The organism is Pseudomonas sp. Rh2 (assembly GCF_040762985.1).
GTDB lineage: Bacteria > Pseudomonadota > Gammaproteobacteria > Pseudomonadales > Pseudomonadaceae > Aquipseudomonas > Aquipseudomonas taiwanensis.
Map to the genome: position 1 here is coordinate 521,209 of NZ_CP142890.1, position 113,204 is coordinate 634,412.

The following is a 113,204-nucleotide window of genomic DNA, read 5'->3' on the forward strand; positions in this document are numbered from 1 at the left end:
TTGTGCAGCTCCCTGCGCGTGCAGATCCAGTAGCTGCGCTGGATGGTCTCGGTGGGTAATAGGCGGACCAGCGTCGGGTCGTGGCGGGCCATGTAATTGGGCAGCACGGCGATGCCCAAGCCTGCGCGGGCGGCATGCTGCTGGGCGATCACGCTGGTGCTGCGAAAGACCACGTTGGGCGCACGGCAGAAGCTGTTGAGGAACAGCAGTTCCTGACTGAACAGCAAGTCATCGACGTAGCCAATCCAACTGTGACGAGCCAGGTCATCGCGGTTTCGCAGCGGTGGCGCCCGGTCGAGATAGTTTTGGCTGGCGTAAAGGGCCAAGCGGTAGTCGGTGAGCTTGCGGGTAATCAGAAGGTCGGCATTGGGCCGCTCCAGGTGGATGCTGATTTCAGCTTCGCGGTTGAGGATGCTGACAAAGCGCGGTACTGCCACCAGTTCAACTTCCAGGCCTGGGTATCGTTCGAACAACGCGTTCATGCGTGGGGTGAAGAACATGATGCCGATGCCCTCAGTCACCCCAAGGCGGATCTTGCCCAACGGTGTAATGGCCTGGGTGATTTCTTCCTGCGCCAGCAGGGCGACATTCTCCATGGCTTCGGCGTGCTTGAGCAGGGCCTGGCCGGAACTGGTCAGTTCATAGCCCTGGGCGTGCTGCACGAACAGCGGCGTGCCAAGGCTTTTCTCGATGCTTTCGATATGCCGGGCCACGGTGCTGTGGGTAGTGTTCAGACGCTTGGCGGCGGTGAGCAGCCGGCCGCTGCGCTGCAACTCGAGGAAAAACCGCAGATCATTCCAGTCGAACATGCTTGTCCTTTCAGGCCGTCCGTTGTGGCCTATTTGCGGGTGAACCCGCTCCCACGGATACAGCGGTGCTTTTCGGGGCAATGCAAGCGACCCGCACAGGCATTGCGTTGAACGAAAACGCACAACCGCTGCGTGAAATCTCGTGTTTCCTCGTCGAAATTAATCAATAAGATGTAGGACGACAAGAACAATAATCAGGCGAGGTTTCACATGCCATCAGCCGATTCTGTCTTCGACTACGTGGTCGTTGGGGCCGGTCCTGCCGGTTGCCTGCTGGCCAATCGTTTGTCGGCCAACCCCTCCTGCCGAGTGCTGTTGCTTGAAGCCGGTGGGCGCGACAACTACCCCTGGATCCACGTCCCTGTCGGTTATCTCTACTGCATCGGCAACCCGCGCACCGACTGGTGCTTCAAGACCGAGGCGCAGTCCGGCCTGGGGGGGCGCAGCCTGGGTTACCCTCGCGGCAAGGTGCTGGGTGGTTGTTCCTCGATCAACGGCATGATCTACATGCGTGGCCAAGCCGCCGACTACGACCACTGGGCCGATCAAGGCAACGAAGGCTGGGCATGGAAGGATGTGCTGCCACTGTTCAAGGCCAGTGAAAACCATTTTGCCGGCAGCACTGATCACCATGGTGCCGACGGTGAGTGGCGCGTCGAGCGCCAGCGCTATAGCTGGCCTATCCTCGATGCCTTCCGCGATGCGGCTGAGCAGAGCGGCATCGGCAAGGTCGATGACTTCAATACCGGCGACAACCAAGGCTGTGGATACTTTCAAGTCAACCAGCGCAGTGGTGTGCGCTGGAATGCATCCAAGGCCTTTCTGCGGCCAATCAAGGATCGCCCCAACCTGACCGTGCTGACCGATGTGCAGGTCGACCAGGTGTTATTGAACAATACCCGTGCTCGGGCGGTGAAAGCGCAATGGCAGGGTGCTTGGCACGAGTTCTCCGCAGGGCGCGAGATCATTCTTTGTGCCGGTGCCGTAGGCTCTCCTGGCATCCTGCAGCGCTCAGGAATTGGCCCGCGCAAGCTGCTGGAAAGCCTCGGTATCGGAGTTCGCCACGATATGCCTGGCATCGGCGGCAACCTGCAGGACCACCTGCAGCTGCGCCTGATCTACGAGATCCGCAATACCCGTACCCTCAACCAGATGGCCAACAGCCTTTGGGGCAAGCTGGGTATGGGCTTGCGCTATCTCTACGACCGCAGTGGCCCGTTGGCCATGGCACCGAGCCAACTGGGGGCCTTTGTACGCTCGAGTCCTGAGCAGGCCACCGCCAACTTGCAGTATCACGTGCAACCCCTTTCGCTGGAGCGCTTCGGCGAGCCGCTGCACCGTTTCCCGGCTTTCACCGCGTCGGTGTGCAACCTGCGCCCAGCAAGCCGTGGACGCATCGACATCCGCTCTGCCGACATGAACACGACGCCGCTGATCGACCCCAACTACCTCAGCGACCCCGAAGACCTGCGCGTCGCCGCCGATGCCATTCGCCTCACCCGGCGCATCGTCCAGTCCCCTGCCCTGGCCGCATTCGAACCCCGCGAGTATCTGCCCGGTCCGGCCTTGCAAACCGAAGAAGAACTGTTCGAAGCCGCTGGCAAGATTGGCACCACCATCTTCCACCCGGTCGGTACCTGCCGCATGGGCAATGGCCCGTTGGACGTTGTGGATAACCAGTTGCGCGTTCATGGCATCCCCGGGCTGCGCGTGGCGGATGCGTCGATCATGCCGCAGATCACCTCCGGCAATACCTGTTCACCCACTCTCATGATCGCCGAGAAGGCGGCCCAACTCATTCTCAAGGGGGCTACCACCCAGACCAGCTTCAACGAAGACGCAATACCGACGCCCTGACCCGGGTGCGTGCAGTACCGGCAGCTTGCGGTCAGAGGCTGCCGACAGTGGAACAACAAGAATAATCACTGTGGCCTTCGGGCCGAGGACAGCAACGATGTCGGATTACATTCAAGAGCAGGGGGCGGCGGCCAGCAGCTCCAGTGGCCGTGAGGAACGCAAGATCATTTTCGCGTCATCCCTCGGGACGGTGTTCGAGTGGTATGACTTTTTTCTCTATGGTGCACTGGCAGCGGTCATCAGCAAGCAGTTCTTCGCTGGGGTGAACGACACTACCGCCTTTATCTTCGCTTTGATGGCCTTTGCCGCCGGCTTCCTCGTTCGGCCTTTCGGTGCGCTGGTGTTTGGCCGTCTGGGTGACATGATCGGTCGCAAGTACACCTTCCTGGTCACCATCGTGCTAATGGGCTTGTCGACATTCGCTGTCGGCCTGCTACCCACCTACGCCAGCATCGGTATCGCTGCCCCGATCATTCTGGTGGTATTGCGCATGCTCCAGGGCCTGGCCCTGGGCGGCGAGTACGGTGGTGCAGCCACCTACGTGGCCGAGCACGCGCCACCTGGCAAGCGCGGTTTCCACACCGGTTTCATACAGTCCACCGCCACCCTTGGGCTGCTGCTGTCGTTGCTGGTGGTGCTGGCTAGCCGTTACATCAGTGGGGATCAGTTCGAGACCTGGGGCTGGCGCCTGCCCTTCCTGCTGTCGATCTTCCTCCTGGCCATTTCCACGTGGATTCGCATGAGCATGCACGAGTCGCCTGCTTTCGTGAAAATGAAGGCCCAGGGCAAGGTCAGCAAGTCGCCGATTCGTGAGTCGTTCACCTCCTGGCCAAACCTCAAGGTGGTGCTCACAGCCTTGTTCAGCATCAACGCGGGTCAGGCGGTGACCTTCTACACCGCGCAGTTCTACGTGCTGTTCTTCATGACGCAGATGCTCAAGATGGACCCTGCTCAGGCCAATACCCTGCTGATCATCAGCGTGGTGATCGGTGCGCCATTCTTCGTGTTCTTCGGCTGGTTGTCGGACAGGGTTGGGCGCAAGCCGATCCTAATGCTGGGCCTGCTGCTGGCCACGGTGCTGTATTTCCCGATGTTCAAAGCGCTAAGCCACTACGCCAACCCGCAAATCGACGCGGCCAGCCGCCAGGCGCCGATTGTGGTCACAGCGGACCCGAAAGGTTGCACCTTCCAGTTCGACCCGGTCGGCAAGGCGCGTTTCGACAGCCCATGCGACAAGGTCAAGACCTTCCTGGTCAAGCAAGGCCTGCCCTACAGTTCGGTGAATGCGCAGGGTACCGAGGTGGTGGTGAGCATTGGTGACAAGACCATCAGCGGCTTCGACGAAGCGGCCATGCGTGCTGCGGTCGAACAGGCGGGCTACCCGGCCAAGGCTGATCCAGCCAATGTTAACCAGGTGATGGTCGTGGTGCTGATCGTGGCGATGATCCTGATCGCGACCATGACCTACGGCCCACTGGCAGCCGTGATGGTCGAGCTGTTCCCGACCCGCATCCGCTACACCTCGATGTCCCTGCCCTACCACATCGGCAACGGCTGGTTTGGCGGCTTCCTGCCCACGGTGTCGTTCGCGTTGGTGGTATACACCGGGGATATCTTCTACGGCCTTTGGTACCCGGTACTGGTGACAGGGATCAGCCTGGTCGTGGGGATTTTCTGCCTCAAAGAGACTAAGGATGTGGATATCGACAAGGTCTGAGGTGTTTCACGGGCCCTGCCGCTGACAAGACGGCTGGCCTGCAAGGCTCATAAAAAAACCGGCTGTAAAAGCCGGTTTTCTTATACCTCGAAAAAACTTATGCACGATTTTCAGAAAAATGTCATACACAAAAATAAATAGCTAATTCAATAACTTAGCATCTATTTGAAGCATTCCATCCAAAAATTGCACACAAGTTATCCACAGATCGTCAGGCGATCTGCTCTTGGGCTTTTTCATCTGCTGGCGGCAGTGAACCCATGGCACGTTGGGTCGCTTCATTCCACGCGGCTGCGCGGTCATTGAGCTCGGCGATGGCACGCGGGCCGGTGCCATTGGCATACATTGGCTCGCCAATCACCACCTCGATGGTGCCCGAGCGTTTACCCCAGCCTTCCTTCGGCCAGAACTTGCCGGCGTTATGTGCGATCGGCAGCACCGGCAGGCCTGCGTTGACCGCCAGTGCGGTGCCGCCACGGGAGAACTTGCCGACCGTACCGAAGGGCACGCGGGTCCCTTCCGGGAAGATCAGCACCCATACCTTCTGCTTGAGCAGCTCATCACCTTTGCTTGCAACCTGGCGCAAGGCTTCCTTGGGGTTGTCGCGGTCGATGGCGATCGGCCGCAGCATGGCCATGGCCCAGCCAAAGAACGGGACGTACAGCAGCTCACGCTTGAGCACCTGGCTCAGTGGCGAGAAATAGGCGGACAAGAAGAACGTTTCCCATGTGCTCTGGTGGTTCGACAGGATCACGCAGGGCTCATTCGGCACGTTCTCGGCACCGGTGACCTTGTAGCGAATGCCCAGGATCACTTGCGCCAGCAGCACGGCGAAACGGCACCAGTAGACGTTGATGAAGCGATAGCGCTTGGGGAACGACAAAAATGGCGCGATGAAAAAGCTCAGGGAGCACCACAACAGCGAACTGGTGCCCAGCAGCAGGTAAAAAAGAAAGATTCTGATCGCCTGCAGGATCGACATAGTGGCATGTACCGTTGCGGGGCGCGCCCGCCTGAGAAAAATGCGCCCGAAGGCGCACTGTTTAAATTAGTTCTCTGGCGATAGCAGCCAGATCGTCGAAAATCAGTGTAGTTTCCGGCACACCCTTTTCCAGGGTCCGCTCGCCCTTGCCGGTTTTCACCAACACGGGTTGTGCACCGACGGCCAGGGCGGCCTCCAGGTCACCTTTGCTGTCGCCGATGAACCAGACGCCGCGCAGGTCGGCCTGGTAGTGCTCGGCGATCGCCCGCAGCATGCCAGGCTTGGGCTTGCGGCAATCGCAGCCTTCGTCCGGCCCGTGCGGGCAATACACGATATGACCCACTTCGCCACCCAGTTCGGCCACCAGCGCGCGCAGGCGGGCATGCATGGCTTCAAGGGTTTCCAGCGGGTAGTAGCCGCGGGCAATGCCGGACTGGTTGGTGGCCACGGCCACCGTCCAGCCGGCTTTGCTCAACTGCGCGATAGCCTCGACCGAGCCGGGAATCGGAATCCACTCCTCCAGCGACTTGATATAGGCGTCGGAGTCGTAATTGATCACCCCGTCACGATCGAGAATCAGCAGTTTCAAGGCTTACCCCAGCAGCGAAATATCGGCAACGCCCAGGAACAGGCCACGGAGGCGGCTGAGCAGGGCATAACGGTTGGCACGGACCTTGGCGTCTTCGGCGTTGACCATCACGGCCTCGAAGAAGGCGTCGACCGGGTCACGCAGGGCAGCCAGGCGGGCCAGTGCTTCGCTGTACTGACGCGCAGCAGCCATCGGCTGCACGGCCTGGTCGGCCTGCTGGATGGCCGAGTACAGGGAGAACTCGTTGGCATTGTCGAAGTACTTCGGTTCGACGTGGTCGGCGATAGCACCTTCGGCCTTGCTCAGCAGGTTCGATACTCGCTTGTTCGCCGCAGCCAGGGCGTTGGCTTCCGGCAGCTTGCGGAAGGCCTGCACGGCCTGTACGCGCTGGTCGAAGTCCAGGGCCGAACCCGGCTTCAGGGCACGCACCGACAGGTAGGTCGAGACGTCGATGCCTTCGTCTTCGTAACGCGCACGCAGACGGTCGAAGACGAACTCCAGCACCTGTTCGGCCAGGCCGGCGGCTTTCACCTTGGCACCGAACTGCTTGACCGCGAATTCGACGGCGGCATTCAGGTCCAGGTCCAGCTGCTTCTCGATCAGGATGCGCAGCACGCCCAGGGCGGCACGGCGCAGGGCATACGGGTCCTTGCTGCCGGTTGGCAGCATGCCGATGCCGAAGATGCCGACCAGGGTGTCGAGCTTGTCGGCGATGGCCACGGCTGCACCGGTCAGGGTCTGCGGCAGTTCGGCGCCGGCGCCACGAGGCATGTACTGCTCGTTCAGGGCCAGGGCGACGTCTTCCGGCTCGCCATCGTTCAGCGCGTAGTAGTAACCGGCGACACCCTGCATTTCAGGGAACTCGCCCACCATCTCGGTGGCCAGGTCGCACTTGGACAGCAGGCCGGCGCGACCGGCACGCGCGGCATCGCCGCCAATCTTGGGTGCGATGAATGCGGCCAGTTTGGAAACGCGCTCGGCCTTGTCGAAGACAGTGCCCAACTGAGCCTGGAACACCACGTTCTTCAGGCGCTCGTTGAAGGTTTCCAGCGGCTGCTTCTTGTCCTGCTTGAAGAAGAACTCGGCGTCGGTCAGGCGCGGGCGCACGACCTTCTCGTTGCCTTGCACGATCTGCTTCGGATCGCGGCTCTCGACGTTGGCGACGGTGATGAAGCGCGGCAGCAGCTTGCCTTCGCTGTCCAGCAGGCAGAAGTACTTCTGGTTGTCCTGCATGGTGGTGATCAGGGCTTCCTGCGGCACTTCGAGGAAGCGCTCTTCGAACGAGCAGACCAGCGGCACCGGCCACTCCACCAGCGCGGTGACTTCATCCAGCAGCGCTGGCGGTACGATGGCGCTGCCTTCCTGCTGCATGGCCAGCTCGGCGGTGCGCTTGCTGATCAGCTCGCGACGCTCGGCGAAGTCGGCCAGTACATAGGCCTTGCGCAGGTCCTCGACATAGTTGGCCGGGGTAGTGATGACCACGTTTTCCGGGTGATGGAAGCGGTGACCACGGGATTCACGGCCGGCTTTCTGCGACAGGATGGTGCACTCGACGACCTGGTCGCCCAGCAGCATTACCAGCCACTGGGTCGGGCGGACGAACTCTTCACGGCTGGCCGCCCAGCGCATGCGCTTGGGGATGGGCAGGTCGTTGAGCGAGTCTTCGACGATGGTCGGCAGCAGGCTGGCAGTGGCCTTGCCTGGAATGTGTTGGGAGAAGCGCAGCTTGGCGCCGCTCTGGTCGATTTCCGACAGCTCTACTCCGCACTTCTTGGCGAAGCCCAGAGCAGCCTGGGTCGGTTGGCCTTCAGCGTTGAACGCCGCCTGAATGGGCGGGCCGTCGATGTTGATGCTGCGGTCCGGCTGCTGCACGTCCAGTTGACGAATCAGCACGGCCAGGCGGCGCGGCGCGGCGTATACCTGCTTGCCGGTGTAGTTCAGGCCCGCAGCCTGCAGGCCTTTCTCGATGCCCGCCAGGAAGGCGTCGCCCAGCGAGGCCAGGGCCTTCGGTGGCAGCTCTTCGGTGCCCAGTTCTACCAGGAAATCTTGAGCACTCATTGTGCAGCCTCCAGCTTCGCCAACACTTCGTCACGCAATTCAGGGGTGGCCATCGGGAAGCCCAGGCGTGCACGGGCTTGCAGATAGCTTTGCGCTACGTCCCGAGCCAGGGTACGTACGCGCAGGATGTAACGCTGGCGCTCGGTCACCGAGATGGCGCGGCGGGCGTCCAGCAGGTTGAAGGTGTGGGATGCCTTCAGGACCATTTCATAAGTCGGCAGCGGCAGCTCAAGCTTGATCAGGCGGTTGGCTTCGCTTTCGTAGAAATCGAACAGCTCGAACAGCTTCTCGACGTTGGCGTGTTCGAAGTTGTAGGTCGACTGCTCCACTTCGTTCTGGTGGAACACGTCGCCGTAGGTCACCTTGCCGAACGGGCCGTCGGCCCAGACCAGGTCGTACACCGAGTCTACGCCCTGGATGTACATGGCCAGACGCTCCAGGCCATAGGTGATTTCACCGGTGACCGGGTAGCACTCGATGCCACCGACCTGCTGGAAGTAGGTGAACTGGGTCACCTCCATGCCATTGAGCCAGATTTCCCAGCCCAGGCCCCAGGCGCCCAGGGTTGGCGATTCCCAGTTGTCTTCGACGAAGCGGATGTCGTGGACCAGCGGATCCAGGCCGATCGCTTTCAGCGAGCCGAGGTACAGCTCCTGGAAGTTGGCCGGGTTCGGCTTGAGCACCACCTGGAACTGGTAATAGTGCTGCAGGCGGTTGGGGTTTTCGCCATACCGCCCGTCGGCAGGGCGACGGCTAGGCTGCACATAGGCGGCGTTCCAGGTCTCTGGGCCGACGGCGCGCAGGAATGTAGCGGTGTGGAAAGTGCCGGCGCCTACTTCCATATCGTAGGGCTGAAGCACCACACAACCTTGCTCGGCCCAGTAGTTCTGCAGGGCGAGGATCAGGTCTTGGAAGGTACGCACGGCTGGCGTAGGCTGGCTCACGAAATTCACCTGTATCTGGGGATGCGGATGTAAAGAGCGGGAGTATAACCTGATTCGCCTCTCCCTCTACTCAATTGGAGCCTTATGCCACGCTGCTTTTGGTGTACCGACGATCCGTTGTACCAGGCTTACCACGACCAGGAATGGGGGACACCGCAGCGCGACCCGGCGTTGCTCTTCGAGATGCTTTTGCTCGAAGGGTTCCAGGCTGGGCTGTCGTGGATCACCGTTCTGAGGAAGCGCGAGCGCTACCGGGAGGTGATGTACGGTTTCGACCCGGTTCGACTGGCGCAGATGAGCGACGAGCGGATCGAGGAACTGATGCTCGATACTGGCATCATTCGCAACCGTCTCAAGCTCAAGGCGGCCCGGCGCAATGCTCAGGCCTGGCTGGCTGTGGATAACCCGGCGCAGTGGCTTTGGTCGTTCGTCGGTGGTGCGCCCAGGATCAACCATTTCCAGGCCCGTGAGGAAATCCCGGCCGTGACCGACGAGGCCAAGGCCATGAGCAAGGCCCTGCAGAAAGCCGGCTTCACCTTCGTTGGCCCGACCATTTGTTACGCCTTCATGCAAGCCACTGGCATGGTCATGGACCACACCACCGATTGTGATCGCTACGCCGCGCTGCTGCGTTGAGCGTTACAATGCGCAGCCTTGCTGAAATAAGGAATCTGCCTGTGGAAAAGTTCAAGGGCGCCCTGATGGTCGGGGTGCTGCGACTGTTCGCCAAGCTGCCTTGGGGAGCTGTGCAACGCGTCGGCGCCGGTATCGGCTGGCTGATGTGGAAAATCCCCAATGGGTCGCGCAACGTGGTGCGTATCAACCTTGCCAAGTGCTTTCCGGAGATGGACCCGGTCGAGCGTGAGCAACTGGTTGGCCGAGCGTTGAAAGACATTGGCAAGTCATTCGTCGAAAGCGCCTGCGCGTGGATCTGGCCGCCGCAGCGTTCGCTGGAGCTGGTCAAGGAAGTCCACGGCCTGGAAGTGCTTGAGAAGGCCCTGGCCTCGGGCAAGGGCGTGGTGGGCATCACCAGCCACCTGGGCAACTGGGAGGTGCTGAACCACTTCTACTGCAACCAGTGCAAACCGATCATCTTCTACCGCCCGCCAAAGCTCAAGGCGGTGGATGACCTGCTGCGCGAGCAGCGGGTGCAGATGGGCAACCGTGTGGCGCCTTCGACCAAGGAAGGCATCCTGAGCGTGATCAAGGAAGTACGCCGTGGTGGACAGGTGGGGATTCCGGCCGATCCGGAGCCCGCCGAGTCTGCCGGTGTCTTCGTGCCGTTCCTGGGTACCCAGGCGCTGACCAGCAAATTCGTGCCGAACATGCTGGCCGGTGGCAAGGCAGTCGGGGTATTCCTGCATGCACTGCGGCTACCGGACGGTTCCGGGTTCAAGGTCTTCCTCGAGGCGGCGCCGGAGGAGATGTACAGCGAGGATGTGGCCGTATCGGCGGCGGCCATGAGCAAGGTGGTCGAGCGTTATGTGCGCGAGTACCCGAGCCAGTACATGTGGAGCATGAAGCGCTTCAAGAAGCGCCCGGCCGGGGAAGCGCGCTGGTATTGAGAAGGCGCTCCCCTGTGGATAGGGTTACCTGCGAATGCGGTCTTGGATTTGCTGGCGCGTTCGCGGGTGATCCCCCGCCCACACGGTTACGAAGCCGATGTTTTGCTCAATTTCTTGAGGAACACCGCCATCTCTTTCTCGGCCTGCTTGTCGCCATGGGCCTGCGCCGCCACCATCCCCTCCTCCCAGGCCTTGCGCGCAGCCGCCAGGTCACCCTGCAGCTGGTACGCCTTGCCCAGCAGCTTCCAGGCTGCAGAATACTTCGGGTCTTGCTCCACGCACCGCGCCAAATGAACCGCCGCCTCGGCACCCTTGCCTTCGTCCAGCCAAGCCTTGCCCAGGCCAAACCTGAGCAACGGGTTATCCACACCCTTGGCCAGCATTTTTTCCAGCGATTCGCGCATGCCGTTTCTCCTTAGAAGAAGGTCAAGCCGACGTGGAACAGCTTCTCCACATCACGGATGTGTTTCTTATCCACAACGAACAGGATGACATGGTCGCCCGTCTCGATCACGGTGTCGTCGTGGGCGATCAGCACTTCCTCGTCCCGGATGATCGCGCCGATGGTGGTACCCGGCGGCAGGGCGATGTCTTCGATGGCCTTGCCAACTACCTTGCTCGACTTGGCGTCACCATGGGCAACCGCCTCGATCGCTTCGGCCGCGCCACGGCGCAGTGAGTGTACGCTGACGATATCGCCCCGGCGCACGTGGGCCAGCAAGGTCCCGATCGTGGCCAGCTGGGGGCTGATGGCGATGTCGATTTCGCCGCCTTGCACCAGGTCGACATAGGCCGGGTTGTTGATGATGGTCATCACCTTGCGCGCACCCAGGCGCTTGGCCAGCAACGACGACATGATGTTGGCCTCGTCGTCGTTGGTCAGGGCCAGGAAAATGTCGGCGTCAGCAATGTTCTCCTCCAGCATCAGGTCTTTGTCCGATGCGCTGCCCTGCAGCACCACGGTGCTTTCCAGGGTGTCGGAGAGGTGTCGGCAACGTGCCGGGCTCATCTCGATGATCTTGACCTGGTAGCGACTTTCGATCGCTTCGGCCAGACGCTCGCCGATCTGGCCGCCGCCGGCGATGACCACGCGCTTGTTGGTCTCGTCGATGCGTCGCAGCTCGCCCATGACGGCGCGAATGTCCTTGCGTGCCGCGATGAAGAACACTTCGTCGTCAGCCTCGATCACGGTATCGCCCCTCGGTGTGATCGGCCGGTCACGGCGGAAGATCGCCGCCACGCGGGTATCGACGTTAGGCATGTGCGCGCGGATCTGTCGCAACTGCTGGCCCACCAGCGGGCCGCCGTAGTAGGCCTTCACCGCAACGAGTTGCGCCTTGCCTTCGGCGAAGTCGATCACCTGCAGAGCACCGGGGTGTTCGATCAGGCGTTTGACGTAGTTGGTCACTACCTGTTCTGGGCTGATCAGCACGTCCACCGGGATATGGTCGTTGTCGAACAGCTCTTCACGGGTCAGATAGGAAGACTCACGCACCCGCGCGATTTTGGTCGGGGTATGGAACAGCGAGTAGGCGACCTGGCAGGCCACCATGTTGGTTTCGTCGCTGTTGGTCACCGCCACCAGCATATCGGCGTCGTCGGCCCCGGCCTGGCGCAACACGGAGGGTAACGAGCCGCGACCCTGCACCGTGCGGATATCGAGGCGGTCGCCCAGGTCACGCAGGCGTTCGCCGTCGGTGTCGACCACGGTGATGTCGTTGGCTTCGCTGGCCAAGTGTTCGGCCAGCGTTCCGCCGACCTGCCCTGCGCCGAGGATGATGATCTTCATCCGCTACTCCCTAACCTTTTTTCACTTAGCCACGCGAGGCGGCAATCTTGATCAGCTTGGCATAGTAGAAGCCGTCATGGCCGCCTTCCTGGGCCAACAGCTGGCGCCCGTGAGGCTGGCGCAGGCCGGCCTCGGTCGCCAGGTCGAGTTCACGGGCACCTGGGGTGCGGGTGAGGAAGGCGTCGATCACTTCGGTGTTTTCCGTCGGCAGGCTCGAGCAGGTGGCGTAGAGCAGGATGCCGCCCACTTCGAGCGTCGGCCACAGAGCATCGAGCAATTCGCCTTGCAGAGTGGCCAGGGCCGGAATGTCGTCGGCCTGACGGGTCAGCTTGATGTCCGGGTGACGGCGGATCACGCCCGTGGCCGAGCACGGTGCGTCGAGCAGGATTCGCTGGAACGGCTTGCCATCCCACCAACTGGCGGTGTCACGGGCGTCGCAGGCAATCAGCTCGGCGTCCAGTTGCAGACGGTCGAGGTTCTCGCGCACACGGGTCAGGCGCTTGGCTTCCAGGTCGATGGCCACGACATGGGCCAGGCCCGCTTCGGCTTCGAGCAGGTGGCAGGTTTTGCCGCCAGGGGCGCAGCAGGCGTCGAGCACGCGTTGGCCTGGGGCCAGTTCCAGCAGGTCGGCGGACAGCTGCGCGGCCTCGTCCTGTACGCTGACCCAACCTTCGGCGAAGCCCGGCAGTTGGCGAACATCGCAGGCTTCAGCCAGCAGGATACCGTCGCGGCTGAACCGGCACGGGGTGGCGGCGATACCCGCCTCGGCCAGCAGGCCAAGATAGGCATCACGGCTGTGATGACGGCGGTTGACCCGCAGGATCATCGGCGGATGGGCATTGTTGGCGGCGCAAATGGCTTCCCACTGCTCGGGCCAGAAGGCTTTCAGCGATTTCTGCAGCCAACGCGGGTGAGCGGTGCGCACCACCGGATCGCGCTCCAGGCCGGCGAGGAGTTCTTCGCCTTCGCGCTGGGCGCGGCGCAGCACGGCGTTGAGCAGGCCCTTGGCCCACGGTTTTTTCAGCTTATCGGCGCAGCCAACGGTTTCCCCGATGGCGGCATGGGCCGGAATGCGGGTGTAGAACAGCTGGTACAGGCCGACCAGCAACAATGCCTGCACATCGCAGTCGGCGGCCTTGAACGGCTTTTGCAGCAACTGCGCAGCCAGCAGGTCCAGGCGAGGCTGCCAGCGGGCGGTGCCGAATGCCAGGTCCTGGGTGAGGCCTCGGTCGCGCTCATCGACCTTGTCCAGTTGTGCCGGCAACGAGCTGTTCAGCGAGGCCTTGCCGCTCAGGACAGCGGCCAGGGCGCGGGCGGCGGCCAGGCGTGGGTTCATTGGCCCAACACCTTGCCGCTGGCGAACTTCTCGCGGCGGCTGTTGAACAGGTCACTGAAGGCCAGGGCCTTGCCGCCGGGCAATTGCAGGCGGGTCAGGCTCAAGGCCTGCTCGCCACAGGCGACGACCAGGCCGTCCTTGCTGGCGGAAAGGATTTCACCCGGGGCGCCTTTGCCTGTGGACACGTTGGCGGCCAGCACTTTGACGCTCTCGCCATCCAGGGTGCTGTGGCACACCGGCCATGGGTTGAACGCGCGAATCAGGCGCTCCAACTCGACGGCTGGGCGGCTCCAGTCGATGCGGGCCTCGTCCTTGTTCAGCTTGTGAGCGTAGGTGGCCAGGGCATCGTCTTGTACTTCACCCTGCAGGGTGCCGTCGGCCAGGCCTGCGATGACCTGCACCACGGCCGGCGGTCCCATTTCGGCAAGGCGGTCGTGCAGGCTGCCACCAGTGTCGTCGGCGCTGATCGGGGTAACCACCTTGAGCAACATCGGGCCGGTGTCCAGGCCCGCTTCCATACGCATCACGGTCACGCCGCTCTCGGCGTCTCCAGCCTCCACGGCGCGCTGGATCGGCGCGGCGCCTCGCCAGCGGGGCAGCAAGGAGGCGTGGCTGTTGATGCAGCCAAGGCGCGGGATGTCCAGCACTGCTTGCGGCAGGATCAGGCCATACGCGACCACCACCATCAGGTCTGGCTGCAGTGCCGCCAACTCCGCCTGGGCCTCGGCGTTGCGCAAGGTTGGCGGCTGGAACACCGGAATGTCGTGGGCTACGGCCAGCTGCTTGACCGGGCTCGGCATGAGCTTCTGGCCACGGCCAGCAGGGCGGTCGGGCTGGGTGTAGACGGCCACCACTTCATAGGGGCTGTCGAGCAGGGCCTTGAGGTGTTCGGCGGCAAACTCTGGAGTGCCTGCGAAGACGATGCGCATGGAGTTCTCGCTTCAAAAAAGAAAAAGGCTTGCCGGAGCAAGCCTTCTGGAAGGAATGGATCAGGCTTGCTGGCGGTGCTGCTTTTCCAGTTTCTTCTTGATCCGGTCGCGTTTGAGCTGAGACAGGTAGTCGACGAACAGCTTGCCGTTGAGGTGATCGAATTCATGCTGGACACACACCGCCAGCAAGCCTTCGGCTTCAAGCTCGTAGGGCTTGCCATCCCGGTCCTGGGCCTTGACCCGGACACGCAGCGGACGGTCGACGTTCTCGTAGAAGCCCGGTACCGACAGGCAGCCTTCCTGATACTGACCCATGTCGTGGGTCAGCTCTTCGACCGTGGGGTTGATGAAGACCCGCGGCTCGCTGCGGTCTTCGCTGAGGTCCATCACCACGACTTGCTTGTGGACGTTGACCTGGGTGGCGGCCAGGCCGATGCCAGGCGCTTCGTACATGGTTTCAAACATGTCGTCGATCAGCTGACGCAGGGCGTCGTCGAACTCCGTCACCGGTTTGGCAATGGTGCGCAGGCGCGGGTCCGGGAATTCGAGAATGTTCAAGATGGCCATAGGGTCAGGCAGTCACTGTGCGTTCGGTTGAAAACTGAGCACACATAATAAAGGGAATCGGGGGATTCGGCACCTGGCAAAGCTCGGCTACGGTTTCAGGAGACGACTTCAACGTCATTCGATGGACAGGTTGTCAAAGTATTATCAACAAACTTATCCACAGGTTGTGCCACGTTTATGGCCCTCTTCCGATCAAGGATGATCCCCATGTCGACTCACCATTCATCGAATTGTCCGCCTGCCGAACTGGAGGCGCGATTACGTCTGCACCGCTTGCCCGAGATAGGACTGCGTCGCTTTCAGCGCCTTCTGGAGGCCTTCGGAACGGCGTCTTCGGCGCTGAGTGCACCGGCCAGTGCCTGGCGTGCCCTTGGCCTTGCGCAAGCCAGTATCGATGCGCGCCGCTGTGCGCAGGTACGCGAGGGTGCTTTGGCTGCAATGGCCTGGCTAGAGCGTCCAGGCCAGCATTTACTGATGTGGGACGGTGCCGGTTACCCCGCGTTGCTGGCGGAAACGGACGACCCGCCGCCCCTGTTGTTCGTCGCAGGCGACCCCGCTTGCCTGGAGCAACCGCAGCTGGCCATTGTGGGTAGCAGACGTGCTTCACCTCCGGCTCTGGACACCGCTCGGGCATTTTCACGTGCCCTTGCGCAAACGGGTTTCACCATCACCAGTGGCCTGGCGCTGGGCGTTGATGGTGCCGCTCATCGGGCGGCGCTGGAGGTCGGAGGGCAGACGATTGCCGTGCTTGGCACTGGGCTGCAAAAACTTTATCCACAGCGCCATCGTGACTTGGCGCGAGCGATCATCGACAGCGGCGGCGCGGTGGTTTCGGAGTACCCGTTGGATGCTGATCCCCTGCCTGCCAATTTTCCGCGACGCAATCGCATCATCAGCGGCATGTCCCTGGGGGTGCTGGTTGTCGAAGCCAGTCTGGGCAGTGGCTCGTTGATTACTGCCCGCTTGGCGGCTGAACAAGGCCGGGAGGTGTATGCCATTCCCGGTTCGATCCACCACCCGGGCGCCAGGGGATGCCATCAGTTGATACGCGATGGCGCGCTGCTGGTCGAGAGCGTGGAGCAGATCATCGATACCCTGCGGGGTTGGCAAAATCTGCCGCAACCGGCTGTGGATAAACCTCAACATCCGCTCCTGGCCCTTCTGCACGCAGCACCCCAGACCAGCGAGGGGTTGGCGCTCAGCAGTGGCCGGCCTTTGGCCGAGGTACTGGCCAGCTTGACCGAGCTGGAGCTCCAGGGCCAGGTCAGCAATGAAGCCGGACGTTGGTTTGCCCGCTCGGCCTAAGTAAACTGCGCCCAAGGCTTAGATGCGGAGAGATACAAATGGTGAGCAGTTGGCGTGTGCAACAAGCCGCACGTGAAATTCGGGCGGGGGCGGTGATCGCCTATCCGACGGAAGCGGTCTGGGGCCTGGGCTGCGACCCCTGGAACGAGGACGCGGTGTATCGCCTGCTGGCCCTGAAGTCGCGGCCTGTGGATAAGGGGCTGATTCTGGTCGCCGACAGCATCCAGCAATTCGATTTCCTGTTCGAGGATTTCCCTGAAGACTGGATCGACCGCATGAGCAGCACCTGGCCGGGACCCAACACCTGGCTGGTGCCGCACCAGGACCTTTTGCCGGAATGGGTGACGGGGCAGCACGACACCGTGGCACTGCGGGTCAGTGACCACCCATTGGTACGTGAACTGTGTGCGCTGGTGGGGCCGCTGATTTCCACCTCTTGCAACCCTGGCGGGCGCCCGGCAGCCAAGACCCGGTTGCGGGTTGAGCAGTATTTCCACAACCAGTTGGACCTGGTGCTGGGTGGAGCGTTGGGTGGGCGAAAGAACCCGAGCGTGATTCGTGACCTGGTGACTGGCGAAGTCGTTCGACCGGGTTGATTTGCCTGGTGGACACCGACTTTTGATGGGGCGGTGGCTGTGTGGTTACTGTTGCCGCTCTTTCGCGACCCAAGGCCGCTCCTGCAGAGGGGCTGCATCAGCGCGAATCTTTACTGCGCAGCCCTCGCAGGAGCCGACTTGCCGGCGATTTCAGGGCAGTAGTACCGTCGAACCCACGGTCCTGCGCGCCGACAACTCAGCCTGCGCCTTGGCCGCCTCGCTCAGCGGATAGCGCTGCTGGATATCCACGACCAGCTTGCCACTGGCGATCATCGAGAACAGATCGTCCGCCATGGCCTGAGTGTTTTGCGCATTGTTGGCATAGCTTGCCAGCGTTGGTCGGGTGACATACAGCGAACCCTTCTGCGACAGGATCCCCAGGTTGACGCCGGTCACCGCTCCGGAGGCATTGCCGAAACTCACCATCAGCCCCCGTGGTTTGAGGCAGTCCAACGAAGTCAGCCAGGTGTCGGCACCCACGCCGTCATACACCACCGGGCATTTCTGACCGTCGGTCAGTTCCAGCACGCGCTGGGCGACATCTTCGCGGCTGTAGTCGATGGTCGCCCAAGCCCCTAGTGCCTTGGCCCGCTCGGCCTTTTCGGCGGAGCTTACGGTTCCGATCAGTTTGGCGCCCAGCGCCTTGGCCCACTGGCACGCCAGCGACCCTACCCCACCGGCTGCTGCATGGAACAGAACGAAGTCACCCGGCTGCACGGCGTAGGTCTGCTTGAGCAGGTACTGCACGGTCAGACCCTTGAGCATCACTGCCGCGGCTTGCTCGAAGCTGATGCTGTCGGGCAGCTTGACCAGATTGGCTTCGGGCAAGGTATGTACCTCGCTGTAGGCGCCCAGTGGGCCGCCAGCGTGGGCCACACGGTCACCGACCTTCAGCCGGGTGACGCCTTCGCCAACTGCCTCGACAACGCCGGCTGCTTCGGTGCCCAGGCCCGAAGGCAGAGACGGTGGCGAGTAAAGCCCGCTGCGGAAATAGGTGTCGATGAAGTTCAGGCCAATCGCATGGTTACGCACCCGCACTTGCTGCGGACCGGGTGGCGCAGGCTCGAACTCCACAAGTTGCAGAACCTCTGGGCCGCCATGCTGGCTGAACTGTATACGCTTGGCCATCTCGCACTCCTGTTGTCGGGATCGGAAGGCCTTCTATCGGACGCCTTTGCTTGATCGTCGTCAACTGCGGCGCGCTGGCTGCCGGTGGTATGCTACGCGGCGAATTTCTTCCTGCTCCTTCCAGGTGACCCGATGACCAGCCGCACCGAGGCCGTGAAAGCCTACCTGCTCGACCTGCAAGACCGCATCTGCTCTGCCCTCGAAGCTGAAGACGGCGGCGCCCGCTTCGTCGAGGACGCCTGGGTGCGCGAAGCCGGTGGCGGTGGCCGTACGCGGGTGATCGGTGAAGGCAAAGTGATCGAGAAAGGCGGCGTGAACTTCTCCCATGTATTCGGCGCCGGCCTTCCGCCTTCGGCCAGTGCCCACCGCCCGGAGCTGGCGGGTCGTGGCTTCGAGGCGTTGGGCGTGTCGTTGGTGATTCACCCGCACAATCCACATGTACCCACCTCCCATGCCAATGTGCGTTTCTTCATTGCCGAGAAGGAAGGCGAAGAGGCGGTCTGGTGGTTCGGCGGTGGTTTCGACCTGACCCCCTACTACGGCAACGAGGAGGACTGCATCCACTGGCACCGTGTGGCCCAGCAGGCCTGCGCGCCGTTCGGCGCCGACGTGTACCCCCGCTACAAGGCCTGGTGCGACCGTTACTTCCACCTCAAGCACCGTGGTGAACCTCGGGGTATTGGCGGCTTGTTCTTCGATGACCTGAACGAGTGGGACTTCGATACCTGCTTCGCTTTCATCCGCGCCATCGGTGACGCCTACGTCGACGCTTACCTGCCGATCGTCCAGCGCCGCAAGGACACGCCCTACACGCCCCAGCAGCGTGAGTTCCAGGAGTACCGCCGTGGCCGCTACGTCGAGTTCAACCTGGTCTACGACCGTGGCACTCTGTTCGGCCTGCAATCGGGTGGGCGCACCGAGTCGATCCTGATGTCGTTGCCACCGCAGGTACGCTGGGGTTATGACTGGAAGGCCGCACCAGGTAGCGAAGAAGCGCGCCTGACCGAGTATTTCCTGCAGGACCGTGACTGGCTCGCCCAGTAAGTCTGTGGATAACCAAGGAGCCCTCATGGACCAGTATGTCGTTTTCGGCAACCCGATTGGCCACAGCAAGTCGCCTTTGATCCATCGTCTGTTCGCCGAGCAGACCGGTCAGGATCTGGAGTACGCCACCCTGCTGGCGCCGCTGGATGAGTTCAGCGATTGCGCCCGCGGCTTCTTCAAGCAAGGCAGCGGGGCCAATGTGACCGTGCCGTTCAAGGAAGAGGCTTTCCGGCTCTGCGAAAGCCTCACGCCTCGGGCCCGGCGAGCGGGCGCAGTGAACACCTTGAGCAAACTGGCGGACGGCACGCTGCAAGGGGATAACACCGATGGCGCGGGCCTGGTGCGAGACCTGACGGTGAATGCCGGGGTCGAGCTGACAGGCAAGCGCATCCTCATTCTCGGTGCCGGAGGTGCGGTACGCGGCGTGCTGGAGCCGATCCTGGCGCACAAGCCACAATCATTGGTGATCGCCAACCGCACGGTGGAAAAGGCCGAGCAGCTGGCGCGTGAATTCGATGAGCTGGGGCCGGTGGTGGCCAGCGGTTTTTCCTGGTTGCAGGAGCCGGTGGATGTGATCATCAATGCGACGTCTGCGAGCCTTTCCGGTGAGTTGCCACCGATTGCCGACAGCCTGGTCGAGCCGGGGCGGACGGTTTGCTACGACATGATGTATGGCAAGGAGCCGACGCCGTTTTGCCAATGGGCCAGCAAGCTTGGGGCTGCCAAGGTGCTGGATGGGCTGGGGATGCTGGCCGAGCAGGCGGCCGAGGCGTTCTTCATCTGGCGTGGGGTGCGGCCGGACACGGCGCCTGTGCTGGATGAGCTGCGTCGGCAGTTGGCGCGCAGTTGACCTCGGATCGCTATTGGATGAATTGGCGTTCCAGGGCGATCTGCTGCCGGTATTGAGCGAGCTTTGCTTCGGATTGCGCTTTGCCAGTATAGGGATCCCGAGCGGTCATTTGGCTTTCCAGCCGGGCAATGCGTGCTTGTGCATCGGCAACGCTCCAGCAGTCATCCGCAGCATAGGTGCCTGGCGCCACCAGCAATGGCACCAACGCGAGGTAAACGCAGCTACTCATGGCGTACTCTGTGGTGAATGGACGCCATGCACTTTTTCATCGCCTGCGGGTTGTCCGCAACTGACAGAATTGACAGTTGACTGTCAGTCTTCGAAACGTATTGGACAGTTCGCAAGGCCTTCCAGCTTCTGCAATTCCTCTACCACCTGCGGCCTTGCCCGCTGCAATGTCAGGCTCCCACCAAGGCGCATCAATCGCCGCGCTTCGCGGTGCAGCATATCCACACCCGAGTAGTCGATGAAGTTCACCTGCCGCGCATCGATCACCACATGCGGCCCCTGGCAGCGCTGTAACCGCACTTGCAGGTAATGCGCTGCGCCGAAGAATATCGACCCGCCCACCCGCAGCATGTCGGCTTCGCCTTCCCGGCTCTGCTGCACCCGTGGCCGCGAAGTGCGCTTGAGGTAGAAGAACAGTGACGCCAGCACCCCGGCATAGATCGCTGTCTGCAGCTCCAGCAGCAAGGTGGCGGCGGCGGTCAGTGCCATGACCAGGAACTCAGAGCGGCTGACCCGAAACAGCGCCCGGATTGCCCGATGGTCCACCAGCCCCCAGCAGATCAGCAAAATGCTGCCGGCCATGGCCGGAATGGGCAGATGCGCAATCAACCCGGCGCCCATGACGGCGAACAACGCCACCCACAGGGCCGAGAACACGCCAGCCATGGGGGACTGAGCACCCGCGTCGTAACTTAGCCCGGAACGGGTGAACGAGCCGGACGACAAGTAGCCGGAGAAGAATGCCCCGACGATGTTCGACACGCCTTGGCCACGGATTTCCTGGTTGGCGTCGATCAGTTGCTCGGAGCGCGACGACAAGGAACGGGCAATCGAAAGACTGGTCACCAACCCCAGCATGCCCACGGCGACGGCACTGGGCAGTAGACGCAAGATCAGCTCGAAGTCCAGCAATGGCAGTGGGCTGAGCGGCGGCAGTTGGCCGACGAAGGCAGGCACGCGCTGTACATGGCCAAAGACGCTCGGCAGCAGCCAGGTCACCAGACTCACCAGCACCAGACTTATCAACAGGCTGGGCCAGCGGGGGCGCAGGCGTTTGAACGCCATCCCGATCAGCAAGGTGGCCAGTCCCAGCGCCAGCGACGGCCAGTCGACTTCTCCGGCATGGCTAGCCAAGTCCTGCAGGGTTTTCAGCGCCGTGGCCTGGCTGGGCAGGTCCATGCCCAGCAGATTGGGCAATTGGCCGAGGGCGATGACGATGGCGGCGCCCAGCGTGAATCCAAGCACCACGGAATGGGAAACGAAATTGACCAGCGCGCCGAAACGCAGCAAGCCCAGCAGCAATTGGAAAATGCCGGCGAGGAACGTCAGCAGCAGCACCAGGGTCACGTAGTCAGCGCTTGTGGGCACGGCCAGCGGGCTGACACTGGCGTAGAGGACGATGGAGATGGCGGCGGTCGGGCCGCAGATCAGGTGCCAGGAGGACCCCCACAGGCAGGCGACCAGAACCGGCACGATGGCGGCGTACAGGCCATACTCGGCAGGCAGCCCGGCGATCAGGGCATAGGCGATGGATTGTGGCAAGGCCAGGATGGCCCCACTCAGGCCCACCAGCAGGTCCTGGCGCAGACTGCGGCCCGATTGGCGGGGCAGCCAGGTGAGGAAGGGCAGCAGGTGGTAAAGGCGCGGCATGCATCGTTCCTGTTCAATATCGCCTACGAGGGCTTGGCCTTCGTTGCGCGACACAAGGCCGCCCCCGCAAATTCTCTGGGTGTGCGGAGCGGCCTCAGTAGCCCACAGTCAAAAATCAGAGCCTAGCGTTCACTGCCTCCAGGGCATCGCCATCGGCCTTGGTGGTAACGCCTGCCAACCACGCTTCCAGCACCTGCGGATTGGCCTTCACCCACGCTTTGGCCGCTTCATCGAAGCCGATCTTCTTATCCACAACCTCGGCCATGATGCTGTTTTCCATGTCCAAGGTAAATTTCAGGTTGCCAAGCAGTTTCGCCGCATTTGGGCATGCTTGTGGATAACCCTTGCGCGTCAACGTGTAGACGTCGCCTTTGCTGCCGAACCACTTCTCCCCGCCGGTCAGGTAATGCATTTTAAGTTTCACGTTCATCGGGTGAGGTGTCCAGCCGAGGAAAGTGATGAACTGCTGCTTCTTCACGGCGCGGTCCACCTGCGCCAGCATTGCCTGCTCGCTGGATTCGACCAGTTTCCACTGGCCGAGGTTGAACTGGTTCTTGTCGATGATCTCTTTCAGCGACAGGTTGGCGGGGGCCCCGGAACCGATCCCGTACAGCTTCTTGTCGAACTGCTCGGCATGCTTCTGCAGGTCGGCAAAGTCTTTCACGCCTGCCTGCCAGACATAGTCCGGCACTGCCAGGGTGAACTCGGTTCCCTCCAGGTTGCGCGACAGCCGCTGCACATCGCCATTGGCGATGAATTTGTCATGGAAGCCCTGCTGTGCAGGCATCCAGTTACCAAGGAACGCGTCGACCCGGCCATCTTTGAGGCCACCGTAGATGATCGGTACCGCCAGGCTGTCGATCTTCACCTGGTAGCCCAGGCTTTCCAGAAGCAGGCGGCTGATGGCGTTGGTGGAAGCGATATCGCTCCAGCCGGGGTCAGCCATTTTCACGGTGCTGCATTGTGCATCGCTGTCGGCGGCATGGGCCGTGCCCAGGCTCAGGGTAAGGGCGAACACGGCGGCGGAGAACTTCTGCATGGCGGCCTCTCTTCTCAATCCAGGGGGGCGGGCTGTGGATAACGTGCCTTGCGCTCGAGGTCGTCGAGATCGATGTGGTTACGCATGTACTGTTGGCTGGCATCGACCATCGGTTGGTGGTCCCAGCTTTTCAGCGTGCCGATGGCCAGCGCTTCGGCCACCAGACGGCGGCGTCTCTGGCTGGCCAGCACCTGCTGGCGCAGGCTGGGGATATCCCAGCGTTGGCGGGCTTCATCGACGAATGCCTGCAGCCGCGCCTGATGGTCCGGGCTGCTGGTGAGGTTCTCCCGCTCGTGCGGGTCGCGGCTCAAGTCATAGAGTAAGCAAGGATCGTCCTCGCTGTACACGAACTTGTACGGGCCACGACGGATCATCATCAGTGGGCCGACGGTGCCTTCGGCCATGTATTCGCCGATCACCTCGTCATGGCCACCCTGCCCTTGCAGGTGGCCGAGCAATGAGCGGCCATCCAGGTGCATGTTTTTATCCACAGCACCGCCGGCCAGTTCGACCAGGGTCGGCAGCAGGTCACAAGTGGAGACCGAAGCGCTGACTCTCGTTGGAGCGAAGCGTTTCGGCGCATGGATCAACAGTGGCACACGGGCCGACATCTCGAACCAATGCATCTTGTACCAGAGCCCGCGCTCGCCAAGCATGTCGCCATGGTCGCCGGAGAATACGATCAGGGTGTCATCCGCCAGGTCACACTCCTCGAGCGTTTGCAGGAGTTGGCCGATGTTGTCGTCGATATAGCTGCATGCGCCGAAGTACGCGCGGCGTGCGTCGCGAATCTTATCCACAGGCAGGGTTCGGTCCCACAGGTCGTAGACCTTGAGCAGCCTTTGCGAGTGCGGGTCCTGCTCATGCTGGCCGAACTCAGCGCGCGGCATGGGGATATCCACAGCCTCGTAGCGATCCCAGTAGCGTCTGGGGATGGTGTACGGATCATGGGGATGGGTCATGGACACCGTCAGACAGAACGGGCGGCCATCATTGTCGCGGACATGGTCGTAGAGGTACTGGCGCGCCTTGAACACCACCTCCTCGTCGAAGTCCAGTTGGTTGGTGCGCACGCAAGGGCCGGCCTGAAGTACCGAGGACATGTTGTGATACCAGCTCGGGCGCTCGTCCGGGGCGTCCCAATTCACCGCCCAGCCATAGTCGGCCGGGTAGATGTCGCTGGTCAGGCGCTCCTCGTAGCCGTGCAACTGGTCTGGACCGCAGAAGTGCATCTTGCCGGACAGTGCGGTGCGGTAACCGAGGCGGCGCAGGTAGTGGGCGTAGGTCGGCACATCAGCGGGGAAATCGGCCGCGTTGTCATAGGCACCAATGCGGCTCGGGAGCTGGCCACTGACCAGGGTGAAACGCGACGGCGCACAAAGCGGGCTGTTGCAGTAGGCGGAGTCGAACACCACGGCTTGCTCGGCCAGGCGGCTCAGGTGGGGCATCTGAATGGGTGAAGGGGCGTAGATCGGTAGCAGGGGCGCGGCCATCTGGTCGGCCATGATGAACAGGATATTCGGGCGCTTCATGGTTGGCTTCCATCGTTCAGTATTATGCGAACCGCTTGCCTACCAAGATGCGACTGTGGATAACATGGGTAAAGCCCATGGCGGGCAATGACTGGGATTAGCCAAGCTTATGTTTGAGCACCTTGCCAAGTTATCCCTCGATGCTCTGCGCGTATTCGAGGCCGCTGCCCGGCTGCGCGGGTTCACCGCTGCCGCGACCGAACTGGGGACCACCCAGCCGGCAGTGAGTCAGCAGGTCAAGCGGCTTGAGGCGCAGCTGGGGGCGCGCTTGTTCGACCGGATCTACCGGGGAATAGAGCTGACCGAAGCGGGCCAACAGCTGTTCGAGCAGGTACATCAGGGCCTGCAGACCATGAACGAAGGCATCGGCCAGGTCAGTGGCCGTGGCCAGCGTGAAGTGCTCCAGGTGGCCACTGATTTCGCCTTCGCGGCGTTCTGGCTGATGCCGAGGCTGCAGCGTTTTCATCAGGCTTATCCACAGGTCGATGTGAGTCTTGTCACTGGCGAGCGCAGTCAGGGCATGTTGCGGCCCGATATCGATGTGGCAATCCTGTTCGGGGACGGGCGCTTTCATCAGGGCGAGAGCAGGTGGCTGTTCGATGAGGAAGTATTCCCTGTCTGCAGCCCTCGGCTGATTCATGGCAAACCCCTGTCAGCCGTGGCTTTGCAACGATTGCCGTTGCTCCATTTGCGGGGCGAGCAGGCCAGTCGCTGGTTCGACTGGGCGGGCGTGTTTCGTGGACTCGGTGTGGAAAGTCCGGCCCCCTCCGGCCAGCTGCGTTTCGATAACTATACGTTGCTGATCCAGGCTGCCATCGCAGGCCAAGGGGTGGCCATCGGCTGGCGGCATCTGGTCGATGGCTTGGTGGAACAGGGGCTTCTATGCCGGCCGCTGGAGCAGAGTCTGAAGTCGAGTCGGGGCTATTATGTGGTATTGCCACCGCGCAAACGGCGTGGGGCATTGATCGAGCGGTTTGTCGACTGGCTGGAGCAAGAGCGCAGTGGCACTTCGTAGTGCATTCAGGAGTTTTCGTGCAAAGAATCAAGGGCTATCACGCCCATGTCTATTACGACGCGTCCACCATCGACCAGGCCCGCGAGTTGTGCGAAGAGGCCGCGCGGCTGTTTCCTGTAACCATGGGGCGTATGCACCAGAAACCGGTCGGTCCGCACCCAGACTGGAGTTGTCAGTTGGCGTTCGGACCAGAGGTGGTGGGGGTGGTGTTGCCGTGGTTGGCGTTGTACCGCAAGGGGCTGGTGGTGTTTCTGCATCCGCTGACGGGGGATGAGCTGGCTGACCACAGGGACCATGCGATCTGGATGGGCGCTGTGCGGCCGCTGGATCTGTCGATTTTTGCGAGTTAGGGCTTCAGGTCCCATCGCCGGTGTGCCGGCTCCTACGAGGTCCGAGCAGACCTGTAGGAGCCGGGTTGCCGGCGATGAGTACGACGTGTATCAGGCGCGAGCGCTGCGCACGCCATCGGCCAGTGCCGAGCAAAGGTTCAGCACGTCCTTCACAGCCTGATCGGCATTCTCGGCCTTGGCGATCTTGTCCACCAGCGCCGAACCCACCACGACACCGTCCGAGAGACGGGCAATCGCGGCAGCCTGCTCCGGCGTACGAATACCGAAACCAACGCTGATCGGCAGATCGGTATGTCGACGCAGACGGGCGATCGCCTCGGTCACGTGCTCGGTGGTCGCCGAGCCGGCTCCGGTCACACCCGCCACGGAAACGTAGTAGACGAAGCCCGAACTGCGCTCGAGCACCCGCGGCAGGCGAGCATCGTCGGTGGTCGGGGTGGTCAGGCGGATGAAGTCGATGCCCGCGGCCTGGGCCGGGGTAGCCAGTTCAGCGTCGTGCTCCGGTGGCAGGTCGACGATGATCAAGCCATCGACACCCGCTTCTTTGGCTTGGGCCACGAACTGTTCAACGCCAAAGCGGTGGATGGGGTTGTAGTAACCCATCAACACGATCGGCGTGGTCTGGTTGCCCACGCGGAACTCACGGACCATCTGCAGGGTTTTCGCCAGCGTCTGACCGGCCTCCAGTGCGCGCAGGGTGGCCAGCTGGATCGCGACGCCGTCGGCCATCGGGTCGGTGAACGGCATGCCCAGTTCGATCACGTCCGCGCCGGCTTCAGGCAGGCCTTTGAGGATCTGCAGCGAGGCGTCGTAGCCAGGGTCGCCGGCGGTGACGAAGGTGACCAGCGCGGAGCGGCCTTCGGCCTTCAGTTCGGCGAAGCGTTGTTCAAGACGGCTCATGCCTGTTTCTCCTGGGCGGCCATGTGATTCATCACGGTTTGCATGTCTTTGTCACCACGGCCGGACAGACAGATGACCATCAAATGGTCCTTGGGCAGGGTCGGCGCACGCTTGATGGCTTCAGCCAGGGCATGGGAGCTTTCCAGGGCCGGGATGATGCCTTCGAGGCGGCACGTGGTGTGGAAGGCCGCGAGGGCTTCGTCGTCGGTGATGCTGACGTACTCCACGCGCTTCACTTCGTGAAGGTAGGCGTGCTCCGGGCCGATGCCTGGATAGTCGAGGCCTGCGGAAATCGAGTGGGCGTCTGTGATCTGACCGTCATTGTCCTGCAGCAGGTAGGTGCGGTTACCGTGCAGCACGCCTGGCACCCCACCGTTGAGGCTGGCGGCATGTTTGTCGGTGTTCACGCCGTGGCCACCGGCTTCCACGCCGATGATCTGCACGCTGGCATCATCGAGGAAATCGTGGAACAGGCCCATGGCGTTGGAGCCACCGCCGACGCAGGCGATCAGGCTGTCGGGCAGGCGACCTTCCTTTTCTTGCAGCTGGGCGCGGGTTTCCTTGCCGATGATCGACTGGAAGTCGCGGACCATCGCCGGGTACGGGTGCGGGCCGGCCACGGTGCCGATCAGGTAGAAAGTGTCTTCGACATTGGTAACCCAGTCGCGCAGGGCTTCGTTCATGGCGTCTTTCAGGGTGCCGGTGCCGGCGGTGACCGGGACGATCTCGGCGCCCAGCAATTTCATGCGGAACACGTTGGCCTGCTGGCGCTCGATGTCGGTGGCGCCCATGTAGATCACGCAGGGCAGGCCGAAGCGTGCGGCGACGGTGGCGGTGGCCACGCCGTGCATGCCGGCGCCGGTTTCGGCGATCAGGCGCTTCTTGCCCATGCGCTTGGCCAGCAGCACCTGGCCGATGCAGTTGTTCACCTTGTGGGCGCCGGTATGGTTGAGCTCTTCACGCTTGAAGAAAATCTTCGCGCCGCCGCAGTGTTCGGTCAGTCGCTCGGCGAAGTACAGCGGGTTCGGGCGGCCGATATAGTCGCGTTGGAAGTAGGCCAGTTCTTCGAGGAACTTGGGGTCGGCCTTGGCCGCTTCGTACTCACGGGCCAAATCCAGCACCAGCGGCATGAGGGTTTCGGCCACGTAGCGGCCGCCGAACGAGCCGAACAGGCCGTTGGCATCGGGGCCGGCGCGGTATTGAGTCTGGGTCATGGTGCGCTCCAAGGCGTGATCAAAGGGATATGGGCTTTACTCTAACCACGACACGCTCGCCTGAAAACCGATAAGATTGCGTAAACCTGTCAGAAAAACTCACACGTAAATGGCTCAGGATCTCCCTCCCCTCAACGCCGTGCGCGCTTTCGAAGCTGCCGCCAGACTCAACAGCGTCAGCTTGGCGGCCGAAGCGCTGCATGTAACCCATGGTGCCGTCAGTCGGCAGATCAAGGTGCTGGAAGAGCACCTGGGCGTGGCGCTGTTCGTCAAGGACGGGCGTGGCATCAAACTCACAGATGCCGGTGTGCGCCTGCGTGACGCCAGTTCCGATGCCTTCGACCGCCTGCGTGCTGTGTGCGCCGAGCTGGGCCGGGATGTCGGGGAGGCGCCGTTCGTCCTGGGTTGCTCGGGCAGCCTGCTGGCGCGTTGGTTCATTCCCAGGCTCGGTCGGCTGAAGGCGGACCTCCCCGAACTGCGCCTGCACCTGTCTGCAGGTGAAGGCGACCTGGACCCACGACGGCCTGGACTGGATGCCTTGCTGGTGTATGCCGAGCCGCCCTGGCCGGCGGACATGCAAGTGCATGTGCTGGCCGAGGAGCGCATCGGGCCGGTACTGAGCCCGCACTTCGCCGGTTTCGAGCGCTTGCGTGGCGCACCGGCCAAGGCCTTGCTGGAGGAGGCGCTGCTGCACACCACATCACGGCCTCAGGCTTGGCCGACCTGGGCCGGGCAGCAGGGGCTGGACCCCGCGGCGTTGAAGTACGGCCAGGCATTCGAGCATTTGTACTACTTGCTGGAGGCGGCCGTTGCCGGCCTGGGCGTGGCAATTGCCCCGCAGCCCCTGGTGGCCGATGACTTGCGTGCGGGACGTTTGACTGCGCCGTGGGGCTTTTCACCGACCTCCGCTGCCCTGGCGCTTTGGGTGCCCCGGCGCGCCGCGGATGGGCGCGCCGAGCAACTGGCGGATTGGTTGCGTCGTGAACTTCAGCGTCAGGCGGGTTAGTTGCGACGGGACAGCAGGTAAGCCGCCAGCAGACCAAGTGCGCCCACCGCCACGCCTGTGGTCGTCCAAGGATGCTGCTGTGCGTAGTCTCGGGTGGCAATGCCGGTCTGACGGGTACGGGTCTTCACCTCCTCGTAGGCATCGCTGAGCAGGCTGCGCGAATGCTTGAGCGCGCTTTCGGCGTTGCTGCGGATGGCCTTCATCGACTTCTGGGATTCCTCGGACGCGTCATGTTTGAGCGTTTCAAGGGTTTTCAAAAGGCTTTCGATTTCCGCTTCCATGCTTTCCAGGGATGCTTTGCGCAGCGAGTTGCGGTGCATGTTGACTCTCCTTCGCAGGGTGGACTGTACAGGTTGCGACTGCGCGGGCAGGCAAAAGTGCGATCGAACTTTCGATGGTGGCTGCTGCTCGCAGGTAAACCATGCCTGCGCTGCTAGGCTGAATCTCACCGTCATCCAAGGAGAGTGCTCATGTCCGATCATCACACCTACAAGAAGATCGAGCTGGTGGGATCTTCACCCAACAGCATCGAAGAGGCGATCAACAATGCCCTGGCCGAAGCTGGCAAGAGCATCAAGCACCTGGAATGGTTCGAAGTGGTCGACACCCGGGGTCACATCCGGGACAACAAGGCGGCGCACTTCCAGGTCACGCTTAAGGTCGGGTTCCGCATCGCCAATAGTTGACCCATGATCGGGATGGAAAGTCCCGGCGTGATGGCGTTATAACGCTGGAGGGTGCCTGGGTGGCGCCCTTCTTGTCTTTTCTCATCTGAAACAAGGAATGCGGTCGATGAAGAAACTGATGCTTGCGATAGGCCTGATGGCGCTGGCCGGTGGTGCGATGGCGGCCGGGAAGCCGTGCGAGGAACTCAAGGCGGAAATCGCGGCCAAGCTCGATGCCAAGGGTGTCAAGGGCTACACGCTTGAGATCGTCAACAAGGGTGACCCAGCGGGCAAGGTGGTCGGCACCTGCGAAGGCGGCAAAAAAGAAATCGTCTACCGACGTGGATGAGCGTTGGCCCGTTCGCCGGCAAACCCGCTCCCACGGGCGGTGCCCCCGCAGGAGCCGGTTTGCCGGTTGATTGGGCGCTACTCGGCCTTCAAGGCCTGCGCCAGTAATTCATAGGACCGGACCCGGTCTGCATGCTCGTACAAGTCGCAGGTGAAGATCAGCTCATCCGCGCCCGTCTGTTCCAAGAGCACTTGCACCTTGGCCCGCACTTTCTGCGGGCTGCCGATCATCGCCAGGCCCAGGAAGCTGCCCACTGCGTCCCGCTCATGGGGCAGCCAAAGGCCGTCCATGCTCGGCACCGGGGGCCGCTGCATCAGGCTTTGTCCGCGAATCAGGGCGAGAATGCGCTGGTACACGGATGTGGCCAGGTATTCGGCCTTCTCGTCGGTTTCTGCCACGACCATCGGTACTCCGAGCATTACATAAGGCTTGTCCAGGACCGTGGACGGTTTGAAATGGTCGCGGTAGATGCGGATGGCCTCATGCATGTAGCGCGGCGCGAAGTGCGATGCGAAGGCATAGGGCAGCCCACGCATGCCCGCCAACTGGGCGCTGAACAAGCTGGAGCCGAGTAACCAGAGTGGCACCTCGGTATCGTGGCCGGGGACGGCGATCACTTTCTGATCAGGTGTGCGCGGTCCGAGATAGCGCGACAGTTCTTCGACATCGTCGGGGAAGTCGTCAGCACTGCCGGAGCGTTCGCGGCGCAGGGCCCTTGCAGTCATCTGGTCGGAGCCTGGCGCACGGCCAAGGCCCAGGTCGATGCGGCCCGGATAGAGGCTGGCCAGGGTACCGAACTGCTCGGCGATCACCAGGGGCGCGTGGTTGGGCAGCATGATGCCGCCGGAGCCGACCCGAATGGTCGATGTGCCACCGGCCAGGTAGCCGATCAGCACTGACGTGGCCGAACTGGCGATCCCATCCATGTTGTGGTGTTCGGCGACCCAGAAGCGGTTGTATCCGAAGCGCTCGACGTGTTGTGCCAGGTCCAGCGAGTTGCGCAGCGACTGCGCCGGGCCGGCGTCGGCACGGACGGGCACCAGGTCGAGGGTGGAAATTTTCAGGTCACGCAACTGCGTCATCGGAGCCTCCGTAAGGGTGATTGGCCAGAGGCCATGTGAACTCTGTATGGGCACATTCGGCCGTTTCAATGCGTGATGGCCGATTAGTCTGAACTTGCCGGGGGGCGTTGGCCTCTGAACCCATGAGTACCTAACCCAGCGCTCAGGAGGCAATATGAAGAAGACAGCATCAGCGATCTGGCAAGGTGGTTTGAAAGACGGCAGCGGCTTTCTCTCCACGGAAAGCGGGGCCCTGAAGCAGAACCCTTATGGCTTCAATACCCGTTTCGAAGGCTCACCTGGCACCAACCCGGAAGAGTTGATCGGCGCAGCCCACGCAGGCTGTTTTTCGATGGCCCTTTCCATGATGCTGGGCGAGGCGGGGCTGACCGCAGAGCGCATCGACACCATCGCCGAGGTCTCTCTGGATAAACAGGCCGATGGCTTTGCCATTACCGCGGTGCACTTGGTTCTGCGGGCCAAGGTGCCGGGGGCCAGCGAGTCGCAGTTCCTGGAAATCGCCAACAAGGCGAAGGCAGGCTGCCCGGTTTCCAAACTGCTCAATGCCACTGTCAGCCTCGATGCCTTGCTGGTGGGCTAGGCGGCGCAACTGCGGCGGTTTGCGGTAGTCTAAACAGCGTTGGCAGCGAGACTGCCTTTTGAGGAGCTGTTCAATGATCCGCGTAACAATCGCCGTGCTGGCTTCCTTGGTCGCTACGTCCGCACTGGCCGCGGTCAAACCGTGCGAGGAACTGAAGGCCGAGATCGAAGCGAAGATCCAGGCGCAAGGTGTGCCGTCCTACACCCTGGAAATCGTGCCTAACAGCGAGGTCAAGGACCCCAACATGGTCGTGGGCAGCTGTGATGGCGGTACCAAGAAAATCATCTACCAGAAGAATGACCGGTAGCAGGTGGGGCCGCTTTACGGCCCCAAACGCTCAGGGCACGCAGAAGACCCTGCTGGGTTCATTCACCAGCACCTCGCGGTTGGCATCGTACAACAGCACTTGTGGCTTCATCACCGGTGCCCTGGCCTCCAGGCGATAGCGCTCGCCGGCCTTGAAGTCGTCGTAGCGTACGGTCAGGTAACAGGTGCGATCCACGGGTTGGGACATGACCCCGCCGGAGTAGATCTCGTAGTCGAAACGCACCACCAGTTCATGCTTGCCCGGCGTGACCTGGAAAAAGCGACCGTCCTCCAGGCGCTTGCCATCGAGTCGATCGGCCATGATGACCCGTCCTGGGGTGGTGGTATAGAGGTCGACCCAGGCCTGCTTGGGGTCGGCGGGCGGCAAGGGGCTGGCGCAAGCCCCCAGTGCGCTGAGAGCGATCAGCATCATAGGCTGGCGCATGGCGAAACTCCCGCTTGCGGTTCACAAGCTACAAGCATAGCGCCGTTCAGCATGTTCAGGTACGTTGGCAGCCCGCTGGCAGCCCTTGTCCGACCAGTTTTTGCTGCTGGTCGTAGAGTTTGATCCAGGGGCGGAAACCGATGCTGCCGGCCTGCATCTGGTAGCGCTGGCCAGCGCTGAAGTCCTTGAACGTGAGATTGAGTTGGCAGTCGCGCCACAGGGGCTCGCTGACCGGGCCGATATTGCTCGGTGTGACTGGAAACTGGTAACGCACGGTCAATTCGTGGCTGCCGGGCGCCACTTCGAAATAACGTTTGTCTGCCCATTCGCGCTCGTCCACTTCAACGGCGTGCAGTGAGGTGTCGTCACTTGGGGCGAGATCGACCCAGGCCTGGTTGGGGTCTGGGTTGGGCAGCGTCGAGCAGGCGGACAACAGCATCAGCAAGCCGATGGCAAACAGTGGACGCATGGCGAAACTCCCCCTTGGCAAGATAGTCTTGGAGCGCATCGGCTGTGAGCGAGTAGATAGCCCAAGATGGTTCGATTTCTTCTTTTAAAGCGCTCAGGCTCTGGGCCACTCGACCGCGTTTTGACCTGTTTGGTTCCCTGGTTGGCCGCCCTTCTGCTGAACGGTTGCGGCAGCCTTGGGTATTACGGTCAGTTGGCTGAGGGTCAATGGCAGTTGTTGAATGCCCGCACGCCGGTGGCGCAGGTCATTGCCGACCCTGCTACCACGCCACGTTTGCGAGCTCGACTGGAGCATGCCGAGCAAGCTCGGGCATTTGCCAGCGAGCATCTGAAACTGCCGGACAACGGTAGTTACCGGGTATACGCCAACTTGGGGCGCCCCTTCGTCGTCTGGAACGTATTCGCCACGCCGGAGCTTTCGCTGCAGCCGGTGACCCACTGCTTCCCCATCGCGGGCTGTGTGGCCTATCGCGGCTATTACCGACAGGGCGCGGCACGCGGTGCGGCGGCGGTGATGCGCCGGGACGGCATGGATGTCTATGTCGGCGGCGTGGAGGCCTACTCCACCCTCGGCTGGTTCGATGACCCCATTCTGTCGTCGATGGTCGGCTGGGGGGATGAGCGGCTGGCTGCGCTGATCTTCCATGAGTTGGCCCACCAACGTGTCTATGTGAAGGATGACACCGAGTTCAACGAGTCATTCGCCACCTTCGTCGAGCAGGAAGGATCGCGGCAATGGCACGTGGCGCGCGGGTTTGCAACGATTCGGGACGGTCAGGTGAAACAACGCGACCAGTTCACGCGACTGGTTCTGGCCAGCCGCGAGCGACTCCAGGCGATCTATGCCGGGCCGCTGGACGATGCCCACAAGCGTATCGCGAAGCAGGCGGAGTTCGAACGCTTGCGTCGAGAGTATCGAGTGCTGCGCGACACCCAGTGGAGCGGCGACAAGCGTTACGACGCCTGGGTATACGGGCCAATGAACAATGCCAAGCTGTTGCCATTTGGGCTGTACGACCAGTGGGTGCCAGCCTTTGCGGCGCTGTTCGACGACGTGGGCGGGGATTGGGCGCGGTTCTATGGACGGGTCGAAGCGCTTGGGCGGTTGCCCCTTGCAGCGCGCAAGGCAGCTTTGGAGCAGTTGTTGACCGGGCATTGAGGTTTTGGGGCCGCGCAGCAGCCCCGACTGCCGTCAGGCCTTGATGAATGCCGCGTGCATCTGGGCCAAGGTCGCGAAGTGGAACGCCGGCTCCTGTGCCATCAGCTCTTCATGGCTACCAAAGCCGTAACCCACGGCCACTGCCTGCAGGCCGTTGCTGCGGGCGCCGATCAGGTCGTGTTTGCGGTCGCCGATCATCAAGGTCTCGGCCGGGTTCAGCCCCTGCTCGTCGAGCAGGTGCCGGATCAGCTCCACTTTGTTGGTGCGAGTACCATCGAGCTCACTGCCGTAGATCACCTTGAAGTGGTGGTCGAACGCGAAGTGCCGGGCGATCTCGCGGGCATACTTCCAAGGCTTGGACGTGGCGATGTACAAGGTGCGGCCCTGCCCATTGAGCGCACTCAGCAGCTCGGGAACCCCATCGAACACCAGGTTTTCGTACAAGCCGGTGACGCTGAAACGCTCACGGTAGAAGTTCACCGCATCCCATGCCTTGGCCTCGTCGAAGTTGTAGAACTGCATGAAGGCCTGCAGCAGGGGGGGGCCGATGAAGTGTTCGAGGCGGGTCAGGTCCGGCTCGTCGATACCCAGCTTGGCCAAGGCGTACTGGATCGAGCGCGTGATGCCCTCGCGGGGGTCGGTGAGGGTGCCGTCAAGGTCGAAGAGTATGTTTTGCTGGTGCATGTGAAGGGGGTCACTCAAGTCGTTGATCGTTCCATTGGCGGGCTTACCCGCGAAGAGGTCATTCCGGTCGGTCGTAGCCTTCGGCCAGGTGCTGGTCCTTGAGCTTCACGTAATTGCTGGCGCTGTAGGGGAAAAAGGCGCGTTCCTTGTCAGTCAGCGGTCGGGCCTGCTTCACCGGACTGCCGACATACAGGTAACCGCTTTCCAGACGCTTGCCCGGCGGCACCAGGCTGCCGGCGCCGATGATCACTTCGTCCTCGACGATGGCGCCATCCATGATGGTGCTGCCCATGCCGACCAGGATGCGGCTCCCCAGGGTACAGCCATGCAGCATGACCTTGTGGCCAATGGTGACATCGTCGCCGATGATCAGCGGGAAACCATCGGGGTTGAACGGGCCTGCATGGGTGATGTGCAACACGCTGGCGTCCTGCACGCTGGTGCGCGCACCGATGCGGATGCGGTGCATGTCGCCGCGGATCACCGTCAGTGGCCAGACCGAGCTGTCCTCGCCGATTTCCACATCGCCCAGCACCACCGCCGAACGGTCGACGAAGGCCCGTGGTCCAACTTTCGGAGTGTGTTGCTGGAAGCTTCGGATGGCCATGATAGCGTCTCTCATCTGTGCCGATAGGCAGGCTGCCTGCTGCGGTCGGCGTCGATTGTAATTAAGATGGTCCAGTGTTTCTCCTGCCAAGGTATCCAAACCGTGAGTGCGAACAACCCGCTTCTGCAGTCCTACGATCTGCCGCCCTTCTCGGCGATCCGTGCCGAACATGTGCTGCCGGCGATCGAAGAGATCCTGGCCGACAACCGTAAAGCCATTGGCCAGATCCTCGAACAGCAAGGCAAGCAACCCACCTGGGCCGGCCTGGTGCTGGCGATGGACGAGCTCAACGACCGACTGGGCGCCGCCTGGAGTCCGGTAAGCCACCTCAATGCGGTGTGCAACAGCCCGGAGCTGCGCGAGGCCTATGAGTCCTGCCTGCCGGCACTGAGCGCCTACTCTACCGAACTGGGGCAAAACCGCGCGCTGTTCGAAGCCTACCAGGCGCTGATCGACAGCCCGGAAGCCGCAGGCTTCGACGTGGCGCAGAAAACCATCCTGGAGCACGCCCTGCGTGACTTCCGCCTGTCGGGTATCGACCTACCTGCCGACAAGCAGCAGCGCTACGCCGAAGTGCAGAGCAAGCTGAGCGAGCTGGGCAGCCGCTTCTCCAACCAACTGCTCGATGCCACCCAGGCCTGGACCAAGCACGTCACCGACGAGGCAGCCCTGGCCGGTCTGACCGATTCGGCCAAGGCGCAGATGGCCGCCGCCGCTCAGGCCAAGGGCCTTGAGGGTTGGCTGATCACCCTGGAGTTCCCCAGCTATTACGCGGTAATGACCTACGCCAGCGATCGCGCCCTGCGCGAGGAGCTGTATGCCGCGTATTGCACCCGCGCCTCGGACCAGGGCCCGAATGCCGGGCAGTTCGACAACGGCCCGGTGATGCGTGAAATCCTCGACCTGCGCCAGGAACTGGCCGAGCTGCTCGGTTTCAAGAATTTCGCCGACCTGAGCCTGGCCACCAAGATGGCCGAGTCCAGCGACCAGGTGCTGAGCTTCCTGCGCGACCTGGCCAAGCGCTCCAAGCCCTTCGCTGCCCAGGATCTGGAACAGCTCAAGGCCTATGCAGCCGAACAAGGCTGCGCTGAGCTGGCCAGTTGGGACGCCGGCTACTTCGGCGAGAAGCTGCGCGAACAACGCTACAGCGTTTCGCAGGAAGCCCTGCGTGCCTACTTCCCGATCGACAAGGTGCTGTCCGGCCTGTTCAACATCGTCCAGCGTCTGTACGGCATCGAGATCGCCGAGCTCAAAGGCTTCGACACCTGGCACCCCGATGTGCGTCTGTTCGAGATCAAGGAAAATGGTCAGCACGTCGGCCGCTTCTTCTTCGATCTGTACGCCCGCGCCAACAAGCGTGGTGGCGCCTGGATGGACGGCGCTCGCGACCGTCGTCGCACCGCCAGTGGCCAGTTGCAGAGCCCGGTTGCCAACCTGGTGTGCAACTTCACCCCGGCCGCACCTGGCAAGCCCGCTTTGCTGACTCACGATGAAGTCACCACGCTGTTCCATGAATTCGGCCATGGCCTGCACCACCTGCTGACTCGGATCGAGCATGCGGGTGTATCGGGCATCAATGGTGTGGCTTGGGATGCGGTCGAGCTGCCGAGTCAGTTCATGGAAAACTGGTGCTGGGAGCCCGAAGGCCTGGCGCTGATCTCTGGCCATTATGAAACGGGCGAACCGCTGCCCAAGGACCTGTTGGACAAGATGCTGGCTGCGAAGAACTTCCAGTCCGGCATGATGATGGTGCGCCAGCTGGAGTTCTCGCTGTTCGATTTCGAGCTGCACGCTCGCCACGGCGACGGCCGCAGCGTACTGGAAGTGCTCGAAGGCGTGCGTGACGAGGTCTCGGTGATGCGTCCGCCGGCCTACAACCGCTTCCCCAACAGCTTTGCCCACATCTTCGCGGGCGGTTACGCGGCAGGCTATTACAGCTACAAATGGGCGGAAGTGCTGTCGGCTGACGCTTTCTCGCGCTTCGAAGAAGAAGGTGTGCTCAACGCCGAGACCGGGCGTGCATTCCGTGAGGCGATCCTCGCCCGTGGTGGCTCCCGCGAGCCGATGGTACTGTTCGTCGACTTCCGTGGTCGTGAGCCTTCCATTGATGCATTGCTGCGTCATAGTGGCTTGAGCGAGGACGCAGCGGCATGAGCGAGGTAGTCGTGAACAGAACCAAGAAGCGCTTCATCGCTGGGGCGGTATGCCCGGCATGCAGCGAGCCCGACAAGCTGATGATGTGGAACGAGGACGATGTGCCGCACCGCGAATGCGTGGCCTGCGGCTTTGCCGACACGCTCAATGAGCAGGGCCTGTCGGTGCCCAAGGAACTCGGCACCCGGGTCAACCAGCTGGCACCCAAGGCTGCTCCTGCCAAGGTCCAGACGGTGCAGTTCTTCCCCAATCCGAAGCTGAAGAAACCGGCTGAGTGACGCCCTGATGCCACCTGGGCCTTGTGCCTGGGTGGCATTCTCCTCTGCCCTGGGTGGTACATAGTGACGCCACCTGTTGTCCCTCCAGTGCGCATGCTCGCCTGCTCTTCAACATGAGCAAGGCAACGCACCATGGATACCCGTAATCCATTCCTGCAACACAGCAAGGTACCGCTGGACTACCATGCGGTGACCCTGGACAACATGCTCGCGGCTTTCGATTTCGTGCTGCAAGCCCATGAACACGGTATTGCGCGGATCATCGACGCTCAACAGACGCATCCGACCTGGGACGACTTCGTGCTGGCGATCGATGAACTGGACGCCCAGTTGCTGGCCGTCTTCAATGCGTCGTTGCCGCTGCTGGGCAGAGGAGAGGATTGGGGCAAGGCCGTCCTCGGGTTTTATGGAAAGGTTGTTGAACGCTTCGACCAGAAGCTGACCAATGGCCGCCTGCAAGCGCTGTACGAGCGCTTGGCGAGGCGTGCCAACGGCGTGAATCTGGACGCGCACAAGCGTGCCACCTTGCGCTGGTACCTCGACAACTTCGCCATCAGCGGCACGGCCCTCGATACCGACGGCAAGGCCCGTCTGGCTGAGTTGCAGAGGCAGATCACCACCTTGCGCGGGCAATATCAGTTGAATCTCAACCGCCCCGGCCTGCGCATCGACGATGAAGCTCAATTGCGTGGCATTCCACAGCGTGTGCGCGACGAACTGGCATCCCGAGCGAGGGAGGCAGGTGAGCGAGGTTGGTTGATCGCGTGCGAGACTGCGGTCACTGAAACGGTGCTCATGTACGCTGAGCATCGTCCGCTACGTGAAAGCGTCTATCGTGCGTACCACCTTCGAGGTGTCAGCGAAGATGGGCAGCAGGACAATGGCACGTACTTGCAGCGTCTGGCGGAACTGCTGGATGAGAAAGCGCTTTTGCTCGGTTTTGCCAACCACCCTGAACTGAGCTTGCAAGCCAAGAGCGCGGGGGGACTCGCGCAGGTGAACAAGTTCCTTCACGACCTGGCCGACAATCTGCGGCCAGCCATGATCGAGCGTCGCTCACGGATCGAGAGCCAAGCCGCCGTGCAGGGTGTGAGCGACCCTGAGCCGTGGGACATGAGCTTCTTGCAGGCGCGACACAAAGCGTCGACCAAAGTGCTTTCCACCGAGTCACTGCGCGAGTTCTTCCCGTTGCCCGTGGTAGTGTCGGCATTGACCCAGTTGGCTGAGAAGCTATTTGGCCTCGTGCTTGTACCAAAGCCGTTCGCCGCCTGGGATGACAGCGTGCAGACATTCGAGGCCTGGCAGGACAACGCCTTGATCGGCTTCTTGTATCTGGACGCCGTGCAGCATCCTGGCAAGCAGCCGGATTGGGTGAGCACCACTTACATACGCAGCCGTCGGGTCAATGCCGAAGGGGTGTATCAAGAAGCTGCCGTCGTAGTGTTCAGCGACATTCCAGCCGCCGTCGATGGCGGCCAGCCGCTACTCGATCACCTGTCCCTGCGCAAGCTCTACCATGAGTTTGGCCATGCCTTGCACCACCTGCTGGTGCGTACCACAAACCATGTATTGTCCAATGTGTCCGCGCTCGGTACGGACGGCGTCGAGCTGTTTGGCAAGCTGTTCGAGCGTTGGGTGTGGAACGCGGATTACCTGGCCGGAATCTCGTCGCATCAATGGAACGGCACTAAGCTCGATCGCACGCGGGTGGAGGAATGCCTGGGCCGCCTTAGGCAGGATGGCCTGGAGGAAGCGGCAGGCCACCTGAGCCTTGCGCTGTTCGATCTGGACCTGCATGCCACACCGAAGGATGGTCGGACCCTTGAACAGCGCCTGACCGACGCCCGCGCACGCTGCGGATATTGGCCGCTTGCCGACTTCGAGCGTCCTGCCCATGCCTTCCAGCACCTGGTGAGCGGCTACGATGCGGGCTACTACGCCTATTTATGGTCGGACGTGCATGCCTTCGACCTGTTCACGCGTTTCGAGGCTCAAGGCCTGCTCGACCGTGGCACCGGGCGCGCGTTGCAGGAGGCATTGTTCGCCCCAGGAGCCTCACGGCCACTTCGCGAAGGAATCGAGGCTTTCCTTGGGCGTGCACCAAGCCACCTGCCCTACTTGCGCTGGCATGGTGTGAATTGATACTGCCCTGACCAAAGGGGCTGGAAGAATCATCTGGGCTGAGGCACTGTATGTAAATACAGTATCGAGGTGAGCGATGATTCCTCCAGCGCCGCAAAAGGGCCGTGGCACGGTTCACAATCCGCACAACCGCTTCGCACCGAGTCAATCGGTGGCCGAAGACGATGGCTGGTATCAAGAGGTTCCTCTCACCCAGGGTACCGAGGTGAGCGTCGAAACGGCCAAGTCAGTCATCAGCCGCAACACCTCCCCCGACCTGCCCTTCGATCGTTCCATCAACCCCTACCGTGGCTGCGAACATGGTTGCATCTACTGCTATGCCCGCCCCTCGCATGCTTACTGGGACTTGTCTCCGGGCCTGGATTTCGAAACCAAACTGATCGCCAAGACCAACGCAGCCGAGGTGCTGGCACAACAGCTGAGCAAACCGGGTTATGTCTGCGCACCGATCAACCTGGGCTCCAATACCGACCCCTACCAGCCCATCGAACGTGAACAGCAATTGACCCGGCGTCTGCTTGAGGTGCTGTTGCGCTTTCGCCATCCGGTCACCATCGTCACCAAAGGTGCGCTGGTGCTGCGTGATCTCGACTTGTTGGCGGAGATGGCCAGCCAGCGCCTGGTGCGGGTGATGATCAGCCTCACCACGTTGGATGATGAGCTCAAGCGCGTGCTGGAACCCCGCGCGGCGGCACCCAAGGCGCGGTTGAGGGCGATTCGGGTATTGCGCGAAGCAGGGGTGCCGGTGGGCGTGCTGTGCTCCCCCATCATCCCGATGATCAATGACAGCGAGCTGGAGCACCTGCTGGAAGCCGCCAAGGAAGCCGGCGCGCAGAGCGCCGCCTACATGATGCTGCGCCTGCCACTGGAAGTGGCGCCGCTGTTCGAGCAATGGCTGCACGACCACTATCCACAACGTGCCGCGCATGTGCTCAGCTTGATCCGCCAGAGCCGAGGCGGCGAGCTCTACGACAGTCGGTTCGGGGCACGCATGCGTGGCGAGGGGGTATTCGCCGATCTGCTGGCCCAGCGTTTCGCCAGGGCCATGCGTCGTCTGGCTTTCGAACGCCGGGAGGCTCAGTCTCTGGACTGCTCGTCCTTTTGCCCTCCGGGTGGACAGATGGCGCTGTTCTGAACCATCGAGGCAATGCTGTTGCATCCAATGAGGCTAATGGCAGCCAATAATTTCACTCATAGGGGTTGGCGGCTGATGCTTTTTTGATATTATTCAGCTCCCTCCTCCTTGGTCTGGAACGCTTGTTCTAGAGCCTCCGAATTCAGTTTCAATTAAGTTTTCCCCGCTAGCGTATGCAATCAGTCGGCAGCGACTGTGATGAATGGCCTGCGTGCGTCATCTAAATCCCCGCATAGCCAGAATCTTTCACCGGTAAAATGGATTTACCTACAAACCGTCAAGAGGATGAATCATGCCCGTCAAGGACCCATCCAAGGTCGTTCCGGAGGCCCCCGCCGAGAGCGCCGATGCCGCCCTGAAGCACATCGTCGACGGCTTCCTGCGCTTTCACCATGACGTCTTCCCCGAGCAGCAAGAGTTGTTCAAGAAGCTCGCCACCGCGCAGAAGCCGCGCGCCATGTTCATCACCTGCGCCGACTCGCGCATCGTCCCTGAGCTGATCACCCAGAGCTCGCCAGGCGATCTGTTCGTGACCCGCAACGTCGGCAACGTGGTCCCCCCGTATGGTCAGATGAACGGCGGCGTTTCCACCGCCATCGAATATGCGGTGCTCGCCCTGGGCGTGCATCACATCATCGTTTGCGGCCACTCCGACTGCGGCGCGATGCGTGCCGTGCTCAACCCCAGCTCGTTGGAGAAGATGCCAACGGTCAAGGCTTGGCTGCGCCACGCCGAAGTCGCCCGTACCGTGGTCGAGGACAACTGCTCGTGCGGCAGCGAGCACGAGACCATGAAAGTGGTGACCAAGGAAAACGTCATCGCCCAATTGCACCACCTGCGCACACATCCTTCGGTCGCGTCGCGCCTGGCGGCGGGCCAGCTGTATATCCATGGTTGGATCTACGACATCGAGACCAGTCAGATCGAAGCCTACGACGCGGCAAGCGACAGCTTCCTGCCGCTCACCGCGGGTGAGCCGATCCCCTGCGCGACCCCGAGAGGCCGCTACTAAGCGACCCTGACACCCGCATTACCTTGATAGCCGACTGCACCCGTTCTGGGTGCGGTGCGGCCTTCTGCTGCCTTGAATCTCCCTGACTGTCTTGCCGGCAACGCTGCTGGCGGCCCGCGCCTGCGCGCTTGTCAGGGCCAACATGCCTATGGCCAGAGGAATGGCCTGTGACAGAGGAAGGAAAGAAATGGTGAACAAGACACAGATAACAGCGGCATTGCCGCGCGAACTACTGGCATCAGTCGTAGTGTTTCTGGTGGCCCTGCCGTTGTGCATGGGCATTGCGATCGCCTCGGGCATGCCTCCGGCCAAGGGCCTGATCACAGGCATCATCGGCGGTATCGTGGTTGGCTTCCTGGCAGGTTCGCCGCTGCAGGTCAGTGGACCGGCGGCTGGTCTGGCGGTGCTGGTGTTCGAGCTGGTACGCCAGCATGGCATCGCCATGTTGGGGCCGATTCTGCTGGTAGCAGGCTTGTTGCAGCTGCTGGCCGGGCGCCTGAAGTTGGGCTGTTGGTTCCGGGTCACGGCCCCAGCGGTGGTGTATGGCATGCTGGCCGGCATCGGGGTGCTGATCGTGCTGTCGCAGTTGCACGTGATGTTTGACACCGCCCCGCAGCCAACCGGCATGCAGAATCTGCTGGCGTTTCCTGCGACAGTTGCCGCAGCCCTGCCGTCGGAAAGCGCCGGCGCGGCCTGGCAGGCCGGTGCGCTGGGGCTGGGCACCATCGCCATCATGTGGGGCTGGGAGCGCCTGCGGCCTCAGCGACTGCGCTTCATCCCCGGCGCCCTGCTGGGCGTGGCGTCAATGACGGCAGTCAGCATATGGCTGGGGCTTTCGGTGAATCGGGTGCAGGTGCCGGCCGACCTGACCGAGGCCATCGACTGGATTCGTCCGGATGACCTGCTGAAGCTGGCCGACCCTACGCTTCTGGTAGCGGCCTTCGCCTTGGCTTTCATCGCCAGTGCCGAAACCTTGCTGTCAGCCGCTGCGGTGGACCGCATGCACAGTGGCCAGCGTTCGGACTTCGACCGTGAATTGTCCGCCCAAGGTATCGGCAACATGCTGTGCGGCGTGCTTGGCGCCTTACCGATGACCGGGGTGATCGTACGCAGCTCAGCCAATGTCCAGGCGGGAGCAAAGACCCGCGCCTCGGCCATCTTCCACGGCCTTTGGCTGCTGGCGTTCGTCGTCGCCCTGAGCAGCGTGCTGCAGCAAATCCCGGTGGCAAGCCTGGCAGGCGTTCTGGTGTTCACGGGTATCAAACTGGTGGACTTCAAGGCCTTCCGTGGTTTGGGGCGCTACGGGCGGATGCCGATGTTCACCTACGCGGCCACCGCGCTGGCCATCATTTTCACCGACCTTCTGACCGGTGTGCTGCTGGGCTTTGCCCTGACCCTGCTCAAGCTGGCTTTCAAGGCGGCGCGCCTGAAGATCAGCCTGGTAACCCTGGAAAAGCCTGGGCACATGGAGCTTCGGCTCAGTGGTGCCGCGACCTTTCTCAAGGTGCCGGCGCTGACCCAGGTGCTCGATACCGTTCCGGCGGGTACCACATTGCATGTGCCGCTGGGCAACCTGAGCTACATAGACCACTCATGCCTTGAGCTGCTGGAGGACTGGAGCCGCAGCAATTCGGCCAATGGTTCGCGGTTGAAGATCGAGCAGCGCCGCTTGAAACGGCGCATCGAGGGCCGGTTGCGTACGACCGTGGGCGTCGGAGCGTAACCCCAAACTGGCGTACAGGGCGACGTGGTCATTGGTGGGCGCGGGACAAACCCGCCCCCACAGGTCCGGTGGAATCGAAGGCCTCTGTTGCGCAGCCTTGGCGGTCAAGCCGGCTGGCCCAGCTCCACGCCAAGCTGGCGCGACAGGCACGGCCAGCGTTTCCAGGCTGCGCCGGTTTCCGGGCTGCACAGGTTTTCGCGGTATTGTTCGACCGACTCCGCGGCGAAGCTTTCGTCGTCCAGCATTTCATCGACCGAGTGGTGCACCACCTCATCCAGCTGGTTGGCGAAACTTTCACCGATCAGTTGGTGAGCGATGAGGTTGGCCACGGTCGTGTCGACCGGGATCAATGGCTGCTGGAAGTGGCGGATGTAAAGGTCGTTGACCTCTTCCACCAGCCGGTGTGCCAGGTAAGCCTCGTCCAGCAGGCAATCCAGGCCCACATGACCCTGCATCACGCTGGGTGGCTGCAGGAAGTAGGCTTCGGCGATCTTCAGCACCGGCTTGATCTGCGACTCGATACCCGCCTCGCGGGCGACTGCGTTTGCCGCCTCCAGCAATTCTGGAACCTGGTCGATGTAAGCGCTGACGAAGCGCGCCAAAGTACCCTGGGCGTCCTGCTCAGGCAGTTGGATCGAGGGGTGCAGATGGGGCAGTTGCGCCTCGAGACGCTGTTTCAGTTGGCCGGTACGGCTCTCATGTTGGTGGGCTTGGCTAATCTGCTCGCGCACGGCAGCGATGTTCATGACAACTCCAGGGACAAGGCATTACAAACGGAAGACACTAAGGTAGCTCGGTATACGGAATGCCTAAGACAAGTTTGTTATAAAACCCGCAAACGTGTGCGGAGCGAGCTATATCAATATGCCATTATTGTGCTAGCAAGGCTCTAGCCCGCGGTTTGTGGGGGCATTATCCAATTTCGTGCGGTTCATTTCACGCCCTTCATTGCGCACCATTGGTCGCTGTCTATACTCCCGTTGAACGTGATTCGTTGATGAGGCCCGTCTGCTTTCGCAGGGGCTCGGTCGTCGAAGTCAGGCAGTCTTGACCGCCGTTCCCGCTTGCCGCAGGTGAATGCCTCCGGGACAACAAGAACTAGAAGGGGAACCCGCAATGATGCGACATCCACATGTCTGGATGGGCCTGCTGTTGTGGTCGGTTTTCGGTCAGGCACACGCCGCCTGGACTGTGAACATGGCGCCAGGGGCGACGGAAGTCTCCAACGCCGTGTTCGACCTGCACATGACCATCTTCTGGATCTGCGTGATCATTGGCATCGTGGTGTTCGGTGCGATGTTCTGGTCGATGGTCATCCATCGGCGTTCCACGGGGCAGCAGCCCGCACATTTCCACGAACACACCTGGGTGGAAATCCTCTGGACGGTCGTCCCCTTCCTGATTCTGGTGGCCATGGCCATTCCGGCCACCAAAACGCTGATCGACATCTACGACGCCAGTGAGTCGGACGTCGATATCCAGGTGACCGGTTACCAGTGGAAGTGGCATTACAAGTACCTGGGCCAGGACGTGGAGTTTTTCAGCAACCTGGCCACGCCAGCGGACCAGATCCATAACAAGGCGCCCAAGGACGAGCATTACCTGCTCGAGGTCGATCAGCCACTGGTGCTGCCGGTGGGTGCAAAGGTGCGCTTCCTGGTGACCGCTGCCGATGTCATTCATTCCTGGTGGGTACCCGCCTTCGCCGTCAAGCGCGATGCCATTCCAGGCTTCGTCAACGAGGCTTGGACCCGCATCGAGAAGCCCGGTATCTACCGTGGCCAGTGCACCGAGTTGTGCGGCAAGGACCACGGCTTCATGCCAGTGGTGGTGGAGGTCAAGTCCAAGGCCGATTACGACACCTGGCTGGGTGAGCGCAAGGCAGAAGCGGCCAAGCTCAAGGAGTTGACCAGCAAGGAGTGGACCCTTGAAGAGCTGGTCGAGCGTGGCGACAAGGTCTATCACACAACCTGCGTGGCCTGTCACCAGGCCGAAGGCCAAGGCTTGCCGCCCATGTTCCCGGCACTCAAAGGCTCGAAGATCGCAACGGGACCGAAGGAAGGTCACTTGAACATCGTCTTCCACGGCAAGCCTGGCACGGCCATGTCTGCCTTCGGCAAACAACTGTCGGAAGTCGACATCGCCGCCGTCGTTACCTACGAGCGCAATGCCTGGGGCAACAACAAGGGCGACATGGTCACGCCCAAAGACGTGCTGGCGCTCAAGCAGGCCGAAGCGCAATGAACCGGGATACTCGCGGCAATCAATGGGTTGCAGGAGACAGGACATGAGTGCAGTGATCGACGACCACGCCCACGGCCACGAACATGCCCATGGCCCAGCCAAGGGCTTGATGCGCTGGGTGCTGACCACCAACCACAAGGACATCGGCACGATGTACCTGTGGTTCAGCTTCATGATGTTCCTGCTCGGCGGCTCGTTCGCCATGGTGATACGCGCCGAGCTGTTCCAGCCGGGACTGCAGATCGTGGAGCCGGCCTTCTTCAACCAGATGACCACCATGCATGGCCTGATCATGGTGTTCGGTGCCGTGATGCCCGCCTTCGTCGGACTCGCCAACTGGATGATCCCGCTGATGGTCGGGGCACCGGACATGGCCCTGCCGCGGATGAACAACTTCAGCTTCTGGCTGCTGCCGGCGGCGTTCCTGCTGCTGGTCTCGACCCTGTTCACCCCGGGCGGCGGGCCTAACTTCGGCTGGACCTTCTACGCCCCGCTGTCGACCACCTATGCGCCGGCCAGCGTGACGTTCTTCATCTTCGCCATCCACATGATGGGTATCAGCTCGATCATGGGGGCGATCAACGTGATCGCCACCATCCTCAACCTGCGTGCCCCCGGCATGACCCTGATGAAGATGCCGCTGTTCGTCTGGACCTGGCTGATCACCGCTTTCCTGCTGATTGCGGTGATGCCGGTACTGGCTGGCGTGGTGACCATGATGCTGATGGACATTCACTTCGGCACCAGCTTCTTCAGCGCCGCCGGTGGCGGTGACCCGGTACTGTTCCAGCATGTGTTCTGGTTCTTCGGCCACCCCGAGGTGTACATCATGATCCTGCCGGCGTTCGGCGCTGTGAGCTCGATCATTCCGGCATTTTCGCGCAAGCCGCTGTTCGGCTACACGTCGATGGTGTACGCCACCGGTGCGATTGCCTTCCTGTCGTTCATCGTCTGGGCGCACCACATGTTCGTGGTTGGCATCCCGGTGGTTGGCGAGCTGTTCTTCATGTACGCCACCATGCTCATCGCCGTACCCACCGGGGTCAAGGTGTTTAACTGGGTCAGCACCATGTGGGAGGGCTCGTTGACCTTCGAAACGCCGATGCTGTTCGCCATTGCCTTCGTCATCCTGTTCACCATCGGCGGGTTCTCAGGATTGATGCTGGCCATCGCACCGGCTGACTTCCAGTACCACGACACGTACTTCGTGGTGGCGCATTTCCACTACGTCCTGGTACCCGGGGCGATCTTCGGCATCTTTGCCTCTGCCTACTACTGGTTGCCCAAGTGGACTGGCCACATGTACGACGAAACCCTGGGCAAGCTGCACTTCTGGTTGTCGTTCATCGGCATGAACCTGGCTTTCTTCCCCATGCATTTCGTTGGCTTGGCCGGCATGCCACGGCGGATTCCCGACTACAACCTGCAATTTGCCGACTTCAACATGGTGTCATCGATCGGTGCCTTCATGTTCGGTGCGACGCAGATCTTCTTCCTGTTCATCGTCATCAAGTGCATCCGCGGTGGCGCACCTGCGCCGGCCAAGCCTTGGGATGGCGCCGAGGGCCTGGAATGGTCGATCCCCTCGCCAGCGCCCTACCACACCTTCCAGACGCCACCGGAAGTGAAATAGGAAAGTGCCCATGAACGGCCTGTCACTCAAACGCCTGGTGCTGCGCCTGCTGATGCTGACCGTTGTGATGTTCGCGTTCGGCTTTGCCCTGGTGCCCCTCTACGACGTGATGTGCAAAGCCTTTGGCATCAATGGCAAGACCGGCGGGCAGTACGAAGGCACCCAGCTCAGCGACCCGTCGCGCAGCGTGCGGGTGCAGTTCATGTCGACCAATGCCGGTGACATGGTCTGGGACTTCTATTCCACGGCCGACCAGATCGACGTCAACCCAGGGGCGGTGAACCAGATGATTTTCATCGCGCGGAACCCGACGGAGCGGCCCATGAGCGCTCAGGCCGTTCCCAGCATCACCCCGGCCGAGGCGGCGGCGTATTTCCACAAGACCGAATGTTTCTGCTTCACCCAGCAGGTGCTGCAACCCGGCGAACGCATCGAGATGCCGGTGCGTTTCATCGTCGATCGCGACCTGCCGGCCAGCGTGAAGCACCTGACACTGGCCTACACCTTGTTCGACATCACCGCTCGCCACCCGCCGGTCGCGCATCTCGCGACCCAGGACGTCCAGGGCGCCCGTTAAGGGAAGGAGAACAGCAATGGCAAGTCACGAGCACTATTACGTCCCGGCGCAGAGCAAGTGGCCGATCATCGCGACGATCGGCATGTTCATCACCATGTTCGGCCTGGGCACCTGGTTCAATGACCTCAAGGCCGGGCATCCCGATTCCCATGGGCCGCTGATCTTTTTCATCGGTGCGTTGTTTCTGGCCTACATGCTGTTTGGCTGGTTCGGCGCGGTGGTCAAGGAAAGCCATGCCGGTCTCTACAGCGCGCAGATGGACCGCTCGTTCCGCTGGGGCATGAGTTGGTTCATCTTCTCTGAAGTGATGTTCTTCCTGGCCTTCTTCGGTGCGCTGTTCTACGTGCGCGTGCTGGCTGGCCCATGGCTGGGGGGCGAAGGACACAAGGGGATCGCCCACATGCTGTGGCCAAGCTTCGAGTTCGCCTGGCCGTTGCTCAACACCCCGGACCCGAAACTCTTTCCGCCGCCCAAGGAGGTGATCGACCCGTGGCACCTGCCGCTGATCAATACCATCTTGCTGGTCAGTTCCAGTGTAACCATCACCATCGCCCACCACGCCTTGCGGCGTGATCATCGTGGGGCACTGAAGTTGTGGATGGCGCTGACCATCATCCTGGGCATCAGCTTCATCGCGCTGCAAGCGTACGAATATCACGAGGCCTACACCAAGCTTGGGCTGACCTTGGGTTCTGGCATCTACGGCGCGACTTTCTTCATGCTCACGGGCTTTCACGGTGCCCACGTTACCCTTGGCACGATCATTCTGATCGTCATGCTCGTGCGTATCCTGCGCGGGCATTTCAACCCGGACAAACACTTCGGTTTCGAGGCGGCCAGTTGGTACTGGCACTTCGTCGATGTGGTGTGGGTCGGGCTGTTCATCTTTGTCTACGTGCTGTAGGGGCGGTTGCGGGCAAGCCGGCTTTAGCCGCAGATGCAACGTGTTTCAGAAGGGGGCGTTGGAAACCAGCTGGCCACTGATGAAGCCCCAGGCCACCAGCCCCACGGTGACGGCGGCCAGGGCGACACGAACGGTCAGTGCCTTGAGCAGCCGGGTCGAGTTTTCATCGTCCTTGACCAGAAACACCAGGCCACTGAACAGGCTGGCAATCGTGGCCAACAACATCAGGACAATCGCGGCCTTGAGCATGACGATACTCCGGGGGGATGCGGTGATGTGGATAAGTATAGCGCTCGACCGTATGAGGCCGTTGTGAGGCCGTTTCGACCAGGCTGGATGCCCACCCTGGTAGTGCTTGCACTGCTGCCGGTGCTGATTTCGCTCGGCGGCTGGCAGCTCGGCCGCGCACAGGAAAAACGCGCCCTGCTGGACACCTATGCCCAGCGCCAGGTGGAGGCCCCGGTGGGCGCGGCTCAGTTGCAGCTGGCTGAGGATGTAGCTTACCGACGCGTGCACCTCTTTGGACGCTTCGATGGCGAACACAGTGTGCTGTTGGATAACCGCATGCGCGACGGCCAGGCAGGCATCGAGCTGCTCCAGCCCTTCCATGACCAGGCCAGCGGGCTGTGGCTGTTGGTCAACCGCGGCTGGCTGCCCTGGCCCGACCGCCGTGTACCCGTGCACTTCGAGACGCCTGCGCAATCCATGGTGCTGGATGCTTCGGTCTATGTGGCGCCGGGCAGTGCTTTCCAGCTTCACCCCGACCCGGAGGGCGGTCAATGGCCTCACCTGCTGACCGCTGTCGACCCCGCCCACCTGTGGCAACAGCTGGACCGCGAAGGTTTCGCCCATGAATTGCGCCTGCAGCCCGGCCCCGCCAGCTACCGTGCAGACTGGCCGGTGGTCGCCATGGGCCCGGAAAAGCACCAGGGCTATGCCGTGCAGTGGTTCGCCCTGGCCACCGCCCTGGTGCTGCTTTACCTCTACTTTGGCTGGCACAACAAGAAGGAGAACGACCATGGCCGCCGCCACCAGTCCACTGGACGTGCCTGAAGGCCGCAAACCCAAAGCCCGTGGGCGTTTGCAGCTGATTCTGATCCTGCTGGTGGTGCTCGGGCCGATGCTGCTCGCCACCTTCATGTACAAGCTGCAGTTCTGGGTGCCGGAGGGGCGCAGCTATCACGGCGTGATGATCGGCAATGGCGAGAGCCTTGCAGACATCGGCATCACTGCGCAGGACGAACGGTGGCAGCTGCTGGTCAGCACGCCCCAGGCCTGCGCCGACGATTGTCAGAAACTGGTGTACCTGGCCCGGCAGATCCAGATCGGCCTTGGTCGCGACGCCAGCCGTGCCAGTCATGCCTTGGCCATCGCCCAGCCATTGAGCCCCGACTATCAGGCCCTGCTGGGTCGCGAATATCCCCAGTTGCAGCGCTACCCGCTGGATATTCAACGCTACCTGCAGAAAGTGGAGGAAGCCGGTCCGCAACTGTGGATCGTCGACCCTCACGGCAACCTGGTGCTGCGCTATGACGCCAAGGTCAACGGCAAGCATGTGCTGGACGACCTGCGTCACCTGCTCAAGCTGTCCAACATCGGCTAGGAGCCTGTCATGGCCAGACCTGGATTCCGCCTCGCTGTGTTCGCCACCCTGCTGGCACTGCTGGTCGTCCTGCTCGGTGCCTATACCCGCCTCACCCATGCAGGCCTCGGTTGCCCGGACTGGCCAGGCTGCTATGGCTTCATCAGCGTGCCCAAGACTGAAGCGCAGCTGGCCCATGCCGAATTGCACTTTCCCGAACACCCAGTGGAAGAGGCCAAAGGCTGGGCCGAAATGGTCCATCGCTACTTTGCCGGTACCTTGGCGCTGGTGATCGCTTACCTGGCCCTACAGGCGGTGCGCCGTCACGCGCGTGATGGCCAGCCCTACCGCTTGCCGGTATTGCTGCTTGGGGTGGTCCTGGCCCAGGCGGCATTCGGGATGTGGACGGTCACTCTCAAGTTGTGGCCGCAGGTGGTCACTGCGCACCTGCTGGGGGGCTTTACCACGTTGAGCCTGCTGTTCCTGTTGTCGCTGCGTCTATCCCAGGCATTTGCGCCACTGCCAAAACTGCCGTTGAGCCTGCGCAGGGTGGCTGCCTTGGCATTGCTGGTGGTGATTGGGCAGATCGCCTTGGGTGGTTGGGTCAGTGCCAACTATGCCGCGGTTGCCTGTATCGACTTGCCCACCTGCCATGGGCAATGGTGGCCGTCAGCCGACTTCAGCAATGGCTTCCACCTGACCCAACATGTCGGTCCGAACTACCTCGGCGGGCAGCTGGACAGCGATGCGCGCACGGCCATTCATATCAGCCATCGACTGGGCGCGATGATCGTCACCTGTGTCCTGCTGATGCTCAGTTGGAAGCTTCACCGCTGTGGCCTGAGCCGGTTGGCGCGCCTGGTGCTCCTGGCATTGGTGATGCAGGTCGGGTTGGGCATCAGCAACGTGCTGTTCCATTTGCCCCTGGCCGTCGCCGTGGCACATAACGCAGGCGGCGCGCTGTTGTTGCTGAGCATGGTGCTTGTGAACTACCGCATTCGGGTGGTCGACAAGGTTCGCGTCGGTCATGGCTGGCGTCTTACGCCTGTGCCAGGCGTAGGCCTCTCGCAACCTATGAGGAATGATTCGTGGCGACGCTTCTGAGTGCACACCGCTCGCGTGCCGGTTGGCGCGACTATCTGGAATTGACCAAACCCAAGGTGGTCGTGTTGATGCTGATCACCTCGCTGGTGGGCATGTTTCTCGCCACCCGTGCGGGTGTGGCCTGGAGCGTGCTGGTGTTCGGCAATTTGGGCATAGCCCTGTGCGCCGGTGGTGCGGCGGTCATCAACCATGTGGTCGACAGGCGTATCGATGCACTCATGGCACGCACCCAGAAGCGGCCACTGGCCGAAGGCCGGGTAGCGCCTCTGCCGGCGCTGTTGTTCGCGCTGGCGTTGGCCCTGATGGGCATGGCTTCGCTGCTGGTCTTCACCAACGCCCTCACGGCCTGGCTGACCCTGGCTTCATTGTTGGGTTATGCAGTGCTCTACACCGGCTTTCTCAAGCGCGCCACGCCACAGAACATCGTCATCGGCGGGTTGGCTGGCGCGGCACCGCCGTTGCTCGGCTGGGTGGCGGTCAGCGGCCACATCAGCGCCGAGCCACTGCTGCTGGTGCTGATCATCTTTGCCTGGACGCCCCCGCATTTCTGGGCGTTGGCCATTCACCGCAAGGAGGAATACGCCAAGGCCGATATTCCGATGCTGCCGGTAACCCACGGCGAGGGATACACCAAGCTGCATATCCTGCTCTACACCCTGATTCTGCTGGCGGTTACCCTGTTGCCCTACGCCATCCACATGAGCGGCCTGCTCTACCTGGTTTGTGCCCTTTTGCTCGGCCTGCGCTTTCTGCATTGGGCGTGGGTGTTGTACCGTGGCAGCCGGCCGCACGCGGCGATCGGCACGTTCAAGTACTCTATCGGCTACCTGTTCGCACTGTTCATCGCGTTGCTCGTTGACCACTACTTGTTGCTGAACCTATGACTCGAACCCAGAAAACCGTATTCATCCTCGTCGCCCTGGTCGCGCTGATCCTGGGCCTTACCGTCAACAAGGTGCTCAATGGCCGCGGCCAACCCAACCCTGCCGAGCTGATCGACGCCGGCATTATCCTGCTGCCCCAGAGCCGTACGGTGGCGGACGTGACCATGACCAATCAGGACGGCCAGCCGGTAAAGCTGGATGACCTCAAGGGCAAGTGGTCGCTGCTGTTCTTCGGCTACACCTACTGCCCGGACATCTGCCCTACTACCCTGGCCCAGTTGCGCCAGGTGAAGAGCGAACTGCCCAAGGAGGCCGTGGACCGGCTGCAAGTGATGCTGGTGAGCGTTGACCCGAACCGCGATACGCCGAACCAGCTCAAGCAGTACCTGGGCTATTTCGACAAGGATTTCGTGGGGGTCGCGGGGTCGATCGAGGATACCCAGAAACTGGCCAACGCCTTGAGCATTCCCTTCATTCCGGCCGATACCAGCAAGCCTGGGTATACCGTGGATCACAGTGGCAACCTGGCAATCGTCGGGCCGGACGGGCGTCAGCGTGGGTTCATTCGAGCGCCGTTCAATAACCAGAAGCTGGTGGCGCAGTTGCCGGGGTTGGTCAAGCGGGATTGAACCAGGCCCTGAAAGCCCCGCGGGTGAACCCGTTCCCAGAGCTTTTCCGCTGATCTGGAGCACAGCGGTTCACCTGTGGGAGCGGGTTTGCCCGCGAAGAGGCGGGTGTAGATCTGCGGCTTAGAACGCCGGAATCACCGCACCCTTGTACTTCTCTTCGATGAATTTCTTCACCTCTGGCGAGTGCAGCGCAGCAGCCAGTTTCTTCATGTCGTCCGAGTCCTTGTTGTCCGGACGAGCCACCAGAATGTTCACGTAAGGCGAGTCGCTGCCTTCGATGACCAGTGCATCCTTCTCCGGGTTCAGCTTGGCTTCCAGCGCATAGTTGGTGTTGATCAGCGCCAGGTCGACCTGGGTCAGTACGCGGGGGATGGTGGCTGCTTCGAGCTCACGGAACTTCAGGCCCTTGTCGTTACCGGTGATGTCTTTGACGGTGGACAGGATGTTCTTGTTGTCCTTGAGCTTGATCACACCGGCCTTGTCCAGCAGCAACAGGGCACGACCGCCGTTGGTGGCGTCGTTGGGGATGACCACGGTGGCACCGGAGGACAGCTCGTCGAGCTTCTTGATCTTGGTCGAGTAGGCGCCCAAGGGCTCCAGGTGCACGCCGGTAACGCTGACCAGCTGAGTGCCCTTGGACTTGTTGAATTCATCCAGGTACGGCTGGTGCTGGAAGAAGTTGGCGTCCAGGCGCTTCTCGGCGACCTGCACGTTCGGCTGGATGTAGTCGGTGAATTCCTTGACCTTCAGCTCTACGCCTTCCTTCGCCAGCTGTGGCTGGACGAACTTGAGGATCTCGGCGTGCGGCACCGGGGTGGCGGCAACGGTCAGGGTGTCGGCGTGGGCCGAGAAGGCCGCGATGGCGGCAGCGACAGCAAGCAGCTTCTTCATTGATCACTCCTTGTGAGGGCCGCGACGGCCCCCGAACGGGTCGGCCTGGCCGACCCCATTGGGGTTACTTACGGGAAAAATGCACGACCAGTTTGTCGCCCACGCTTTGCAGGACTTGAACCAGAATCAGCAGCAGCACGACGGTAACGATCATCACGTCGGTCTGGAAACGCTGGTAGCCGAAGCGGATCGCCAGGTCGCCCAGGCCGCCGGCACCCACCACACCCGCCATGGCGGTGTAGGACACCAGGGTGATGGCAGTGACGGTGATGGCTGCGAAGATGCCCGGACGGGCCTCTGGCAGCAACGCGTTGGTGATGATCTGGCGGGTGGTGGCGCCCATCGACTGGGTGGCTTCGATGATGCCACGGTCCACTTCGCGCAGGGCCGTTTCGACCAGGCGTGCGAAGAACGGCGTGCAGCCTACCACCAGCGGCGGGATGGCGCCCGCGACACCCAGCGAGGTACCAGTGATCATCACGGTGACCGGGATCATCACGATCAGCAGAATGATGAACGGCAGCGAACGCAGCACGTTGACGACGAACGACAACAGCGCATAGACGCCCTTCTGCTCGAACATCTGCCGTGGTCCGCAGAGGAACAGCAGTACGCCCAGCGGCAGGCCCAGCAGCACGGTGAAGAACAGCGAGCCGAACAGCATGATCATGGTATCGACGGTGGCCAGCCAGATTTCGGCCCAGTCGACGTTGGCGAAGAAATTGAGCGCGTCCATCAACGCAGTACCTCCATATGTACGTCAGCTGCCTTGAAGCGGTCGAACGCCGCCTCCATGTCGCCGCCGGTGACGGCCAGGGTCAGCTGTCCATAGGGGACATCCTTGATGCGGTCGATACGTCCAGCGAGGATGCTGTAGTCGACCCCGGTCTCACGGGCCACGGTGCCCAACAGCGGTGCGTAGGTCGCATCGCCCTGGAATGTCAGGCGCACGATGCGGCCTGGCACGTGGGCGAAGTCGTCACGCTGCTCGCTTTCATCGACGTGTTCGTCTTCCTGCACGAAGCGCTTGGTGGTCGGGTGTTGCGGATGCAGAAATACTTCGGCCACCGAGCCCTGCTCGACGATATGGCCGGCATCCATGACCGCAACGCGGTCGCACACCCGGCGGATCACGTCCATTTCGTGGGTGATCAGCACGATGGTCAGGTTCAGCTCGCGGTTGATCTCGGCCAGCAGCTGCAGCACCGAGGCCGTGGTCTGTGGGTCGAGGGCGCTGGTGGCCTCGTCGCATAGGAGGATTTTTGGGTTGGTGGACAAGGCACGGGCGATGCCGACGCGCTGCTTCTGACCGCCAGACAGCTGTGCCGGGTACTTCCTGGCATGGTCCTGCAGGCCAACGCGGGCCAGCAGTTCGCTGACGCGCTTGTCGATCTCGCTGCGCGACAGCTCGCCGGCCAGGGTCAGTGGCAGCGCCACGTTGTCGGCCACGGTCTTGGATGCCAGCAAGTTGAAGTGCTGGAAAATCATCCCGACCTGCTGACGAAAACCGCGTAGCTGGTTGGCATTGAAGGCGGTGACATCTTCGCCGTCGACGATGATCTTGCCGCCCGAGGGCTCCTCGAGGCGATTGATCAGGCGCAGCATGGTGCTCTTGCCCGCACCGGAGTGGCCAATCAGGCCGAATACCTGGCCGTTTTCGATGGTCAGGCTGGTCGGGTTGAGAGCTGGGATTTCCCTACCGGCGACGCGGTAGGTCTTATGCACATTTTGGAACTCGATCACGTAGCGAACCTTGTGGGGCGCATGGAATTTGTGTCGGCGGTTGGCCGGGGGTCGCGCATTTTAGCCTTTTCCCATAGCTGTTCTTAGCATTTATTTCGTCATGCACCAATCCAGCGGGCATAACGCGACAACCGGTAATCCTGATTGAACGCTCGGCAAAGCTTCCTAGTCACTACTTGAACGAGCCCGTACAGGGCATGCCTGAAGACTGACGAGGAGAGCCGACTCATGCCCACCAAGAAGAACGACGCGCCCAAGCACAGTGAAGTCGCCGGCACCGATACCCCTGACCGGGCCAACACCAATGCCAAGCTGCAGCGGCTGGAGTCCTGCCGCAGCGATGCCACCGGGCAGGCGCTGCGCACCAACCAGGGCGTGAAGATCGCCGATAACCAGAACAGCCTGAAGGCGGGCCCTCGCGGACCATCGCTGCTCGAAGACTTCATCCTGCGCGAGAAGATCACCCACTTCGACCATGAACGCATCCCTGAGCGTATCGTCCACGCCCGGGGTACCGGTGCCCATGGCTACTTCCAGAGCTACGGCTGTCATGCCCAGTTGACCAAGGCTGGCTTCCTCCAGGACCCGGAGAAGATCACGCCGGTGTTCGTACGGTTTTCCACGGTACAAGGGCCACGCGGCTCGGGAGACACGGTGCGCGATGTGCGCGGCTTCGCCGTCAAGTTCTACACCGATGAAGGCAACTTCGACCTTGTTGGCAACAATATGCCGGTGTTTTTCATTCAGGATGCGATCAAGTTTCCTGACTTCGTGCATGCCGTGAAGCCTGAACCGCACAACGAGATACCGACGGGCGGCTCGGCCCATGACACCTTCTGGGACTTCGTTTCGCTGGTGCCGGAATCGGCGCACATGGTCATCTGGACCATGTCCGATCGCGCCATTCCGCGCAGCCTGCGGATGATGGAAGGCTTTGGCGTGCATACTTTCCGCATGATCAACGCCGAGGGCGTGGCCAGTTTCGTCAAGTTCCACTGGAAGCCGCGCCAGGGCGTGCATTCATTGCTATGGGATGAGGCACAGAAGCTGGCGGGCAAAGACACCGACTACCATCGCCGCGACTTGTGGGAAGCGATCGAAACCGGTGACTACCCTGAGTGGGAGTTGGGTGTGCAGATCGTACCTGAGGCCGATGAGCACAAGTTCGACTTCGACTTGCTCGATCCGACCAAGATCATTCCCGAGGAACTGGTGCCAGTCACCAAGCTGGGCAAGATGGTGCTCAACCGCAACCCGGACAATTTCTTTGCCGAAACCGAGCAAGTGGCTTTCTGTCCGGGGCACATCGTGCCGGGTATCGACTTCAGCAATGATCCGCTGCTGCAGGGCCGGCTGTTTTCCTACACCGATACTCAGATCAGCAGGCTGGGTGGCCCGAACTTCCATGAGATCCCGATCAACTGCCCGATGTCGCAGAACCACAACGGCCAGCGCGATGGCATGCACCGCATGACCATCAACAGGGGGCGTGCCTCATACGAGCCGAACTCTATCGACGGCGGTTGGCCCAAGGAGACGCCTCCTGCGGCGCAGGACGGCGGTTTCGAGAGCTATCAGGAGCGCATCGACGCGCACAAGATCCGCCAGCGCAGCGAATCGTTCGGCGACCATTTCTCCCAGGCGCGGCTGTTTTTCCAGAGCATGAGCCCGACTGAGCAGCAACACATCATCAAGGCCTACAGCTTCGAGTTGGGCAAGGTGGAGCGAGAGACCATCCGCCAGCGAGAGGTGAACGAGATTCTGGCTAACATCGACCTGAAGCTGGCGGCTGCAGTAGCAGCGAACCTCGGGTTGCCGGCGCCCAAGCAGGGCACGGTGAAGGTCAAGGGAAGCAAACTCGCGCAATCCGAGGCGCTGAGCCAGATGAACCATCCTGGTGACGTCGGTATCAAGGGGCGCAAGATTGCGCTGCTGGTGGCCGATGGGGTGGATGCGGCTAGCGTTGACGCGCTGGTCAAGGCGCTGGAGGCCGAGAGCGCCCGTCCACTGCTGCTGGGGCCGAGCTCCGCGCCGGTGAAGACGGCAGATGGCAAGCAGTTACCGGTAGACGCGTCGATGGAGGGTATGCCGTCGATCATGTTCGATGGGATAGTCGTTCCGGGCGGCAGCGAATCGGTCAAGGCGCTGGCGTCTAGCGGCTTGGCGAAGCATTTCCTGCTGGAGGGTTACAAGCATCTGAAGGCGATGGTGCTGACCAAGGATCTGGCAAGCAGCCTGGGCCTGAAGCAAGACAGGGGGCTGCTGCTGGGAGATGACAAGGCGGTAATGAATGCCTTCGTCAAAGCCGTAGAAGGGCATCGGGTATGGGAGCGAGAGGCCGTCGCGGAGGGTGTGCCGGCCTGAGGGCTGCAAAAGCAGCCCTGATCGTCACTGCTGATGCGGGACCAGAACGACCTGTGCCCGCATCGAGCGTCGGATTTCATGCTTCTGCTTGAGCTCGAAATCGCTGTCGATCTTGTGCACGCGCTTCTCAAGCAGTGTCTTCAGCCAAGGCGCGTCTTCGGTCCGAGGTACCTGGAACACCACCTCGCACTGGTAATTCACCACGTCCTTGGCAATTTCGTCGAGCTGGCGTCGCATCGCCCGGATATCGGTGGTTTTCAGCGCAACGACGGTGCTTGGTGCAGCCGGGTCGATCACCCGCGCCTGGGGCTTGGCCTCGGCAGCCTTCAGCGCTGCCTCGGCTTTTTCCAGCTCGGCCTTGCGTGCCTGGGTAACGGCATCGCCACCGGTCACCGCTGGCGCCTGGGGCATCAGCGCCCGGGCACGGGCCAGCGCGGTGGCTGCAGCATTGACGTCGCCCTTCTGCAGGACGATCTGGCTACGCTGCAGGTAGGCTTCGGCAAGCTGGCGCTGGTATTGCTCCAGGCGTGCGTCGTCGGGCGACTGGGTTTGCAGCGCCGCCAACTGATCTTCGGCGGTGGCCAGCTCATCGCTGGTGATACTTTGCTGCAATTGCTGCCAGGCATCGGCTTGGGCAGGTGCACCCGCCTGTTCGACCGGCGCGCTGGAACAGGCAGCCAGGAACAGCGAAAACGCGGCAACAAGCAGATAACGGGAGGCGAACGGCTTCATTCCTGCGACTCTCTATTTGCGCAAAAAGCGAGCAAGTCTACACCCAGGGGCATACGCTCGAAAACAGGTCTTACAGACCCTTTACCCTTGAAAAGGTTGCAGGGTATGCCTGCGCACCCCCCGGTTTTCAGCGCTTGGGCAAGGCCAGGCTCAGCAAGAATAGCACTGCGGCGCACACCACGATCGACGGGCCGGCCGGTGTGTCCTTGAACCATGACAGGGCCAGGCCGCCACACACGGCGGTGACGCCCAGCAGGCTGGCACCCAAGGCCATTTGCTCGGGGGAGCGGGCGTGACGTTGTGCCGCGGCGGCGGGAATGATCAGCAGCGATGTGATCAACAGCACCCCGACGATCTTCATGGCGACGGCGATGACCACTGCAATCAGCAGCATCAGCGCCATGCGCAGGCTCGCCACTGGCAAGCCTTCGACCATGGCCAGCTCTTCGTGCACGGTGACCGCCAGCAGGGGGCGCCACAAGGCTGCGAGCAGCAGCAGGACCAGCGCGCTGCCACCGAGGATCCAGGCCAGGTCGGTGGTGCTGATGGCCAGCAAATCACCGAACAGATAGGCCATGAGGTCGATGCGCACATCGTGCATGAAGCTGAGCGCCACCAGGCCCAGCGACAGGGTGCTGGGGGCCAGGATGCCGAGCAGGGTATCGGAGGCCAGCGGCTGGCGCTGTTGCAGCGTCACCAGCAGGATCGCCAGCAGCAGGCAGCCCACGGTCACTGCCAGCGCAGGGCTGACATCCAGGGCGAAGCCCAGTGCCACGCCGAGCAGGGCCGCGTGGGACAGCGTATCGCCGAAGTAGGCCATGCGCCGCCAGACCACGAAGGAACCCAGTGGGCCGGCCACCAGCGCCAGGGAAAGGCCCGCAAGCAGGGCATACAGAAGAAAATCAGCCATGCTTGCAGTGCTCTCCGTGAACATGGGTGCCAGGGGTGATCACCGAGCCATGCAGGTCATGGCTGTGATCGTGGTGGTGATGGTAGATGGCCAGGCTTGGCGCGTTCTGGCCGAACAGCTCGACGAACGCCGGGTCGTTGCTGACCTGCTCGGGGTGGCCGGAGCAGCACACATGGCGGTTCAGGCAAACCACCTGGTCGGTGGCGCTCATCACCAGGTGCAGGTCGTGCGACACCATCAGCACGCCGCAGCCATGGCGGTCGCGCAGGCGAGTGATCAGGTTGTACAGCTCGGTCTGCCCGACCACGTCGACGCCCTGCACCGGCTCATCCAGTACCAGCAGCTCAGGTTCGCGCAGCAGTGCGCGGGCCAGCAGCACGCGTTGCATCTCACCCCCGGAGATGGTCTGGATCGGGCTGTCGATGACCTGTTCGGCGCCCACTTCCTGCAAGGCCGACAAAGCAGCCGCACGGTCGACACCCGGTACCAGTCGCAGGAAGCGCAGTACCGAAAGTGGCAGCGTGGCGTCCACCTGGATTTTCTGCGGCATGTAGCCGATGCGCAGGCGCGGTTTGCGCCATACCGTACCGCGGTGCGGCTTGAGCAGGCCGAGCACGGCGCGTACCAGCGTGGTCTTGCCGGCGCCGTTGGGGCCGATCAGCGTGACGATCTGCCCAGGGGAGACCGACAGGTCGATGCTGTCGAGCACTGCCTCGCCACCGAAAGTGACGCCGACCTGCTCAAGGCGGATCAGTGCATCGCTCATGCCGCGCTCCGGCAGTTGCCGCACAGGCCGACGATCTCGACGGTCTGGGTTTCGACGCTGAAACCTACGTCCTTGGCACTGGCGATGATGGCGTCGCTGATGCTGTCCTGCTCCAGCTCGATGGCTACATGACATACCCGGCAGATCAGGAACTGGCCTTGGTGCGCATGTTCAGGGTGACTGCAACCGATGAAGGCGTTGAGCGATGCGATGCGATGGACCAGGCCGTTTTCGAGCAGGAAGTCCAGTGCCCGGTACACGGTAGGGGGCGCGGCGCGGCGCCCATCCTGCTCGCTGAGCACGGCAAGGATGTCATAGGCGCCCAACGGCTTGTGGCTCTGCCAGACCAGCTCCAGTACGCGACGGCGCAGAGCGGTCAGGCGCAGGCCCTGGCGCGTGCACAGGGCGTCGGCCTCAGCCAGTGCGCTGTGTACGCAATGGGAGTGATCGTGGGGACGGTGAGCCAGCGGCGTAATGGACATGGGCAGCGACGGTTCTGGATGGAGACGTTATTATGTTACCTGTTTCTGACGAGTCGAGTATTCATCGTGTCCCGATTCCTTGTGCTTTTTGTCGCTTTCCTCGCCTGTTCGGCGCACGCCGACGTGCGGGTGCTCACCAGTATCAAGCCGCTGCAGCAGATTGCCGCCGCCGTGCAGGACGGCGTAGGTACGCCCGATGTGCTGCTGCCGCCGGGCGCCTCGCCGCACCACTATGCCCTACGCCCCTCCGACATGCGGCGTGTGGGCGATGCTGACCTGTTGTACTGGATCGGGCCGGACATGGAGAGCTTCCTGCCACGGGTGCTGGGCAGCCGCAGCAAGCCCACGGTCGCGGTTCAGTCGCTGCCGGGCATGAGCCTTCGTCACTTCGGCGAGGATAGCCATTCCCATGAGGAAGAAGACCACGACGACCATGATCACGATCACCGGCCGGGTAGCCTGGATGCGCATTTGTGGCTGTCGTCGGTCAACGCCCGGGTGATCGCGACGAAGATGGCCGCCGACCTGGCGTCGGTCGATCCTTCCAACGCGGCGCGCTACCAGGGCAACCTGAAAGCTTTCGTCGAACGTCTGGATGCCTTGGATGCGCGTATCAAGGCGCGGGTATCGGGTATCGCCAACAAGCCGTACTTCGTGTTCCACGAAGCCTTCGACTACTTCGAGGCCTCTTACGGTCTGAAACACGCCGGAGTGTTCACTGTCGCTGCCGAGGTACAGCCTGGCGCGCAACATGTGGCCGCCATGCGCAAGCGCCTGCAGGAAGTGGGCAAGACCTGTGTCTTCAGTGAGCCACCGCTGCGGCCGCGGTTGGCCGAGACCCTGACGGCAGGGTTGCCGGTGCGCCTGGCCGAGCTGGATGCCCTGGGTGGCACCGACCTGGTGGATGCCGGGGGCTATGAGCGGCTGCTGGAGAAATTGGGTGCTGATCTGGCGGGGTGTCTGGAACAGTTGTAAGCCTGTTCCGACCGCTTCGCGGGTAAACCCGCTCCCACGGCGCTAGCGAAAACTCCCAGGTTATCGCTTTAGTGCAGGAGCGGGTTTACCCACCAAGAGGCAGGCGCGGCCTAGAGCGCGAACGGCAGGTGCAACGCCACCTGCTGACGCTGCGCCAGACGCACCTCGAACTCGCTCGGGTCATGGATCATCACGTCCATGCCGGCGAACGACTCGGCCGCGATCAGTCGCGACAGCCAGAACCGCACGCAGCCGACTCGCAACATCTCTGGCCACAGCTCAGCTTCCGCCGCCGTGAACGGTCGCAGCGCCGCATAGGCCGCCAGCAGCGCCTGGGCGCGGGGCACATCGATGGCGCCGTGCTCATCCAGGCACCAGTCGTTCACGGTGATGGCGATGTCATACAGCATCGGGCCCGAGCAGGCGTTGTAGAAGTCGATCACACCGGTCAGGTGGGTGCCTTCGAACATCACGTTGTCGCGGAACAGGTCGGCATGCAGGTTGGCCCGGGGCAAGGCCAGGATCTGCGCCTTGTGCGCGGTGATCTCGTCCAGTGCCGGCTGTAGCAGCGCAGCCTGCCCGGCGGTGAGACGCGGCAACAGCTCGGCACCCGATTGCAGCATCCAGTCCAGGCCGCGGTCGGTACGGCGCTCGATGATGCGCTCGCGGGTGGCGAGGTGAATGTGCGCGAGCAGTTCGCCCACCTGAGCGCAATGCTGGTTGTTGGGCGCCTTGATGTGCTTGCCCGACAACCGTGGTTGCAGCAGGGCCGGCTTGCCGCACAGTTCGCGCAGGGCGTTGCCGTCGCGGTCACGCAGTGCATAGGGCACCGGCATGTCGGCTTCGTGCAGAACATCGAGCAGCTCGATGAAGAACGGCATGTCCTCGACCGGGCCCCGTTCGACCAATGTCAGGACGAACTCCCCCTGTTCGAGGCTGACGAAGAAGTTGCTGTTCTCGGTACCGGCGGCAATGCCCTGGAAATCGAGCAAACGGCCCAGCTCGTAGGGCGCCAGAAAGGTTTCCAGCTCAGGCCGGGTCACGGGGGTGAAGACTGACATGATGAAGAGTTGCCCATGCGGGCACTTCCGCCGGGAAGTGCCAGGTTGATGTGAACGGTGCGCGTCAGATTACCACTCGAAGATCTTCCAGGACGGAATCAGCATGTCCGGCTGGTCGGAACGAATGAAATTGCCTTCGGAGCCGTCGGCGCGTACCAGAAAGTAAGGCTTGCCGTTCTTCGGCGTGACCTTGATCGCATACAGGAAGCCGTTTTGCCGATATTCCTGGATGGTTTTGTCGCCTTCCGTGCGAATGGTCACATCGGGATCTGCCGATGGGGCGTCGTCCGCCGCCAGGGTGACGACCGGCGTGGTTGCCAACAGGCCGAGCAGTAACAGGCGAATGGGTGTACGCATGATAACCTTGTCCCTTTGTCGTCATTGATCTGGCTATTCTAGCGCCGGACCCGCCGAAAAGGTTGATTCTCCTCATGAGCCAAGTGCCCCTCGTCCTGGTGGACGGTTCCTCCTATCTCTACCGCGCCTTTCACGCGCTGCCGCCGCTGACCACGTCCAAGGGCATGCCAACCGGCGCGGTCAAGGGTGTGCTGAACATGCTCAAGAGCCTGCGCAAGCAATATCCAGACAGCCTGTTCGCCGTGGTGTTCGACGCCAAGGGCGGTACGTTCCGCGATGCGATGTTCGCCGAGTACAAGGCCAACCGGCCAAGCATGCCCGACGATTTGCGGGTACAGGTCGAACCGCTGCACGCCAGTGTGAAAGCCCTGGGCTACCCCCTGTTGTGCGTCGAAGGCGTCGAAGCCGACGACGTGATCGGCACCCTGGCTCGCAGCAGTGCCACCGCTGGCCGGCCGGTGATCATCTCGACCGGTGACAAGGACATGGCGCAGTTGGTCGACGGGCACGTCACACTGGTGAACACCATGACCGGGAGCGTGCTGGACGTGGCGGGCGTGCGCGAAAAGTTCGGTGTCGGGCCCGAGCATATCATCGACTTCCTTGCCCTGATGGGCGACAAGGTCGACAACATCCCCGGCGTGCCGGGCGTGGGCGAAAAGACGGCGGTCGGCCTGCTGACAGGGATCGGCGGTGGTCTGAGCGACCTGTACGCTAACCTCGACAAGGTGGCGGCCCTGCCGATCCGTGGTGCCAAGACCCTGCCAGCCAAGCTCGAAGAGCATCGCGATGCCGCGTTTCTGTCGTATGAGTTGGCCACCATCAAGGTCGACGTGGCGCTGGAAATCGACGTCGATGACCTGGTCTGCGGCGAACCCGACCGCGAGGCGCTGCTGGCGCTGTACACCGAAATGGAGTTCAAGAGCTGGATCGCCGAGGTCCAGCGTGACGCCAGCCAGGCCGGTGAAGCCCTTGAACCGGTCGAGGCACCGGCGGCCAAGGTTGAACCTAAATACGAAACCATCCTCGACCAGGCTCGCTTCGATGCCTGGCTTGAGAAGCTGCGCCAGGCCCAGCTGTTTGCCTTCGACACCGAAACCACCAGCCTGGATGCACAGCAGGCACAGTTGGTGGGCCTGTCGTTCGCAGTCGAGCCCCATGAGGCGGCCTATGTGCCGCTGGCCCACGACTACGAAGGGGCCCCGACGCAGCTGGACCGCGAGCAAGTGTTGAAGGCGCTCAAGCCGTTGCTGGAAGACCCAGGCAAGGCCAAGGTCGGTCAGAACGCCAAGTACGACATCAATATTCTCGCCAATTGCGAGCTGGCCATTCAGATGCGTGGCGTCGCCTATGACACCATGCTCGAATCCTACGTGCTGGATTCCACTGCCACCCGTCACGACATGGACAGCCTGGCGCAGAAATACCTCGATCACACCACCATTACCTTCGAGCAGATTGCGGGCAAGGGTGCCAAGCAGCTGACCTTCAACCAGATTCCCCTGGAAAAGGCCGGCCCCTATGCTGCCGAGGACGCCGATATCACCTTGCGTCTGCACCAGGCGCTGCAGGCGCGCCTGGCCAAGACCCCGAGCGTGCAGCCGGTTCTGATGGACATCGAGATGCCGCTGGTGCCGGTGCTGGCCAAGATCGAGCGCCAGGGGGCATTGGTCGATGCCGAACTGCTGAAGATCCAAAGTGGCGAGCTGGGTGTGAAAATGGCCGAGCTGGAGCGCCGCGCCTTCGAGTTGGCTGGCGAGGAGTTCAACCTGGGTTCGCCCAAGCAGCTGGGTGCCATCCTGTACGACAAGCTGGGCATGCCCGTGCTGAGCAAGACTGCCAAAGGGCAGCCTTCCACCGCTGAAGCGGTGCTCGATGAACTGGCCGAGCAGGGTTACCCGCTGCCCGAAGTACTGATGCAGTACCGCACCCTGAGTAAACTCAAGAGCACCTACACCGACAAGCTTCCAGGGCAGATCAACCCGCGTACTGGGCGCATCCACACCTCGTACCAGCAAGCCGTGGCCGCGACCGGGCGCCTGTCGTCCAGCGACCCGAACCTGCAGAACATCCCGATCCGCACGGCCGAAGGCCGACGCATTCGTCAGGCCTTCATTGCCAGCCCCGGTTACAAGCTGCTGGCGGCGGACTACTCGCAGATCGAGCTGCGCATCATGGCTCACCTGGCCAAGGACGAAGGCCTGCTGCATGCCTTCCGCAACAACCTCGATGTCCACCGTGCGACTGCCGCCGAAGTCTTCGGTGTGGCACTCGAGGCGGTCACCACGGACCAGCGCCGCAGCGCCAAGGCCATCAACTTCGGCTTGATCTACGGTATGAGCGCCTTTGGACTGGCCAAGCAGATCGGTGTCGATCGCAAGCAGTCACAGGACTACATTGACCGTTATTTCGCCCGCTACCCCGGTGTGCTGGCCTACATGGAGCGCACGCGTGCCCAGGCGGCCGAGCAAGGCTTCGTCGAGACCCTGTTCGGACGCCGCCTGTACCTGCCGGACATCAACGCCAAGAACCCAGCCTTGCGCAAAGGCGCCGAACGCACGGCGATCAACGCGCCGATGCAGGGCACCGCAGCCGATATCATCAAGCGGGCGATGGTGAATGTGGACAACTGGCTCACCCAGAGCAATCTGGATGCCCGTGTGATCCTGCAGGTTCACGACGAACTGGTACTCGAAGTGAAAGAGGGTCTGGTCGAGCAGGTGAAAGATGAAATTCGCACGCAAATGAGCAATGCCGCGCAGCTGGATGTTCCGCTGCTGGTAGAGGTAGGCGTGGGCTCGAATTGGGACGAAGCTCACTGATTACGCTGGAAAAGCTGTGTAGGATCGGGGATGTGTGCCGCGGATCCGAAGCAGGCCTCGGGCCTCTGGTTCTGAAGTTTCATGAAACTATCGCAAATAGTTTTGAGGGCTTCGGAACTAAATCGGTGAAACGGGGCTCAGAGTAACTGAATGGCTGGTGAAGCCTTTCGATGCTCCTATGTTGTGTTAAGTGTTGGCAGATACCCGGACCCCGCCCTAGCGGTCCGGACTTGAACCCCAGACTTCCCCCTCCCCATATGAAGTCCGGGGTTTTTTTTGCCCGGAATTTGACCAGCCGGTACACACCCGCAGGAGCGGGTGGGCCCGCTCCTGCAGGGTGGTTGTGCTCACTTCAGGCAGTTGGCTTGTCTTCGAGCTCCATCCAATCCGCCAGCACGCGGTAGGCATCCTCGACTCCCAGGCGCTTGGGCGCCGAGAACAGCTGGATGGTCACACCGTCGCCCCAACCCTTGCGAATTTCCGACTGCACCTTGAGCAAGGTGTTCTTGCCGGCACCGTGGGTCAGTTTGTCGGCCTTGGTCAGCAGAATGTGCATCGGCATGCCGCTGGCCTTTGCCCAGTCGAGCATCATCTTGTCGAAGTCGGTCATGGGGTGACGCACGTCCATCATCAGGATGACGCCACGCAGGCACTCGCGGCTGCCCAGGTAGGCCTCCAGGTGGCGCTGCCAGTGCTGCTTGAGCGGGATCGGGACTTTTGCATATCCGTAACCCGGCAGGTCGACCAAACGCCGTTCATCGTCCAGACTGAAGAAATTCAACAGCTGGGTGCGCCCTGGGGTCTTCGAGGTGCGCGCCAGGCTGGCATGAGTCAGGGTATTGAGGGCGCTGGACTTGCCGGCGTTGGAGCGACCGGCGAAAGCCACCTCGTAACCCTGGTCGTCCGGACATTGTTCGACCTTGGCTGCGCTGAGGGCGAATTTGGCTTTCTGGCAGAGGCCGAGGATGGGGTTCTTGACTTGCATGGGATATCCGATGTGGGTGTTGCCAAGGCCGAAGCCGGCAAGCGGTGTCGTTTCCGTTTGGATGGCGGAAGTATATAATGCCCCAGTTTTTGTGTGCTCATTCTCCCAGCGAAGGAGATCGAGCATGGGGTGTCGAACAATAGCTCGCGCATCAGAACGCAGCGCGGCCCCCAACCCTGTCAGGTCGTTCCGCATGGCGAAATGGCTGCTTGCTGTCGGTATGTTCCTACCGTTTTTCAGCGCACAGGCTACACAGGATCCCGAGGCGTTGTACAACCGCACGTGTGCGGCCTGTCACGCCGGGCAGTTGCCACAGGCACCCAAGCGGGGTGACCGGGCAGCCTGGGAGCCAAGGCTGGCGCAAGGTGTGAACACACTGGTGGCGCATGTTACCCAGGGTTTCAAGGCTATGCCGCCGCGTGGATTGTGCATGGACTGCAGTGCCGAGGACTACCGTTTGGTCATCCTTTGGATGAGTGGCAGTCCCGATACATAACATTTCACCCTTAGCCGTGTTGGATTAGCTGATGAACAAACTAGTCGTGAGTCTGCTGTTGACCATGGGTGTCGCAGGTGCGGCCACTGCTGCTGACCCCATCAAAGGCGATGCCGCCGCCGGCCAGGCCAAGACGGCCGTCTGTGGTGCCTGCCACAACCCCGACGGTAACAGTCTGGCGCCGAACTTCCCGAAACTGGCCGGCCAAGGCCAGCGCTACCTCGAAAAACAACTGCATGACATCAAGTCCGGCAAGCGTACCGTGCTGGAAATGACAGGCATGCTCGCCAACTTCAACGACCAGGACCTGGCCGATATCGCCGCCTATTTCTCCAGTCAGAAAGGCAGCGTGGGGGCGGCCGATCCAAAACTGGTCGAGCGGGGCCGTGCCCTGTTCAACGGCGGTGACCTTGAGAAAGGCATGCCGGCCTGTACCGGCTGCCACTCGCCCAATGGCGCTGGCATCGCCCTCGCCGGCTTCCCGCACCTGGGGGGCCAGCATGCGCAGTACGTGACCAAGCAGCTCACGGACTTCCGCGAAGGCAATCGCACCAATGATGGCGATGCCATGCCCATGCGCTCGATTGCCGGCAAGCTGAGCAACAAGGATATCGAGGCGTTGTCCAGCTACATCCAGGGCCTGCATTAACATTCGGTTAATGCTGTACGGCAAAGATGAAAGGGCGGCCGGACCGCCCTTTTTTCAGTCCGCAGCCGTTACACTACAGAACTCGGGCCCTTCCCGACCTGTCTGAATTCAGGTCGCGTCGAGGCGACCAATGACTGCTCAGGAGTAAAGCATGCGTAAACTGATTCTCAGCGCTGCGCTGGTCGCTGCCAGCGTATTCGGTATGACTGCCGTCCAGGCTGCGGAGCCCGTGGCCGGCAAGGAATACATCGAGCTGAGCAACCCTGTTCCGGTATCCGTGCCTGGCAAGATCGAAGTGATCGAGCTGTTCTGGTACGGCTGCCCACACTGCTACCACTTCGAGCCGACCATCAACCCATGGGTAGACAAGCTGCCCAAGGACGTCAATTTCAAACGCGTTCCGGCAATGTTCGGCGGCCCATGGGATGCCCATGGCCAGATGTTCCTGACTCTCGAAGCCATGGGTGTGGAGCACAAGGTGCACGCCGCCGTGTTCGATGCCATCCAGAACCAGCGCAAGCGTCTGACCGACCCTGCCGACATGGCTGACTTCCTCGCTACCCAGGGCGTCGACAAAGACAAGTTCCTGGCGACCTACAACTCCTTCGCCATCAAAGGCCAGGTCAACCAGGCCAAGGAGCTGGCGAAAAAGTACGAAATCACGGGTGTACCGAGCATGGTGGTCAACGGCAAGTACCGCTTCGACCTGGGTACCGCAGGCGGTCCGGAAGGCGTCCTGAACGTCGCCGACCAACTGATCGCCAAGGAGCGCGCCGCTAAGTAAGCGGCGAACCCTATGCCCCGCTTCAGAAACACGCGTGGCATTGGCCTGCATCAGCCGCAGGTCAACGAACATCACCTGCAGGCCCCTGGCCTGCCCGAGGATGGCCGCCTGCGGTTGCTGAGCTTCAACATTCAGGTCGGCATCAGCACCGAGCGTTACCGTCATTACCTGACCCGTAGCTGGCAGCATTTGCTGCCGCACAACGGGCGGGCGGGCAACCTGCAAAAGATCGGCGAGCTGCTCAACGATTTTGACCTGGTGGCCCTGCAGGAGGCCGATGGCGGCAGCCTGCGTTCAGGCTTCGTCAACCAGGTCGAGCACTTGGCCCAGTTGGGCGCCTTCCCCTACTGGTACCAGCAGCTCAATCGCAACCTCGGGCGGTTCGCCCAGCACAGCAACGGGGTGCTCAGCCGCCTCAAACCGCATCTGCTGGAAGACCATCCGTTGCCTGGCCCGGCTGGGCGTGGGGCAATTCTGGTGCGATTCGGCGAGGGCGACGACGCGCTGATCGTGGTGATGATGCACCTGGCACTGGGGGCGAAGACCCGTGCCAGGCAGTTGGCCTACATTCGCGAGCTGATCGGCGGCTATCGTCACCAGGTGTTGATGGGCGACATGAACACCCATGCCACCGACCTGCTCGACCACTCGCCTCTGCGCGATCTGGGCCTGATCGCCCCGCAGGCCGAGGCCACCTTCCCCAGCTGGCGCCCTCAGCGCTGCCTGGACCATATCCTGCTCAGCCCGAGCTTGACCCTCGAACGGGTCGAGGTGCTGGCGCAGCCAATTTCCGACCACCTTCCCGTCGCTGTCGAGATCCGATTGCCTGAAGCATTGACTGTGGATACGCTGCCGGTCCTGAGGTAGATCAGCAGAAGCGTTTCGAGCGCTCAAGTGTTCGAAGCGTTCGCCGAAAGCGTGTAATCACAGCTCATAGATGCATCACTTTTTGCGGATCCAGGCATGACCATCGACGCCGAGCGCTGGAAAGAAAAATATCTAAAAAGCATCGAACAGCAGGAAAAGCTCGAGCGTCGCTGGAATGCTCGACTTGACCTGTTGCGCCGGGGCCTGGTGCGCAGCACCCTGGCAGCCGAAGGCAGCGACAAGGCGGTCGACCAGTGCATGAAGGAAATGCGCGAGGTGATCCGCAGCGACAACATGGACGCCGGCCTGGCCGGCCTGATTCCGCGCCTGGAAAAAGCCGTTCTGGATTCCGAGCAGCGACGTGAAACACGGATGAACCAGGTCCGCGATGCGCTCACGTCATTGGTAAGCCAGTTGCAAACGCTGCCATTGCCGGGTGATGTATCCAGATCATTGAAAAAGCTGGCCAAGAAACTCGATGGCGGCGTAAGCCAGTCCCGCGACCTGCCTCCTTTACTCGGCGAGCTCAGCGGTCTGCAAGGGCTCGCCCTGTCCACGCTGAGCAAACCCGAGGAAGAAGCCCGGCCGGGGTTTCTGCAGCGCCTGTTCGGTAATCGCGAAATCGAACAGCAGGGTGAGCAGGCACTGGTCCATGCAGACCAGGCAGCGGCCGATGTTCCCGCGGTACCTCCTTCGCTCGACGTCGCGCCCGCGCCGCCAGCTTCCGATGTAGTCGAGGCACCAGCGCCCGATGTGGATGAGCTGCAGCCGCTTGCGGCGCAGCTGCAAGCGCCTGCCGAGCCCGTGAGTGCCGAGCAGCCCCAAATGCCGGAAGCCGTTGCAGAGTCGGAACCGACCGTGCTGTCCGAGCCTGCACTGGTCGAGAACCAACGCCATGAGCCACCGGCGGCCCCACCCGCTGCGCCGTTGCCCGTGTCTGAGCAGCTCCAGGAAGGCGAGCTGCCTTCACTGGTCGACGCTTCGTTGCAGGTCGAGGATGCTGCTGGCGAGGACGGCCCCTATGCCTTGCCCGACGCTGTCGAACCACCTTACAGCCAGGTCGCTGCGCATATCGAGCAGACCCTGATTGGCCTGCTCGACGACCTGAGCCTGCCCGAGCGCCACAAGGCACAAGCCCTGGCAATGCGCGAGCGGGTGGCGCGCGGCTTGAACTGGTATGAGCTGATCCCGGTTCTCGACGACCTGGCAGTGCTCATGCTGGCCATTACCGACAGCGGTCAGCACGAATTCGAGGCTTACCTGCAACAGCTCAACGAGCGCCTGGAGAATTTCCAGAGCCACTTGCAGGAAGCCAGTGCCGGACACGCCGACAACAGTACCGCTGCCCGTGAGCTGGACAGCCAACTGCGCGAACAGGTCGATGGCCTGCAAAGTAGCGTACAGGGCGCGGCGGACCTGGAAAGCCTCAAGCACATCCTGGAAAACCGTCTTGAGGGGTTGTCTGTCACCATTGACGATCATCAGCGTGAGCGCGACCGCCGCGAACAGGAACTGGCAGGGCGCCTGCAGGGCCTGGCCGAACGTGTGGCCAGTATGGAGCAGGAAGCCCTTGGCTACCGTGAGCATCTGGAGGAGCAACGGCAGAAGGCGCTTATCGACCCGCTCACCGGCTTGCCGAACCGCGCAGCCTGGGCCGAGCGGGTCGAGCGCGAGGTCCAGGACTGGCAGGAGGGTGGCGGGCATCTGCTGATGGCTATCCTTGACCTGGACCATTTCAAGCGCATCAACGACGGCTACGGCCACCTGGCCGGCGACAAGGTGCTGAAGATCGTTGCCGACCAACTGCGCAAGCGGCTGCGAGGCCAGGATTTCATCGCCCGCTTTGGCGGTGAGGAGTTCGTCCTGTTGTTGCCGCAGACCTCCCCGGCTGCCGGTCAACAATTCGCCGAAGTGCTACGCGCGGCCATCGAGGCGTGCCCATTTCACTTCAAGGGCGAGCGCGTGGTGATCACCGCTTCCATTGGCGTGAGCGCTTTCCGCTCCGGCGAGCGTGCCGACCAAGTGCTCAAGCGTGCCGACGACGCCTTGTACCGGGCGAAGGACCTGGGGCGTAACCGGGTCGAAATGGCATAAACAAGTACCGCATTCATCGCGCCTACGAGGTCGAGACTGCGTAACCGACATGTGCACTGTCGTGCATGTCGTTACGGAACGATCTCTGATGAGGAGCCGAGCGATGAAAGCATTCAAAGCGTGGGTTGTACTAATGATGGGGTTGGCCTACCAGGCCTCTGCCCTGGCCAATGAAACCTGGTGGACCGCACACATTGGCGGTGACGGCAGTGTGTTGCGCCAATGGCCAAAGTGGATCGAAAGGGTCGAGCACAAACCTCAGGACAACTACTTCACCCAATACACGCTGTTCTTCAACAAGCGCATCGTGCATCAGGACCCCGGCTTCTGCTCGGTCTCGCCGATCGATGCCAGCAGCGAAAACAGGCTGGTACATGGCTACGCCAAAGTGATCGGCAAGCCATTGGCCGAGCAGGCAACGGTGCTGACCCAACTGGTGGATGTGAAAGGCCCCAGTGGCGACAACTCGATGGAATTCCTGGTGCTGTGCACACGCTGAATCACTCTTTAGCCTAATGGCCGGGAAGGAGCACGTTATACTGTAGCGACGATGTAGACTCCTCCAAACGTGCTCCCACCGATGAAAACCTTATTCACCGCTTGCATGCTGTTGATCCTAGCGGGCTGTTCCACAGGCCTGCGCATCGACCGCAGCCATGTTTCCGCCAACCAGGACGACCGAATCCAGTTCGTGGTCCTGCATTACACCAATGCGTCCCTTGAACGTTCCCTGGCGCTGCTGACCCATGGTGAGGTCAGCAGTCATTACCTGATAGGTGACGGCCCGGCGACGGTCTACCAGTTGGTCGACGAGAGCCGTCGGGCCTGGCATGCCGGTGACAGCCAGTGGCAAGGTCGAACCTGGCTCAATTCGAGCTCCATTGGCATCGAGATCGTCAATCCTGGTTTCACCGACACCCCCAATGGTCGGGTCTGGCACCCTTACAGCGAGGCGCAGATCCAGGCGCTGATCGCCCTGCTCAACGATATCGTCAAACGCAATCACATCGAGCCGCGCCACATTATTGGCCACAGTGATATCGCACCATTACGCAAACTGGACCCCGGGCCGTTGTTCCCCTGGAAGCGCCTGGCCGAAGCGGGCCTCGGCATTTGGCCAGACGCCGCGGCGGTAGCACGCCAGCAAGCATATTTCAGTGCCAATCCCCCCACGATCGGCTGGTATCAGCAAGAATTAGCCCGTTTTGGTTACGCAATCGAGCAAACCGCAGAGCTGGACGTTGCCACCCGCCATGTGATCGCTGCATTCCAGATGCGCTTCCGTCCAGCGCGTTTCGATGGCATGCCGGACGCACAGACAGCCGCAATTCTGCAGGTGCTCAACCGCATGCGTTAGTCAGGCGCCCCCACGCGCCTTAATCACCGCTCAACGGGCAGGCTGAGTGTCAAACCAGTTGCTATACCTTGTTAATCAACTGGATGCTAGCGATGTCAGCCTTGCTCACTGCACTGCGCCAATTTTTTTACCGTCCCTGGATGCTGGCCACCTTGGCAGCGTTGGCCAGTGGCGCAGTGCTGCTGACTGCCAGCTTCGGTATCGCCCTGCAACAGATGAAGCAGAACGAAAGTGCGCAAATGAACGCGCAGGGCGACCGATTTCTCGAGCGGCTAGAGCAGGTATTCGGCCAGCTGCGCGAGGGGGTCGATGCGTTGCAGGCGCAGCCCTTGCGCGGCTGTGACGCGGCGATGTTGCAGGCCTTGCAGGCAGTCGGCCTCGGGTCGCGCTTTATTTATGAGGCCGCATACATCGACGGCAACATCGCCTGTTCGAATCGGGGGGGTGAAAGGCTCATCGAATCCCTGCGGGCGCCAGACATTCGAGGCCCCACCTACAGCTATTGGTTGAACACCACCACCGAGCCTGATGAAAACCTGGCGGCGCTGATGTTGGGGCGCGGCAGGTTCGTGGTTTCGACATCCCGTGGGCACCTGACCGATGTGGTCGACTTGCCCCCCGGCGGCAGCTTGCTGGTCGTGCTCGACAATGGTGCCCGAGCCATCCCGGTGCTGGGCCCGCCGCAAGTCTGGCCGCCCGCTGCTGCCTGGCCTTCCAGCGAGAACACGCTACTCGAACTGAGCGACCGTCTTATCTATCGCATGCCGACGAAATCGCCGGATTACCAGTTGGTGCTGATCGCTCCACGGGCGAGCTTGCCATTGAAAATGAACGGCATGCTCTGGTTGCTGATCCCTGGCAGCCTGTTGGCGGCCTGCTGCATCGGTTGGCTGGTGCTGCAGCTGGTGCAGCAGCGGCGCTCGATGAGTTCCGAATTGCAGAACGCTCTACGCCGTGGCGAACTGCAAGTGCTTTACCAGCCCATATTCGAACTCGACAGCCGACGATGCGTGGGGGCCGAGGCGTTGGTGCGCTGGCGCCGCCCAGACGGGACGCTGACCAGCCCGGATTTGTTCATTCCCCTGGCCGAGAACACCGGGCAGATATGCCAGATCACCGACTTCGTCCTGCAGCGTGTGCTCGAACAACTTGGGCAGTTGCTGCGTTCGCACCCCAACCTGTACATCTCGGTCAACCTCGCTGCCTGTGATGTGATGGTGCCGCGCATCGGGCGAGTCGCTGCACGGTTATTGGCGTTGCACCGGGTGTCGGCCAGCCAGATCGCCTTCGAGGTTACCGAGCGGGGGCTGATCGACGTGGTAGTGGCCCGTGACAATCTGCAGGCGTTGCGGGCCGTGGGGCACCAGGTGCTGATCGATGATTTCGGCACGGGATATTGCAGTCTGGCCTACCTGCAGACCTTGCCCGTGGATTGCCTGAAGATCGACAAGGCCTTCATCGATGCACTGGGGCACGATGCCGCCAGTAGCGGAGTTGCACCGCACATCATTCGCATGGCCCATGACCTGCACCTGCGAGTGATTGCCGAAGGCATCGAATGCGAAGACCAGGCCGAGCTGCTCAACAGCGAAGGGGTGAACTACGGCCAGGGCTGGTTGTTCGCCCATCCACTTAACGCACGGCAGTTCGCCGAGCTGGTGACCCGCGGAAGACAGGTTGCAGCTCGGCGGGGTGAAAACTGACTTGCGTTGGGCGAGGGTTCAGACAGGCAGCGCCATATAGAATTGGGTGCCTTGTCCGGGGCGGGAAAACACGCCCATGCGCCCCCCATGCAGTTGCACGATCTCCTTGCACAATGCAAGGCCCAGCCCTGCGCCGCCCTTCTTGCGGCCCACCTGCACGAACGGTTCGAAAATTCGGCCTTGCTGCCCATAGGCGATACCTTCGCCATTGTCTTCGACACTGATGATCACTCGCTCTGCGTGCCGCCGTGCATGCAGGCGGATCTTTCCACCGTTTGGAGTATGGCGAATGGCGTTGTGCAGCAGGTTGTCCATTACCCGGTCGAGTTGGGCGACGTCGGCCTGTATGCGTGGCAATGGCGGTTCCAGGACGTTGACCAATTCGATTTGCTTATGCGCAGCCTGCTCGGTGAAGCGTGCCTTGGCGCGTTCAAGCAGGTCGTCGATGGGGCAAGGCGCCAGTTCGAGTTTTTGCAGCCCACTTTGATAGCGTGAAAAGTTCAGCAGGTCATTGATCAACTGGGTCAGACGCTGCATCTCTTCGCCGATGGTTTCGATCAGGTCGTACTCGCGTGCATCCGGGGGGAATGTCAGGCGTTCGCGAAGCAGGCCGAATGCCATGTGCATGCCGGTGATCGGCGTGCGCAGCTCATGGGAGGCGCGCAGTACGAACTCGCTGCGTACACGCTCGAAGGCGCGCTGCTCGGTCACATCGTGCAGCACCATCACCGCGCCCAGAATTGGCCCCTGTGGATGGCTGACCGGTGTCAGGCTATAGGTCAGCAGCCGAGACTCTTCGTCGACTTCGATCTGCAGGTCGTCAGGGGGGCGATCGAGGTTGCCGCCGCGCAATACCTGTCGCAGTTGATGTTCCAGCTCCGGGCGCTGCAGGGCGTCGGCCAGGCTGCTGCCCACACGGCTGTCGCTCCAGCCCAGCTGACGCTGTGCTACCGGGTTCAGATGCTCCAGATGGCCTTGGCGGTCGATGATCAGCAAGCCATCGTCGATGCTGTCGAGCACAGCCTGCAGGCGCTGCTGGCCGGCCATCAATTCATCGACATTGGTTTCCTGGTGCTTGCGCAGCGCTTCGGCCATCAACCCGAAACGGCGAGTCAACTGGTTCAGCTCGGCTGCCTGGGTGACCGGCAGGGTGACGTTGAAGTTGCCTTTGCCCAGTTGGTCGGCGGCCTGGGCCAGGGCCTCGATCGGTTGGCCCAGGCGGCGGGCGATCTTGTGTGCGGTGACGAAGCCTAGCGCCAGTACTACAAGGCCGATCAGGCCAAGCAGGCCACTGACCAGCAGGGCGCGGCTGCGCGTCTGCTCTTCGCTGCGGATGATGAGCTCTAGCGTTTGCCTGTGGGAGTCGATCAGGTCGGTGCGCACTTGACCAAACGCCGCGCCAAGCGGTTGATCCGCACCCATGCTTCGAGCCGGATTGGCGCTTTCCCGATAGGCCCGCAGAAAGCTTTGAAAATGGCTACTGGCCTTGCTGAAGCTGCTCTGTTCACCACCCTGAGCTAGACCCTGATCGAGCAGGGCCTGGAAGTTGTCCTGCAGCGATTGCAGATGCTCGGGGACGGTATCTTCATCAAGGATCAAGGTCAGTTGTTCGCCTAGGTTCTGCCGCAACTTGAGGCCGATTTCCAGGGCGTGGGTCGCTTCTTTCACCAACTGCTGCTGTACCGTCGCCATTTGCATCACGCTGACCAGACCCAGGGTCAGGCCAAGCAGAGATGCTGTAACGAGCGTTGAAATGCTTAGAAAAAGCCGCGTGCGCAGCTTCATCGACCATTTCATAAGTTGTACTGCTTACGCTTGCGGTACAGGGTGGAGGCATCGATACCCAAGGTCTTGGCGGCTTGGTCCAGCGTATCGCTGGTGGCCAGCACCGCGCCGATATGGGCGCGCTCCAGCTCATCCAGACTGAGGGGCGCGCCGATCCGAGGGGTGTTGCCTGCAGGTTGTTCACCCATTCCCAGGTGGCTCATTTCCACCCACTCCTGCGGGCAGATGATGCTGGCCCGCTCCACCACGTTACGCAGTTCGCGGATGTTGCCCGGCCATCGGTAATTGAGCAACGCAGTGCGAGCTTGCTCACTGAAGCCTCTGGCGGGGCGGGAGTATTCCTTGACGAAGCGGGCCAGGAAGCGCTCGGCCAGGGTCAGGATATCCTCGCTGCGCTCCCGCAGAGGTGGCAGGTGCAACGTGATGACGTTGAGACGGTACAGCAGGTCTTCGCGGAAACGGCTTTCGCGCACCATTTCTTCCAGGTTCAGGTTGGTGGCCGCGAGAATCCGTACGTCGGCTCGCCGGGTGACCGGATCGCCTACCCGCTCGTATTCCTTATCCTGGATGAAACGCAGCAGCTTGGGTTGCAGGGTCAGCGGGAAATCGCCGATCTCGTCGAGGAACAGCGTACCGCCATCGGCCTGGCTGACGCGCCCCAATGTGCTCTCGCTGGCGCCGGTGAAGGCACCACGGGTATGGCCGAACAGTTCGCTTTCCATCAGCTCGGCGTTCAGTGATGGGCAGTTGATGGTGACGCATGCCTTGCGTGCCCGCTTGCTCCAACCATGAATCGCCCGGGCCAGTTCGCCCTTGCCGGTGCCCGATTCTCCCAGAATCAGGATATTGGCATCGGTGGTGGCGACTTGGCGGGCAGTCTCCAGGACAGCCATCATCGCCGGGCTGTGCGAATCCAGCCCGTCCTTTGGTTTGCGTACTTCGCCTTCGAGGGCTTCCAGCCGCGCCGACAGCTGGCGCACTTCCAGTTGTTTGGCCGTGGCCAGGCGCAACTGGTCGGGGCTGCAGGGCTTGACCAGATAGTCGGCAGCCCCGGCCTGAATGGCGTCCACCGCCGTGTCGACCGCGGAATGAGCGGTGACGATCACCACCCGCATCCACGGCGCTTGGATGCGCATCTGGGCCAGTACGTCCAGGCCGTTGTCATCGCCCAGGCGCAAATCCAGGAAGCACAGGTCGAACACCTGGCGCTGAAGCAAGGCTTCGGCCTGGGCGGCGCTGCTTGCGGTGGACACGCTGTAGCCTTCGTCCTCGAGGCAATAGCGGAATGTACGCAGGATAGCGGACTCATCATCCACCAGCAGAATGCGGCCTTGGGTGTCCTGGGCTGACTCCATTTCCTGCGCTCCTTAGGATGTGTCTTCAATTAGTGTGGGAAAAATCGGGCAAGTTGCATGGTCAATATTGACGGATTCTGTCCTTTGCATGCTAGCCAATGGCCCATCTTCGCGGTGAAGCCGCGATATCTCGATGATTGGCTTAGAGGTGTCGAATGGCACATTGGTTGCGAAGATTTTTAGCTTTTGCCTACAGAAGGAGGTGCAGTCATGCCCTTTTCCTACCGCCTGGCCGTGTTGGCGGTCACGCTGCTACCAGCATTCCCCCAGCTTTCGCTGACCCTGTGAATGACGCTCGCCTGGAGGGTGCCCTGCAAACGGCGTTGGCGTTGAACAGCATGCTGAACCCGTTTCGTATCGAGGTAGAGGTCGACGGCCAGCAGGCCCGACTGGCCGGCGAAGTCGAGAACGAGGTCGAGCGACAGCTTGCAGAAAAGGTTGCCCTTGCCACTCGGGGGATCGAAGAGGTCGACAATCAGCTGCGGATCAACGCCGACTTGGTGGAACGGCCGCTTGAACTGCGTGCCTACGCGCAGCGTCTGGAGGATGCGACGCTGGCGGCGAAGATAAAGGCGCGGCTGCTTTGGAGCCACACCACCGAGCAGGCACCTATAGACGTGCAAAGCAGTGAGGGCGTGGTGACTTTGCGAGGCAAGGTCGAGAGCGCGCAGGGCAAGGAGTTGGCGGGTGTTCTGGCGCGGACCACCGAGGGTGTGTATCTGGTCAACAACCTGGTCAGCCTGGACAGCGCAGCCATGGCCAAGGCCAGGGAAACGCCTGTGGGAGCGCAAACCGGGCCGCAACCCAGTGACCGCTGGGTGGTGGACAAGATCCAGGCCAGTTTCAGGTTCAGTCGCAATCTCGATGGCTTGAATATAAAGGTGGACTGCGAGCAGGGGCTCGTCAGGCTTTCTGGCGAAGTGGTCAGTCGCGAGCAGAAGAGCATCGCGGTGGAAACCGCTCGACAGATCTCTGGAGTGCGTGGCGTCGACGCCGACCTGCTGAAAGTAGCCACCAAAGTAGAGGGTTGAATCGTGCAATACGCACGATGCCAGAGGGGGCATCGTGCAGGATACGTCCCCTGCGCCTTGCGGCTTGTTCCATAAGTAATTGATTTATAAAGCTTTTTATTAAAATAAAAGTCTGGCATGCAGGCTGCAATTACCTGTTCAGGTTTGAACAAGAATTACAGCAGGAGAAGCCGGCATGAACCGCCCATCCGTGGACCGTTTCCAAGCTGCAGCATTACCCATTCGCCAGGCGTTGTTTCTTGCACTGGCGCTGCTGTTGACGCTGGCTGCCGGTCTCTTTCACTACAGCTGGCAGACCGCACGGCTGTCCGAGCAAGTGGCGGCTCAAACGGCGTTGATCATGCAGATCCAGTCGACCCGTGCCAACACGCTGGTGAAGGCAGCCGATCCTTTGCCTTCGGCCAAGACTTCCCCTGCCACTCTCGAAAACGTCGTGCCGCAGGACCGTTGGGTGTTCTGAGGCACGCTGACGGGCTGATTTCAAAAAAGAAAGGAGAACCACCATGCTGAGCTGGGCTATCACTTTCCTCATCATCGCCATTGTCGCTGCTGTGCTGGGCTTCGGTGGCATTGCCGGCGCTGCCACTGGTATCGCGAAGATCCTGTTCATTGTCTTCCTGGTGCTGTTCGTAGCCTCCTTCTTCTTTGGACGTGGTCGAGGTTGAAGATGAGCAGGATGCTTCGCAACACCCTGGTTACCGCCCTGCTGTTGGGCGGTAGCGCAGGGGCGATAGCGGCCAATGACGGCCAGGTCCGGGTCGACCAACTGCTGGGCTCGGACCCCCAATATCGCGAGACGTGGCAGCACACCATCGAGGACGAGGAGCGGCTGCCAGACTGGGTCATCAACCTGAGCGGCAGTGCCCAGGAGCAGATGTCGGCGGTCACCGAGGACGGTGATCGCTACCTGGTCGGTCCTTTGTGCGAATCGGCGGACAAGTGCACCTACAAACGCCTCATCGTGGCCTTCAGCTGGGATAAGGACGATGCTTACGGGATGCTCGTGGAGGTGCCCGAAGGCCTGCCGAGCGACAAGTCGCCGACCCGCCATGCACAGTACCGCTGGTTGGGCGACCCGGATGACGGCATGAAGGCAATGCTGCAAGAGCAACTCAAGCGCGATCCGAAGTGGTACTGACACCGATGCGCGCGCTGTCACGAAATAGAAGCTGAACCTTTCTATATTTCACGCTTCTATGATGCGCTGCCCCGAGGAGGGGCTGCACATGACCAAGGGGTCGGGCTGTTCTGATTGTTGCAGGATCGGAGTGGCCTAGGGGTACAGGGAGTGCCTCCAGCAATGGGCCGGGTCAGGAAAGGCAGATTCGGAAGTCCCGGACCGGTCGTGTCTTCAAAGCTGAAAGACACTTCGGACCGGTCGGGCTTCCGAGACGCCATAGGGATTTGTCCCATTCCCTTTCTGGATTTTTCCTACGAGACACATTTTGTCTCGACCGTATATCCATTTTTTTTCGTCTGCCGAGAGGGCGCAAGAGGTGTCATTTCGGCCATTCGGATTGTCGAACAAGCCATTTTCAGCCCGGCTTGGGTACGGTCAAATCTGCCTAAGAATGGCGGTTTGGTCTTGTTCGGGATTCCGAACGTTACAAATCAAAGGCTTGAGAACAGTGGTTTAAGGACAGAAACGTTATGCATATTCGGCATAGGGTATCTGTTTCCGGCATTAGATTTCCCCCTTCCCCATCGCAATAGTTGCGGCCTTTTTTCGCTGGTCGAGCACCCGAATGCTCGGCAGCGGTGTCTTTACATGCGGTCTCCGGTTGGAATCAAAACGCTAACGAAGACGTTAAGAACGGCTCTGTTACGCGCCTCTCCAGCCGGCTCCCATGACCACTACAACAAAGGGTAATGACATGAAGAAGGCAAAACTGAGCCTCGCCTGGCAGATTGTGATCGGTCTGCTTCTGGGCGTTGCAGTCGGCGCGCTACTGAACCATTTCAGTGCAGAAAAGGCATGGTGGATCAGCAACGTACTCCAGCCCGCCGGCGACATCTTCATTCGCCTGATCAAGATGATCGTCGTCCCGATTGTGATTTCGTCGCTGATCGTGGGCATCGCCGGGGTAGGCGACGCGAAGAAACTGGGCAGCATCGGCCTGAAGACCATCATCTACTTCGAAGTGGTGACCACCATCGCCATCGTCGTCGGCTTGGTGTTGGCGAACCTGTTCCACCCGGGCGCTGGCATCGACATGAGCACCCTGGGTACCGTCGATATCTCCAAGTACCAGGCCACTGCGGCCGAAGTGCAGCATGAGCACGCGTTCATCGAGACCCTGCTCAATCTGATCCCGTCCAATATCTTCGCAGCGCTGATGCGTGGCGAGATGCTGCCGATCATCTTCTTCTCGGTCATGTTCGGCATGGGTCTGTCGAGCCTCAATGCCGACCTGCGCGAGCCGTTGGTGCGTACCTTCCAGGGCGTGTCGGAGACCATGTTCAAGGTCACCCACATGATCATGAACTACGCCCCGATCGGCGTGTTCGCCCTGATCGCCGCTACCGTCGCCAACTTCGGTTTCGCCTCGCTGCTGCCCCTGGCCAAGCTCGTGCTGCTGGTGTACTTCGCCATCGCTTTCTTCGCCTTCATGGTGCTGGGCCTGGTAGCGCGCGTATTTGGCTTCTCGATCATCAAGATCATGCGCATCATGAAAGACGAGCTGATCCTCGCCTACTCGACCTCCAGCTCCGAGACCGTCCTGCCGCGCGTGATCGAGAAGATGGAGAAGTACGGTGCGCCGAAGTCGATCTGTTCGTTCGTGGTACCGACTGGCTACTCGTTCAACCTCGACGGTTCGACCCTGTACCAGAGCATCGCAGCGATCTTCATCGCCCAGCTGTACGGTATCGACCTGTCGATCGGCCAGCAACTGATGCTGGTACTGACCCTGATGGTCACCTCCAAAGGTATCGCTGGTGTGCCGGGCGTGTCCTTCGTGGTCTTGCTGGCCACCCTGGGCAGCGTGGGCATTCCGCTGGAAGGCCTGGCGTTCATCGCCGGTGTCGACCGCATCATGGACATGGCCCGTACCGCGCTGAACGTGGTGGGTAACGCACTGGCCGCCGTGGTCATTGCCCGCTGGCAGGGTATGTACGACGCTCAGAAAGGCGAGGCGTACTACACATCGCTGGTGCAGGCTGCAGGCAAGAAAGAAGCCGTAGTCGTCGGCGAAACCGCCAAGCACTAAGCCTCACGTACTGAACGAAGAGCCCCGACTTGTCGGGGCTTTTTGTTGTCTGAGGGCGTTACGGGCTGCATCAGGGACGCAGCCCTCGCGGATAATCTCCGCTATCATTCGGGCATTTTTCAGGGGGAATACACGGATGCTCAACGGCCTTTGGCTCGGCTTTTTCCTGGTGGCGGCGGTGTCCGCGCTGGCCCAGTGGCTGTTGGCTGGCAATGCCGGTATTTTCGCCGCGATGGTCGAGAGCATCTTCGCCATGGCCAAATTGTCCGTCGAGGTCATGGTCTTGCTGTTCGGCACCCTGACCCTTTGGCTGGGCTTTCTCAAGATCGCTGAAAAGGCCGGAATCGTTGAATGGCTGGCAAAAGTCCTCGGCCCGTTGTTCGCACGGCTGATGCCGGAGGTGCCGCCGGGGCACCCTGCGCTTGGCCTGATCACCATGAACTTCGCTGCCAATGGCCTGGGCCTGGACAACGCTGCTACGCCAATCGGCCTCAAGGCCATGCGTGCCCTGCAGGAGCTCAACCCCAGCAGCACCACCGCGACCAACGCACAGATCCTGTTCCTGGTGCTCAATGCCTCGTCCCTGACGCTGCTACCGGTTACCATCTTCATTTACCGCGCCCAGCAAGGCGCGCCCGACCCGACCATGGTGTTCCTGCCAATTCTTCTGGCCACCAGTGCCTCTACCCTGGTGGGCCTGCTGTCGGTCGCAGTGATGCAACGCCTGCGGCTATGGGACCCGGTGGTGCTGGCGTATCTGGTTCCTGGCGCGTTGTTGCTGGGCGCTTTCATGGCGTTTCTCGGCACATTGTCCGCCGCCGCCCTGGCAAGCCTGTCATCGATCTTGGGCAACCTCACGTTGTTCGGCGTGATCATCCTGTTTCTGCTGGTTGGCGCGCTGAAGCGGGTGAAGGTCTATGAAGCCTTCGTCGAGGGAGCCAAGGAAGGCTTCGACGTTGCCAAGAGCCTGCTGCCATACCTGGTAGCGATGCTGGTGGCCGTCGGCGTGCTGCGTGCCTCGGGGGCGCTGGAGATTGCGCTGGATGGCATACGCCACGCGGTGAACTGGATGGGGCTCGATACCCGTTTCGTAGAGGGGTTGCCAACGGCGCTGGTCAAACCGTTCTCGGGCAGTGCCGCGCGCGCCATGCTGATCGAGACCATGCAGACGCAAGGGGTGGACAGCTTCCCGGCGCTGGTGGCAGCGACCATTCAGGGCAGCACCGAAACGACTTTCTACGTGCTGGCGGTCTACTTCGGTGCGGTTGGCATCCAGCGCGTGCGCCATGCGGTTGGCTGCGCGCTGCTGGCCGAACTGTCCGGCGTGATTGCGGCGATCTTCGTCTGCTACTGGTTCTTCGCCTGAGCCTGGGCACTGCGGGCCACTGTCCAGTCCACCACCTGCGAGGCCAGTTGGTCGCTGGCCGCGCCAAAACCTGCCACCACTGCTGAGACCTCGGTGCCGGCCAGCGGCTGGTGGATCTCGAAGCGCTTGCTGGCGAGGATGCGCTGGCTACGGCCCTGAACCAGTCGTGCGTCATAGCGGATCACCACCTCTACCGTACCGCCCGGACGATACTCGCTCTGGAAAGCCTGCAGCTCACCTGCCAGTTCGTAGTCGGCCTGCAGGTTGCTATCGTCGGCGCTCAGGCGCTGTACCCGGCCGTCACGCTGGAACCCATCGAGCAGCCGGTTACGCACCAGCAGGGGCGTCGGGTCGCTCCAGCGGGCGCCCTTGTAGCTGCTGATCACATTACCTTGGGGGATCACGGCGATACGCGGCCCGGCGAGCACTTCACTGGCCAGTGGCTTGTTCAGGCGCAGTGACCAGTCCACCGCCACCACGTTTCGGCTGGCTTGGCTCACTGGCAGGCGGTAGATATCCACAGGCTCGGTTTTCGGCAGGATTGAGCAGGCCGTGGCCAAGCCCATCGTGGCCGCCAGGGCCATCACGCGCAGCAACGGTTTCATGGCTGGAACTCCTTGTTGTTGTCGCGGCCCAGCAGGTAACCACTCGGGTCTGCCTCCAGGCGCCGGGAAATGCCCTTGAGCGCATTCAGGGTTTCACGTAGCTCGCGTATGGCGGGGGCTAGCTGATCGAGGCCCTGGGCGCCTCCATCGAGGGCTTCGCGGTTGTCCTTGAGCAGCTCGTTGATGGTCGCTGTGCTTTCGGCGAGCGACTGCATGGCTTGCTCGGCGCTCCCGAAGGCCTGCCTGCCCTCTTTGCCCAGTAGGCCGTTGGCGTTGTGCATCAGCGCCTGGGTCTCTGCCAAGGTGGCGCTGGCCTGCTTGCCGACTTCGGCCAATTGCTCGATCGCCTGGGCAATGCCGCCTTTCTGGCTGGCGAAGGCACCGGTGGTTTGTTCCAGGTTGGACAAGGTGTTGCTCAGTCGGTCGATATTGCTTTCCGAGAACATCTGGTTGGCGTTGTGCAACAGCATGTTGATGTTCGTCACCAGGTCGCTGCTGTCATTGAGCAGACGCGAAATGGGCGAAGGCGAGGCGATGATGACGGGTAGCTTGCCGTCCTTGCCCTTGAGTTCCGGGCTCTTCGGTGTGCCGCCGCTGAGCTGGATGAACGAGTTGCCGGTCACCCCAGCCAGGGTCAGTTTGGCCTGGGTGTCTTCCTTGACGGGCGTATCGCCACTGAGGCGCACACGGGCCAGTACACGGCGTGGGTCCTTCGGATCGAGGCGCAGGCTGGTGACGTCGCCGACCTTGATCCCGTTGTATTGCACCGGGCTGCCCCGGGACAAGCCAGAGACCGCTTCGTTGAAGACGACTTCATAGTCCTTGAACGCGTCGTCGACGCTGGACTTTGTCAGCCACAGACCAAAAAGCATGGCGCCGGCCACCACCAGGACGGTGACCAGGCCGATCAGGACGTGATGAGCTCGGGTTTCCATTGTTCAGCGCTCCTGCGCCGCGTTGGTGGCGGCGTGTTCGGCCGCCCGCCCGCGCGGGCCGTGAAAGTATTCGTGAATCCAAGGATCGTCGGTCTGCTCGACCTCGGCCAATGGTCCTGCCACCAGTACCTTCTTCTGCGACAGCACGGCCACACGGTCGGTGATGGTGTAGAGGGTGTCCAGGTCGTGGGTGATGAGAAACACCGACAGGCCCAGGGCGTCGCGCAGGGTAAGGATCAATTGGTCGAAGGCTGCGGCACCGATGGGGTCGAGGCCGGCGGTAGGCTCGTCGAGGAACAGGATGTCCGGATCCAGCGCAAGGGCGCGGGCCAGTGCGGCGCGCTTGATCATGCCGCCGGACAGTGACGACGGGTACTTGTCGGCAGCGGAAATCGGCAGCCCTGCAAGGGCCAGCTTGACCCCGGCCAGGTGCTCGGCATCGGCGCGGGACAGCCCCGCGTGCTCGATCAGGGGCAAGGCAACGTTTTCGGTCACCGTAAGTGAAGAGAACAAGGCGCCCTTCTGGAACAGCACGCCAAAGCGTCGCTCTACCTGTGAGCGCTGGCTCTCATTGAGGCTGGCCAGGTCCTGGCCGAACACCTTGACCTGCCCTTCGTTGGGCCTGCGCAGGCCGATGATGCTACGCAGCAGTACCGACTTGCCGCTGCCAGAACCGCCGACCACGGCCAGGATCTCGCCCCGGTTAAGGTCGAGGTCGAGGTTTTCGTGCACGCTCTGGCTGCCGAAGCGGTTGCAGATGCCCCGCGCTTCAATCACTGCATCCCGGCCATTCACCAACCCATCTCCATGCAGAACAACGCCGCCACCGCATCCAGCACGATGACCACGAAAATCGACTGGACCACGCTGGAGGTGGTATGTGCACCGACCGACTCGGCGCTGCCGCTGACCTTGAAGCCCTCCAGGCAGCCGATGGAGGCGATCAGGAAGGCAAAGAACGGCGCTTTGGCCAGCCCGACGAGAAAATGCTGGACGCCGATGTCGCTTTGCAGCAGCGACAGGAACATCGCAGGCGAGATATCCAGTGTCAGGGCGCAGACCACGGCGCCGCCGACGATGCCGCAGATCATTGCGAGGAAGGTCAGCAACGGCAGGGCTATCAACAGGGCCAGTACCCGCGGCACCACCAGCAGTTCGATCGGGTTCAGCCCAAGGGTGCGGATGGCGTCGATTTCTTCATTGGCCTTCATCGAGCCAATTTGTGCGGTGAAGGCGCTGGCTGTCCGTCCGGCCATGAGGATGGCGGTCAACAGCACCCCGAATTCGCGCAGGAAGGAAAATGCCACCAGGTCCACGGTGAATACGGTTGCACCGAAGTCCGCCAGCACCGTAGCGCCGAGAAACGCCACCACCGCCCCCACCAGAAAAGTCAGCAGCGCCACGATGGGCGCTGCATCCAGGCCGGTTTGCTCGATGTGCGCGACCACTGGCGTGACCCTCCAGCGGTGAGGCTGGAAGACGCGCAGCAGGAGGGTTTCCAGGATCAGGCCGACGAAGCCCAGTATCTGCCGGGTGTCCTGCCAGAGTTTGTCCACCGCCCGTCCGATACGTTCCAGTAGCTGCAACAGTACCGGGCGTTCTGGTTCCTTGACCGGAATGCAGTAGTCCTGCACCGAGCAGTAGACATTCTTGAGCAAGGCGCGGCTGGCCTCGGGTAGGTCGTCGGTACAGCGCGACAGCCGATCTGAGCCCAGCAGCTCGGCCAGCAACGAGGCGCCGGCGGTATCCAGTCGCCCCAGTTGACTGAGGTCGGCAATGGTGTCGGCGCCGTATTGCGTACGCAGGTGCTCGCTCGCACGCTTGAGGCTGGCGTAATGGGCCAGCGTCCAGTCACCGACAATGCGCAGGCAAGCCGGTTGAACGCTAGTGTCCAGGGTGGCGCTTGGGGTGGTCATAGGCTCCATGCAACTGACGGTCCGCTAGGCGTAGAGCCTGATCATAGCGCAGCAGGCATGGAGTGGTTTGTTGAGAATGTGCTGTCTACGGCTACAAAAGACCTGAGCTCATGGCGCGGCGTCGTCCACCACCTTGAAGCGCAGCACGCCGATGACCTGGCCATCCTCGGTCAGCACTCGCACTTGCCACTTGCCCACCGGGTTGGGCGGGAAATTCTGCTTGTGGGTCCAGGCCCGGTAGCCTTCCTTGCGCCCGCCATGGATGTCGAGGGCGATGCGGTCGACCTCTTTGCCATCCTTCTGCCACACATGGTAGATCCGCTCGTTCAGGCCCCGAGGTGCGTTGATGGCGGTGTAGGCGTACAAGCCACTGCTGCGGATGCGACTGGCGGCAATTTCATCGAGCGAGTCGCCCGGCTGGCGGTTCAGCACCTCAGTGCTCACTGCCACTTCGGTCATCCACAACGTCGCCGGTGGTACCCAGGAACGCAGCAGCCATCCGCCGCCGCCAACCGCCAGGGTCACCAGTACCAGCGCCACGCCTCGCCGCCAGTTGTTGATCGGGAAACTGCTGGCCAGGCTCGGGAACGACAGCGCCATTGCCGCGATCAGCGCCAGCTTGAAGCTTTGGGCTGTGGTCAGGTGAAGGATGATCGGGAGCGCGGTGAGCAGCGCTGCGAACAACGTCAGGGTATGCAGGGCGAGGAACAGCCAGCGGCGCGGGGCCAGCCACTTGTAGTACAGCGGGTCGATGATCGAAATCAGTCCGGCAGCGCCCAGCAAGCCGGTGAAGACCAGTTGTCCGCTGTTCCAGGTGGTGGTGATGAAGAAGAACGGCAGGACGAAGAACAGGCTTTCCTGGTGGATCATCTGCGTCGCGTAACGCAGCAGCGGCTGTGGGATCTCGCGGTTGAAGGTGCGGGCGAACAGGCCGGTGAGGGTGTTTTCGAGCATCAGCCAGACCCAACTGACCAGCATGAGAACGGCTACCCAGCTAGCCAGGCCGGCTTGGCGATCGACCAGGATGAAACTGCCGATACCGGAAAGAAAACCGCCGAGAGCGATGATGCCGGGGTAGCGTTTGAGCAGTTCGATGACGCGCTGGACGAAGTGGGGTATTGGGGGCATGGGTTTACAACAAGGCATATGGGGAGGCAGTGTCGGCCTTTCGCGGGTAGACCCGCGAACCGGCCGCTGATGGCGAAAGGATACCGCCGATTTACTACTGCCGTGTAGCACCGCTTGGTCGCTTCGCGCCATGACCGCGCCAACGCAGCAACCCCAGCGCCAGAATCAGTCCCAGCAACAAGGCAACCAGCCCATACAGTTCGTCATACCCCAGCAACGGCTTCTCGATACGCAAATAGCCTTGGTCCTTGAGCAATGTCTGCAACGCATCGTTGGCTTGCTCCAGTGTCACTTGGCGTAGCTTGCGTGCCGGGTCGGGGAAGCGTCCGTTGCTGTAGTCGTTGAGCGCCCCCCAGTAATAGTCAGCAAGGGCACTGTTACCCTGGGTGCTCCAGCTTTCCTTGGCGACGGCGGCATCCTTGATGCGCGCGAAGGTATCAGGGTCCAGGCCGTCCTTGCGCAGGTGATCCAACAGCTGTTGCATCACCTTGGTCGCCTTGTCGATGTCGTCGCGCTCAAGGTCGGCGTTGAGGCTGAGCATGCCGCTGTCACCGAAGCTCTCACGCTGAACAGTTGGACCGTACGACAGGCCATGACGCAGGCGCAGCTGGTCGTAGACGGCCCACTCCAGGTAGCGTGAGAGCAGGTCGAGGGTGCTCTGGTGGTCGTTGTCCAGGACCGGCTCGATGAACAGCCAGTGCAGTTTGACGCTGTCGCCGAGCCACCCCTTGATGAGTTCGCGACGTTGCTGGGCAGGTTGGCTGATGCTGTCGAGGTTGCGTCGTTCTTCGGGTTCGGTGGCTGGCAGTTCGCCATAGGTGCGTTCGAGGTAGGCCGGCAGCAACCGATCAAGGCCACCGACCATGATCAGCGTCATGTTGTTGGCCGCGTACCAGCGCTCGCGCAGGGCTTGGACCTGCTCCAGGGTCATGTCGTCCAGCTTGGAGCGCTCCGGACATTTGAGGCCCAGCTCGACAGCCAGCTGGTCGCTGGCGGGGTGACCGATGTCCTGGCGGTCGAGCCAACGCTGCAGGTGACCATAATGGCCACCATCTTCACGTTCGATGATGCGCTTGGCCGTGGCCAGCGCCTCGGCGTCGATGCGAGTATCGCGGATGACCGCCAACAGCAGGTCGAGGACTTTGCGCTGGTTGCGTGCCGGCGCTTCGATCACGAACGTGGTGTCGGCGCTGCTGGTGTAGGCATTCCATTCCCCGCCCAGTGCCTGCAGCCGTTCTTCGAGCCCCCCCTCCCCGGTCTCGTCGATACCGCTGAACAGCAGGTGTTCGAGCAGGTGCGGCAACTCCTTCTGGTCACAGTCGAAATCGTCCAGGCCAACGCCCACTACCAGGCGGATGGCGACATGGTCGCGTTCATAGCCGGACTTCAGGATCACTTGCAGGCCATTGGGTAGCAGATAGCCCTCAACGCTCGACCGGTCGAGGGCCAGCGTGGGCAGGCTGCAGATCAGCAGGCAAAGGAACATCAGGCAACGCATGGGCGAGCTTGGGTCTCCGGTCAGCGAGATCAGGGCAAGCGGGCTTCGTCCGGTACAGTGTCGAGCATCAGCCCGCCAGTATCGGAACCGCCCAGTACAACGTAGGCACTGCTGCAGAACAAAGAGTTCAACCGCTTCATGTCAGCGATCAGCTCCAAGTGTAGCGAACTGGTTTCGATACTTTGTACCACCTTGCGTTGCAGTCGGCTGACATGGGCATGAGCCAGGCGCCGCTCCTGGGCTCGGAAGCGACGTTTTTCCCGGAGCAGCAAGTGGGCGCTCTGAGGGTCGGCGCTGAGAAATACCGACAGGCCAAGTCGCAGGTTGGCCAGCAACTGCTCCTGCAAACCGGTCAGTTCCTCCAGGCCGACTTGGGAAAACTCCCGGCGCTGGCTGGTTTTCTGCTGCTGGACTTTGCGCAGCATGCGCTCGATCAGGTCGCAGGCCAGCTTCAGGTTGATGGCCAGTTCGATGATCTCGGCCCAGCGGCGATTGTCTTGGTCGCTCAAGTCTTCGCGAGTCATTTGTGCCAGGTACAGCTTGATCGCGCTGTACAGGGCCTCGCCATCCTCGCCCAAGGCCCGGACCTGCTGAGGCAAGGCGGTCTGGGTGCCGCGCAAGGCGCCAAGCATCGCTTCGAGCATGTTGTCGACGATGTCGCCCAGGCGCAGGGTTTCCCGGGCGGCGTTGGCCAGGGCCAGGCTGGGCGTGCTCAAGGCGGCAGGGTCGAGGTGACGGGGGCGAATCTGGCCGTTTCCGTTTTCACGCTCGGGCAGCAGGCTATTGCACAGCCGACCCATGGGTTTGACGGTGGGCAGCATGATTAGGCAGCGCAGCGTGTTGTAGAGCAGGTGGAAGCCGATGACCAGCTCTTGCGGGCTGAAACTCAGGCTATCCATCCAGTTCACCAGTGGATGCAGCACGGGAATGATCAGCAGCAGGCCGATCAGCTTGTACAGCAGGCTGCCCAATGCCACTCGGCGGCCGGAGGCGTTCTGCATGCTGGTGCTGATGAAGGCCAACAGGCCACTGCCGATGTTCGCGCCCACCACCAGGCCGATGGCCACGGGCAGGCTGATCAATTCGGCGCCCGCCAGAGTGGCGGTAAGCAGCACGGCGGCCAGGCTGGAATAGGTGATCATGGCGAACAGCGCGCCAACCAGGGCGTCGAGCAGAATGTCGCCAGTGAGCGAGGCGAACAGCACTTTTACGCCCTGCGCGTGGGTAATGGGCGCCGCGGCCTGTACGATCAGTTCGAGGGCCAGGATGATCAGACCCAGGCCGATCGCTACCCGGCCCAACTGGCCCAGACGCGTCTGTTTGCGTGACAGGAAGAAGATGACGCCGATGAACACCAGCAGCGGCGACAGCCACGACAGGTCGAAGGTCAGGACCCTGGCCATCAACGCAGTGCCGACGTCGGCCCCCAGCATGATCGCCAGCGCGGGGGTCATCGCCATCAAGCCTTGGCTGACGAACGACGTCACCAGCATGGCGGTGGCGTTGCTGCTTTGCACCATGGCTGTAACCAGAATCCCGGCGATGAAGGCCATCGGGCGGCGGTTCATGTTCTGGCTCAGTACGCGGCGCAGGTTGGAGCCGAACACGCGCAGGATCCCAGTACGGACGATGTGTGTGCCCCATACCAGCAATGCCACGGCGGAGAGCAGGTTGAGCAGGGTCAGCATGTGTAGCCCCCCTTCCTTCTATGCCCCAGTGTCAGGGCCAATGGGTGAAGCGGTGAGCCTGGCCCGGGGGTGGGCTTCTTTTCAGTGCTCACTCAAGCTTTAGTTGTTTTGCGGACGTGGCGCCAGCTTGGCATGGCTGGAACATATTTGAAACATTTGATGATCGTCCGGCGACAGTGCAGGTCACACGAACAAAAAAAGCCCCGAAGGGCTTTTAATGTCGCACGCTCCAGTCTTATTGACCTGGAATGTCCTTGCGCAGTTTCACCGGCTCATGCTCTTTGCCCTGCTTGCGCGCCATGGCGGTACGCATGCGGATGTTGATGGCTTCCACCGCCAGGGAGAAGGCCATGGCGAAGTAGACGTAGCCCTTGGGCACATGCACGTCGAACGACTCGGCGATCAGCACCGTGCCCACCACGATCAGGAATGACAGCGCGAGCATCTTCAGCGACGGGTGTTTGTCGATGAAATTGCTGATGGCACCTGCGCACAGCATCATCACCAGTACAGCCACGATGATGGCGGCGATCATGACCGGCACATGCGACACCATCCCAACGGCAGTGATGACCGAGTCCAGGGAGAACACGATGTCGATGATGGCGATCTGGATGATGGTGTAGAAGAACTTGCCGCCTGCGCCTTTGGGTTCTTCTTGGTTTTCGTCCTCACCTTCCAGGCCGTGGTAGATCTCCTGGGAGCTTTTCCACAGCAGGAACAGGCCACCGAAGAACAGGATCAGGTCGCGGCCGGAAATACCCTGGCCGAAGATCACGAACAGGTCGGCCGTCAGGCGCATGACCCAGGTGATGGACAGCAGCAGCATGATGCGCGTGACCATGGCCAGGGCCAGGCCGAAGATCCGGGTGCGCGGCTGCATGTGCTTGGGCATGCGGCTGACCAGGATCGAAATCATGATGATGTTGTCGATACCGAGAACGATCTCAAGCGCGGTGAGGGTGAAAAAGGCAACCCAGATTTCCGGGCTGGTCAGCCATTCCATGTGTATTCCTTCAAACGATAAAGGCGCTGCGCACAGTGAAGCACGCAGCGCGGTTGGGTGATGCGTTTACAGACTGCTGAACAGCGGGAAAATGCCCATCAACAGCGCGGCGAGCATTATGCACAGGCAGACCAGCACTGCCCACTTGAGGGTGAAGCGCTGATGGTCACCGAACTCGATACCGGCCAGGGCCACCAGCAGGTAGGTAGAGGGTACCAAGGGGCTCAGCAGGTGTACCGGCTGTCCGACGATCGACGCACGGGCCATTTCCACCGGGCTGATGCCGTAATGGCTGGCGGCTTCCGAGAGCACCGGCAGTACGCCGTAGTAGAAGGCGTCGTTGGACATGAAGAAGGTGAACGGCATGCTCACGATCGCGGTGATCACTGCCAGGTACGGCCCCAATGCCTCTGGAATGACAGCGAGCAGGCTCTTGGACATCGCCTCGACCATGCCGGTACCCGAGAGAATGCCAGTGAAGATGCCGGCGGCGAAGATCAGCCCGGTGACTGCCAACACGCTGCCAGCATGGGCGGCGATACGGTCTTTTTGCTGCTGCAGGCACGGGTAGTTGACGATCATGGCGATGCTGAAGGCGATCATGAACAGCACGGGCAGCGGCAACACGCCTGCGATCAGGGCCACCATCAGTGCGGCGGTCAGGGCACCGTTGAACCAGATCAGCTTCGGACGACGAGCTTCGGGGAACTGCGAGACGCTGATTTCGCTGTGGTCGATATCGTCGGTCGGCAGGTGCAGTTCGCCCAGGCGGGCACGCTCGCGCTTGCCGTACAGATAGGCGATGGCAAGAATCGCCAGCACGCCGAAGACCATGGCCGGAATCATCGGCACGAAGATGTCGGATGGGTCCACATGCAGGGCGCTGGCGGCGCGAGCGGTCGGGCCGCCCCATGGGGTCATGTTCATGACCCCACCGGCCAGGATGATCAGGCCGGCCATGATCCGCGGGCTCATGCCCAGGCGGCTGTACAGCGGTAGCATCGCGGCGCAGCAGATCATGTAGGTCGTGGCGCCGTCCCCGTCGAGCGAGACCACCAGGGCCAGGGCGGCAGTGCCGACAGAAACTTTCAGCGGGTCGCCCTTGACCAGTTTGAGGATCTTGCGCACGGCCGGGTCGAACAGGCCGGAATCGATCATCAGGGCGAAGTAGAGGATGGCGAACATCAGCATCACGCCAGTCGGCGCAAGCTTGCTGATGCCCTCGAGCATCATGGGGCCGATCTTGGCGGAAAAGCCCCCGAACACGGCGAACAGGATCGGTACCAGGATCAGCGCGATCAAGGCCGACAGGCGCTTGGTCATGATCAGGTACATGAAGGTGATGACCATGGCAAAGCCGAGGAAGGTCAGCATGGCGGTACTCCAGGCGTGGCGCGGCGAAAGGACAGTCGATTCGGGCTGATCAGCGCGTGATGCGCTGCGCGGGGAGTAAGCGAAGTGGGACTACGAACGGGCGGGCACAGGAAAACATCAGAATCACCATTGTTGTTGTTGATTGGGCCGGGCATGGACGTTTCCGAATGCCCTGGCTGACCGGTCTGCTGCCGGTGGTGGGGCTATCCTATTGGCGCAAGCTTTCAGCCAGCTTTCGCCTCGATGAAGGCGACAGGAGGTAGGTCATGACGGAATCACTCGAAGGAGGTTGCCATTGCGGCGCCCTGCGCTACCGGCTGGAGGGCGATCTGACGGATATCGCCCATTGCCATTGCTCGATCTGCCGGAGGGTCACAGGCGGGTTGCTGGTGACTTGGCTCACCCTGCCCCGCGACGGTTTCACCTGGCTGGCCGGCACGCCCAACCGTTATGTCGCGCCGACCAGTTGTAGCCGGTACTTCTGTGGCCACTGCGGCGCGCACGTGGCGTTGGAGACCACGCACAGTCCGCAAAGCATCGATGTGACAGTGGGCACGCTAGACTACCCGGAGCGCGTCCGGGCCAACCGGCATATCTGGATTGCAAGCCGCTTGCCGTGGCTGCACCTGGATGAGGATTTGCCTGGGGAGGTCGAAGAGAGATACCTGTAGGAGCCGACTAGCCGGCGATGAGGCCGCTGCAGGCACTACGGTAACTGCAACCCACCCGCGGCCTTGTGCAGCGCCCGCAGGTGCTCGCCAACCTGCTTCACATTGGCCTCGACAGCGGCAATTTCCCTGGCCCGCGACGTCTTCAGCAACGCCCTCACCTCTTTGTCCAGGTCGGTGCTCAGGCGCAGTAGTTGGGCCTGCCGCTCACTGCTGACCTTTTCCAGGTGCTGGCGCTCTTCCGGCTGCGGCAGGCCGTAGCCCCTGGCGTCGAGCAATTCTGCTGGCCGGCTGAGGAAGCCACTGTTGGCCAGCATCTGCTGCAGGGCCTTGTTGGCCTTGTCGATGCTGCCATCCTTGAGCGCACTGGCATTGAGATAGCGTTGCTTGACCTCATCCTGAGCCAGCAGAAGTTGGCGACGCAGACTGGCTTGTTCGAGCAGTAGCAAAGCCGCACTGGTTCGCAGATCGGCCTGCTGGAACCAGCCGCGACGCTGATCGGCATCCAGGGCTAGCCAGTCCTCGACCTTGTCCTGCTTGATCGGCAACTGCTTCTTCAACACCTCGAACATGGCCTGGTAGCGATCGCGGTAGGAGTCGAAGCGATAACCCAGGCGCAGCGCCTCGCGCGGGTCGTCGAGCACGCTGGTATCGGCCAGCCCTCGCCCTTTGAGCACTTCCAGCAGGCCGTTGGGCATGATGTTGTCCAGGTCGTTCAAGCGTGGATTGGCCGTGCCGCTGCGCAGCAGCTTGAGCGATTCCACTGCGCAATTGTTGGACAGGAAGTAGTAGTTGCCGTCATAGCTCCAGTGCATCTCTGCCGCTTGGCGGACCAGGTTTTCGATCTCTGGGCGGCTGAGCTTGAGGGGAACGGAGGCCAGGCTGCGCAGTTCGGTCTTGGTGTATTCGTCGATCACCTGACCCAGCGGTAGGACGAACAGCCGTGATGGATACGCCCCGACCAGGCCGTCCCAGCTGGACAGTTGTACGTCGTTGACGAACGCGCGATACGACAGTACCAGATGCTGGTCAAGGTCCAGCCGACAGTCTGGGCCGCGTGGGCGCCCTGGGGCGCAGATCACCAGGCGCAACATGCTGTGGCCCCAGCGGCTGACCCAGTTCTGATTGGCTTCGGCCAGCAGGTAGTCGACTTCGTAGACCCGTTGCGGGTCGATTTCGCCCAGCGGTTGGCGGGCGAAGTCGCTGCCTGCGTTGAGGAACGGCAGGCCCTTGGCACAGGTGTCCTGCGGCGGCGCCCAGCCAAAGTGGTCTCGCAGATACTGGTTGAGCGCTGGGCGGCGGCAACCGTAGCTTGGGTCAAGCAGGAAGTACTCCATATTGACCGCGATGAATTCCTTCGGGCTGCTCAGTTCATACGTGTCAGGGCTGCGAACGCCCTGGCCGTTGTGCTGTTCGCGTTCTCCACGGCGCCCCACGTACTGCGGCCAGCCGGCAAGGTCCAGCAGACGTGGGTCGTCACTCAGGGTGAAGCGGCGTTCGGCCTGGCCACGGCATGGTTCTGGCAAGCCGACTTTGCCCAGGGTGCCCTGCTGGCGCTTGCATTGGGCAATCAAAGAACGATCGGCACTGGACCAGAGGCGGGCTCGGTCGTAGATATGGGTCAGTTCGTGCAGAACGGTGGCCAGAAGTTCCTGGCGAACCGTGCCGTGCGGGCGGTTGGTGCGTTCGCGCGCGGCGCTGCCATCGACCAGTCCCGGCAGTAGCCGGCTGTTGAGCGCCAGCGTGGAAACCAGAGATGCCTGTCCATAAGCGTCAGCGGGCATCGCATTGCTCCAGCTGACCAGGATGCGGCGGTCCAACTGCTGTTTGAAGCGCGGCGGCAACTTGCCCAGTGCTTCGTCAAGCAGGGCTTGGGTGGCTTGCTGTTCTGGGGAAGTGAGGCCGGAAGCCTGCAGCTCGAGCTGCAGGTCGGCCAGGGCGGGCGTGCCGAGCAGTGTCAGCACACCGCCGAGCAGCCAGGCACGCAAGGATTTCACAGCGCGAGGATGGCTTCTGCCAGTACCTGGTCACTGGCGCCACGCGCTTCGGGAACGCGTTCGCGCAGGGTGTTGAAGGCAGCCTCGAGCTGGGCGCCACGGATATCACCGTTGCTGGCGACAAAGCTGGCAGCATCGTCGTGCGCTTCACGTACCACTTTCGAGTCGCGGATCGAGGTGGTGGTGTCAGAGGTGAAGTCGATCGAACGGCCAAAGGCACGCACGATGATGTTGCTGGTGGCCACCAGGGTTTGCGCCTGAGCCAGGTCGGCCAGCACGAGCATGCCGAGGGTGGCGGCGATCAGCGATTTACGCATGGAACATCTCCGGAACATACAAGGAGTCAGGTGTAGTTATTGGACGAGAATTGCTTCTGCCAGTTCAAGGTCGCCGACAGAGTGCCGGGCACCACTGTGCCGCAAAGCGCCGAGGGCGGCTTCAAGGCGGGCACCGCGAATCATGCCGTCGCTGGCCACGAAGGCCGCAGCATCGTCCCGGGCTTGCCGGACCAGCTTGCGGTCGAACGGGGCGGTGGTGACCTGACTGGTGACATAGCCAGTGATGACCAGGCTCTGTGTGGTGGTGTCCATGGCATGGGCTTGCGCCATCCCGACAACGGCGAACAGCAAGGGCAACAGATAACGCATGGGTATTCTAAAGGCTTGGAACGTGGACAGCGAAGGCTACCCCGGATGGGCCGGCCAGAGCCAGCGCATCCGTTTTAGCCGTTACGAGTCAAAGCGCGAGGATGGCCTGGGCAAGTTGAGCGTCACTGGCCTGCAGGGCGGGCATCTGCGAGCGAATGTGCACGAAGGCGCTTTCCAGCTTGGCGCCGCGGATGGCGCCCTGGCTACCGACGAAGCTGGCGGCATCGTCACGGGCGGCCTGAACGATCTTGTCATCTTTGAACGAGGACGAGACATCGGACGTGGCGTCGGTCGAGGCGGCTACTGCGCCAACGACAGCATCGGTGGTAACGACGAAGCTGGTGGCGTTGGCAGTGCCGACGAGGCTCAGCAGCAGTGCGGCACCAATCAGGTGGTTGCGGGACATGATCGTGGACTCCTGGACTAGGGGCAGTGGTACTGCTTATCGGACGCTTACACGGCTATTGGCGGTACGGTACAACAAGATGTTCTACCAGAGTGCTGAAGCAAGCGTATCACGCGCCGATGTTTCTGGATGTTAATGAGCACTGCGCAGCTTAACTGTTATGGTTGTTTTCTGAATTACAGAAACTGTACCTGTTTCGAGTTAGGGGTGCTCTAGCTCGGGGCCTAAATAAAAAACCCGCTGCAGTTTCCTGCAACGGGTTAGGGAAATCGCGGTGCCGGCCGTAGCCGGCGAACCGGTGCTTAGCGCCAGAACGGCTTGCTCAGCTCTTCGTAACGCTGCGACTCGCTGATACCGGCGTCGGCCAGCAGGCGGGCGTCCAGGCGAGCCAGTTGACGGCGGCTGGCCATGCGACGCTGCCAGAGCAGCAGGGTGGAGAGCGCGCGCAGCGGCAGCGAAGCGTTAGATTGCTGGGCGTTGTTTTCAAAAACCAGACCGGAACTGAGGGTACGTTCCATGATGTGACATCCTTCCGCTTATGGCGGCATTAGGTAGTGATTTAACTGATGCCAATGATCCTCTCCTGTCGTCCATAACAGTAGATACAGTTCAATGGTAATGCGATGGTCCAGTTAACTGTTTAACCCTACTGTTGCACTCGAAACTGGCGCAACTGTACTGGTCCGCACTGATATGGTGCGAATTTGAATAATGAGATGGGTTTTATGCGTCGGGAAGGTCGCGATTAACGGTACAGTAGTACAGTTTTTTCGTGAGACTGAAGTGGTCTGTCCGGGCGAGTGGTTTGACTCTACTGGCGCTATCGCCGGCAAGCCGGCCCCTACAGGGATGGTGTACATCCAGTAGGAGCCGGCTTGCCGGCGATAGGGGTGTAACAGTGAAGCGGCTGGATCAGCTGGCCAGCATGCGACCGGTTTCTTCCAGGTTTTCGTGCCAGCTCAGCGCCTCACGCAGGATGTGCGGGGTGTGGCCGCCACGTTGGCAGGCGCGCTCGAAGTAATCGTTCAGCGCGGCGCGGTAGTCCGGGTGGACACAGTTGTCGATGATCGCACGGGCCCGCTCACGTGGCGCCAGGCCGCGCAAGTCTGCCAGGCCTTGCTCGGTGACCAGAATGTCGACATCGTGCTCGGTGTGGTCGACGTGGCTGACCATAGGAACGACGCTGGAAATGGCACCGCCTTTGGCGATCGACTTGGTCACGAATACGGCAAGGTGCGCGTTACGGGCGAAATCGCCGGAACCGCCAATGCCGTTCATCATCTTGGTGCCGCACACGTGGGTGGAGTTCACGTTGCCGTAGATGTCGAACTCCAGGGCGGTGTTGATGCCGATGATGCCCAGGCGACGCACGACTTCCGGGTGGTTGGAGATTTCCTGCGGGCGCAGGACCAGCTTGTCCTTGTAACGCTCGAGGTTGCCGAAGACGTCGGCATTGCGACGGGTCGACAGGGTGATCGAGCTGCCCGAGGCGAAACTCAGCTTGCCGGCGTCGATCAGGTCGAAGGTCGAGTCCTGCAGTACTTCGGAGTACATCGTCAGGTCTTCGAACGGCGACTCGATCAGGCCGCACATCACCGCGTTGGCGATGCTGCCGATACCGGCTTGCAGCGGGCCGAGCTTGTTGGTCATGCGACCGGCCTCGACTTCGCCCTTGAGGAAGTCGATCAGGTGGTCGGCGATGGCCTGGGTTTCGTCGTCCGGCGGCAGAACAGTCGACGGCGAGTCCGGCAGGTCGCTGATGACGATACCGACGATCTTGGCTGGGTCGATCGGGATGGCGGTGCTGCCGATACGGTCGTCGACCTTGACCAACGGAATGGGCGTGCGGGTCGGACGGTAGGTCGGGATATAGATGTCGTGCAGGCCTTCGAGATTGGCATTGTGCGACAGGTTGATCTCGACGATCACTTGCTTGGCGAAGATCGCGAAGCTCGCCGAGTTGCCCACCGAAGTGGTCGGCACGATGTGGCCCTCTTCGGTGATCGCCACCGCTTCGATGACAGCGATGTCAGGCAGTTTCAGCTGCTTGTTGCGCAGCTGTTCGACCGTTTCCGAAAGGTGCTGGTCGATGAACATCACCTTGCCATCGTTGATGGCCTTGCGCAGGGTGCTGTCAACCTGGAAGGGCATGCGACGAGCCAAGACTCCGGCTTCGGTCAGTTGCTTGTCCAGGTCGTTGCCCAGGCTGGCGCCAGTCATCAGGCTGATTTGCAGCGGCGACTGCTTGGCGCGCTCGGCCAGTGCATGGGGTACGGCCTTGGCTTCGCCGGCGCGGGTGAAACCGCTCATGCCGACGGTCATGCCGTCCTCGATCAGACCAGCGGCATCAGCCGCACTCATTACCTTGCTGTGCAGGGAGGACAAGCGGATACGATCACGGTACATGGATTGTTATCTCGGGCTACTGAGGCTACTGCAGCGCAGTCTAGAGATTTCGCCCGTCGCCGTCCCACGACCATGGTCGTATGAGAACCCAGGAAATAGAGCCGTTGATCTGGAGCAATGAATGAGGAAGCCCCGGTCGATTCTGACCGGGGCTTCATAGCGCAGGGTTTGAAGCGGGTGTCGTCACTCCACTGCCTTGACCATGTCCTCGATGACTTTCTTCGCGTCACCGAACACCATCATGGTCTTGTCCAAGTAGAACAGTTCGTTGTCCAGGCCCGCATAGCCGCTGGCCATGGAGCGCTTGTTGACGATGATGGTCTTGGCCTTGAACGCTTCCAGGATTGGCATGCCGGCAATCGGCGACTTAGGATCGTTTTTCGCTGCCGGGTTGACCACGTCGTTGGCACCCAATACCAACACCACGTCGGCCTGGCCGAACTCGGCGTTGATGTCCTCCATCTCGAACACCTGGTCGTACGGCACTTCGGCCTCGGCCAGCAGCACGTTCATGTGTCCAGGCATGCGCCCCGCTACCGGGTGGATCGCATACTTCACGGTCACGCCGTTGTGGGTCAGTTTTTCGGTCAACTCCTTCAACGCGTGCTGGGCGCGCGCAACGGCCAGGCCGTAGCCCGGAACGATGATCACGCTGTCGGCGTTGCTCAGCAGGAACGTGGCATCGTCGGCCGAGCCGGACTTCACCGGGCGTTGTTCTTTCGAACCCGCCGCTGCGCCGGCATCGGCATCACCGCCAAAGCCGCCGAGGATGACGTTGAAGAACGATCGGTTCATCGCCTTGCACATGATGTACGAAAGAATCGCACCGCTGGAACCGACCAGCGAGCCAGCGATGATCAGCATCGAGTTGTTCAGCGAGAAACCGATGCCCGCCGCCGCCCACCCCGAGTAGCTGTTGAGCATCGACACCACCACAGGCATGTCGGCGCCACCGATCGGGATAATGATCAGCACACCCATGATGAAGGCCAGGACCAGCATCAGGGTGAAGGCGCTGTAATGGCCAGTGAAGGTGAACAACAGGCCCAGCACGATCGTGGTCAGGCCCAGGATCAGGTTCAGCTTGTGCTGACCCGCGAACTGTACCGGTGCTCCTTGGAAGAGACGGAACTTGTACTTGCCGGACAGCTTGCCGAAGGCGATCACCGAACCGGAGAAGGTGATCGCACCGATAGCCGCACCCAGGAACAGCTCCAGCCGGTTACCGGTTGGAATCGGGTCGCTGATGCTGGCCACGATACCCAGCGACTGAGGTTCAAGCACGGCGGCGATGGCGATGAACACGGCAGCCAGGCCGATCATGCTGTGCATGAAGGCGACCAGTTCAGGCATTTTGGTCATTTCAACGCGCTTGGCCATGATCGAGCCGGCGGTACCACCGATCAGCAGGCCCAGGATCACATAGCCGATACCTGCGGTCGCCAGTTCGGAACCAAGCTTGTAGATGAGGCCGACGGTGGTGAGCATCGCGATGCCCATGCCGATCATGCCGAACACGTTGCCGCGGCGCGATGTGGTCGGGTGCGAAAGCCCCTTCAGTGCCTGGATGAAGCACACCGACGCGACGAGGTAGAGAAGCGTTACCAGATTCATGCTCATGCTTACTTCTGCCCTTCGTTCTTGGTTTTCTTCTTGAACATCTCAAGCATGCGTCGGGTGACCAAAAAACCACCGAACACATTCACCGCGGCCAACGCCACGGCCAGGGTGCCCATCAGCTTGCCGGCCGGGGTAACGGTCAGTGCGGCGGCCAGCATGGCGCCGACGATGACAATGGCGGAGATGGCATTGGTAACCGCCATGAGCGGTGTGTGCAGCGCCGGGGTGACGTTCCAGACCACGTGGTAGCCCACATAAATGGCCAGCACGAAGATGATCAGGTTGTAGATGCCGTGGGAAATCAGCATGTCTTCCATTGTCGTGCTCCTTAGCCGTTCTTGCGGACGACCTGGCCATCACGGCACATGAGGCAGGCCGCGACGATGTCGTCTTCGAGGTTGATGACCAGCGCGCCGTCCTTGTCGAACAGCAGCTTCATGAAGTCCAGCAGGTTGCGTGCGTACAACGCCGAGGCATCGGCACCGACTTGAGCGGGCAAGTTGGTGGGGCCAACGATGGTCACACCGTTCTCCATCACTACTTGATCGGCAACGGTCAGCGGGCAGTTGCCGCCTTGGGCGGCTGCCAGGTCGATGACCACCGAGCCCGGCTTCATCTGCGCCACGGTTTCGGCGCTGAGCAGGGTCGGTGCCTTGCGGCCGGGGATCAGTGCGGTGGTGATGACGATGTCGGCCTGTTTGGCGCGTTCGTGTACGGCCTGAGCCTGGCGCTGCATCCAACTGGCCGGCATCGGACGCGCATAACCGCCTACCCCTTCGGCGCACTCACGCTCTTCATCGGTTTCGTAGGGCACGTCGATGAACTTGGCGCCGAGCGACTCGATCTGCTCCTTCACCGCGGGGCGAACGTCCGAAGCCTCGATCACTGCCCCCAGGCGTTTGGCCGTCGCGATGGCCTGAAGGCCAGCTACGCCTGCGCCAAGAATCAGGACACGGGCGGCCTTCACGGTGCCGGCGGCAGTCATGAGCATCGGCATGAAGCGCGGGTAGTGGTGAGCTGCCAGCAGCACGGCCTTGTAACCGGCGATGTTGGCTTGCGACGACAGCACGTCGAGGCTTTGAGCCCGTGACGTGCGAGGTGCGGCTTCCAGGGCGAAGGCGGTGATACCGCGCTCGGCCATCTTGGCGATCAGCTCGTTGTTGAAGGGGTTGAGCATGCCCACCAGGAGGCTGCCACTGTTGATCTGCGCAAGCTCCTCGTCGTTGGGGGCAACGACCTTGAGGACCAATTGGGCGCCGTAGGCATCGGCAGCGCTTCCCAGGGAAGCTCCCACGGCCTCATAGGCACTGTCCGGAATGCTGGCGTTAAGCCCTGCCCCCCGTTGGACGGTGACCTGATGGCCTTGGCCAATCAGTTTCTTGATGGTTTCTGGGGTCGCAGCGACCCTTGTCTCACCGGTCTGCGTCTCGAGAGGAACACCAATGTGCACGACTTTGTCTCCTGCGGTGACCTTTTGTCTTTGTGAATCCAGCGCACTACGGGTGGTGCGCTGGTGTGGCCGATAAGCGCCGAGCCGCCTGTTTACGGGCGGGCGAAGCATTTTGCAGGCGAACCCGGAGCCCTTCAACCGGTTCTGAAGCGATACGAACTTAAAACTACAAGTCACCCTGTGACCGTATGTCGCAAGGGGCGGGATGCAGCCCGTCAAATACGGGCAATTGGCAGATTAGGGGAAATTTTGAAATTTTTTGCAGAGATTTCGCTGACAGGCCTGCAAATGTCGCAAATACTGCTGGAGGCCGCGTCCTTGGCAGCTTTCAGCAGCTTTTTCGGTTCACCTGAACAGTTTGCTGTTTTGCGACAAATAATTATATCTGTAGGTGTTAAAAATAATTGACTACAAAGGTCGGGAAGGCGTTCTGCCCGTCTGCGCTGCCGTGAACAGTTGCGCCTGTTGCAGTAGCCAGTCGCGGAATGCGCGCAGGGAAGCGGATTCGACCTTGCGTTCAGGGATCATGAGGTAATAGGCCTTGTCGCTCGTCAGTGCGTGCCCATTGGCCTGCACCAGCCTACCCTCATCCAGCTCGTGCTGAATCAAAAATGGAGGGATGAGCGCAACCCCCATCTCATGCATGGCTGCTTGGGCAAGCATGGAGAATAGTTCATAGCGTGGGCCTGTCATGTCGCCTTCGACATTAATGCCCAGGCTGCCGAACCACTGCCTCCAGGCATAGGGGCGGGTGGTCTGCTGCAGCAAAGGGAGCTCGGCGATGCGCCGCGCGTCCAGTCTGCCCTCCCCGCCCAGCAGGTTTGGGCTGCACACAGGGACTGGATTTTCGCCCATTAGGCGGTGAGCCTGGGTACCAGGCCAATCGGCATCACCAAAATAGATGGCGGCGTCAAAGGCTGTATCGGCGAACAGGAAGGGCCGAGTGCGGTTGGTCAGGTTGACGGTGACATCGGGGGTGCGCTGCTGGAAGTCCTTGAGTCGGGGCAGCAACCACTGTGTGCCGAAAGTTGGCACCACCGCCAATTCGATTACGTTCGCGCCCTGCTGGCGCATGACCGACAAGGTATCGCGTTCCACCGCGTCTAGCTGCGCGGCGACTTGCCGACTGTAGGACAAACCTGCCTCGGTTAGCTTTACGCCGCGTCGAGAGCGGCGGAACAGCTCGACGTTCAGGAATGCCTCCAGGCCGCCTATTTGCCGACAAACGGCGCCTTGTGTCAGGGCAAGTTCATGTGCGGCCTTGGTGAAGCTTTCGTGGCGGGCTGCTGCCTCGAAGCAAACCAGGGCGGCGGTACTGGGTATCTTGCGGCGCATGTACGTCAACCTCACTCGTTCGGCAGGCGGTATAAGGAGTCTGCTGGCTACGGAGTGACAAATTATCACTTAATGGTGCGCAATCCTCGTTTGTAGAGGGTGCAGATCAGGCCTAGGATCAAGGGCACAAGAACTACCTCCCCTATTTCGAGGATCTCGCTCATGGCTGGTAAAGCAAGCTTCAACTGGATCGACCCACTGCTGCTCGATCAGCAGCTCACTGAAGAAGAGCGCATGGTGCGTGACAGCGCTTATCAGTTCGCCCAGGACAAGTTGGCGCCCCGTGTGTTGGAAGCCTTCCGGCATGAGCGGACAGACCCAGCGATTTTCCGCGAGATGGGCGAGGTCGGCCTGCTGGGTGCGACCATCCCGGAGCAGTACGGTGGCAGCGGTCTCAATTATGTGTGCTATGGCCTGATCGCCCGCGAGGTGGAACGCATCGACTCGGGCTATCGTTCGATGATGAGTGTTCAGTCGTCCTTGGTGATGGTGCCGATCAACGAGTTCGGCACCGAGGCACAAAAGCAGAAGTACCTGCCCAAGCTGGCCAGCGGTGAGTGGGTCGGTTGCTTCGGGTTGACCGAGCCTAACCATGGTTCCGACCCAGGTTCGATGATTACCCGTGCCAAGAAGGTTGAAGGCGGCTATCGCCTTACGGGTAGCAAGATGTGGATCACTGAACAGCCCGATCGCCGATGTGTTCGTGGTGTGGGCCAAGGATGATGCGGGCGATATTCGTGGTTTCGTCCTGGAGAAAGGTTGGCAGGGCCTCAGTGCCCCGGCGATTCATGGCAAGGTTGGCCTGCGTGCGTCGATTACCGGCGAGATCGTGATGGACAACGTCTTCGTGCCTGAGGAAAACATCTTCCCGGATGTCCGTGGCCTGAAAGGCCCGTTCACGTGCTTGAACTCGGCACGCTACGGCATCTCCTGGGGCGCCCTTGGGGCTGCTGAAGCCTGTTGGCACACTGCGCGCCAGTACACTCTGGATCGTCAGCAGTTCGGGCGCCCACTGGCTGCCAACCAGTTGATCCAGAAGAAGCTGGCCGACATGCAGACAGAAATCACGCTGGCGCTGCAGGGTTGCTTGCGCCTGGGTCGTATGAAGGACGAAGGCACGGCCGCCGTCGAGATTACCTCGATCATGAAACGCAACTCCTGTGGCAAGGCCCTGGACATTGCGCGCATGGCGCGCGACATGTTGGGTGGCAATGGCATCTCTGACGAATTCGGGGTTGCGCGTCATCTGGTGAATCTGGAGGTCGTCAACACCTACGAGGGCACGCATGACGTGCATGCGCTAATCCTCGGGCGTGCGCAGACCGGCATTCAGGCCTTCTACTGATCGAGGAGCCAGCCCATGGGCGCGCTTTCACATCTGCGGGTGCTAGACCTTTCGCGTGTGTTGGCCGGGCCCTGGGCCGGCCAGATCCTGGCCGACCTTGGTGCTGATGTGATCAAGGTGGAGCGGCCAGGCAGCGGCGACGATACAAGGGCTTGGGGGCCTCCTTTCCTGAAGGACGTCCAAGGTGAAAACACCAGCGAGGCGGCTTATTACCTCTCGGCCAACCGCAACAAAAGATCGGTGACCATCGACTTCACGCAGCCCCAGGGGCAGCGCCTGGTGCGTGAGCTTGCGGCCAAGTCGGACATCGTCATCGAGAACTTCAAGGTCGGCGGGCTAGCGGCTTATGGGTTGGATTATCAAAGCCTCAAGGCGGTGAACCCGACGCTCATCTATTGTTCGATTACCGGGTTTGGCCAAACAGGGCCTTATGCCAAGCGTGCTGGCTATGACTTCATGATCCAGGGGCTGGGTGGGCTGATGAGCCTGACCGGGCGACCCGAGGGTGAGGAGGGGGCGGGTCCGGTAAAGGTGGGTGTGGCCCTGACCGACATATTGACCGGGTTGTACTCCACTGTGGCGATACTCGCCGCCCTCGCCCACCGCGACCAGTCCGGTACCGGGCAGTACATCGATATGGCGCTGCTGGATGTGCAGGTGGCCTGCCTGGCCAACCAGGCGATGAACTACCTGACGACAGGCATCCCGCCAAAGCGGTTGGGCAACGCTCACCCAAATATCGTGCCTTATCAGGATTTCCCGACCGCGGATGGCGATTTCATCCTTACCGTGGGCAACGATGGGCAGTTCCGCAAGTTTGCGGAAGTGGCTGGGCAGCCACAGTGGGCTGACGATCCGCGTTTCGCAACGAATAAGCAGCGCGTCGCCAACCGGGCCGAGCTGATCCCATTGATCCGTCAGGCTACTGTGTTCAAGACCACGGCCGAGTGGGTCAGTCAGCTGGAGGCAGCAGGCGTGCCGTGTGGGCCGATCAACGATCTGGCGCAGATGTTCCAGGATCCGCAGGTGGTCGCTCGAGGGTTGTCAGTGAGTCTTGATCACCCGTTGGCAGGCAAGGTGCCCCAGGTGGCTAGTCCCATTCGGTTATCGCAGACACCAGTGGAATACCGCCATGCGCCGCCTCTGTTGGGTGAGCACACCGAGGCCGTATTGCATCAGCTGTTGGGATTGGATGCGGGTGAGGTCCAGCGATTGCGTGATGCGGGTGTGCTTTGAGGTGATGGAAGGTGAGCGCTAAGCGGGGAGGCCGTCAGGCCTCCCCGCTTGGCTTTTTAAGCGGTATTGAAGTTTCTTGGAATTAAAAGGTTGACGGCCTCTCGAATCCCCTTATAATGCGCCCCACTTCCGACGCAGTCGAAACGAAAAACTCCTTGTTAATCAACAGGTTGAGCGTTTAGAAAGCAATCGGAAGCGCTGAAAGAGGTGGTTGACAGCGTTTTAAAACGCTGTATTATTCGCCTCCCGCTACGAGAGATCGCAGTGAGTCAAGTGTTTGAAGCTAAACGAGTTTCTCGCAAAAAACTTCAAAATAAACGCTTGACAGCAAATGAGGAAAGCGTAGAATGCGCGCCTCGGTTGAGACGAAACGCTCTTAGCCAAACGCTCTTTAACAAATCGAATCAAGCAATTCGTGTGGGTGCTTGTGAGTACGGACTGATAGTCACAAAGATTATCAGCATCACAAGTGGCCATGCGAGAAATCACATAGTCATTTGAGATTGCTGAGCCAAGTTTAGGGTTTCTTAAAAACCCAAGCAGTATTGAACTGAAGAGTTTGATCATGGCTCAGATTGAACGCTGGCGGCAGGCCTAACACATGCAAGTCGAGCGGATGACGGGAGCTTGCTCCTTGATTCAGCGGCGGACGGGTGAGTAATGCCTAGGAATCTGCCTGGTAGTGGGGGACAACGTTTCGAAAGGAACGCTAATACCGCATACGTCCTACGGGAGAAAGCAGGGGACCTTCGGGCCTTGCGCTATCAGATGAGCCTAGGTCGGATTAGCTAGTTGGTGAGGTAATGGCTCACCAAGGCGACGATCCGTAACTGGTCTGAGAGGATGATCAGTCACACTGGAACTGAGACACGGTCCAGACTCCTACGGGAGGCAGCAGTGGGGAATATTGGACAATGGGCGAAAGCCTGATCCAGCCATGCCGCGTGTGTGAAGAAGGTCTTCGGATTGTAAAGCACTTTAAGTTGGGAGGAAGGGCAGTAAGTTAATACCTTGCTGTTTTGACGTTACCGACAGAATAAGCACCGGCTAACTCTGTGCCAGCAGCCGCGGTAATACAGAGGGTGCAAGCGTTAATCGGAATTACTGGGCGTAAAGCGCGCGTAGGTGGTTCGTTAAGTTGGATGTGAAAGCCCCGGGCTCAACCTGGGAACTGCATCCAAAACTGGCGAGCTAGAGTACGGTAGAGGGTGGTGGAATTTCCTGTGTAGCGGTGAAATGCGTAGATATAGGAAGGAACACCAGTGGCGAAGGCGACCACCTGGACTGATACTGACACTGAGGTGCGAAAGCGTGGGGAGCAAACAGGATTAGATACCCTGGTAGTCCACGCCGTAAACGATGTCAACTAGCCGTTGGAATCCTTGAGATTTTAGTGGCGCAGCTAACGCATTAAGTTGACCGCCTGGGGAGTACGGCCGCAAGGTTAAAACTCAAATGAATTGACGGGGGCCCGCACAAGCGGTGGAGCATGTGGTTTAATTCGAAGCAACGCGAAGAACCTTACCAGGCCTTGACATGCAGAGAACTTTCCAGAGATGGATTGGTGCCTTCGGGAACTCTGACACAGGTGCTGCATGGCTGTCGTCAGCTCGTGTCGTGAGATGTTGGGTTAAGTCCCGTAACGAGCGCAACCCTTGTCCTTAGTTACCAGCACGTTATGGTGGGCACTCTAAGGAGACTGCCGGTGACAAACCGGAGGAAGGTGGGGATGACGTCAAGTCATCATGGCCCTTACGGCCTGGGCTACACACGTGCTACAATGGTCGGTACAGAGGGTTGCCAAGCCGCGAGGTGGAGCTAATCTCACAAAACCGATCGTAGTCCGGATCGCAGTCTGCAACTCGACTGCGTGAAGTCGGAATCGCTAGTAATCGCGAATCAGAATGTCGCGGTGAATACGTTCCCGGGCCTTGTACACACCGCCCGTCACACCATGGGAGTGGGTTGCACCAGAAGTAGCTAGTCTAACCTTCGGGAGGACGGTTACCACGGTGTGATTCATGACTGGGGTGAAGTCGTAACAAGGTAGCCGTAGGGGAACCTGCGGCTGGATCACCTCCTTAATCGACGACATCAGCCTACTGATGAGCTCCCACACGAATTGCTTGATTCATTGTCGAAGACGATCAAGACCCTATATAGGTCTGTAGCTCAGTTGGTTAGAGCGCACCCCTGATAAGGGTGAGGTCGGCAGTTCAAATCTGCCCAGACCTACCAATATGCGGGGCCATAGCTCAGCTGGGAGAGCGCCTGCCTTGCACGCAGGAGGTCAGCGGTTCGATCCCGCTTGGCTCCACCACTCGCTTACTTGATCAGAACTTAGAAATGAGCATTCAGATCGAATGTTGATTTCTGACTTTTGTCAGATCGTTCTTTAAAAATTCGGATATGTGATAGATAGACTGGCACGCACTTTCACTGGTGTGATGTCAGGCTAAGGTAAAATTTGTGAGTTCTGCTCTTAATTGAGCAACATGCGAATTTTCGGCGAATGTCGTCTTCACAGTATAACCAGATTGCTTGGGGTTATATGGTCAAGTGAAGAAGCGCATACGGTGGATGCCTTGGCAGTCAGAGGCGATGAAAGACGTGGTAGCCTGCGATAAGCTTTGGGGAGTCGGCAAACAGACTGTGATCCAGAGATCTCTGAATGGGGGAACCCAGCCAGCACAAGCTGGTTATCTTGTACTGAATACATAGGTGCAAGAGGCGAACCAGGGGAACTGAAACATCTAAGTACCCTGAGGAAAAGAAATCAACCGAGATTCCCTTAGTAGTGGCGAGCGAACGGGGACCAGCCCTTAAGTTGATTTGAGATTAGTGGAACGCTCTGGAAAGTGCGGCCATAGTGGGTGATAGCCCCGTACACGAAAATCTCTTATCAATGAAATCGAGTAGGACGGAGCACGAGAAACTTTGTCTGAACATGGGGGGACCATCCTCCAAGGCTAAATACTACTGACTGACCGATAGTGAACCAGTACCGTGAGGGAAAGGCGAAAAGAACCCCGGAGAGGGGAGTGAAATAGAACCTGAAACCGTATGCGTACAAGCAGTGGGAGCCTACTTTGTTAGGTGACTGCGTACCTTTTGTATAATGGGTCAGCGACTTATATTCAGTGGCGAGCTTAACCGAATAGGGGAGGCGTAGCGAAAGCGAGTCTTAATAGGGCGTTTAGTCGCTGGGTATAGACCCGAAACCGGGCGATCTATCCATGGGCAGGTTGAAGGTTAGGTAACACTGACTGGAGGACCGAACCGACTACCGTTGAAAAGTTAGCGGATGACCTGTGGATCGGAGTGAAAGGCTAATCAAGCTCGGAGATAGCTGGTTCTCCTCGAAAGCTATTTAGGTAGCGCCTCATGTATCACTCCAGGGGGTAGAGCACTGTTTCGGCTAGGGGGTCATCCCGACTTACCAAACCGATGCAAACTCCGAATACCTGGAAGTGCCGAGCATGGGAGACACACGGCGGGTGCTAACGTCCGTCGTGAAAAGGGAAACAACCCAGACCGTCAGCTAAGGTCCCAAAGTCATGGTTAAGTGGGAAACGATGTGGGAAGGCTTAGACAGCTAGGAGGTTGGCTTAGAAGCAGCCATCCTTTAAAGAAAGCGTAATAGCTCACTAGTCGAGTCGGCCTGCGCGGAAGATGTAACGGGGCTCAAACCATGCACCGAAGCTACGGGTGTCATCTTTGATGACGCGGTAGAGGAGCGTTCTGTAAGCCTGTGAAGGTGAGTTGAGAAGCTTGCTGGAGGTATCAGAAGTGCGAATGCTGACATGAGTAACGACAATGGGAGTGAAAAACTCCCACGCCGAAAGACCAAGGTTTCCTGCGCAACGTTAATCGACGCAGGGTTAGTCGGTCCCTAAGGCGAGGCTGAAAAGCGTAGTCGATGGAAAACAGGTTAATATTCCTGTACTTCCAGTTATTGCGATGGAGGGACGGAGAAGGCTAGGCCAGCTTGGCGTTGGTTGTCCAAGTTTAAGGTGGTAGGCTGAGATCTTAGGCAAATCCGGGATCTCAAGGCCGAGAGCTGATGACGAGTTGCCTTTAGGCGACGAAGTGGTTGATGCCATGCTTCCAAGAAAAGCTCCTAAGCTTCAGATAACTGGGAACCGTACCCCAAACCGACACAGGTGGTCGGGTAGAGAATACCAAGGCGCTTGAGAGAACTCGGGTGAAGGAACTAGGCAAAATGGCACCGTAACTTCGGGAGAAGGTGCGCCGACGAGGGTGAAGGACTTGCTCCGTAAGCCCATGTCGGTCGAAGATACCAGGCCGCTGCGACTGTTTATTAAAAACACAGCACTCTGCAAACACGAAAGTGGACGTATAGGGTGTGACGCCTGCCCGGTGCCGGAAGGTTAATTGATGGGGTTAGCGCAAGCGAAGCTCTTGATCGAAGCCCCGGTAAACGGCGGCCGTAACTATAACGGTCCTAAGGTAGCGAAATTCCTTGTCGGGTAAGTTCCGACCTGCACGAATGGCGTAACGATGGCGGCGCTGTCTCCACCCGAGACTCAGTGAAATTGAAATCGCTGTGAAGATGCAGTGTATCCGCGGCTAGACGGAAAGACCCCGTGAACCTTTACTATAGCTTTGCACTGGACTTTGAATTTGCTTGTGTAGGATAGGTGGGAGGCTTTGAAGTGGGGACGCCAGTTCTCATGGAGCCATTCTTGAAATACCACCCTGGCAACTTTGAGGTTCTAACTCAGGTCCGTTATCCGGATCGAGGACAGTGTATGGTGGGTAGTTTGACTGGGGCGGTCTCCTCCCAAAGAGTAACGGAGGAGTACGAAGGTGCGCTCAGACCGGTCGGAAATCGGTCGCAGAGTATAAAGGCAAAAGCGCGCTTGACTGCGAGACAAACACGTCGAGCAGGTACGAAAGTAGGTCTTAGTGATCCGGTGGTTCTGTATGGAAGGGCCATCGCTCAACGGATAAAAGGTACTCCGGGGATAACAGGCTGATACCGCCCAAGAGTTCATATCGACGGCGGTGTTTGGCACCTCGATGTCGGCTCATCACATCCTGGGGCTGAAGCCGGTCCCAAGGGTATGGCTGTTCGCCATTTAAAGTGGTACGCGAGCTGGGTTTAGAACGTCGTGAGACAGTTCGGTCCCTATCTGCCGTGGACGTTTGAGATTTGAGAGGGGCTGCTCCTAGTACGAGAGGACCGGAGTGGACGAACCTCTGGTGTTCCGGTTGTCACGCCAGTGGCATTGCCGGGTAGCTATGTTCGGAAGAGATAACCGCTGAAAGCATCTAAGCGGGAAACTTGCCTCAAGATGAGATCTCACTGGAACCTTGAGTTCCCTAAAGGGCCGTCGAAGACTACGACGTTGATAGGTTGGGTGTGTAAGCGCTGTGAGGCGTTGAGCTAACCAATACTAATTGCCCGTGAGGCTTGACCATATAACACCCAAGCAATTTGCTGACGCAGATTGCGGTGGTGAAGACGAAACGACCGAAAGTTCGCAAGACCACAAATTCACATATCCGAATTGGCCAAGAGTGTTTACACGACATTCTGGCAACAGAATTTCTTGACGACCATAGAGCATTGGAACCACCTGATCCCATCCCGAACTCAGCAGTGAAACGATGCATCGCCGATGGTAGTGTGGGGTTTCCCCATGTGAGAGTAGGTCATCGTCAAGATTCATTTCGCAAAACCCCTATCTGCGCGAGCAGGTAGGGGTTTTGTCTTTAAGTAGAAGCAGATGCTTCGTCCTGGACAGCCGATGGGCTGGCAAGGAAAAGGGGGTTGACAGCATTTCTGGAT

Annotated in this window: 105 protein-coding genes, 2 tRNA genes, 3 rRNA genes and 2 pseudogenes (1 of these 112 running past the window's edge); 56 read left to right on the forward strand and 56 right to left on the reverse strand. The window is 61.1% G+C overall.

Annotated elements, in window-relative coordinates:
- Positions 1-809, reverse strand: partial view of a LysR family transcriptional regulator gene (locus VXM67_RS02390; protein ID WP_023377949.1) — the 5' portion only. The gene continues 79 nt to the left of window position 1, outside the view; only the first 809 of its 888 coding nucleotides appear in the window; its start codon is at positions 807-809; its stop codon lies beyond the left edge, outside the window.
- Positions 810-1,019: 210 nt separating this feature from the next.
- Between VXM67_RS02390 and VXM67_RS02395 the strand changes: the two genes are divergently transcribed.
- Positions 1,020-2,666: a GMC family oxidoreductase gene (locus VXM67_RS02395; protein ID WP_367237481.1), complete on the forward strand. Its 1,647-nt coding sequence runs from the start codon at positions 1,020-1,022 to the stop codon at positions 2,664-2,666.
- Positions 2,667-2,763: 97 nt separating this feature from the next.
- Positions 2,764-4,383: an MFS transporter gene (locus VXM67_RS02400; protein WP_023377951.1), complete on the forward strand. Its 1,620-nt coding sequence runs from the start codon at positions 2,764-2,766 to the stop codon at positions 4,381-4,383.
- Positions 4,384-4,594: 211 nt separating this feature from the next.
- Here VXM67_RS02400 and VXM67_RS02405 read toward each other — a convergent pair whose 3' ends face one another.
- From VXM67_RS02405 to glyQ, 4 genes are all read right to left on the reverse strand, one after another.
- Complete coding sequence (locus VXM67_RS02405) at positions 4,595-5,365, reverse strand: 1-acyl-sn-glycerol-3-phosphate acyltransferase (protein WP_023377952.1); 771 nt, start codon at positions 5,363-5,365, stop codon at positions 4,595-4,597.
- 61 nt (positions 5,366-5,426) lie between these two features.
- Positions 5,427-5,954, reverse strand: a complete 528-nt coding sequence (gene gmhB / locus VXM67_RS02410; RefSeq protein ID WP_104881039.1) for a D-glycero-beta-D-manno-heptose 1,7-bisphosphate 7-phosphatase — start codon at positions 5,952-5,954, stop codon at positions 5,427-5,429.
- A 3-nt stretch (positions 5,955-5,957) separates the two neighbouring features.
- Positions 5,958-8,012, reverse strand: coding sequence for a glycine--tRNA ligase subunit beta (glyS, locus tag VXM67_RS02415; RefSeq protein ID WP_023377954.1), 2,055 nt, complete (start codon positions 8,010-8,012; stop codon positions 5,958-5,960).
- The gene (gene glyQ, locus VXM67_RS02420) at positions 8,009-8,956 is read right to left on the reverse strand and encodes a glycine--tRNA ligase subunit alpha (protein ID WP_023377955.1); all 948 of its coding nucleotides are present in this window, start codon (positions 8,954-8,956) and stop codon (positions 8,009-8,011) included. Before glyQ ends, glyS begins: the two co-directional genes overlap by 4 nt.
- A gap of 84 nt (positions 8,957-9,040) precedes the next feature.
- Here glyQ and VXM67_RS02425 point away from each other — a divergent pair, with 84 nt between their 5' ends.
- Together VXM67_RS02425 and VXM67_RS02430 are read left to right on the forward strand one after the other, a co-directional pair.
- The gene (locus VXM67_RS02425; RefSeq protein ID WP_023377956.1) at positions 9,041-9,592 is read left to right on the forward strand and encodes a DNA-3-methyladenine glycosylase I; all 552 of its coding nucleotides are present in this window, start codon (positions 9,041-9,043) and stop codon (positions 9,590-9,592) included.
- Between the two features lie 41 nt (positions 9,593-9,633).
- Positions 9,634-10,521 carry a lysophospholipid acyltransferase gene (locus VXM67_RS02430; RefSeq protein WP_023377957.1) on the forward strand — a complete coding sequence of 296 codons (888 nt, stop codon included), beginning with the start codon at positions 9,634-9,636 and terminating at the stop codon, positions 10,519-10,521.
- An 86-nt stretch (positions 10,522-10,607) separates the two neighbouring features.
- Here VXM67_RS02430 and VXM67_RS02435 read toward each other — a convergent pair whose 3' ends face one another.
- The 5 genes from VXM67_RS02435 to def are packed head-to-tail and all read right to left on the reverse strand — an operon-like array spanning position 10,608 to position 15,142.
- A complete protein-coding gene (locus VXM67_RS02435) occupies positions 10,608-10,925 on the reverse strand; it encodes a tetratricopeptide repeat protein (RefSeq protein ID WP_023377958.1) in 318 nt (105 codons plus the stop codon).
- Positions 10,926-10,936: 11 nt separating this feature from the next.
- Entirely contained in the window at positions 10,937-12,310 is a 1,374-nt protein-coding gene (gene trkA / locus VXM67_RS02440; protein ID WP_367237482.1) for a Trk system potassium transporter TrkA, read from the reverse strand.
- Positions 12,311-12,335: 25 nt separating this feature from the next.
- Complete coding sequence (rsmB, locus tag VXM67_RS02445; protein ID WP_027906642.1) at positions 12,336-13,646, reverse strand: 16S rRNA (cytosine(967)-C(5))-methyltransferase RsmB; 1,311 nt, start codon at positions 13,644-13,646, stop codon at positions 12,336-12,338.
- A complete protein-coding gene (gene fmt / locus VXM67_RS02450) occupies positions 13,643-14,575 on the reverse strand; it encodes a methionyl-tRNA formyltransferase (protein WP_027906641.1) in 933 nt (310 codons plus the stop codon). The genes rsmB and fmt overlap by 4 nt, the downstream gene beginning before the upstream one ends.
- Before the next feature lie 60 nt (positions 14,576-14,635).
- Positions 14,636-15,142: a peptide deformylase gene (gene def, locus VXM67_RS02455; protein ID WP_011531480.1), complete on the reverse strand. Its 507-nt coding sequence runs from the start codon at positions 15,140-15,142 to the stop codon at positions 14,636-14,638.
- 207 nt (positions 15,143-15,349) lie between these two features.
- Between def and dprA the strand changes: the two genes are divergently transcribed.
- Positions 15,350-16,447: a DNA-processing protein DprA gene (gene dprA / locus VXM67_RS02460; protein WP_023377963.1), complete on the forward strand. Its 1,098-nt coding sequence runs from the start codon at positions 15,350-15,352 to the stop codon at positions 16,445-16,447.
- A 38-nt stretch (positions 16,448-16,485) separates the two neighbouring features.
- Positions 16,486-17,043, forward strand: a complete 558-nt coding sequence (locus tag VXM67_RS02465; RefSeq protein WP_023377965.1) for an L-threonylcarbamoyladenylate synthase — start codon at positions 16,486-16,488, stop codon at positions 17,041-17,043.
- Positions 17,044-17,193: 150 nt separating this feature from the next.
- On the opposite strand, the gene VXM67_RS02470 is transcribed toward VXM67_RS02465, so the two are convergent.
- Positions 17,194-18,171 carry an NADPH:quinone reductase gene (locus VXM67_RS02470; protein ID WP_023377966.1) on the reverse strand — a complete coding sequence of 326 codons (978 nt, stop codon included), beginning with the start codon at positions 18,169-18,171 and terminating at the stop codon, positions 17,194-17,196.
- 132 nt (positions 18,172-18,303) lie between these two features.
- On the opposite strand from VXM67_RS02470, the gene hemF reads away from it, so the two are divergent.
- Together hemF and aroE are read left to right on the forward strand one after the other, a co-directional pair.
- Positions 18,304-19,215 (forward strand): oxygen-dependent coproporphyrinogen oxidase, encoded by a 912-nt coding sequence (gene hemF, locus VXM67_RS02475; protein WP_023377967.1) that lies wholly within the window; start codon positions 18,304-18,306, stop codon positions 19,213-19,215.
- A gap of 25 nt (positions 19,216-19,240) precedes the next feature.
- Positions 19,241-20,065 carry a shikimate dehydrogenase gene (aroE, locus tag VXM67_RS02480; protein WP_023377968.1) on the forward strand — a complete coding sequence of 275 codons (825 nt, stop codon included), beginning with the start codon at positions 19,241-19,243 and terminating at the stop codon, positions 20,063-20,065.
- A gap of 10 nt (positions 20,066-20,075) precedes the next feature.
- On the opposite strand, the gene VXM67_RS02485 is transcribed toward aroE, so the two are convergent.
- From VXM67_RS02485 to betC, 4 genes are all read right to left on the reverse strand, one after another.
- On the reverse strand, positions 20,076-20,294 hold the full coding sequence (locus VXM67_RS02485) for a hypothetical protein (RefSeq protein ID WP_023377969.1): 219 nt from the start codon (positions 20,292-20,294) through the stop codon (positions 20,076-20,078).
- Between the two features lie 83 nt (positions 20,295-20,377).
- Positions 20,378-21,943, reverse strand: a complete 1,566-nt coding sequence (locus tag VXM67_RS02490) for a SulP family inorganic anion transporter (RefSeq protein ID WP_027906640.1) — start codon at positions 21,941-21,943, stop codon at positions 20,378-20,380.
- Positions 21,944-22,058: 115 nt separating this feature from the next.
- Complete coding sequence (gene choX, locus VXM67_RS02495; RefSeq protein ID WP_023377971.1) at positions 22,059-22,982, reverse strand: choline ABC transporter substrate-binding protein; 924 nt, start codon at positions 22,980-22,982, stop codon at positions 22,059-22,061.
- A gap of 14 nt (positions 22,983-22,996) precedes the next feature.
- Complete coding sequence (gene betC / locus VXM67_RS02500; protein ID WP_367237483.1) at positions 22,997-24,514, reverse strand: choline-sulfatase; 1,518 nt, start codon at positions 24,512-24,514, stop codon at positions 22,997-22,999.
- A 109-nt stretch (positions 24,515-24,623) separates the two neighbouring features.
- Between betC and VXM67_RS02505 the strand changes: the two genes are divergently transcribed.
- Positions 24,624-25,529 carry a LysR family transcriptional regulator gene (locus VXM67_RS02505; RefSeq protein ID WP_023377973.1) on the forward strand — a complete coding sequence of 302 codons (906 nt, stop codon included), beginning with the start codon at positions 24,624-24,626 and terminating at the stop codon, positions 25,527-25,529.
- A gap of 17 nt (positions 25,530-25,546) precedes the next feature.
- Positions 25,547-25,879, forward strand: coding sequence for a DOPA 4,5-dioxygenase family protein (locus tag VXM67_RS02510; protein ID WP_023377974.1), 333 nt, complete (start codon positions 25,547-25,549; stop codon positions 25,877-25,879).
- 90 nt (positions 25,880-25,969) lie between these two features.
- Here the strand turns inward: VXM67_RS02510 and trpA are convergent, their stop codons facing one another.
- A complete protein-coding gene (trpA, locus tag VXM67_RS02515) occupies positions 25,970-26,779 on the reverse strand; it encodes a tryptophan synthase subunit alpha (protein ID WP_023377975.1) in 810 nt (269 codons plus the stop codon).
- On the reverse strand, positions 26,776-27,993 hold the full coding sequence (trpB, locus tag VXM67_RS02520) for a tryptophan synthase subunit beta (RefSeq protein WP_023377976.1): 1,218 nt from the start codon (positions 27,991-27,993) through the stop codon (positions 26,776-26,778). The genes trpA and trpB overlap by 4 nt, the downstream gene beginning before the upstream one ends.
- A 109-nt stretch (positions 27,994-28,102) precedes the next feature.
- On the opposite strand from trpB, the gene VXM67_RS02525 reads away from it, so the two are divergent.
- Positions 28,103-28,999: a LysR family transcriptional regulator gene (locus VXM67_RS02525; RefSeq protein WP_023377977.1), complete on the forward strand. Its 897-nt coding sequence runs from the start codon at positions 28,103-28,105 to the stop codon at positions 28,997-28,999.
- On the opposite strand, the gene VXM67_RS02530 is transcribed toward VXM67_RS02525, so the two are convergent.
- Positions 28,996-29,319 (reverse strand): YqjD family protein, encoded by a 324-nt coding sequence (locus tag VXM67_RS02530; protein ID WP_023377978.1) that lies wholly within the window; start codon positions 29,317-29,319, stop codon positions 28,996-28,998. The two genes, VXM67_RS02525 and VXM67_RS02530, sit on opposite strands and share 4 nt — an antisense overlap.
- A 150-nt stretch (positions 29,320-29,469) precedes the next feature.
- Between VXM67_RS02530 and VXM67_RS02535 the strand changes: the two genes are divergently transcribed.
- Positions 29,470-29,685, forward strand: a complete 216-nt coding sequence (locus VXM67_RS02535) for a dodecin (RefSeq protein WP_023377979.1) — start codon at positions 29,470-29,472, stop codon at positions 29,683-29,685.
- Between the two features lie 106 nt (positions 29,686-29,791).
- The gene (locus VXM67_RS02540) at positions 29,792-30,013 is read left to right on the forward strand and encodes a DUF1161 domain-containing protein (RefSeq protein ID WP_027906638.1); all 222 of its coding nucleotides are present in this window, start codon (positions 29,792-29,794) and stop codon (positions 30,011-30,013) included.
- 77 nt (positions 30,014-30,090) lie between these two features.
- On the opposite strand, the gene VXM67_RS02545 is transcribed toward VXM67_RS02540, so the two are convergent.
- On the reverse strand, positions 30,091-31,095 hold the full coding sequence (locus VXM67_RS02545) for an LLM class flavin-dependent oxidoreductase (protein ID WP_023377983.1): 1,005 nt from the start codon (positions 31,093-31,095) through the stop codon (positions 30,091-30,093).
- Positions 31,096-31,249: 154 nt separating this feature from the next.
- Between VXM67_RS02545 and VXM67_RS02550 the strand changes: the two genes are divergently transcribed.
- Both VXM67_RS02550 and VXM67_RS02555 read left to right on the forward strand, forming a co-directional pair.
- Positions 31,250-31,675 (forward strand): OsmC family protein, encoded by a 426-nt coding sequence (locus VXM67_RS02550; protein WP_023377984.1) that lies wholly within the window; start codon positions 31,250-31,252, stop codon positions 31,673-31,675.
- Between the two features lie 73 nt (positions 31,676-31,748).
- Complete coding sequence (locus tag VXM67_RS02555) at positions 31,749-31,982, forward strand: DUF1161 domain-containing protein (protein WP_023377985.1); 234 nt, start codon at positions 31,749-31,751, stop codon at positions 31,980-31,982.
- 30 nt (positions 31,983-32,012) lie between these two features.
- Here VXM67_RS02555 and VXM67_RS02560 read toward each other — a convergent pair whose 3' ends face one another.
- Together VXM67_RS02560 and VXM67_RS02565 are read right to left on the reverse strand one after the other, a co-directional pair.
- Entirely contained in the window at positions 32,013-32,426 is a 414-nt protein-coding gene (locus VXM67_RS02560; RefSeq protein ID WP_023377986.1) for a hypothetical protein, read from the reverse strand.
- 55 nt (positions 32,427-32,481) lie between these two features.
- Positions 32,482-32,895, reverse strand: a complete 414-nt coding sequence (locus VXM67_RS02565) for a hypothetical protein (protein ID WP_023377987.1) — start codon at positions 32,893-32,895, stop codon at positions 32,482-32,484.
- 66 nt (positions 32,896-32,961) lie between these two features.
- Here VXM67_RS02565 and VXM67_RS02570 point away from each other — a divergent pair, with 66 nt between their 5' ends.
- A complete protein-coding gene (locus VXM67_RS02570) occupies positions 32,962-34,053 on the forward strand; it encodes an aminopeptidase (RefSeq protein ID WP_186598636.1) in 1,092 nt (363 codons plus the stop codon).
- A 33-nt stretch (positions 34,054-34,086) separates the two neighbouring features.
- Here the strand turns inward: VXM67_RS02570 and VXM67_RS02575 are convergent, their stop codons facing one another.
- Both VXM67_RS02575 and VXM67_RS02580 read right to left on the reverse strand, forming a co-directional pair.
- Positions 34,087-34,737, reverse strand: coding sequence for an HAD family hydrolase (locus VXM67_RS02575; protein WP_023377989.1), 651 nt, complete (start codon positions 34,735-34,737; stop codon positions 34,087-34,089).
- A 58-nt stretch (positions 34,738-34,795) separates the two neighbouring features.
- A complete protein-coding gene (locus tag VXM67_RS02580) occupies positions 34,796-35,344 on the reverse strand; it encodes a gamma carbonic anhydrase family protein (protein WP_023377990.1) in 549 nt (182 codons plus the stop codon).
- Between the two features lie 66 nt (positions 35,345-35,410).
- Between VXM67_RS02580 and prlC the strand changes: the two genes are divergently transcribed.
- The 6 genes from prlC to VXM67_RS02610 all read left to right on the forward strand — a co-directional run bounded on the left by prlC (position 35,411) and on the right by VXM67_RS02610 (position 43,788).
- Positions 35,411-37,498, forward strand: a complete 2,088-nt coding sequence (gene prlC, locus VXM67_RS02585; RefSeq protein ID WP_027906636.1) for an oligopeptidase A — start codon at positions 35,411-35,413, stop codon at positions 37,496-37,498.
- A complete protein-coding gene (locus VXM67_RS02590) occupies positions 37,495-37,776 on the forward strand; it encodes a YheV family putative zinc ribbon protein (protein ID WP_023377992.1) in 282 nt (93 codons plus the stop codon). Before prlC ends, VXM67_RS02590 begins: the two co-directional genes overlap by 4 nt.
- A 132-nt stretch (positions 37,777-37,908) precedes the next feature.
- Positions 37,909-39,918, forward strand: a complete 2,010-nt coding sequence (locus VXM67_RS02595) for a M3 family metallopeptidase (RefSeq protein ID WP_027906635.1) — start codon at positions 37,909-37,911, stop codon at positions 39,916-39,918.
- Between the two features lie 76 nt (positions 39,919-39,994).
- Positions 39,995-41,053 carry a PA0069 family radical SAM protein gene (locus tag VXM67_RS02600; RefSeq protein WP_023377994.1) on the forward strand — a complete coding sequence of 353 codons (1,059 nt, stop codon included), beginning with the start codon at positions 39,995-39,997 and terminating at the stop codon, positions 41,051-41,053.
- Between the two features lie 292 nt (positions 41,054-41,345).
- Positions 41,346-42,065, forward strand: coding sequence for a carbonic anhydrase (locus tag VXM67_RS02605; RefSeq protein ID WP_023377995.1), 720 nt, complete (start codon positions 41,346-41,348; stop codon positions 42,063-42,065).
- A gap of 187 nt (positions 42,066-42,252) precedes the next feature.
- Complete coding sequence (locus tag VXM67_RS02610) at positions 42,253-43,788, forward strand: SulP family inorganic anion transporter (protein ID WP_023377996.1); 1,536 nt, start codon at positions 42,253-42,255, stop codon at positions 43,786-43,788.
- Between the two features lie 104 nt (positions 43,789-43,892).
- Here VXM67_RS02610 and VXM67_RS02615 read toward each other — a convergent pair whose 3' ends face one another.
- Positions 43,893-44,534, reverse strand: coding sequence for a hypothetical protein (locus VXM67_RS02615; protein WP_023377997.1), 642 nt, complete (start codon positions 44,532-44,534; stop codon positions 43,893-43,895).
- A 370-nt stretch (positions 44,535-44,904) separates the two neighbouring features.
- On the opposite strand from VXM67_RS02615, the gene coxB reads away from it, so the two are divergent.
- Genes coxB through VXM67_RS02635 form a run of 4 tightly spaced genes read left to right on the forward strand, consistent with a single transcriptional unit; the run spans position 44,905 to position 49,146 of the window.
- A complete protein-coding gene (gene coxB / locus VXM67_RS02620; RefSeq protein WP_367237484.1) occupies positions 44,905-46,032 on the forward strand; it encodes a cytochrome c oxidase subunit II in 1,128 nt (375 codons plus the stop codon).
- Positions 46,033-46,075: 43 nt separating this feature from the next.
- Positions 46,076-47,665: a cytochrome c oxidase subunit I gene (ctaD, locus tag VXM67_RS02625; RefSeq protein WP_023377999.1), complete on the forward strand. Its 1,590-nt coding sequence runs from the start codon at positions 46,076-46,078 to the stop codon at positions 47,663-47,665.
- A 10-nt stretch (positions 47,666-47,675) separates the two neighbouring features.
- Positions 47,676-48,242 (forward strand): cytochrome c oxidase assembly protein, encoded by a 567-nt coding sequence (locus VXM67_RS02630; RefSeq protein WP_023378000.1) that lies wholly within the window; start codon positions 47,676-47,678, stop codon positions 48,240-48,242.
- A gap of 16 nt (positions 48,243-48,258) precedes the next feature.
- Entirely contained in the window at positions 48,259-49,146 is an 888-nt protein-coding gene (locus VXM67_RS02635) for a cytochrome c oxidase subunit 3 (protein ID WP_023378001.1), read from the forward strand.
- A 45-nt stretch (positions 49,147-49,191) separates the two neighbouring features.
- Here VXM67_RS02635 and VXM67_RS02640 read toward each other — a convergent pair whose 3' ends face one another.
- Positions 49,192-49,395 carry a twin transmembrane helix small protein gene (locus tag VXM67_RS02640; protein ID WP_023378002.1) on the reverse strand — a complete coding sequence of 68 codons (204 nt, stop codon included), beginning with the start codon at positions 49,393-49,395 and terminating at the stop codon, positions 49,192-49,194.
- A 63-nt stretch (positions 49,396-49,458) separates the two neighbouring features.
- On the opposite strand from VXM67_RS02640, the gene VXM67_RS02645 reads away from it, so the two are divergent.
- The 5 genes from VXM67_RS02645 to VXM67_RS02665 are packed head-to-tail and all read left to right on the forward strand — an operon-like array spanning position 49,459 to position 53,345.
- Positions 49,459-50,199: an SURF1 family protein gene (locus VXM67_RS02645; protein WP_041925427.1), complete on the forward strand. Its 741-nt coding sequence runs from the start codon at positions 49,459-49,461 to the stop codon at positions 50,197-50,199.
- Positions 50,165-50,749, forward strand: coding sequence for a hypothetical protein (locus VXM67_RS02650; RefSeq protein ID WP_023378006.1), 585 nt, complete (start codon positions 50,165-50,167; stop codon positions 50,747-50,749). The genes VXM67_RS02645 and VXM67_RS02650 overlap by 35 nt, the downstream gene beginning before the upstream one ends.
- 9 nt (positions 50,750-50,758) lie before the next feature.
- Positions 50,759-51,832: a heme A synthase gene (locus tag VXM67_RS02655; RefSeq protein WP_367237485.1), complete on the forward strand. Its 1,074-nt coding sequence runs from the start codon at positions 50,759-50,761 to the stop codon at positions 51,830-51,832.
- The gene (gene cyoE / locus VXM67_RS02660) at positions 51,817-52,716 is read left to right on the forward strand and encodes a heme o synthase (RefSeq protein ID WP_023378009.1); all 900 of its coding nucleotides are present in this window, start codon (positions 51,817-51,819) and stop codon (positions 52,714-52,716) included. The genes VXM67_RS02655 and cyoE overlap by 16 nt, the downstream gene beginning before the upstream one ends.
- On the forward strand, positions 52,713-53,345 hold the full coding sequence (locus VXM67_RS02665; RefSeq protein ID WP_186598641.1) for an SCO family protein: 633 nt from the start codon (positions 52,713-52,715) through the stop codon (positions 53,343-53,345). The genes cyoE and VXM67_RS02665 overlap by 4 nt, the downstream gene beginning before the upstream one ends.
- Before the next feature lie 120 nt (positions 53,346-53,465).
- On the opposite strand, the gene VXM67_RS02670 is transcribed toward VXM67_RS02665, so the two are convergent.
- The 3 genes from VXM67_RS02670 to VXM67_RS02680 all read right to left on the reverse strand — a co-directional run bounded on the left by VXM67_RS02670 (position 53,466) and on the right by VXM67_RS02680 (position 55,979).
- A complete protein-coding gene (locus tag VXM67_RS02670; RefSeq protein ID WP_023378012.1) occupies positions 53,466-54,236 on the reverse strand; it encodes a MetQ/NlpA family ABC transporter substrate-binding protein in 771 nt (256 codons plus the stop codon).
- Positions 54,237-54,300: 64 nt separating this feature from the next.
- Entirely contained in the window at positions 54,301-54,972 is a 672-nt protein-coding gene (locus VXM67_RS02675) for a methionine ABC transporter permease (RefSeq protein ID WP_023378014.1), read from the reverse strand.
- The gene (locus tag VXM67_RS02680) at positions 54,972-55,979 is read right to left on the reverse strand and encodes a methionine ABC transporter ATP-binding protein (RefSeq protein ID WP_023378016.1); all 1,008 of its coding nucleotides are present in this window, start codon (positions 55,977-55,979) and stop codon (positions 54,972-54,974) included. The genes VXM67_RS02675 and VXM67_RS02680 overlap by 1 nt, the downstream gene beginning before the upstream one ends.
- 201 nt (positions 55,980-56,180) lie before the next feature.
- Between VXM67_RS02680 and katE the strand changes: the two genes are divergently transcribed.
- On the forward strand, positions 56,181-58,343 hold the full coding sequence (gene katE / locus VXM67_RS02685; RefSeq protein ID WP_273497311.1) for a catalase HPII: 2,163 nt from the start codon (positions 56,181-56,183) through the stop codon (positions 58,341-58,343).
- A gap of 24 nt (positions 58,344-58,367) precedes the next feature.
- Here katE and VXM67_RS02690 read toward each other — a convergent pair whose 3' ends face one another.
- The 4 genes from VXM67_RS02690 to zur all read right to left on the reverse strand — a co-directional run bounded on the left by VXM67_RS02690 (position 58,368) and on the right by zur (position 61,233).
- Entirely contained in the window at positions 58,368-59,075 is a 708-nt protein-coding gene (locus tag VXM67_RS02690) for a PA5502 family lipoprotein (RefSeq protein ID WP_023378018.1), read from the reverse strand.
- A 127-nt stretch (positions 59,076-59,202) separates the two neighbouring features.
- Positions 59,203-59,985: a zinc ABC transporter permease subunit ZnuB gene (znuB, locus tag VXM67_RS02695; protein WP_023378019.1), complete on the reverse strand. Its 783-nt coding sequence runs from the start codon at positions 59,983-59,985 to the stop codon at positions 59,203-59,205.
- Entirely contained in the window at positions 59,978-60,751 is a 774-nt protein-coding gene (znuC, locus tag VXM67_RS02700) for a zinc ABC transporter ATP-binding protein ZnuC (protein ID WP_367237486.1), read from the reverse strand. Before znuC ends, znuB begins: the two co-directional genes overlap by 8 nt.
- Positions 60,748-61,233 carry a zinc uptake transcriptional repressor Zur gene (gene zur / locus VXM67_RS02705; protein ID WP_023378021.1) on the reverse strand — a complete coding sequence of 162 codons (486 nt, stop codon included), beginning with the start codon at positions 61,231-61,233 and terminating at the stop codon, positions 60,748-60,750. The genes znuC and zur overlap by 4 nt, the downstream gene beginning before the upstream one ends.
- A gap of 18 nt (positions 61,234-61,251) precedes the next feature.
- On the opposite strand from zur, the gene VXM67_RS02710 reads away from it, so the two are divergent.
- Entirely contained in the window at positions 61,252-62,208 is a 957-nt protein-coding gene (locus tag VXM67_RS02710) for a zinc ABC transporter substrate-binding protein (protein ID WP_049818686.1), read from the forward strand.
- A 110-nt stretch (positions 62,209-62,318) separates the two neighbouring features.
- Here the strand turns inward: VXM67_RS02710 and VXM67_RS02715 are convergent, their stop codons facing one another.
- Positions 62,319-63,269 (reverse strand): homoserine kinase, encoded by a 951-nt coding sequence (locus VXM67_RS02715; RefSeq protein WP_027906630.1) that lies wholly within the window; start codon positions 63,267-63,269, stop codon positions 62,319-62,321.
- Between the two features lie 69 nt (positions 63,270-63,338).
- Positions 63,339-63,626, reverse strand: a complete 288-nt coding sequence (locus VXM67_RS02720) for a DUF2782 domain-containing protein (protein WP_023378024.1) — start codon at positions 63,624-63,626, stop codon at positions 63,339-63,341.
- A 74-nt stretch (positions 63,627-63,700) separates the two neighbouring features.
- Between VXM67_RS02720 and polA the strand changes: the two genes are divergently transcribed.
- Positions 63,701-66,448: a DNA polymerase I gene (gene polA / locus VXM67_RS02725; protein WP_023378025.1), complete on the forward strand. Its 2,748-nt coding sequence runs from the start codon at positions 63,701-63,703 to the stop codon at positions 66,446-66,448.
- Between the two features lie 352 nt (positions 66,449-66,800).
- On the opposite strand, the gene yihA is transcribed toward polA, so the two are convergent.
- Positions 66,801-67,433: a ribosome biogenesis GTP-binding protein YihA/YsxC gene (yihA, locus tag VXM67_RS02730; RefSeq protein ID WP_023378026.1), complete on the reverse strand. Its 633-nt coding sequence runs from the start codon at positions 67,431-67,433 to the stop codon at positions 66,801-66,803.
- 193 nt (positions 67,434-67,626) lie between these two features.
- Here yihA and VXM67_RS02735 point away from each other — a divergent pair, with 193 nt between their 5' ends.
- The 8 genes from VXM67_RS02735 to VXM67_RS02770 all read left to right on the forward strand — a co-directional run bounded on the left by VXM67_RS02735 (position 67,627) and on the right by VXM67_RS02770 (position 75,383).
- Complete coding sequence (locus VXM67_RS02735; protein WP_023378027.1) at positions 67,627-67,929, forward strand: c-type cytochrome; 303 nt, start codon at positions 67,627-67,629, stop codon at positions 67,927-67,929.
- A gap of 31 nt (positions 67,930-67,960) precedes the next feature.
- A complete protein-coding gene (locus tag VXM67_RS02740) occupies positions 67,961-68,578 on the forward strand; it encodes a c-type cytochrome (protein ID WP_023378028.1) in 618 nt (205 codons plus the stop codon).
- 151 nt (positions 68,579-68,729) lie between these two features.
- Positions 68,730-69,362, forward strand: coding sequence for a thiol:disulfide interchange protein DsbA (dsbA, locus tag VXM67_RS02745; protein WP_023378029.1), 633 nt, complete (start codon positions 68,730-68,732; stop codon positions 69,360-69,362).
- Between the two features lie 12 nt (positions 69,363-69,374).
- On the forward strand, positions 69,375-70,229 hold the full coding sequence (locus VXM67_RS02750; RefSeq protein ID WP_023378030.1) for an endonuclease/exonuclease/phosphatase family protein: 855 nt from the start codon (positions 69,375-69,377) through the stop codon (positions 70,227-70,229).
- A 96-nt stretch (positions 70,230-70,325) separates the two neighbouring features.
- Positions 70,326-72,323 (forward strand): GGDEF domain-containing protein, encoded by a 1,998-nt coding sequence (locus VXM67_RS02755; protein WP_023378031.1) that lies wholly within the window; start codon positions 70,326-70,328, stop codon positions 72,321-72,323.
- A 103-nt stretch (positions 72,324-72,426) separates the two neighbouring features.
- Positions 72,427-72,822, forward strand: a complete 396-nt coding sequence (locus VXM67_RS02760; RefSeq protein ID WP_023378032.1) for a hypothetical protein — start codon at positions 72,427-72,429, stop codon at positions 72,820-72,822.
- 81 nt (positions 72,823-72,903) lie between these two features.
- On the forward strand, positions 72,904-73,680 hold the full coding sequence (locus VXM67_RS02765) for an N-acetylmuramoyl-L-alanine amidase (protein ID WP_023378033.1): 777 nt from the start codon (positions 72,904-72,906) through the stop codon (positions 73,678-73,680).
- Between the two features lie 92 nt (positions 73,681-73,772).
- On the forward strand, positions 73,773-75,383 hold the full coding sequence (locus VXM67_RS02770; protein WP_023378034.1) for an EAL domain-containing protein: 1,611 nt from the start codon (positions 73,773-73,775) through the stop codon (positions 75,381-75,383).
- Positions 75,384-75,401: 18 nt separating this feature from the next.
- On the opposite strand, the gene VXM67_RS02775 is transcribed toward VXM67_RS02770, so the two are convergent.
- Complete coding sequence (locus VXM67_RS02775) at positions 75,402-77,180, reverse strand: KinB sensor domain-containing domain (protein ID WP_023378035.1); 1,779 nt, start codon at positions 77,178-77,180, stop codon at positions 75,402-75,404.
- Positions 77,177-78,523, reverse strand: coding sequence for a sigma-54-dependent response regulator transcription factor AlgB (gene algB / locus VXM67_RS02780; protein WP_027906627.1), 1,347 nt, complete (start codon positions 78,521-78,523; stop codon positions 77,177-77,179). The genes VXM67_RS02775 and algB overlap by 4 nt, the downstream gene beginning before the upstream one ends.
- Positions 78,524-78,733: 210 nt before the next feature.
- On the opposite strand from algB, the pseudogene VXM67_RS02785 reads away from it, so the two are divergent.
- From VXM67_RS02785 to VXM67_RS02810, 6 genes and pseudogenes are all read left to right on the forward strand, one after another.
- Positions 78,734-79,554 (forward strand): annotated as a pseudogene (locus VXM67_RS02785) (BON domain-containing protein).
- A 175-nt stretch (positions 79,555-79,729) separates the two neighbouring features.
- Positions 79,730-80,014: a hypothetical protein gene (locus VXM67_RS02790; protein ID WP_027906625.1), complete on the forward strand. Its 285-nt coding sequence runs from the start codon at positions 79,730-79,732 to the stop codon at positions 80,012-80,014.
- Positions 80,015-80,057: 43 nt separating this feature from the next.
- Positions 80,058-80,219, forward strand: coding sequence for a DUF1328 domain-containing protein (locus VXM67_RS02795; RefSeq protein WP_003252966.1), 162 nt, complete (start codon positions 80,058-80,060; stop codon positions 80,217-80,219).
- Positions 80,220-80,221: 2 nt separating this feature from the next.
- Positions 80,222-80,692 carry an inhibitor of vertebrate lysozyme family protein gene (locus VXM67_RS02800; RefSeq protein ID WP_367237487.1) on the forward strand — a complete coding sequence of 157 codons (471 nt, stop codon included), beginning with the start codon at positions 80,222-80,224 and terminating at the stop codon, positions 80,690-80,692.
- 736 nt (positions 80,693-81,428) lie between these two features.
- A complete protein-coding gene (gene gltP / locus VXM67_RS02805) occupies positions 81,429-82,763 on the forward strand; it encodes a glutamate/aspartate:proton symporter GltP (protein WP_023378040.1) in 1,335 nt (444 codons plus the stop codon).
- A 136-nt stretch (positions 82,764-82,899) separates the two neighbouring features.
- Positions 82,900-84,129 (forward strand): nucleoside recognition domain-containing protein, encoded by a 1,230-nt coding sequence (locus tag VXM67_RS02810; protein ID WP_367237488.1) that lies wholly within the window; start codon positions 82,900-82,902, stop codon positions 84,127-84,129.
- Here VXM67_RS02810 and VXM67_RS02815 read toward each other — a convergent pair.
- The 9 genes from VXM67_RS02815 to VXM67_RS02855 all read right to left on the reverse strand — a co-directional run bounded on the left by VXM67_RS02815 (position 84,111) and on the right by VXM67_RS02855 (position 94,279).
- Positions 84,111-84,734 carry an ABC-type transport auxiliary lipoprotein family protein gene (locus tag VXM67_RS02815; RefSeq protein ID WP_023378042.1) on the reverse strand — a complete coding sequence of 208 codons (624 nt, stop codon included), beginning with the start codon at positions 84,732-84,734 and terminating at the stop codon, positions 84,111-84,113. The two genes, VXM67_RS02810 and VXM67_RS02815, sit on opposite strands and share 19 nt — an antisense overlap.
- Entirely contained in the window at positions 84,731-85,669 is a 939-nt protein-coding gene (locus VXM67_RS02820; RefSeq protein ID WP_023378043.1) for an MlaD family protein, read from the reverse strand. Before VXM67_RS02820 ends, VXM67_RS02815 begins: the two co-directional genes overlap by 4 nt.
- A gap of 3 nt (positions 85,670-85,672) precedes the next feature.
- Positions 85,673-86,464 (reverse strand): ABC transporter ATP-binding protein, encoded by a 792-nt coding sequence (locus VXM67_RS02825; RefSeq protein ID WP_023378044.1) that lies wholly within the window; start codon positions 86,462-86,464, stop codon positions 85,673-85,675.
- A complete protein-coding gene (locus VXM67_RS02830; RefSeq protein WP_027906622.1) occupies positions 86,461-87,594 on the reverse strand; it encodes an ABC transporter permease in 1,134 nt (377 codons plus the stop codon). The genes VXM67_RS02825 and VXM67_RS02830 overlap by 4 nt, the downstream gene beginning before the upstream one ends.
- 99 nt (positions 87,595-87,693) lie before the next feature.
- Entirely contained in the window at positions 87,694-88,713 is a 1,020-nt protein-coding gene (locus VXM67_RS02835; protein WP_023378046.1) for a DUF5924 family protein, read from the reverse strand.
- A gap of 94 nt (positions 88,714-88,807) precedes the next feature.
- Complete coding sequence (locus VXM67_RS02840) at positions 88,808-90,211, reverse strand: pitrilysin family protein (RefSeq protein WP_023378047.1); 1,404 nt, start codon at positions 90,209-90,211, stop codon at positions 88,808-88,810.
- 29 nt (positions 90,212-90,240) lie between these two features.
- A complete protein-coding gene (locus VXM67_RS02845) occupies positions 90,241-91,899 on the reverse strand; it encodes a Na/Pi cotransporter family protein (protein ID WP_023378048.1) in 1,659 nt (552 codons plus the stop codon).
- Between the two features lie 235 nt (positions 91,900-92,134).
- Positions 92,135-92,905, reverse strand: a complete 771-nt coding sequence (locus VXM67_RS02850; RefSeq protein ID WP_023378050.1) for a TerC family protein — start codon at positions 92,903-92,905, stop codon at positions 92,135-92,137.
- A gap of 66 nt (positions 92,906-92,971) precedes the next feature.
- Positions 92,972-94,279, reverse strand: a complete 1,308-nt coding sequence (locus VXM67_RS02855) for a CitMHS family transporter (protein ID WP_023378051.1) — start codon at positions 94,277-94,279, stop codon at positions 92,972-92,974.
- Positions 94,280-94,545: 266 nt separating this feature from the next.
- Here VXM67_RS02855 and VXM67_RS02860 point away from each other — a divergent pair, with 266 nt between their 5' ends.
- The gene (locus VXM67_RS02860; RefSeq protein WP_023378052.1) at positions 94,546-94,950 is read left to right on the forward strand and encodes a GFA family protein; all 405 of its coding nucleotides are present in this window, start codon (positions 94,546-94,548) and stop codon (positions 94,948-94,950) included.
- Between the two features lie 35 nt (positions 94,951-94,985).
- Here VXM67_RS02860 and VXM67_RS02865 read toward each other — a convergent pair whose 3' ends face one another.
- The 10 genes from VXM67_RS02865 to VXM67_RS02910 all read right to left on the reverse strand — a co-directional run bounded on the left by VXM67_RS02865 (position 94,986) and on the right by VXM67_RS02910 (position 104,808).
- The gene (locus VXM67_RS02865; RefSeq protein WP_027906621.1) at positions 94,986-96,944 is read right to left on the reverse strand and encodes a DUF4105 domain-containing protein; all 1,959 of its coding nucleotides are present in this window, start codon (positions 96,942-96,944) and stop codon (positions 94,986-94,988) included.
- A complete protein-coding gene (locus VXM67_RS02870) occupies positions 96,941-97,261 on the reverse strand; it encodes a DUF2388 domain-containing protein (protein WP_027906620.1) in 321 nt (106 codons plus the stop codon). The genes VXM67_RS02865 and VXM67_RS02870 overlap by 4 nt, the downstream gene beginning before the upstream one ends.
- Before the next feature lie 36 nt (positions 97,262-97,297).
- On the reverse strand, positions 97,298-97,591 hold the full coding sequence (locus VXM67_RS02875) for a DUF2388 domain-containing protein (RefSeq protein WP_023378055.1): 294 nt from the start codon (positions 97,589-97,591) through the stop codon (positions 97,298-97,300).
- Positions 97,592-97,679: 88 nt separating this feature from the next.
- Positions 97,680-97,997 (reverse strand): DUF2388 domain-containing protein, encoded by a 318-nt coding sequence (locus VXM67_RS02880; RefSeq protein ID WP_023378056.1) that lies wholly within the window; start codon positions 97,995-97,997, stop codon positions 97,680-97,682.
- Between the two features lie 302 nt (positions 97,998-98,299).
- Positions 98,300-98,515: a DUF1127 domain-containing protein gene (locus VXM67_RS02885; RefSeq protein ID WP_023378057.1), complete on the reverse strand. Its 216-nt coding sequence runs from the start codon at positions 98,513-98,515 to the stop codon at positions 98,300-98,302.
- Positions 98,516-98,909: 394 nt separating this feature from the next.
- Positions 98,910-100,403 carry an acetyl-CoA hydrolase/transferase family protein gene (locus VXM67_RS02890; RefSeq protein WP_023378058.1) on the reverse strand — a complete coding sequence of 498 codons (1,494 nt, stop codon included), beginning with the start codon at positions 100,401-100,403 and terminating at the stop codon, positions 98,910-98,912.
- 183 nt (positions 100,404-100,586) lie between these two features.
- Positions 100,587-102,023 (reverse strand): NAD(P)(+) transhydrogenase (Re/Si-specific) subunit beta, encoded by a 1,437-nt coding sequence (locus VXM67_RS02895; protein WP_023378059.1) that lies wholly within the window; start codon positions 102,021-102,023, stop codon positions 100,587-100,589.
- A gap of 2 nt (positions 102,024-102,025) precedes the next feature.
- Entirely contained in the window at positions 102,026-102,340 is a 315-nt protein-coding gene (locus VXM67_RS02900) for an NAD(P) transhydrogenase subunit alpha (RefSeq protein ID WP_023378063.1), read from the reverse strand.
- Positions 102,341-102,351: 11 nt separating this feature from the next.
- Positions 102,352-103,473 (reverse strand): Re/Si-specific NAD(P)(+) transhydrogenase subunit alpha, encoded by a 1,122-nt coding sequence (locus VXM67_RS02905; protein ID WP_023378065.1) that lies wholly within the window; start codon positions 103,471-103,473, stop codon positions 102,352-102,354.
- Positions 103,474-103,881: 408 nt separating this feature from the next.
- Positions 103,882-104,808: a LysR family transcriptional regulator gene (locus tag VXM67_RS02910; RefSeq protein ID WP_023378066.1), complete on the reverse strand. Its 927-nt coding sequence runs from the start codon at positions 104,806-104,808 to the stop codon at positions 103,882-103,884.
- A 162-nt stretch (positions 104,809-104,970) separates the two neighbouring features.
- Here VXM67_RS02910 and VXM67_RS02915 point away from each other — a divergent pair.
- From VXM67_RS02915 to rrf, 7 genes and pseudogenes are all read left to right on the forward strand, one after another.
- Positions 104,971-106,153 (forward strand): annotated as a pseudogene (locus VXM67_RS02915) (acyl-CoA dehydrogenase).
- Positions 106,154-106,168: 15 nt separating this feature from the next.
- Positions 106,169-107,389, forward strand: coding sequence for a CaiB/BaiF CoA-transferase family protein (locus tag VXM67_RS02920; protein WP_023378069.1), 1,221 nt, complete (start codon positions 106,169-106,171; stop codon positions 107,387-107,389).
- Positions 107,390-107,936: 547 nt separating this feature from the next.
- Positions 107,937-109,473: ribosomal RNA gene (locus VXM67_RS02925) — 16S ribosomal RNA — on the forward strand.
- Between the two features lie 77 nt (positions 109,474-109,550).
- Positions 109,551-109,627 (forward strand) — tRNA-Ile (locus tag VXM67_RS02930).
- A gap of 6 nt (positions 109,628-109,633) precedes the next feature.
- Positions 109,634-109,709, forward strand: a tRNA-Ala gene (locus tag VXM67_RS02935).
- A gap of 233 nt (positions 109,710-109,942) precedes the next feature.
- Positions 109,943-112,834, forward strand: a 23S ribosomal RNA gene (locus tag VXM67_RS02940).
- Between the two features lie 130 nt (positions 112,835-112,964).
- Positions 112,965-113,080 (forward strand): 5S ribosomal RNA (gene rrf, locus VXM67_RS02945).
- The 16S, 23S and 5S rRNA genes sit together here with 2 tRNA genes alongside, the layout of an rRNA operon.
- The last annotated feature ends 124 nt before the right edge of the window (positions 113,081-113,204 follow it).

Bases quoted from the DNA above. Each gene is read 5' to 3' on its own strand.
- VXM67_RS02395 (WP_367237481.1), top strand. From the start codon at position 1,020: ATGCCATCAGCCGATTCTGTCTTCGACTACGTGGTCGTTGGGGCCGGT.
- VXM67_RS02400 (WP_023377951.1), top strand. From the start codon at position 2,764: ATGTCGGATTACATTCAAGAGCAGGGGGCGGCGGCCAGCAGCTCCAGT.
- VXM67_RS02405 (WP_023377952.1), bottom strand. From the start codon at position 5,365: ATGTCGATCCTGCAGGCGATCAGAATCTTTCTTTTTTACCTGCTGCTG.
- glyS (WP_023377954.1), bottom strand. From the start codon at position 8,012: ATGAGTGCTCAAGATTTCCTGGTAGAACTGGGCACCGAAGAGCTGCCA.
- VXM67_RS02425 (WP_023377956.1), top strand. From the start codon at position 9,041: ATGCCACGCTGCTTTTGGTGTACCGACGATCCGTTGTACCAGGCTTAC.
- VXM67_RS02435 (WP_023377958.1), bottom strand. From the start codon at position 10,925: ATGCGCGAATCGCTGGAAAAAATGCTGGCCAAGGGTGTGGATAACCCG.
- trkA (WP_367237482.1), bottom strand. From the start codon at position 12,310: ATGAAGATCATCATCCTCGGCGCAGGGCAGGTCGGCGGAACGCTGGCC.
- rsmB (WP_027906642.1), bottom strand. From the start codon at position 13,646: ATGAACCCACGCCTGGCCGCCGCCCGCGCCCTGGCCGCTGTCCTGAGC.
- fmt (WP_027906641.1), bottom strand. From the start codon at position 14,575: ATGCGCATCGTCTTCGCAGGCACTCCAGAGTTTGCCGCCGAACACCTC.
- def (WP_011531480.1), bottom strand. From the start codon at position 15,142: ATGGCCATCTTGAACATTCTCGAATTCCCGGACCCGCGCCTGCGCACC.
- dprA (WP_023377963.1), top strand. From the start codon at position 15,350: ATGTCGACTCACCATTCATCGAATTGTCCGCCTGCCGAACTGGAGGCG.
- VXM67_RS02465 (WP_023377965.1), top strand. From the start codon at position 16,486: ATGGTGAGCAGTTGGCGTGTGCAACAAGCCGCACGTGAAATTCGGGCG.
- VXM67_RS02470 (WP_023377966.1), bottom strand. From the start codon at position 18,171: ATGGCCAAGCGTATACAGTTCAGCCAGCATGGCGGCCCAGAGGTTCTG.
- hemF (WP_023377967.1), top strand. From the start codon at position 18,304: ATGACCAGCCGCACCGAGGCCGTGAAAGCCTACCTGCTCGACCTGCAA.
- aroE (WP_023377968.1), top strand. From the start codon at position 19,241: ATGGACCAGTATGTCGTTTTCGGCAACCCGATTGGCCACAGCAAGTCG.
- VXM67_RS02485 (WP_023377969.1), bottom strand. From the start codon at position 20,294: ATGAGTAGCTGCGTTTACCTCGCGTTGGTGCCATTGCTGGTGGCGCCA.
- VXM67_RS02490 (WP_027906640.1), bottom strand. From the start codon at position 21,943: ATGCCGCGCCTTTACCACCTGCTGCCCTTCCTCACCTGGCTGCCCCGC.
- choX (WP_023377971.1), bottom strand. From the start codon at position 22,982: ATGCAGAAGTTCTCCGCCGCCGTGTTCGCCCTTACCCTGAGCCTGGGC.
- betC (WP_367237483.1), bottom strand. From the start codon at position 24,514: ATGAAGCGCCCGAATATCCTGTTCATCATGGCCGACCAGATGGCCGCG.
- VXM67_RS02505 (WP_023377973.1), top strand. From the start codon at position 24,624: ATGTTTGAGCACCTTGCCAAGTTATCCCTCGATGCTCTGCGCGTATTC.
- trpA (WP_023377975.1), bottom strand. From the start codon at position 26,779: ATGAGCCGTCTTGAACAACGCTTCGCCGAACTGAAGGCCGAAGGCCGC.
- trpB (WP_023377976.1), bottom strand. From the start codon at position 27,993: ATGACCCAGACTCAATACCGCGCCGGCCCCGATGCCAACGGCCTGTTC.
- VXM67_RS02525 (WP_023377977.1), top strand. From the start codon at position 28,103: ATGGCTCAGGATCTCCCTCCCCTCAACGCCGTGCGCGCTTTCGAAGCT.
- VXM67_RS02530 (WP_023377978.1), bottom strand. From the start codon at position 29,319: ATGCACCGCAACTCGCTGCGCAAAGCATCCCTGGAAAGCATGGAAGCG.
- VXM67_RS02535 (WP_023377979.1), top strand. From the start codon at position 29,470: ATGTCCGATCATCACACCTACAAGAAGATCGAGCTGGTGGGATCTTCA.
- VXM67_RS02540 (WP_027906638.1), top strand. From the start codon at position 29,792: ATGAAGAAACTGATGCTTGCGATAGGCCTGATGGCGCTGGCCGGTGGT.
- VXM67_RS02545 (WP_023377983.1), bottom strand. From the start codon at position 31,095: ATGACGCAGTTGCGTGACCTGAAAATTTCCACCCTCGACCTGGTGCCC.
- VXM67_RS02550 (WP_023377984.1), top strand. From the start codon at position 31,250: ATGAAGAAGACAGCATCAGCGATCTGGCAAGGTGGTTTGAAAGACGGC.
- VXM67_RS02555 (WP_023377985.1), top strand. From the start codon at position 31,749: ATGATCCGCGTAACAATCGCCGTGCTGGCTTCCTTGGTCGCTACGTCC.
- VXM67_RS02560 (WP_023377986.1), bottom strand. From the start codon at position 32,426: ATGCGCCAGCCTATGATGCTGATCGCTCTCAGCGCACTGGGGGCTTGC.
- VXM67_RS02565 (WP_023377987.1), bottom strand. From the start codon at position 32,895: ATGCGTCCACTGTTTGCCATCGGCTTGCTGATGCTGTTGTCCGCCTGC.
- VXM67_RS02570 (WP_186598636.1), top strand. From the start codon at position 32,962: ATGGTTCGATTTCTTCTTTTAAAGCGCTCAGGCTCTGGGCCACTCGAC.
- VXM67_RS02575 (WP_023377989.1), bottom strand. From the start codon at position 34,737: ATGCACCAGCAAAACATACTCTTCGACCTTGACGGCACCCTCACCGAC.
- VXM67_RS02580 (WP_023377990.1), bottom strand. From the start codon at position 35,344: ATGGCCATCCGAAGCTTCCAGCAACACACTCCGAAAGTTGGACCACGG.
- prlC (WP_027906636.1), top strand. From the start codon at position 35,411: ATGGTCCAGTGTTTCTCCTGCCAAGGTATCCAAACCGTGAGTGCGAAC.
- VXM67_RS02590 (WP_023377992.1), top strand. From the start codon at position 37,495: ATGAGCGAGGTAGTCGTGAACAGAACCAAGAAGCGCTTCATCGCTGGG.
- VXM67_RS02595 (WP_027906635.1), top strand. From the start codon at position 37,909: ATGGATACCCGTAATCCATTCCTGCAACACAGCAAGGTACCGCTGGAC.
- VXM67_RS02600 (WP_023377994.1), top strand. From the start codon at position 39,995: ATGATTCCTCCAGCGCCGCAAAAGGGCCGTGGCACGGTTCACAATCCG.
- VXM67_RS02605 (WP_023377995.1), top strand. From the start codon at position 41,346: ATGCCCGTCAAGGACCCATCCAAGGTCGTTCCGGAGGCCCCCGCCGAG.
- VXM67_RS02610 (WP_023377996.1), top strand. From the start codon at position 42,253: ATGGTGAACAAGACACAGATAACAGCGGCATTGCCGCGCGAACTACTG.
- VXM67_RS02615 (WP_023377997.1), bottom strand. From the start codon at position 44,534: ATGAACATCGCTGCCGTGCGCGAGCAGATTAGCCAAGCCCACCAACAT.
- coxB (WP_367237484.1), top strand. From the start codon at position 44,905: ATGATGCGACATCCACATGTCTGGATGGGCCTGCTGTTGTGGTCGGTT.
- ctaD (WP_023377999.1), top strand. From the start codon at position 46,076: ATGAGTGCAGTGATCGACGACCACGCCCACGGCCACGAACATGCCCAT.
- VXM67_RS02630 (WP_023378000.1), top strand. From the start codon at position 47,676: ATGAACGGCCTGTCACTCAAACGCCTGGTGCTGCGCCTGCTGATGCTG.
- VXM67_RS02635 (WP_023378001.1), top strand. From the start codon at position 48,259: ATGGCAAGTCACGAGCACTATTACGTCCCGGCGCAGAGCAAGTGGCCG.
- VXM67_RS02640 (WP_023378002.1), bottom strand. From the start codon at position 49,395: ATGCTCAAGGCCGCGATTGTCCTGATGTTGTTGGCCACGATTGCCAGC.
- VXM67_RS02650 (WP_023378006.1), top strand. From the start codon at position 50,165: ATGGCCGCCGCCACCAGTCCACTGGACGTGCCTGAAGGCCGCAAACCC.
- VXM67_RS02655 (WP_367237485.1), top strand. From the start codon at position 50,759: ATGGCCAGACCTGGATTCCGCCTCGCTGTGTTCGCCACCCTGCTGGCA.
- VXM67_RS02665 (WP_186598641.1), top strand. From the start codon at position 52,713: ATGACTCGAACCCAGAAAACCGTATTCATCCTCGTCGCCCTGGTCGCG.
- VXM67_RS02670 (WP_023378012.1), bottom strand. From the start codon at position 54,236: ATGAAGAAGCTGCTTGCTGTCGCTGCCGCCATCGCGGCCTTCTCGGCC.
- VXM67_RS02675 (WP_023378014.1), bottom strand. From the start codon at position 54,972: ATGGACGCGCTCAATTTCTTCGCCAACGTCGACTGGGCCGAAATCTGG.
- VXM67_RS02690 (WP_023378018.1), bottom strand. From the start codon at position 59,075: ATGAAGCCGTTCGCCTCCCGTTATCTGCTTGTTGCCGCGTTTTCGCTG.
- znuB (WP_023378019.1), bottom strand. From the start codon at position 59,985: ATGGCTGATTTTCTTCTGTATGCCCTGCTTGCGGGCCTTTCCCTGGCG.
- znuC (WP_367237486.1), bottom strand. From the start codon at position 60,751: ATGAGCGATGCACTGATCCGCCTTGAGCAGGTCGGCGTCACTTTCGGT.
- zur (WP_023378021.1), bottom strand. From the start codon at position 61,233: ATGTCCATTACGCCGCTGGCTCACCGTCCCCACGATCACTCCCATTGC.
- VXM67_RS02710 (WP_049818686.1), top strand. From the start codon at position 61,252: ATGGAGACGTTATTATGTTACCTGTTTCTGACGAGTCGAGTATTCATC.
- VXM67_RS02715 (WP_027906630.1), bottom strand. From the start codon at position 63,269: ATGTCAGTCTTCACCCCCGTGACCCGGCCTGAGCTGGAAACCTTTCTG.
- VXM67_RS02720 (WP_023378024.1), bottom strand. From the start codon at position 63,626: ATGCGTACACCCATTCGCCTGTTACTGCTCGGCCTGTTGGCAACCACG.
- polA (WP_023378025.1), top strand. From the start codon at position 63,701: ATGAGCCAAGTGCCCCTCGTCCTGGTGGACGGTTCCTCCTATCTCTAC.
- yihA (WP_023378026.1), bottom strand. From the start codon at position 67,433: ATGCAAGTCAAGAACCCCATCCTCGGCCTCTGCCAGAAAGCCAAATTC.
- VXM67_RS02735 (WP_023378027.1), top strand. From the start codon at position 67,627: ATGGCGAAATGGCTGCTTGCTGTCGGTATGTTCCTACCGTTTTTCAGC.
- VXM67_RS02740 (WP_023378028.1), top strand. From the start codon at position 67,961: ATGAACAAACTAGTCGTGAGTCTGCTGTTGACCATGGGTGTCGCAGGT.
- dsbA (WP_023378029.1), top strand. From the start codon at position 68,730: ATGCGTAAACTGATTCTCAGCGCTGCGCTGGTCGCTGCCAGCGTATTC.
- VXM67_RS02750 (WP_023378030.1), top strand. From the start codon at position 69,375: ATGCCCCGCTTCAGAAACACGCGTGGCATTGGCCTGCATCAGCCGCAG.
- VXM67_RS02755 (WP_023378031.1), top strand. From the start codon at position 70,326: ATGACCATCGACGCCGAGCGCTGGAAAGAAAAATATCTAAAAAGCATC.
- VXM67_RS02760 (WP_023378032.1), top strand. From the start codon at position 72,427: ATGAAAGCATTCAAAGCGTGGGTTGTACTAATGATGGGGTTGGCCTAC.
- VXM67_RS02765 (WP_023378033.1), top strand. From the start codon at position 72,904: ATGAAAACCTTATTCACCGCTTGCATGCTGTTGATCCTAGCGGGCTGT.
- VXM67_RS02770 (WP_023378034.1), top strand. From the start codon at position 73,773: ATGTCAGCCTTGCTCACTGCACTGCGCCAATTTTTTTACCGTCCCTGG.
- VXM67_RS02775 (WP_023378035.1), bottom strand. From the start codon at position 77,180: ATGAAATGGTCGATGAAGCTGCGCACGCGGCTTTTTCTAAGCATTTCA.
- algB (WP_027906627.1), bottom strand. From the start codon at position 78,523: ATGGAGTCAGCCCAGGACACCCAAGGCCGCATTCTGCTGGTGGATGAT.
- VXM67_RS02790 (WP_027906625.1), top strand. From the start codon at position 79,730: ATGAACCGCCCATCCGTGGACCGTTTCCAAGCTGCAGCATTACCCATT.
- VXM67_RS02795 (WP_003252966.1), top strand. From the start codon at position 80,058: ATGCTGAGCTGGGCTATCACTTTCCTCATCATCGCCATTGTCGCTGCT.
- VXM67_RS02800 (WP_367237487.1), top strand. From the start codon at position 80,222: ATGAGCAGGATGCTTCGCAACACCCTGGTTACCGCCCTGCTGTTGGGC.
- gltP (WP_023378040.1), top strand. From the start codon at position 81,429: ATGAAGAAGGCAAAACTGAGCCTCGCCTGGCAGATTGTGATCGGTCTG.
- VXM67_RS02810 (WP_367237488.1), top strand. From the start codon at position 82,900: ATGCTCAACGGCCTTTGGCTCGGCTTTTTCCTGGTGGCGGCGGTGTCC.
- VXM67_RS02815 (WP_023378042.1), bottom strand. From the start codon at position 84,734: ATGAAACCGTTGCTGCGCGTGATGGCCCTGGCGGCCACGATGGGCTTG.
- VXM67_RS02820 (WP_023378043.1), bottom strand. From the start codon at position 85,669: ATGGAAACCCGAGCTCATCACGTCCTGATCGGCCTGGTCACCGTCCTG.
- VXM67_RS02830 (WP_027906622.1), bottom strand. From the start codon at position 87,594: ATGGAGCCTATGACCACCCCAAGCGCCACCCTGGACACTAGCGTTCAA.
- VXM67_RS02835 (WP_023378046.1), bottom strand. From the start codon at position 88,713: ATGCCCCCAATACCCCACTTCGTCCAGCGCGTCATCGAACTGCTCAAA.
- VXM67_RS02840 (WP_023378047.1), bottom strand. From the start codon at position 90,211: ATGCGTTGCCTGATGTTCCTTTGCCTGCTGATCTGCAGCCTGCCCACG.
- VXM67_RS02845 (WP_023378048.1), bottom strand. From the start codon at position 91,899: ATGCTGACCCTGCTCAACCTGCTCTCCGCCGTGGCATTGCTGGTATGG.
- VXM67_RS02850 (WP_023378050.1), bottom strand. From the start codon at position 92,905: ATGGAATGGCTGACCAGCCCGGAAATCTGGGTTGCCTTTTTCACCCTC.
- VXM67_RS02855 (WP_023378051.1), bottom strand. From the start codon at position 94,279: ATGCTGACCTTCCTCGGCTTTGCCATGGTCATCACCTTCATGTACCTG.
- VXM67_RS02860 (WP_023378052.1), top strand. From the start codon at position 94,546: ATGACGGAATCACTCGAAGGAGGTTGCCATTGCGGCGCCCTGCGCTAC.
- VXM67_RS02870 (WP_027906620.1), bottom strand. From the start codon at position 97,261: ATGCGTAAATCGCTGATCGCCGCCACCCTCGGCATGCTCGTGCTGGCC.
- VXM67_RS02875 (WP_023378055.1), bottom strand. From the start codon at position 97,591: ATGCGTTATCTGTTGCCCTTGCTGTTCGCCGTTGTCGGGATGGCGCAA.
- VXM67_RS02880 (WP_023378056.1), bottom strand. From the start codon at position 97,997: ATGTCCCGCAACCACCTGATTGGTGCCGCACTGCTGCTGAGCCTCGTC.
- VXM67_RS02885 (WP_023378057.1), bottom strand. From the start codon at position 98,515: ATGGAACGTACCCTCAGTTCCGGTCTGGTTTTTGAAAACAACGCCCAG.
- VXM67_RS02890 (WP_023378058.1), bottom strand. From the start codon at position 100,403: ATGTACCGTGATCGTATCCGCTTGTCCTCCCTGCACAGCAAGGTAATG.
- VXM67_RS02895 (WP_023378059.1), bottom strand. From the start codon at position 102,023: ATGAGCATGAATCTGGTAACGCTTCTCTACCTCGTCGCGTCGGTGTGC.
- VXM67_RS02900 (WP_023378063.1), bottom strand. From the start codon at position 102,340: ATGGAAGACATGCTGATTTCCCACGGCATCTACAACCTGATCATCTTC.
- VXM67_RS02910 (WP_023378066.1), bottom strand. From the start codon at position 104,808: ATGCGCCGCAAGATACCCAGTACCGCCGCCCTGGTTTGCTTCGAGGCA.
- VXM67_RS02920 (WP_023378069.1), top strand. From the start codon at position 106,169: ATGGGCGCGCTTTCACATCTGCGGGTGCTAGACCTTTCGCGTGTGTTG.